The organism is Actinophytocola sp., assembly GCF_050699935.1.
Taxonomy (GTDB): domain Bacteria; phylum Actinomycetota; class Actinomycetes; order Mycobacteriales; family Pseudonocardiaceae; genus Actinophytocola.
The window spans coordinates 1-112,716 of record NZ_JBOHGB010000001.1 but is presented as its reverse complement, the minus strand read 5'-3'; the positions used below and the strand labels follow the sequence as shown (position 1 = coordinate 112,716).

Below are 112,716 nucleotides of genomic sequence, written 5' to 3'. Positions count from 1 at the left end.
CTATTTCGTCGTGGCCCACTTCCACTACGTGCTGTTCGGCACGATCGTGTTCGCCACCTACGCCGGAATCTACTTCTGGTTTCCCAAGATGACCGGCCGCATGCTCGACGAGTCACTGGGCAAGCTGCACTTCTGGACCACGTTCCTCGGCTTCCACGGAACGTTTCTGGTCCAGCACTGGCTGGGCAACGAAGGCATGCCGCGGCGTTACGCCGACTACCTGCCCTCCGACGGCTTCACCACGTTGAACACTGTGTCGACCGTCGGCTCCTATGTGCTGGGTGCGTCGGTGCTGCCGTTCATCTACAACGTCGTGAAGAGCTACCGGTACGGCGAACCTGTCGACGTGGACGACCCGTGGGGCTTCGGGAACTCGCTGGAATGGGCCACGCCCTGCCCGCCGCCCCGGCACAACTTCACCGAGCTCCCCCAGATCCGCTCCGAACGTCCCGCTTTCGACCTGCACTATCCGCACATGATCGAACGGATGCGCGACGAGCGGTACATCTCGTTGATGGGCAAGATCGTGCCTCGTACGGAGGCGACCGCGGCGCCTTCGGAGGTGCTGGCGTCGGCTGTGCTCATTGATGACACCGACGGCGAGGACCCTGGTGCGCGAGGTCGAGGTCAGGACCCGTGAGCTCATCGCATCGGTTGACGGTCAGGCCTCGTCGTTCGTGCCCGTGGTGCGCCGTGTCTTGGCACCACGGCGGGCCGCACGCTGCTCGCGCGTGGTGGTCAGGTGGGCCAGGCACAGGGATGGCTCGGCGAAGGGCTCGAGACGGTCGGTGGTGACCGGCGCCCGCACCTCGGCGAGAACACCCTGCATGAGGCCAAGGTGTAGCGAGCACACCACGTCCCCGTGCTGAAGCGCGATCTCGCGGAAAGGACAGTGCCGCAGCGGGATGACCGGGTGCTCCGCGTCGCTCACCGCGCCGGGGGCGAAACCAGCATCGGCGAGGACGTCCGACAGTCGCCGGATTCCGTCTGCCGCATCGACCCGCTGAAACGGTGCCGGTCGCTCGGCCAGGTAGCGGCCCCACTCTCGACCGGCCTCGACCGCGGTCCGCGCCGGCTGTGGCAGCGCCCCGGCGACCAGACCGGTGAGCATGGTCGCGAGCAACTGGTAGCTGCGCTGGCCGGCCGCCACGTCATGGCGGCTTGCCCGGTAAACCATGCGTGGCCGGCCGGGCCGCGTGCGTTCTTCGACTTGGCGCTCGGCCAGACCGGCCGTGACCAGACCATCCAGATGGAATCGAGCCGTGTTGGGGTGCACTCCGGCGCGCTCGGCCAGCTGCGCCACTCCCAGGGCGGCATCCGCCGCTCGCAGGAGTTCCAGTACCCGGGAGCGACTCGCCCCGAGCACCGGAGCCGACGCGGTGTCGGTTAGCCGCTGATCACTCACGGCACTTAGTTTAGCTGAACTCACTAGTGCAAACCCGATCGTGGTGTCGTCACGGGTTCAAATGCTGGGAAGGCCGTGTCCGCAGAGTCGCGGTCAGCGTGTCACCGAGCTGGTCCCAGCTGTTGTCGAAGACCGCCAGGCCGTCGACTTCGAGGGTGTCGACAACCGTGTCGTAGTCGATGCCGAGTGCCCGCATCCGGTCGAGGACCTGCTGGGCATCGTGGTGGTGGTCGTGGATCGAGTCCGCCGGTACCCGGCCGTGGTCGGCGACCGCTCGCAAGGTGGCTTCGGGCATTGTGTTGACCACGCCGGGGCGACTCGTCGCGTTGGTGGGCCAGCCGGGCGTTCGCGATCGCCGCCCCGCCCCGGAGCTTCGCCGCCTCCGGGGTTTCGATCGCGTCCAGTCGCCTGTCGATGTCGGTGTCCACCCGGGACATGAAGAACGCCGCCACCGACGCGATCGTGGACAGGTCGCGGCCGGTGTGGTGAGCCCGTTCCATCCCGTCGAGGAAGGCGCACATCACCTCCCCACCGCGCGTCGCGAGTGGTCAGCGCACGCAACGCCTCGCCGACCGCAACGTCTCGTACGGCCAGTCCCGCAGCTGGCTGTCGTAAGAGTCGCCGCCGGTGATCGCCCGGGCAGAGATCGTGGGGTTGGTGGTCACTCCCACCACACGGTCGCGCCACCAGGTCGGCCAGGCTGCCCGACGTGAGCCGGTCGCGGCTGAGGTCGTCGAGCCAGATCGACACGCCAGCGTCGGTGAGGGGTCGGTCATGACCGACCCCTCACCGGGGATCCGCGGCGCCGCCGATGGGCACCTGCCGGCCGCGGGCGGCAGTCTCCGCGGATGACGGCAACCGGGCACGATGCGGTGTACAGCACGCTGTCAACGGTCGAGGTCAACGTTGATGCGGGTGCCCCGGGCAACACCTCGCAACAGACCACCACACCGGGGTGGCTCGCCGCGTGCGCGGTGACCAGCCCACGCAGTGTCTGCCGCGTTCACGTGCAACCGGCGCAGATCCGCCTGCGGCAGACTGGACATGGACTGCACCGTGGCCACGTCGAACACGTAGACGGCGCGCAGTTCCGCCTGCCGGTCTGTGGCCTCGTCGAAGGCGAACGCAAGCGCCGCCTTCGACCCGGTGGAGCCGTCGACCCCGACCACGATCTGCCGGTCCCGTCGGTTGTCGCCACGACCTGCGGGGTCGGGTACGACGATCACCGTGCACGGCGCGTGGCGCGCGACCTGCGCGCTGACCGATCCCAGCCGCAGACCGGGGAACCCGTCCTCGCCGCGGGTGCCGACGACGAGCAATGTGGCCCCAGACGCGGCGAACAGGAGCTGCTGAGCCGGTCCGCCGAGCAGAAGCTCACGGATCACCTGCACCGTCATCGTTTGCCGGCTCGCGTGACGGGCACCGCGGGCGAGCACCCGATGCGCCCTGGCCTTCCGCTCGTCGTCGCGGGCGTCACCGGAGGCACGCCAGCCGGGCGAGACATGGCAGAGCATCACCACGCCATCGCGCAGACGCGCTTCGGTCAACGCCCAGTTCACGGCCAGCACGCTGTTGGGGGAGCCGTCGAAGCCGACCACGATCCGCGCGTAAAAGGCAGCTGCCCTTGCAAGCCATCCTGGGCGCGTTCAGTCGACAGAAACGCTTGCTCCACACCGCGCGCAGCGCCTGGGCTGCGGTCAGGGCCGTGGCCACGGCTGCGGTCGGGGTTCTGAGCCCGGTAGCTGTGGGAACTCGGCGAACGTGTCCAGGCATGGCCGAGCCACGAGGCACCCGGGACGACGACTTGACGATCTGCCGGCTCATGTTCCACCTCCGCACATCGTGCGTGGCTGGCCTCCTTGTGCCGGCTGGGCCGCGATGTCCTCGCTCATTCGCGTGTATCGCTCCACGCCGGGGGCGCCAACACGGCACCCATGCGCCGCAGTTCGTCGCGATGCAGCGCGCTCAGCCGTGCCAGGATCGACTGTCCGTCGTTGGTCAGCTGCACCCGTACCGCCCGTGCGTCGGATGGGTGTGGCGCGCGGACCACGAGCCGCTGTTTCTGCGCTCGGTTGACCAGTTCGACCACGCTGTGGTGGCGTAGCTGAAGGCGGTCGGCCAGCTCGCGCAAGGTCGCCCATTCGCGGCCCGGAAATCCCTTGAGTGCCAACATCAGCTGGTAGTGCTGGGGCGTCAGGCCGTGGCTGCGCACGGTTTCTTCGCTGAACCGCAGGTAGCGCCGGATGCCGAAGCGGAACGCGGCCAACGCCTCGAAGTCCTGCTTGGTCAGCGGTGCTGGTTCCGCGCGTTTCTTCGTCGTCACGACACTCATGACACCACGATCTTCCCTTCACCGCCGCGGCACATCACCACACAAGTATATCGTGTTACGATATACTTGTGCACTGGCCCGATCTGCTCACCGGGCCGCGAGACACCCAGGAGGTGTGTCGTGCTCACCGATCGCGAACAGGAAACACGGCACGAGATCCCGGTTCTGGTCGACTTGACGCTCGTCATGGTGCTGCTGGTCGGCCCGAACCTGCTGACCGGCGCCGAAGTCGCCGACCGGCGACGGCCGCCGACACCGCGGAAATCGTCCGTGCTGGAAGGTCACAGCGCCGGCGAGTACCTGAACGGCGTGACATGGGTTCCGACACGGGAGACCTGGGAACCGGCCGGCCCCCACAGGTTCCGCGGCCTCGGCGTCTCGACCTCGACACCGCCATGCGGGTTCACTCCGTCGGCCGCGGCCTGACGGCACCATCCAAGGTCCACATGTGACATCGGAGGAAATCGTGATCATCTTCTACGTGTTGCTCGTCGCCCTGAGCTTCGGCATCCTCTATATGGCGACAAGCGTCCGGGTCGTCACCCAATTCCAACGAGGCGTCGTGTATCGGTTCGGGAAGGTGCGACCCGCGATCCGCGGACCGGGACTCGCGGTGCTCCTGCCAGTCGCGGACCGACTGCAAAAGGTCAACATGCAGGTCATCACGATGCCGGTGCCCGCCCAGGACGGCATCACCCGCGACAACGTGACCGTCCGCGTGGACGCCGTGGTGTACTTCCGGGTCGTCGACCCGGTGCGCGCCGCGGTGGACGTGCAGAACTACATGTCCGCCATCGGCCAGGTCGCCCAGACCTCGCTGCGGTCGATCATCGGCAAGAGCGACCTCGACGACGTGCTGTCCAACCGCGAGCGCCTCAACCAGGGCCTCGAGCTGATGATCGACAGCCCGGCACTGGGCTGGGGCGTACACATCGACCGGGTCGAGATCAAGGATGTGGCGCTGCCCGAGTCGATGAAACGGTCGATGTCGCGCCAGGCCGAGGCCGAGCGGGAGCGGCGCGCCCGGGTCATCACCGCCGACGGAGAACTGCAGGCATCGGCAAAGCTGGCGCAGGCCGCCGAAACGATGGTCGAACACCCGGCCGCGCTACAACTGCGCCTGCTCCAGACCGTCGTGGAGGTCGCCGCCGAGAGGAACTCGACGCTCGTACTGCCCTTCCCCGTCGAACTGCTCCGCTTCCTGGAACGAGCCACACCCGCCGAGCCCGCCCACTCCGGCGCCGCGTCGGCCGCGTCATCGGACAAGCTCGCTTCGGCCGGAAACGGGTTGCCGATCCCGCACGCACCGCACCTCCCCAGTGTCGATCACGCCACCCCTGTCGGCGGGTGACCCGCAGCTAGCACGAACTCACCCCGGTGCTCGCGGACCCGGACGCCGGCCACGACCTGACCGACGAGATCGATCTGTCCACTGTGGAGCCACCGATGATCGCGCTACTCAGCTCACCGGGCAACGTCGTGGCGGTGCGTGAGGTCGCCGGCCGGGAGCCGCATCAGGTGGTGGTCGGCTCGTCGGCCAACCCGGGCTGCGCGACTTCGCCGTGGTCGCCGCGATCGTGACCGGGCGGCAGGGCCACCCGAGAGGGTGTCCTTCGAGGTCAACCCGAGCTCGCGGCAGATCCTGCGGGATCTCACCAAGATGGGCTCCACGTTCGCACTCATCGCCGCCGCGGCCGCGTCCACCGGGCATATCACCGACCCCCGCGATCGGCCGGACCTGCGAGGTATCGACTACCCGACATCACACTGCCGGCCGAGTCCAGTTGTAACACCGCCAAGCCCGAACCACGGTTGCCTGAGCACACGGAACGGGGTGACGTTGCTCAAGGGCCGCAACATCTCTCTTCGCTCCCGACTTCGCGCCGCTGCCCGACCGCATCGAGGCGCCGGTCGCGCTCAGCTGTCGGCGACAACGTGTCCACCGACGAGATCCTGCCCGCCGGTGCGCGGGTGCTGGCGACCAAGGACGGCAGCGGACACCTCGCGGTCGGCGGCGCCACTACGGCCAAGGGCCTCGCCGGGATCCCGCGCTGCCTCGGGCTGGGGCGGTCCTCGCCATGTGATTCGCCCGCCTCCACTGGCAGAACCTGACGAACTTCGGGGGTGCTCGCACTGGACGTCGATGACGGGGATATCCCCCTGGTTGATCCGTTGGCAGTCACGCGATCTGTGGCGCGCGATCACCACCGGCGCCGAATCACCGTGCGCAACACCACCAGTGGTCAGGCCTTCGCCACCCGGCACCGACTGTCCGACCGGCAGGTAGCAATGCTGCTGGCCGGCGGCCTGATCCTGGCTACGCCACCAGAAGCACACGTCCACGGCGGCCATGCCGCCACGACGACCCCGAGTTCGTTCCGGATGTCGAGAACGGCATCGCGTGCCGGCCGCGGTTGAGGGGTCAATCGCCACGTTTGCGTTGCCTGGCGGCGTGATCGAGGTGCCGGGCCAACGAGACCGATCCCGCGATCACGGCGAATGCCAGGGCACCGCCCAGCGATCCAGCCAGCAGCAGGACAACGGCCAGGACTGCCGCGACGGCGATGCCCGCTGTGTAGGCCCACCGGCCCTGCGGCGGCGGTGTCCGTGTGGGTGTCGGTTTCTCGAGTGCTCGGAAGGATCGCTCGAGGTCCGGATCGTCGACGACCAGCTGACGTTGGATCTCGCGCAGGGTTTCCCGTTCGTGGTCACTGAGCACGACGCACCTCCCTGGTTGCTTCGATCGTGTCGTCGGACAGACCGAGTCCGTCGGCGCCGAGGGACGACCAGGCGGGACCGAACGGCGCGATCTGGTCGGGCACCGCGCGCATCCAGTCCGAGACGGCGACCACCGGACCCGGAGCCTGGCTCAGACGGTGGGGAACCCGGCGGAGTTGGCCGGGGTGGGCGAGGGCCCAGGGAACCGCCACGCCCGAGGCGAGGATCTGCGCGCGAGGCCTGGTGCCGTCGCCGGCGGCCGGTGCGTAGCGGTGCATCCCGGCGAGGATGCCGTCGATGTCGACGTCGTCGGGCTGGGCCGGTTGCCGGATGGGTTCGTTGTGGAGGGTGAGGTAGTAGAAGACGTTCGGGTCCTCCCCGTCGCGGGGTTCGCCGTACATCCGGCGCAACGCGTGCTGGACGATGTGGCTGAGCTCGAACGCGTAGGCCGCGTCGTAGGCGAGGCATGCCGGGTTGGTCGAAGCGATCGAGTAGAAGATGTAGATCGGGATCATCGGTTCGCCGTGGGTGGCGTAGGAGGTACCGGCCGCGGTCCAGGACGCGGCGGACCCGGCCTCGGTGATGCCTTCGTGCAGGAGGACTCCAGCGGCGTCCTCCTGGTAGCTCAGCATCTGTTCGCGGTCTACCGACAGATAGGTCTGCCCGTGCGGCGAGTAGGTCTCCTTGGAGGCGAACAGCGCGTCGAGGCCGAAGGTGCGGGCCTCGTCCGGGATGATCGGCACGAGCCGGTGCCCCATCCGCTGACCCCTCATCAACGCCTTGAGTAGCCGGACGAACGCCACCGTGGTGGCGACCTGCTGGCGGCCGGATCCGTGGCGGGCGACCGCGTAGGCCAGGTCGCTGGTCAGCACCGGCGGTGTGCCGTGCACCGGCCGCTCGGGCAGGTATCCACCCAGGACGCGGCGCCGTCCGTGCAGGTACTCCAGCTCGGCACTCTTGGGTGACCAGTAGTACGGCGGCAGCTCCTCGTCGAGGGCGGCGTCGGGGATGTCGAGGCAGAGGCGAGCGCGGAAGCTCTTGAGGTTGCCGTAGTCGTGCCCGCCGCGCTTGAGGTTCCAGATCTCCTGGTCGGTCAGGTGGTCGACCATCGCGAGGGTGCGGGGGTCGCGGCCGAAGGAGTGTTGACGCCCGAAACCGCCGGACTGTGCCTGGTACGTCTGGAAATCCCCGTCGGGAGTGGTGTTCATCAGTTCGAACAACGCGCCGACGGTGTCGGCGGCGAGCAGCGGGTCCCACTCGCGGCCCCAGATGACCTTGATGACGTTCCAGCCGGCGCCACGAAAGTCAGGTTGTCCAGACCATCGCGGGCGGCCACGCCGATCGCGCCGAGCGACTCGGGCTCGTCCAGCTCGCCGTCGCCGAGGAACGCCCACACCCGCTGGCGGCTGGTGTCGCGGATCCCGCGTGCCCGTAGGTAGCGGTTGAAGCGGGCCTGGTGGATCGCGTTGAGCGGACCGAGTCCCATTGAGACGGTCGGGAACTCCCAGAAGTCCGGCATCAGTCTCGGGTGTGGATACGCCGGGAGGCCACCGCCGGGTCCGGGGGTGCGACAGTTCCTGCCGGAATCCGTCGAGCTGGTCCTCGTACAGTGAGGCGGCCGACGCGTACGTGGAGATGTGCCCACCAACGCCGATCCCACGACGCTGAGCGCGATGCATCATGATTGCCGCGTTCCACCGGACAAAGGCCCGGATCCGCCGCTCGACGCCGGGGCACGACGGTTCGAGTTCCGGTGGGATCGTGTCGATGTAGTCGATGCTTCGCACGTCCGGCACGCCGACCTGTCGTTCCCGCGCCCGTCTGAGCGGGCTGAGCATCGGGTAGCGCGCCCGAGCATGCCCGACATGATCCACCGCGCCGTAGAGCGACGCCAGCCACTCCCCGGTCTCCACCGGGTCCGGGTCGACCAGCTGGCCGGTCAGACATCCATCGATCACCGGCTCGCCCCGCTGTTCTGGCACCATGGCTGGCCCCTTACGCGCTCCGGTCGTCATCAGCGATCCCGTGCCGACAAATGGTGTGTGTCAAGCCAATCGGCCCATTTATATCGTATCACGATATATTGATCGGGAGCCGACGTCGAGGTATTCGAGCGGTCACGGGAGTGCGCCGCCTCCGGCAGGCCAGGCACCACCGTGACGTGGGGATGGCCCGGAGCAGGCTTAGCGGGATATCAGTGCCGCAACGGCGACAGCGGCCATAGCCCCCGTTGGTCACGAGGGCGAGCGCGATGTCGATGTCGGCCAACGCTTGCCGTGCGGCTGCGGCCACCTTGACGGCGACCTCGCGCCGTGCCTCGTCGGTGGGCGCTGCGGCGTTCGCGAGCACGGTGTCGAGCTCGGCCAGCTGCTCCTGACGGAACCTGCGTTGGTGTTCCAGCATGGCGCGCAGTGCTGGCAGGTGATCCGCAAGGCGGTGTCGTCGGGCGGCGTCGTTGGCGGGCGCGTGGGGCATTGTGTCCTCGGATCGGTGTCGCGGCGGGCGGTGGCCTGCGGGAACGGTGCGACCGCTGACAAGGGCCGCCGTCAGGGCGGACGGAGGGGGGTGAACGGGACCGCCCTGACGGCGGGGTCCGTGAGGCCGGTTGGCGGCACCGGCTTCACGGACGGCGGGATGGCTCGTGGCTCAGCGGTGGTGGCGGGTATACCCGGCGGGGTTTGGGTCAGCGCAAGGGATCGCATTCGCGCAGTGCGGCGGGCTGCTTTCCCGTGGTGATCTGTTCCGCCAGTAGCCGGCCCGTGATGGGGCCGTGGGCGAGTCCCCACATGCCGTGCCCGCCCGCGACATAGATCCCCGGCGCGCGTACCACCCCGATCAGCGGGCGCCCGTCAGGGGTGACCGGGCGCGGGCCGACCCACAGGTCGGTGCGCTCCTCCCACCGCACGCCGCGCAGCAGCGCACGGGCGGAGGCGATGATCGCGTCGAGGCGGGCCGGGACACCGGGGGCATCGGGGTCGCGGAACTCCATCGTGCCCGCGACACGCAACGCACCCCGATAGGGCGTGCACGCCACCCGCACCTCAGGCAGGTAGATCGGCCCGGGAACAGGGTGGTCCACGGGCACGGTGAACGAGTACCCGCGCCCGGCCCGCACCGGGACCCGCACCCCCCACCCAGAGGCCAGCCGGGACAGCCACGCACCGGTGGCGACCACCACCGCGTCCGCGGACAGAGGCTTGCCGTGCCGGCCATGCACCGTGACACCCGAGCCGCGGACACGCACGTCGACGACGTCGACGGTGTAGACGGCGGCGCCCCGGGCGGTCACCGCGCGGGCCAGGGCGTGGACGAAATCGCCCGGATCGAGGAAGCGCTGACCCTCGACGCGGACGCCCGCGGTGAGCGTGTCAGCGGCGAGCGGAACCTGATCGCGCAGCCGGTCACGGTCGAGCCCGGTATGGTCCACCGGCTGCCCCGCATCAGCCATCCGGCGCAGTTCGCCCAGCAGACCCCGGGCCTCGTCCGGGGTCCGGAACGCCGCGGTGATCGGCGCGTCGACCGTCGTCGCGTGCACGCCGTTCGCGGTGAGCACGTCGAACGCCTCGATGCACTCGTCGTTGAGCGGCAGGTTGGCCCGCACCGCCCTCGTCCAGGACGACCACCGACAGTTCGCCGCGAACCGCGCGAGGAACACCCACAACCCCGGGTCGGTCTTCATCGGCACCTGCAGCGGCGCGGTCGGGCTCAGCAGGGACCGCAGACCGTAACGAAGCACGGTCGGCTCGTTGAGCGGAATCGCCAGGCCCGGCGCGACCCACCCGGCGTTGCCCCAGGACGCGCCAGCCGCGACGCCGGTGCGGTCGACCACGGTCACGTGGACACCACGCTCCTGCAGGAACCACGCGGTCGACAGACCCACGACGCCCGCGCCGACCACGATCACCGACCGCGGACCGCCGTCGACGCGCTCGCCGACCATCATCCACCTCCACACCAGGGCAAAACTGCCGTCGAGGCCAGCATGACTCCGGCAGCGCGCCCACCTGTTGTCCGATTCCAACAATCGCGGTGGCCGGCCTTGTCCCTCTCCTACAGCGCTCCCCCGCCACCCTGATTCTGAATATTCACATGTGATATTTGTGGTAACTAGGTGTGGGTGAGAGGAGATCGTGCGGTGACCTACGTGATCGCCGAGCCGTGTGTCGACGTCAAGGACCGCGCGTGCGTCGACGAGTGCCCGGTCGACTGCATCTACGAAGGTGCGCGATCTCTCTACATCCACCCGGACGAGTGCATCGACTGCGGCGCCTGCGAACCGGTCTGTCCGGTCGACGCGATCTTCTACGAGGATGACCTTCCCGAGTCGTGGACGATCTACACCCAAGTGAACGCCGAGTTCTTCGACGAGCTCGGCTCTCCGGGCGGAGCCGCGACGCTCGGGCCGATGCACCGTGACCATCCGCTGATCGCCGCCCTGACCCGACGGGCAGGTTGAGCCCACCATGCGGCATCGAGAACGCACCGCAACGGACGAGCTCGTGTTCCGTGACCCCGGCCTTCCCCGTCCGCGACGATCCGATCGAGGACTGCCGTGAGCGCCGGCGCGGCAGTGGCCGGCGCGGTCAGCTTCGTCTGGCTCGGCATGGTGCTGGCGATCTCCTTTCTCGAGACTCCGTTGAAGTTCCGCGCCCCCGGCGTGACGATCCCGATCGGCCTCGCGGTGGGCCGCATCATCTTCCGCGCGCTCAACGTCGTCGAGGTAGTGCTCGGCCTCACGCTGGCCGTGACGATCGCGGCAGGCGCGTTCCCGAGCTGGGTTCTGACCTGGTTCGTGATGGTCGCCGTCGTTCTGGTCGGGCAGCTGGCCGTCATCCGCCCGCGCCTCAACCGCCGCTCCGACCGCGTGCTCGCCGGCGAGAATCTGCCGCGCTCTCGAGTCCACCTGGCCTACATCGCGCTCGAGGTCGTCAAGGCCGGGTCGCTGATCGCGCTTGGTTCCAGCATCCTCACCGGGTGAGGACAACCCGGACACCGATGGGGTAGGAACGGCGCATGGTCAGGTTGGACCGGCTGGTGAACGTGCTGGGCGGCTACGGGACGCGCTTCTACTCCTCGTCGGCGGCGCGGGACACCGAGCTGCGCAGCGTGGTGCTGCACGACGCGACCGACTCCCGGGAGCTCGTCGGTGACGTGTTCGTCGCGGTGGGCGTCGAGTCGGTGGCACGGGCGGTTGAGCTGGCGGCGTCCGCGCGTGCGGTCGTGGTGCTGGTTCGGGCGAGCGTGCCGCTGGACCCCGATGTCCTGTCCGCCGCCGAGGCACGGGGTCTCGCCGTGCTGGCGCTCGATCCCGCCGTGTCGTGGAGTCAGGTCGCCGGAGTGGTGTACGGCCTCGTGCTGGAGGGGCGGGAGACCGAATCGGGCCGCGGCCCGACCGACCTATTCGCGCTCGCCGACAACCTGGCGTACGCGGTCGGCGGCGCGGTGATCATCGAGGACCAGATGTCACGCGTCCTGGCGTACTCCGACCTGCAGCACGGCTCGGATCAGGTTCGGCTGGAGACGATCCTCGGCCGCCGGATTCCGGACGGCGTGCGCGCGCTCTTCGAGCAGCGCGGCGTCTTCGTGCACCTCGCGGCCTCCGACGAACCGTTGTTCGTCGAGGGTGATCCGCGACTGGGGTTGACCGGACGCATGGTGGTGGCCGTGCGGGCGGGCAGGGAGTTGCTGGGGTCGGTGTGGATGGAGTGCGCTGAACCGGTCGTCGGCGCGCGGCACACGGCGTTGGTCGACGGTTCCCGCACGGTCGCGCTACACCTGCTGAGGTCGCGGGCGAGCGCGGATCTGGAACGTCAGGTCGAGTCCGAGTTGGTGATCCGGTTTGCTGGAGGGCACGGCGGACCCGACGGCGGTGGTCAGCCAACTCGGGCTGCCGCAGGGACAGTTCCGGGTGATCGCGATGCAGGCGCACGTCCTGGAGGAACGGCATGCGGCGCTGCTGCTCACCTTCGAGCGGGCTACGACCGGTTTCGGCTGGTCGAGGCCGGGCCGAAGCGCGCTGTTCGGCAATACCCTCTATACGATCCTTCCCGGTGACGAGCTGACCGCGGTGCGCGCCTGGATCGACGACATTCGCATCTCGCTGCCGACCCGGGCCGTGGTGTCGGCAGGAATCGGCGGGGTGGCCTCCACCGTTGATCTCCCGGCGAGCAGGCGGGAGGCGGACGAGTGCCTCGCTCTACATGAGACCCGACCGGCGCGGGCCGCGCCGGTGGCCTACGACGAATCGTGGGACGACATCCTGCTGCGCCGCCTTCATGCGGTGTCCCGGGTTGGCCGGGCCCCATCACGCGGTCCGATAGTCGAGCTTCGCAAGCACGACGCGCAACACGGCACCCACTACGTGTCGACACTGCGAGCCTGGCTGGAGGCCGGCGGTGACCTTGCGGAGGCCGCGCACAGGTTGGGCGTGCACCCGAACACCATCCGCTACCGGCTTCGGAAGATGGTGGACGTCGCGACCATCGACCTGGTCGACGCCAGGAAGCGCCGGGCGATGATCATCGATCTCGCCATCGACGACGACTGACGACGGTTTCGTCGGGCGTCCGGTGTCCCCGCACCGACACTCTGCGGGCAGGCCGAACGAGGGAACTTCCCGGAGTGCAGGTTGCCGACGCCCGGCAACGTGACCGGTGCCCGCTTGGCCGGACGCAGGCCTGTCCGCGTTGGCGGCCGAGAGGCAACATCGTTGGTACGCAGTTGATTCCAACGGCGATGCCGCTTCGACAGTCCACTGTGCGCCGAGGGAGTCGATTCACATGAATGTCTCGGCACGTGCCATACGGCGCAGTGAGCCTCGGGGGCACCATGACGGTGGTGGCCGGTGATGGAGCAGGTCTATGCGACGCGGAGCGAGCTGCTCGCGCGCCGAGCGCGGATCAGGCTCGCGGTTCAGGGTGGCGAGCTGCTCAAGGAGCGGCGTGGCGCGCTGATCAAGGAGTTCGATCGCCTCGGTGCGTCTGTACTGAAGTCGATGGACCTTCTCGACCACGAGGTGGCGGGAGCGGGACGACTCCTGGGAGTCGCGATCGCGGAAGACGGACGCGAACCGTTCGAATCGGCCGCGTTCGCCGCCGAGGACGGCGTCAAGGTGACTGTCCACACGCGAAGCGTGGCAGGCGTGCACGTCGTGGAGATCGAGAAGGGTGAGGTCGAGCGGGCGCGGACCGGCCGAGGCTACAGCCTGGCGGCGACGAGTGCGGCAACCGATGCGGTTGCCGAGCGATTCGAGTCCGTACTCGACAGGCTTCTGGACCTCGCCGCCCTCGAGCTGTCGGTGCGACGTCTGGCCGACGAGATCGCCCGTACGACAAGGCGAATGAACGCATTGGAGCATGTCGTGGTCCCGAGGCTCAAGGCAGAGCGGGCTCGTATCTCGCTGGTATTGGACGAGCGTGAACTGGAGGACCGTGTCCGACTGAGGCGAATGCGCGCCCGCGGTCGCCGTGAAGGGGCGCGATCATGACCAACTCGCATGGACTTCCCTACGTGGGCGCGCTGGACGCCGTCCGGCGAATCGAGACCGCTCTCACCGAACGCGATGCCGCACGCGAGGCGTCGGATTCCGTGCTGGACGCGGCCCGCGCGGAGGCCGAACGGCTGCTGTCCGCCGCGCGCGTATCCGGCGTGCGAGCGGGCGAGGAGCGACGCGACGCGATGTTCGCCCGAGCCAACGCCGACGCCGAGGTGATCCGTTCCGGCGGTGATGCCGAAGCACGGCAGCTCGGCAGGCGCGTGTCCGCGGAACAGGACGTCGTGGCAGCCGAGTTCACGGCGCTCGTGCTCAACGAGGAGCCGTGATCGAATGCTCGTTCCCATGACGAAGGTGCGGATCCTTGGTCACCGGTCCGCGGCCGATGCCGTACTCGGCGCACTGCACCGGCTCGAACTCGTCGAGCTTGCCGACGCGCGCATCGCGCACTCGTTGGACGGGCTGGACGGCGCGGAGATCCGTTCGGCCCGGATCGAGGAACTCACCCGCATCCTGACTCGAACCGAGATGCTGCTGGGCGAGCTGTCGGATGCACCACGTCCAGCGGGTACGTTCCAGCCACTGGAACGGCCGCTCGATCTGCCCGGGCTGCGCAGGACGCTCGGAAGCCTCGCCGCCGGTGTCGAGGAGGTCAGCCGGCGTCTGGACGCGTTGAGCGACGAGCGTCTCGTCCTGCCGACGTATCTCGGGCCGCTTCGGCTGTTGCTGTCGCTCGTGCCCGTCCTCGCCAGACTCGACGCCGAGGACTTGCGTCTGCTCGGTCTCGCCACGGTGGTCGTCGTCCTCAACACCGAGGACGAGCGGCTCGTCGATGCGCTCCGCACCGAACTGGCGGACAAACTCGGCACCCGCTTCGAACTGGCCTCGACCCGGGTTGAGGACGAGGCGATGGGATGTCTCGTAGTGTTTCCGGTGGAGTCGGCGGACCTCGTCCGGCCGATCCTCGAGAGCTCGGCGATCCGCAGCGTCGCATTATCGGAGCGATTCGAAGGTCTGTCGCTGACCGCGACCGTCGAGGCGATGCAACGCCATCTCGACGAGGTTCCCCGCGAAATCGACGATGCGCAGGCCGAGCGGCAGGCGCTGCTGGTTCCCCACGCCGAATGGCTCGCAGCCCTCCGCACGGCGATCCTCGCCGAGCTCGAACTGCTGACCGCGGCCGGCGAGCTGGGCGCGACCCGGCGCGCGTTCCTCATCGAATGTTGGATACCGCGGTCACGGGTGGACCAGCTGCGGGACGAGCTCGACCACCGAGTCGGGTCCGCGTTGTTCGTGGAGGACACGTCGACCTCGCCGTACGACCCGCAGGCTCCGGTACTCATGCACAACGTAAGGATGTCCCGACCCTTCGAGTCGCTCGTCCGGTTCCTGGAACTACCTCGCGCGGGCTCGGTCGACCCGACTCTGCTCATGACGATCCTGCTGCCGTTGATGTTCGGCGCGATGGTCGGGGATGTCGGGTACGGCGCACTCCTGCTCGTGCTCGCGATCCTCGCCAGTCGAAAGCTGGCAACCCGCGCCGCGCGCGTGCCCGAGGTCTCCGGCCTGGTTCGGGTGTTGCTCCTGGGCGCGGCCTGGTCGGTCCTCTTCGGAGTCCTCTACGGCGAGGTGTTCGGCGACCTGGGCACGCGAATGTTCGGGGACTGGGCGTTGTGGCGGGAGCGGCCGTCCGCCGTGACGCTCGAGCCGCTGCTGTTGTCAGCCGTGGCACTCGGGGCGGCGCACGTCGTTCTCGGGCTCGGACTCGGTGCGTGGCAGGCGATTCGGTTCCGCGAGTACCGGGTGTTGCTGGACAAGCTGGGTGCAGTTCTCGCCCTCGCCGGCTTGATCGCGCTGGCCGCGTGGACGATGGGCGGCCTGCCGCCGGGTGCTCTCACGCCCGCCGTCATCTTGATCGCTGTCGGGCTGCTCCTCGTCATGTCGCTGCATGGCGCGCTCGGCATCGCGACCGGGGCGTTGGACCTGCTGGGCCGGATCGGGAACATCCTGTCCTACCTACGAATCGCGGCCGTCGGCCTGGCGTCGGCTCACCTCGCGAACGTCGCGAACGAGCTCGGCTCGGTCGGTCCGATCTGGATCGGGGTGTTCGTCGCGACCTTCTTCCATGCGCTCAACCTGGCCCTGGCCGCGTTCAGTCCGATGATCCAGTCGCTGCGGTTGCAGTACGTGGAGTTCTTCGGTGCGTTCTTCGTCGGCGGCGGTCGCCCGTTCACACCGTTCGGACAGAACAAGACACGCCAGATCCCGTCCACTACATAGGAGAGCAGCAATGGAAACCGGTTTGATCGCAATCGGAGCAGGAATCGCGGTAGGACTGTCCGCCCTCGCCACCGGATACGCGCAGGCGCGCATCGGCTCGGCCGCGATGGGACTGATCGCGGAGAAGCCGGAGTTGGCCGGCCGGGCGATTCTTCTCGTGGCGATTCCCGAGACGCTCGTCATTCTCGGCTTCGCCGTCGCCGCCATGATCATCGTGCTGCTGTAGGCCGGCCATGGCACTCGACGATCTGCTGCGCGCCATCGAGGTCGAAGCCGAGGAGGAACGCCTTCGCGCCGACCGGGACAAGGCCGCGACCGCGACCGCGATCGTCGACACGGCCCGGCGTGAGGCGGCGGCCGTGGAGGCGGAGCTCACCACGGCACCGGAGGCGGAGTCGTTGGCCGCGGCGGACCGAGTGCGCGCGCTGGCCCGGCTGCGGGCTGCGGACACGGTTCGGGTCGCCCGCGAGGAGGCATACGCCTCATTGCTCGGCCGTGTTCGGGAGGGACTCTCCGCGCTGCGGGGCTCGCCCTCCTACCCGGCCTTGTTCGCGGCGCTCCTCGACGAGAGCCGCGCGGCGCTGCCGAACGCACGGGAGCTGCGCGTCGACCGCCGCGACGCCGACCTCGCGGTGTCGCTGACCGGTGACCTGCGGGTGGTCGCCGTCCTGGACACCTGGGGCGGAGTCGAGCTTGCCGGTGACGACGGCCGGACCGTCAGGAACACGCTCGAGGAGCGCCTCGCCAACGCGGACACGCTGCTGCGTGGCCGATTCGCGCAGTGGTTGGGCACCGGCGTAGGAACAGAGTTGGCGGAGGTCCCGTGATGCGGATACGCCACGCCGACTTCGACTACGGCAACACCCGCCTGCGCGCCCGCAAGGGCGACCTGTTGAACAACGCCGCCTACGAGCACCTCCTCGGCGAGGACGCCGACGGTATGCTCCGTGCGCTGGCGGACACGCCCTACGCGCCTCCGGGCGAGGCGGCCGGGCGGGCCGGCGGAATCCGGCGCCTGCACCTGGTCATCCGGTCCCGGCTGGCGGGTTCGCTCGAGGAGATGCGGTCCTTCTACTCCGGACGCGCCCGGGAACTGGTCGACGTGATGCTCTCCCGTTTCGACATCCACAACGTCATCGCCGTGTTGCGTGCGCGGGCACATCCGGAGACCTCGGTCAACGACGCACTGGCCGCGCTCGTGCCGGTGGGATGGCTGGTCGAGCCAGTCGTCCGCGAGGTCCTACGCCCGCGCGAGCTCGCCGGCGTCGTCGACCTGCTCGCCCGGAGGATGCCCGACCGGGAGCAGGCCGGTGCGCTGCGCGCGGCGTTCGGAGAGTACGAACGCACCGGTGACCTGGCCGCGCTGGAGCGGTCGATCCTCGCCGACCACGCGGCACGTCTCTCCGGCAGGCTCGAGTCGGCGGGAAGGGACGGCGCGACCCTGGTCCGATTCGGACAGCGGGAGATCGACGAGCACAACCTGGTCGTCGCCCTGCGGCTGCGGGACGCGATCGCGTCCGGCGCCCAGGGCACCGTGCCGGCGGCGGACGCCGCGCTCGCCGGCGGCTCGATCCCGCCCGCGGCGCTGGCCATGATCGTGCCGGCTCCGACGCCGGCGGCGGTCGTCGCCACCGTAGGCAGGCTCGCTGGCGGGATCTGGCAGGCCGCGCTCGAACAATGGACGGCGACCGGCGACCTGCACGGCCTACAACGGACATTCGAGCGAGCTGCTATCGCCGACGCGACCGCGCTGTTCACCACCGGAGATCCGCTCACGATCGACATCCCACTCGCCTTCACGACGGCGGTCCAGGTCGAAGCCCGGAACCTCCGCCTCCTCGGCGAGGCGGCCGTTCGGGGCATTCCGCCCGAGGTCGTGCGCGCCGAGCTGGTCCGGCCGGGGGGACGAGCATGAGCCGCCTACTCGTGCTGACGACCCCAGACCTGGCGGTCGGTTACCGCCTCGGCGGCGCGAGCACCGTCGAGGTCGAGTCGGCGGAACAGGCGGCCGCCGCCCTCGAGGAACTGCTGGCCGACGAGGACGGTGTCATCGCTGTTCACGCCCCCTACTTCGAGGCGCTGCCTCGGCCGCTGCGGCGCCGGCTCGACTCGCTGCGCGTCCCGCTGGTGGTGCCGCTGCCGGCGGGCACGGCGACCGAGCCGGCCGGGGACCGGCGGCAGCGATTGCTGGAGCTGCTGCGACAGGCGATCGGCTACGAGATCACGTTCGGCGACGAGAGGACGGCACGATGACGGCCACACCTGCACCCAACGGGCAGCTCCTCGCCGACCGGCCTGCGCCGACCGGTGAGATCTCGCGCGTCGCGGGGCCGGTCGTGGTCGCGCGTGGTCTCGGCGGGGTGCGTCTCTACAACGTGGTGCGGGTCGGCCACGCCGCGCTTCCCGGCGAGGTCATCCGGCTCGACGGCGACCTGGCCACAATCCAGGTCTACGAGAACACCGGCGGACTGCGCGTCGGCGAGCCCGTGCTCGACACCGGCCGCCCATTGGAGGTCGAACTCGGGCCCGGCCTGCTCGGCCGCATCTTCGACGGAACACAGCGCCCGTTGGAGGTGCTCGCCCGGGTGGGCGACGACCCCTTCGGTCGCCCGCTGCTCCCGCGCGGCGCCTCCCTGCCGTCGCTCGATCGTGAGCGGGCCTGGACCTTCGAGGCGAGCGTCGCCACCGGTGACCGCGTGGTCCCCGGGGACGTCCTGGGGGTCGTCGCGGAGACGACGGCGTTGCAGCATCGGATTCTCGTCCCACCGCACATCCGCGGCGTGATAACGAACGTCGGCTCAGGTCCACACTCGGTGGAGGAGCCGATCGCGTGGATCGACGAGGTGCCGGTGACCATGCTGAGCCGGTGGCCGGTGCGCGACCCGCGGCCCGTCTCCGGACGGCTTGCCGCGTCGACGCCGCTGATCACGGGTCAGCGGGTGATCGATGTCCTCTTCCCGATCGCCCGGGGCGGAGCCGCGACTATTCCCGGCGGCTTCGGAACCGGAAAGACCGTGCTGCAGCAGTCCCTGGCGAAGTGGGCGCGCGCCGATGTCGTCGTGTACGTCGGCTGCGGTGAACGCGGCAACGAGCTCGCCGAGGTGCTGCAGGAGTTCCCCCAGCTGATCGACCCTCGCACGGGGGCGTCGCTGATGGAACGAACCATCCTGATCGCGAACACCTCCAACATGCCGGTCGCCGCGCGGGAGGCGTCGATCTACACCGGGGTCACGGTGGCGGAGTACTTCCGCGATCAGGGCTACCACGTCGCCCTGATGGCCGACTCGACGAGCCGCTGGGGCGAAGCCCTGCGCGAGGTCTCCAGCCGGCTGGAGGAAATGCCCGCCGAAGAGGGGTATCCGGCGTACCTGTCGTCAAGGCTGGCGGAGTTCTACGAGCGAGGCGCCGTCGTCCGGTGCGCCGGGTCCGAGAGACGAACGGGGTCGGTGACGATCATCGGCGCCGTGTCACCCGCAGGCGGCGACTTCTCCGAACCGATCACCCAGCACTCGCTTCGCCTGGCGGGCACGTTCTGGGCACTCGAGACGTCGCTGGCCAGAACACGGCATTTCCCGGCGATCGACTGGAACCGGAGCTACACACTCTACGACCTCACGGACTGGTTCGAACGCGAGATCGCCCCAGACTGGGACGAACACCGCGCCTGGGCCAGCCAACTGCTCCAACGCGAGGCGCAGCTCCTCGAGGTGGTGCAGCTCGTGGGAGCCGACACACTCGCCCCGCCGGAGCGGGTCCTGCTCCGAACCGGCCAACTGCTGCGCGAGGACTTCCTCCAGCAGTCAGCCTTCGACGCGCAGGACGCCTACTGCGACCCGCCCAAGCAGATCGCGATGCTCAGGGCGATCCGGGCCGCGGACGCGGCGATGACGGCCGCGGTGGACCGTGACGTGCCCGTCGAATCCGCCGCTGCGGCCCCATCGGTGACGGAGCTCGCGCAGATGCGGCTCTGGCCAGCGGCCGAGGCCGAGCAGCGCGCCAGAACCCTGGTGGACCGTATCAAGATCGAACTGGAGAACCTGTGACCCGGCAGCTGTACACCACAGAACACCGCACCGTGGCCTACGTCTCCGGCCCGCTGCTGGTCGCCGAACACGCGGATCAGGTCGCCTTCGACGAAATCGTCGACATCGTGACTCCCGCCGGCGAGCTGCGACGCGGTCAGGTGCTCGAGATCGAGGGCGACCGGATGGTTGTCCAGGTCCTCGGCGGTACCCGCGGGCTCGACGTGACCTCGACGGCCGTGCTCGTCCGGGCCCGGTCCGCACAACTGGCCGTCGGACGCGACCTCGTCGGCAGGGTCCTCGACGGCATGGGACGGCCCATCGACAACGGACCGCCGGTCCTGCCTACGGCCCTGCGCGATCTCAACGGAGCCCCGGTCAATCCGGTCGCCCGCGCCTACCCGGCCGAGTTCATCGAGACCGGCATCTCCGCGATTGACGGGCTGCACACCCTGGTCCGCGGGCAGAAGCTGCCGATCTTCTCCGGCTACGGCCTGCCCGGCCTCGAACTCGCGACCCGGATCGCGCACTCCGCCCGAGTCCGCGGCTCCGAGGACGACTCCGAGGACGACTTCGTGGTGGTCTTCGCCGCGATCGGCGTGACCGATCGGGAGGCAGCCTTCGTCCGGGCCCGCTTCACAGAGGGTGCCGCCCTCGAACGGTCACTGGTCTTCGTGAACCGGGCCGACGAACCCGCGGCGGAGCGGCTCATCTGTCCCCGCGCCGCCCTGACCGCCGCGGAGTACCTCGCCTTCGAACTCGATCTGCACGTGCTCGTCGTCCTCGTCGACATGACCAACTACTGCGAGGCGCTCCGCGAAGCCGCGGCCGCCCGCGACGAAGTACCCGGCAGGCGCGGGTACCCCGGCTACATGTACTCCGACCTGGCGTCGCTCTTCGAGCGCGCCGGCCGGATCCGTGGGCGGCGCGGCACGGTCACCCACCTACCGGTTCTCTCGATGCCCGACGACGACGTCACCCACCCGATCCCCGACATCACCGGCTACATCACCGAAGGGCAGATCGTGTTGTCCCGAGAACTCGATCGACGCGAGATCTCACCGCCCATCGATGTCCTGCCCTCCCTCAGCCGCCTCATGAACGCCGGAATCGGCGCAGGACACACCCGGGAGGACCACCGCGGCGTCGCCGACCAGCTCGCCACGTTCCTGGGACGTGGGCAGGAGCTTCGCCGCCTCATCTCGATCGTCGGAAAGCAAGCCCTCAGCGACGACGACCGCCGCATCCTGGCCTTCGCGGAGGACTTCGAACGCCGCTTCGTCGGACAGAGCCAGCGACGGCGCTCCATCGAGGAGACCCTCGATCTCGCCTGGAATCTGCTCGCGCCGTTTCCCCCCACCGAGTTGCGGCGGATCAAGCCCGAGCTCGTCGAACGACACCACCGGTCGTCGTCACCGTGACCGACGTCGTGGTGCGCCGCGTCTACGACCAACCCACCGAACAGGACGGAGTCCGGGTCCTGGTCGACAGGATCTGGCCGCGCGGGTTGTCCAAGGCAGCGGCTCAACTCGACGAGTGGTGCAAGGCGGTCGCACCGTCGCCGGCGTTGCGTACGTGGTACGGGCACGACAGCGCCAAGTTCGTGGAGTTCAGCCGGCGCTACCGGGTCGAGCTCACCGAACCTGTTCGTGCCCGGGCTCTGCGGCACTTGAGAGAGCTGGCCGACGGACGTCGGCTGACCCTCCTGACCGCCACCAAGAGGCCGGAAATCAGCCAAGCCGCGGTGCTCGTCGACCTGTTGGGCCGGGACCCCGTCCTGCCGCCGACGACGCCGCACGGCCCTGCGCCGACCCGTCGGAAGGGCACACGGGCGCCCAACCCCGATCAGGCTGCCGGTTCCTAGGCCGGTGACTCGCGAGTGCTCGAACGTGCGGGGTGCGGTGTACTTGGGGCATCGATGTCGCCGACGGACCGGGGAGGTGGACAGGTGGCTGGAAACGCCGTGCGGGGCAAGCCGAACGACCATCCGGGCATACGGTGAAGGCCAGGCCAGAGGACGAGACCTGGCTGTCCCGTGCCGCGGACAATGCCAGCAACCTCGCCGGCGTCCCGAAGGAACTCCTGGGTGACTACCTACTGCTCCTCGCCGAGGCCGCCACACACGGACGCCGACCCCGCCGCGCCGAGCTCGAAGCGGTCAGTGTGCTCGGCCGGCGCGCGGCGGAATCGGGCGTTCCGGCCGGCCAGGCCGTCTCTTTGTACCTCTCCGCAGCCAGGCAGGTCTGGGCCGAACTCCCCATGGTGGTCCGTGCCCGGGACAGCGCGGCGGTGCGCGCGGCCGCCGACGCGGTGCTGCAGGTCATCGACGACGCCGTCGCGGTCTTCGCCGACGGCCATGCGCAGGCCCTCCGGGAGCGAGTCCGCCGCGAAGAGACGATCCGGCGCGAGCTGATCGAAGACCTGCTCCGCGGAGACGCCCACCTGGGCGAGCTGGTCGAGCGCGCCGAACCGTTCGGCCTTGACCTGACCCGCACCCACCAGGTCGCGCTGGCGGCCCCCGGCCGGCGGCTGCCCGACATCGAGGCCGCAGTCAGCTCGCTCGAGCGGATCGTGTTGGATCGGTTCGGCGACCGCGATGCGTTGGTCGCGACCAAGGATGGCCAAGTGGTCGTGCTCGTGCCGGCCGAACCTGCCTCCGTCTCCGGCGTGCGGTCCAACCCAGGCAAGGCGACCAGCCTCGGGCGCGTCCTGCATGCCGAGCTCGACCGCCTGCGGCGCGGTCGGCCGTGGCAGATCGCGGTCGGACGTCCGCATCTGGGCGCGTACGGGATCGCCCGCTCATACGAGGAAGCGCGCGAGGGGCTGTCCATGGCGGCACGGCTACGGCTGGAGCGCCCGGTGATCGAAGCCGAGGACATGCTGGTCTACCGCGTGTTGGTTCGTGACCTACCGGCGATCACCGACCTGGTCCACACCGTGCTCAGCCCCCTGGTGCAAGCCCGCAGTGGCGCCGCGGCACTGCTCGCCACCCTCGAGGCGTACTTCGCCACCGGCGCCATCGCCACCCAAGCCGCCGCACGGCTGCACCTATCAGTTCGTGCAGTCGCCTACCGGCTCGCCAGGGTCAAAGCCCTGACCGGCTACGACCCGGCCGATCCAACACATCGCTTCACCCTGCACACCGCCGTGCTCGGCGCCCGAGCGCTCGGCTGGCCCGAGCATGAACTGCCGCTATCGCAATCGTTGGAGCGATCAACGCCACGTGCGGACCTCCCCGCCGGGCGAGCTGATCGGCGGGCAACGTGAGGTAGGCCGCGATCTGGTCGGCGAACTCTCGCGCGATGACGGTTCGGGGGCGCACCGCGGCATACCTGTTGCACGAGCGCACCGTCAGTCGCTCGAAGCAGGTTGTCCGTACCAGCGCCGGTCACCAGGCGGCGACGTGCCGTCCGCGTGGAGGCCACGCTACGACTCCACCCGGATGTCGTGTTGCTCGACAGGCACCTGGCAGACAGCGGCGAGCGCAACGCTCGATGCTGTCGTGCACACCGGTTCACGCACTCGTTTCCTCGCCATATCGGTGTCCGGCACAGCCGAGGACGAGGGCGGAAGCACAGCCTTCATATATCCGGATGACCCGGCGGGCTGGGTCACAGTTCGAATAAGTGCTCCTCGATCGGCGGCTGCGACCGCCCGCCCACGGCTTTGACAATTCCTCCGTTTCGCTCCACGAACGCCGCCAGTGACTGGGGACGTTGCCGGTCGCGATGGAGTCCAGGATGTCCTGTGTGCCTGTTGGCGGGTGCGCGCCGGACGACAGGCCGGCCAGGTAGAGCAACAACCCCACTCGGTACGCGTCACACCCCGCGGGGGCAAATGCTCTCCGCGAGGCTGTGCCACGTGATCTCCGGGGCGAGCGCGTCAAACCAGGTCCGGCCACGGTCACGGACCTTGCTGGAAGCCCCGACGAACCGGCCGCAGCCCGTGCGCGCCGCCGATCGCGCCCAGCACCGGGTCACCGGGCGCCTGCACGCCACCCAGTCCAGCCATGAGACCAGGGCGACAAGGCGTTGCACGTCCTGGCCTTTCGAGACACTCAAGCGACGGAGCGGGCGCCCACGTCCAGATGGGACCTACGAACTGTCCGCAACGGGAAATGCTCTCGCGTGCGGTAAGGACCGTGGGTATCGCCGTATGACCGCCTACAGCAGTGGCGGGTGGCCAGGCCCTCGGCGGGCGTCTCGGGTGTGGACGGTCCGTGGGCGACAAGAGCGACGGATGCCGCCCCCTGCTGTCGTCGCGCACTGTGACGATGATCAACTTCAGCATGACTTGGATCACCGCGTAGGCGGTACTCTGTCCGGCCGGTCACTGGCAAAGTGGGACGGTCGCACGTCACCAGGGAGATCGTGTTGGTCATTGACGAAATAGGGGCGTCGCATTGAATACGGGAGAGGGTTTAGACGGCTATTTCATGACCAAGCATCACCATCGACTCCGTGACGAGGTTCGCACCTTCGCCGAAACCAAGATCGAACCCCGGGTCCCCGCGATGGAAGAGTCCCGGTCGGTGGAGGTCGACCTCGCGCGGATGATTGCCGCGAAGGGATGGATCGGCGTGACCGTCGACCCGGAATACGGCGGCATGGGCCTCGGCCACCTCGCGAAGACGATCGTCATCGAGGAGATCTCGCGAGTCAGCGGCGCGATGGGCGCCATGGTCCAGGCATCCCAGCTCGGTACCGCGAAAATCCTGCACTACGGCAGTGAGCGGCAGAAATGCCGTTGGCTGCCGGCCGTCAGCGACGGCCGCTGCCTGCCCACGATCGCCGTCACCGAACGCGAGTCGGGCGGTCATGTCCTCGGCATGAGCTCGACCGCGGTACGCGACGGCGACCACTACGTCCTGAACGGACGCAAGGTATTCGTCGGAAACAGCCACGTCGGAGACCTGCACGGCACCGTTGTCCGCACTGGACTCGGGTCCACGGGTTTGTCGGCGTTCCTGGTGGAATCCGACAGCCCGGGACTGTCGCTGCCGGAACACGAGGTGGCCATGGGCCTGAGCGGATTCAGTTTCGGCGAGCTCTATTTCGACAGTTGCCGCGTACCGGCGGAAAATCTTCTGGGTGAGGAGGGTGACGGGCTCAAGGTCGCCTACTCGTCGAGCGTGCTCTACGGACGGCCCAACCTCGCGGCGGTGTCGCTCGGCATCCACCAGGCGATCGTCGAGGAGACCGTCGAGTTCGCACAGCGGCGGCCGCGTGGTGGTCGGCCGCTGAGCGAGATGCCCACGATCGCGCAGAAGCTCGGCCAGCTGCAATCGGACCTGATGACCGCACGCATCAGCCTCTACCACGCGGTCCACATGCTCGACCAGGGGCTGCCCTGCGACGCGGAGCTCATGAACGCCAAGCTGGTCAACGTGGAGCTGTCCCTCAACGCGGCGCGCACCGCGATGGAGGTGCACGCCGCGCACGGGTTGTCCACCGGCCGCAAGCTGGAACGGCTGCTGCGCGACGCGCACCACATCTACGCCCCGGCCGGCACCTCCGACATCCAGCGCCTCCGGCTCGCCGAGATCGCGCTGGGTGACACGAAGCGCCAGTGGTCGGAGCGGCTGTCCGAACGGCTCCGGTCGAGCAGTGCGGCCCTGCGGACCGCGTCGGCCGCGGGAGGTTACCGACGGCGCTGAATCATGTCGACGAGCTCGACGGCCATCGACTTGATGGTCTCCAGCCCTGGCCTGCCCCAGTCGCTGGTGTGGTCCGCCACCGCGCAGATCGTGCCGAGCGCGACGCCGGTGTCGTCGATCAGCGGCGCCCCGATGTAGGACCGGATCCCGATCTCGTCCACAACGGGGTTGCCGCTGAACCGCGGGTAGGCGCAGACGTCGTCGAGCACGAGCGCCTTGCGCCGTGCCACGACATACGGGCACCAGCCGTGGTCGCGCGCCATCACGCGGCTGACCGAGGCGTTCGCGGACGTCTGGGCCGCCTCGAGCACGCCGGCGTTGGTGCTGTTCCCCGCGTACAAGCCGGCGAAGTACTGCTGGTCCTCACCGATGAAGTTGACCATCGCCAGCGAGGTGCGTGCCCAGCCGGCAAGGCGCGCGGCGAACTCGTCGAACTCCCGGACCGGATGGTTGCCCAGCCCGAGCTGCTGCAGGCGCGCCATGCGGCGGTGGACCTCGGGGTCCAGCGGCGCGGTCAGCAGTCGGCGGTCGGTGTGCTCGTCAATCATCGGTTACTCCGCATCAGTTGTGCGCGGTCGCCGTTCCCGGACCGGGGCCGGGAGTCGGCGAGGACGTGTTCCACGAGTGCGATGAGCGCGGCGCACGAGGTGTGCTTGTCCCGGGCGTCGCAGCGCACCAGCGGAATCTCGGGTTTGAGATCGAGCGCGGTCCGCACCTCGTCGGTGTCGTACCGGATCGCGCCTGCGAACTCGTTGAGCGCGACCAGGAAACGGATGTTGCGCCGTTCGAAGAACTCGACCACGGGAAAGCAGTCCGCCAGCCTGCGGGTGTCGGCCAGGACCACGGCACCCAGTGCGCCGCGGCACAGCTCGTCCCACATGAACCAGAACCGGTCCTGGCCGGGGGTGCCGAACAGGTAGAGCATCAGGTTGGGGCCGGGAAAGGTGATCCGGCCGAAGTCCATCGCGACGGTCGTCGACGTCTTGCCCTCGACGCCCGCCACGCTGTCGGAGTCGACGCTCGCCGTCGTGAGCGTGGCCTCCGTGGTGAGTGGCTCGATCTCGCTCACCGAGCCGACGAACGTGGTCTTCCCGACGCCGAAGCCGCCCGCGACAAGGATCTTGAGCTGGCGCGGGAACTCCGCGTCAGAGGTTTCGGAGACCAACAAGCAACGCCTCCAGGAGTTCTGGGTTGTCGGTGTATGAGTCGTGTGCGGGCGGCCGGGTGGTCACCGCGCCCGCGTCGATGAGGTCCGAGAGCAGGATCTTCGCGACGTTCGCCGGCTGGCGCAGGTGCGCGGCCACCTCGGCGACCGCGATCGGCACGCGGCACAGGCTAAGTGCCTGCGCGTGCTCGTAGCCCAACCGGTCCAGCGAGATCCGCCCGCGACCGGTGGCCTTCACGAGGGACATGAGGTCCAGGACCGTGCTGGGTTGGGTCCGCCCGTACGTCGCGGTGTACGGACGGACCCACATGTCGTGACCGGACTGTCCGGCGAGGTCCGCGGGTGGCTCCTCGTCGGTCATGCTCACCGGGAACCGTTGCCGACGGTGAAGCTTTGCTGACGGCTCGGCGTGGCGAGGAAGTCCGGAACCTGGTGGCACAGCTTCGTCATCTCGAAGCTGAGGACGCGCGCGTCGACCTCGCGGCTGGCCAAGACCGCGAGCAGACTGCCGAGGCTCGCCGAGCTGACGAACAGGATGGTGTGGTCGAGCTCGGTGGCCACCTGGCGGACACCGTCCGACTCACCCTTGCCGAAGTTCTTGCCCACCTGTTGGGCGAGCGAGAGCATCCCGCACGACAGCGCGGCGAGGGTGTCCGCGCCTTCCGGCGACAGTCCGTGCGAGTACTTGGCGATCCCGTCGACCGACAACAACACGGCGCTCTGCGCACCGGGCACCGCCTCGATGAGGCGGCGAAGTAGCCAGGTCAGATCGTCGGCCATGAGCCCTTCTCTCCTTCGGTGTTTCGCTCGTCCGCACGCTGCTACTGCTCGTCCTGATCGCCGGCCGAATCGGCGCTCGCCTCCCCGTGCACGATTTCCTGCTGCCCCGCCACCCGGCCGAGCTGGAGGTCGGCCAGCAGGTTCGGGCTGTGCCCGGGGATCGGGCGGGTCACCACCGGGTTCTGGCGCAGCTCCGGCCGGAGGTGCGAGCGCTGTTCACGACGCTGCGGCAGCGCCGGGCGGTCACCGGCGGCGGGCGCCGACGTGTCCGGGAGCCGGTCCGGGCCCCCGCTCTCCCCTGTCTGTGCCGCGGTCTGTGCCCCTGTCTGTGCTTCGGCCTGGGGCTGGGGCGCGGCCCACGCCGCGTCGCGCATGGCGGCGAGCGCGGTGCCTCGCTCGCGGGTCGGCAGCTCCGGCTCGGCTTGCTTGGGCGTGAACGAGGACCGCGCTGCGGCGCCCTGGCCGGACGCCACCGGCTGCGACGCGGGCTGTGCCGCGGGCTGCACCGGCGGAGCCGCGGACGGTGCCGCAGGTTTCGGTGCCGGTTGGGCCGCCGGTTGGGCCGCCGGTTGTACGGCGCGCACAGCTTGCGCCGCCGGTTGCGGGGCGCGCCGCGGGGGCGGCGAGGTGGCCGGGGCCAGCGCCGGGACCGGCTTCTTCTCCGCCACCGCAACGCGTCCGGACCCGGCCGCCCGGCTCGAGGTCGTCTCGCGCCCGGGCGCGGCAGGCCTGCGCACGGCCGGGAGATCCGACAGGTTGTCGAGCAGCTTGTGCGGCACGACGATCGACGCGTCGATGCCGCCGTAGATGTTCGGCTGCAGCTCCACCCCGATGTCGTGCCGCCGGGCGAGCTCCTTGACCACCGCTAGCCCGATCCGGCCGTCCTTGAACAGCTCGCCGACGTCGAGGTGGGTGTCGCGGTGGAGCAGGTGGTTGATGCGCTGCAGGTCCTCGGTGTTCATGCCGATGCCGCGGTCCTGCACCTGGATCGTGAGGCCCGCGGTGACGTACTGGGCGCGGAAGGCGACCTTGGGCGCGTCGTCGGAGCTGAAGGTGGTGGCGTTGTCCAGCAATTCGGACAACAGGTGGATGATCTCCGCGACCACATGGCCGTGGATGCGCGCGTCCCGGATGGGGATCGTGACGACCTGCCGGTAGCGCTGGATCTCGGCGACCGCGGACCGCAGCACGGCGTTGACGTCGACCGGGTTGTCCGACCGCCGCTCGAGGGTTTCTCCTCCCAGGACGGCGATGTTCTCCGCCTGGCGTCGAACCAGGGTGGCGAGGTGGTCGATGCCCCAGAGCATGTCGAGCAGCTCCGGGTCCTCGAGCTCGTGCTCCATCTTGTCGATGCTGCGGATCAGCCGGTTGACCAGCGACTGCAGCCGGCGGGAGAGCTTGCCGAAGACGTCGCCCCACTGCTCGACGCCGCCCGGGACGAACATGGGCGTGGCGACCTCGGCGGGGACGGCGAGCGGTGCGCGCCATTCGACCGCCTGCGGCGACCACGGCTCGGGCACCAAGTAGGTCTCGCGCGGCGGCGCGGGCGCTGGGACCGGCAGCTGTAGCTGTTGCAGGGCCCGGAAGAGATAGAACACACGCAGCGCCGCTGCGATGCCGACCACGACGGTGCCCGCGGCGAGGCCGAACGACACGTTCGTCGCCGGGTACAACCCCGCCGCGATCACCGCAACACCAGCCCCGGCCATCAACACGATCACACACCCCGCGATGACCGCCGTGTTGACGAGCTGGGTTCGGAGCCGACCGAAGGGGTCGGGCGCGCCACGCGCTGGTGCTACGGAGCCATAGGGCAGTCGCAGCCCGCGCGGCTCGGTCGAGGGCTCGGAGCGGGGCAAGTCAGACATCTGGTCCTTTCGTATCACCGGACCGGCGGGGAGTGGTGACGCGTGTCGAGCCGTGCATCGTCGTGGCTTCCCCGGGAGGCAACGCCGTGGGCGCGGCGATGCTATCGCAAACTGCGTTCAAACCAATCGGGGGCCACAAAGGACGATCCGCGACATGGACATATGCGCTGCCGGCCACGTCACGCGGTATGTCAGACAGCATCTGTGCGGCGACGCGGAGGCACACCCGGTCGTGCGGTACGGCACCGGCAGCGCGGCGACCGGCACGCCGGCCGCGTCGACCAGCGGTGCGCACCGGCATCGGACAGTTGTTGGCACGCCTCGGTGATGGGGCAGCCCCTCGTGGGAGAGTCCGTCGTGGTCGGCGACCAGCGTGACGACCGATGGGAGCGGTTCCAGCAATAAAGAGCACTGGCGGAAGCGGACGAGGTCTCCCTACACACCCGGCAGAACCGGTGTCGTGCACACTGGTCAACTGAAGCCCTTGGTTGTCGCCATTCTTCTGTCGCAAGAGGAATGATCAACCAAGGTATCGTCCATGATCAACAGGGCCAGCGCTCGGGGTTGTCTGACCTTCGCCGCCTTCGTAAGTCCTCGCTACTGGCCGGTGCCGACCGAGGCCGCCGTGCCGCCATCGCCGCCGGTCGAGGGCGGGAACAGGCTCTCGGTGAGGAGCACCGCGCAGACTGCGAGGCTGCGCAACGGCTCGCCGAGCGGCTGGTGCAGGGTCCACACAGTGTCGAGGAAGACGCCGTCCTTGCGGCGCTCACCCAGTAACCGTTCGCGGTGTTTGCCGACGGCGATCTCCGTCCCCGCCTCGTCCTCGATGAACATCAGGTTTCCAAGCACGCGCGTCCCGCAGCGGCCGATGACCGTCGCGCCGGCCTGAAGGTCGTACCGACGCCGGTTGGGACCGACGGCCCGACTCTGATTAACGATGCGCCCGATCTCCGCGCCGGCGGCATCGGCGACCACCCATCCGTCGCCCTTCTTCGTCGAAGGCCGCATCTGAAGCAATGTGCGGCCCTCCGGATCGTCCAGCACCTGCCCCTTGGACGACCCGCGAACGCCGCCCAGCAGCGAGTCGTCCGCGTCGAGGACATGGCCGCTGAAATTGTCACGCATCAGGGTCGGGCTGGTGAGCGGAGATACCCCCGGCCGGGCGGGCTTGGGGTTGACGCCGCGGAGACCCGGATCGGCCTGAACGGTGATTCCGAGCCTGGTCAGCAGGTCGGTGACATCGTCGATCCGGTAGCCACGCAGCTTCACCGGTAGCTCGACGCTGGTGACGGTCAGCTGCGCTGGTGAGCGACCGGCCTCGATCTCGACGGCCACTCGCGCGAGCAGATCCCGGACCGGTCGCTTCGCGAACCCTCCGATCTGGGATCGAAACGATGCGCGGCGCACCTCGTCGGCGGTGAGCTCCGGGTGATCCATCGGTGGATTGTGGCATCCAGGAGGCCCCGCCGACCGGACTTCCACGCATCTGCACCGCGCGGTCACACCGTCTCGGGTCCCAGAAGTGTGTGCGCACCGATGGGTTTGTCCTCGGTCGGCCGTCATCTACCGCGTCGGCCGGTTCGAACCCCAACGGAGGAGCAGCACATGGTGATCGTCACGGGCCACATGGTGGTCGAGCCGCAACAGCGCGGGGCCTGTCTCGCGGACTGCGTGAGTGTTGTTGAACAGGCCCGCCGCGCACGCGGCTGCCTTGAACCGGGCCGGCTACTGCGCTGCGTTCACCTCGACATCCGCCTGCGACTCCCAGCGCTCGAAATGTTGATGCGGCCAGCATCCACCAGATCCGCGGTGATGGCGAAGTCGAGGTGTGCGCGTCGGCGAGTCCGGACGTCGGCACCCGGCTTAGGCTGTACGTGTGCTCGAACTCGGAAGCCGGGAACGCGGTCAACCTGCTCCGCCGCATGTGGTGTGGGAGTCGCTGACAGTGCCTCGCCGCGAGTCTGGTCGTGCCTGGATGGAACTGCTTGATGACGAGGTCGAGCCGCAGGTCATCGAGGCTGAACGGCCGAACCTGGTGGTGTGGTCGTCGCTGTGGCCGGACCGGCCGCAGGATCGTATACGTTTCGACTTGCGGCTGGCCGGCGACGGATACGGCTGCGCCCTCCGCTGGACACTCACCACCACCGATGTCGCGCCGAGTGACAGCAAGCGTGGCCACATGCGTCATCGGCTCAATTTGCTGATCAACGAGCGTCTACGGCTGTCCTACGGCCAATGATGTGCCGGCGCCGGGCGCTGCTCGCCGTGCTCGACCCGGCCGTCCAGGTTGACTGGAAAGACTTCCACGACCGCGAGTCATTGCGGATGACCTTCATCGAACCGGCCCTGCCTACCGCCTCACCGGTGCCGTGTCCACCGCCACGGACCTCGCATACCGGGTGCCCGAGAGGACGCCTACCGGGAAGCCGCCTACCGACGCCTGGCGCAGGCCCACCTGCCATTCGTTGATGGCGGCGATGTGGACGGTGGCCTCGTAGCGCACGGCGAGCCTGTCGAAGCGGGAATGAAGGCTCGGTACCGACACTCCTGCCTGGCGGTTCGTGCTGTAGATCCCCTTGTACGCGCACCCGCTGCATGCTGATGCGCCCGAGAGATCGTGGAGTCCACGCTGACATCCCAGGTGACATGCCCGGCCGCATCGGCCCGTGCCTGCAACGCGGTCAGGATCGCCTGCCAGACGCCAACCCGGCGCTGCCCGGCGTGGCCGGAACACCCAAAGTCTCGCCGGGAGCGACCAATAGGATGCTCTCGGTGGCCGGCGAGGTGGTCGCCAAGGCGGTCGCCGACGTCACCCAGCTGATCAACGAAGCGGTCGGCCAGATCGTGCCGATCATGAGCCAGGCGATCGCCGAGGCACCGGCCACGTTCGGGCAGAGCATCGCGGCAGCGATCCCGGAGTGCGTACGGATCGCCACCGATTGCGCCGGGCGGATCGCCGGCAAGATGGCCGCCCTGCTCTCCAGCGGCGAGAACCTGATGAAGCTCATCGACGGCGCGGTCGGCGTCCTCAAGATCGTCAGGCAGGCTCCGCGCGTCGCTTGGTCCTCTCCCCCCGCTCCTGACGCCACGGGCGCGACTGCCACCGGTGAGGACCGTGTTGATGACACGCAACTTCGTCACGACCGCGACGTGGACAAGCCCGGAGCAGAGGGAAATGAGCCGACAATCACGGAGCCATCTGGCGAAACCCTGGGCAATAGGACCACCCGACTCCACCACGCCGGTCCGCGGCGCAAACGCGCAAGCGAGCCCACCATGCCACGAATTCATGCCACACAAGAAATAACCAGCCCGCTCCACAATGGAAACGGGCTGGTCATGACACGTAGCCCCGACGGGATTTGAACCCGCGCTACCGCCTTGAGAGGGCGGCGTCCTAGGCCACTAGACGACGGGGCCGCACCGATCAGCTCGGTCGATCAGGAAGAACATTAGCAGTGCTGATTCCGTTCTCCCTGCTGGGGTACCAGGACTCGAACCTAGACTAACTGAACCAGAATCAGTCGTGCTGCCGATTACACCATACCCCACCGGCACAGTGGATCTTGGAGCCGTGACTCACCGCCCGTAGTGCCGGGAAGAGATGTTAGCCCACAGGCCGGCGGCGCCGGAAATCGGGGCCGGAGCCGCCGACAGGTCCGGCGTCCGGTACTCGGTCACCAACAGTTCGGGCAGGTCGGCCAAGGACTCGATCACGTGCACACCCGCGTACGCGCGGAGGCCGTGACGGCCCGTGAGCGACCGGTCCAGCCACACTCCGTGCAGGCCCGCATCGCGCGCGCCGATGGCGTCCGCCTCGAGGAGGTCGCCCACGTGCAGGGCGGCCTCGACCGGGACGCCGAGACGCGCGCACGCCGTGTGGAAGATCACCGGATCCGGTTTGGCGACACCGAGCTCGCCGGCGATGACCACCGTGTCGAAGAACCGGTCGATGCCGAGCCGCTCGAGCTTGCCGCGCTGGTGGGAGCCCGAGGCGTTGGTCACCGCTGCGAGCTTCACGCCGGCCGCGTGCAGCCAGTCCAGGCACGGCAGCGTGTCGTCGTAGAGCCGCCACGTGGCCCGCAGCCGGGTGTTCCGCTGCCGCTCCAGGTCGGCGACCAGGTCGTCGTCGAGCAGCGCGCCCAGGTCGGCGAAGAAGGCCTTCGTGCGTGCGGTGTGCATGTCCTCGTAGGACAGGTCCCCGGCGACCACCCGGGCCACGTGCTCGTCGGTCGTGCGCTGCCACCGCGACCACATGTCGTCGCGGCCGATGAGGTCGCACAGTGCCTGCCGCGCGGTGCTCGTGAAGTCGATGAGCGTGTCGTCGATGTCGAGGCTGACGGCGCGAATCGGGATGGGCCGATGGCCGTGGAGCAGACCGGTGGGCGCGGCCGCGTGCGGGTGTCGTTCGGCCGCGGCAGCTTCGGTCTGAAATGGAACCAGGCCAAAGGTCATCAGGCGAGGCTAGGCCCTGTTCGGCACAAACCGAATAGGCTATCCAGGCGATAGTCACGCTACTGACACGATTAAGCCAGCGGCCTATCTACTTTGGCCGAATAAGTTGTATCGCTCGTTGTCGGCGCCGCGTTACGCATCTCTCAGGTTTTCGCCCGGCGCAACCTGCCGAGTGATCGTTCGCGGCCCAGCAACTCCAGCGACTCGTACAGTGGCGGCGACACCGTGCGGCCGGTCGCGGCGACCCGCACGGGTGCGAACGCCTTGCGGGGCTTGAGACCCAGCCCGTCGATCAGCGCGGCCTTGAGCGCCTCCTCGATCGCCGGTGTAGTCCACTCCGAGACACCCTCGAGCGCGGCGATGCTCGCGTCGAGCACCGGGCCCGCCGCCTCGCCGAGCGCCTTGGCGGCCGCGTCCGGCTCCGGCGCGAACTCGTCGTCGGCGACGAAAAGGAACCTGACCATCTCGGCCGCGTCGGAAAGCACGGTCACCCGCTCGCGGACCAGTGGCGCGATTGCCGTAAGGGTCCTTATCTGCTCGTCCGACGGATTATCCGGCAGAATTTTCGCGAATATGAGGTAGGGCATGATTCGCTCGACGAAATCCGCTTCGGTCAACCGGCGAATGTGGTCGGCGTTGATCGCCTCGGCTTTCTTGAGGTCGAACCGAGCCGGATTCGAGCTCACCCGGGAGATGTCGAACGCCTCGATCATCTCCGCCATCGTGAACACGTCCCGGTCCTCGGCGATCGCCCAACCGAGCAGCGCCAGATAGTTGAGCAGGCCCTCGGGCAAGAAGCCGCGGTCCCGGTAGTGGAACAGGTTCGACTCGGGGTCGCGCTTGGACAGCTTCTTGTTGCCCGCACCGCGCACCAGCGGCATGTGCCCGAACTCGGGCGTCGACGACGTGACGCCGATCCGCCGCAACGCGCCGTAGAGCGCGATCTGCCGGGGCGTGGACGGCAGCAGGTCTTCGCCGCGCAGCACGTGCGTGATGCCCATGAGCGCGTCGTCGACCGGGTTGGTCAGCGTGTAGAGCGGGGCGCCGTTTGCCCGCACGAGTACGGGGTCCGGCACGCTGCCGGGCTTGAACGAGATCTCGCCGCGGATGAGGTCGGTGAACGTGATGTCCTCGGCCGGCATCCGCATCCGCAGCACCGGCTCGCGGCCCTCGGCACGCAGCTCGGCCCTGCGCTCGTCGGTCAGGTCGCGGTCGGCGTTGTCGTAGCCCAGCTTCGGGTCCTGCCCGGCCGCGCGGCGGCGCGCCTCGACCTCCTCGTTGGTGGAGAAGGACTCGTACAGCTCGCCGGCCGCGAGCAGGCGGCGCGCGACGTCGGCGTAGATCTCGCCGCGCTCACTCTGCCGGTACGGCCCGGCCGGACCGCCGACCTCGGGGCCCTCGTCCCAGTCCAGCCGCAGCCAGTGCAACGCGTCGAGCAGCGCGCGGTAGCTGTCCTCGGTGTCACGCGAGACGTCGGTGTCCTCGATGCGGAACACGAGCCGCCCGCCGTGGTGGCGGGCGAATGCCCAATTGAACAGCATCGTGCGGATCAGCCCGACGTGCGGGGTTCCGGTGGGTGACGGGCAGAAGCGGGCCCGGACGGTGGCCGGCGTGGATGCAGTCGTGGATGCGGTACTCATGGCCCGGTCAGCGTATCCGCCTTGACGCGACCCGCCGCCCGGTGCATGCTGAACTTATTCAACGCACGATGAATACAGGCGACACACTGGAGGGGATTCACATGGCTGACACCGAGCGGACGACCTGCCTCGTCGCCGGTGGCGGACCTGCGGGAGTCGTGCTCGGCCTGCTGCTCGCACGGGCCGGGATCGAGGTGACCGTGCTGGAGAAGCACGGGGACTTCCTGCGTGACTTCCGCGGTGACACCGTGCACCCGTCGACGCTGGACCTGCTCGACGAGCTGGGCCTGGGCGAGCAGTTCGCGAAGCTGCCGCACCGCAAGGTCCAGCAGGCTGGGGTGCCCTTTGCCAACGGCACGCTCACGCTCGCGGACTTCACGCAGCTGGGCGGCAGGCTCAAGCACCCCTACATCGCGATGGTGCCGCAGTGGGACCTGCTCGACCTGCTGGCCGGCGCGGCGAAGCAGGAACCGACGTTCACGCTGCGGATGAACACGGAGGCCACCGGTCTGGTCGTGGAAGACGGCCGAGTCACCGGTGTCGAGTACCGGACCCGGGACGGCGAGACAGGACGGATCATGGCGGACCTGACGGTGGCGGCCGACGGCCGGACGTCGGTGCTGCGCAAGAGTGCCGCGCTGAGCGTGCGGGACTGGTCGACGCCGCTGGACGTGTGGTGGTTCCGCTTGCCGCGCAAGGACTCCGACCCGTCCGGCGTGGTCGGTGTGGTGAGCCACAGCCGGGCCGCGGTGCTGCTGGACCGCGGGACGTACTGGCAGAGCGCGACGCTGATCAAGAAGGGCACCGACGCCACGGAGCGCAGGGGCCCGGTGCGCGACATGGTGGCGAGCATCGCCGAGGTCGCGCCGTGGCTGGCCGACCGGGTCGACTCGCTGGAGTCGTGGGACGAGGTGAAGCTGCTGGACGTCCGGCTCGACCGGCTGGACCGGTGGTACCGCGACGGCCTGCTGTGCATCGGCGACGCCGCGCACGCGATGTCCCCGGTCGGTGGGGTCGGCATCAACCTGGCCGTGCAGGACGCGGTCGCGGCGGCCACGCTGCTGGCCGAGCCGCTGCGCAAGGGCACGCTGACCACCAACGACCTGGCGAAGACGCAGCGCCGCCGCATGCTGCCGACCGTCGTGGTGCAGGGCATGCAGCGGTTCCTGCACGCGCGGGTGCTGAGCCGGGCGCTGGCCGGCGACATCGACATCGTCAACCTGGAGAAGCCGCCGGTGCCGATGCGCCTGCTCCAGCGGTTCCCGAAGCTGCGCGCCATCCCGGCATACGCCATCGGCTACGGCGTCCGCCCCGAACACGCCCCGGACTTCGCCCGCCGCTAACCGCAAGCCCGGAAGGACGCCTTCCGGACGCTGGACGTCTGGAAGGCGTCCTTCCGGGCATCAGCATTCGATGACGTTGACCGCCAGGCCGCCGCGGGCCGTCTCCTTGTACTTGACCTTCATGTCCTTGCCGGTCTCGCGCATGGTCTTGATGACCTTGTCCAGCGACACCACGTGGTGGCCGTCGCCGCGCAGCGCCATCCGCGCGGCGTTGATGGCCTTCACCGCCCCCATCGCGTTGCGCTCGATGCACGGGATCTGCACCAGCCCGCCGACCGGGTCGCAGGTCAGCCCCAGGTTGTGCTCCATGCCGATCTCGGCGGCGTTCTCCACCTGCTCGGGCGTCCCGCCGAGCACCTCGCACAGCGCGCCCGCGGCCATCGAGCACGCCGAGCCGACCTCACCCTGGCAGCCGACCTCGGCGCCGGAGATCGACGCGGTCTCCTTGTAGATCACGCCGATCGCGCCCGCGGTGAGCAGAAAGCGGACCACGCCGGCTGGCGTGGCACCCGGCACGAACCGCGCGTAGTAGTGCAGCACCGCCGGGACGACGCCGGCCGCCCCGTTGGTCGGCGCGGTGACGACCCGGCCCCCGGACGCGTTCTGCTCGTTGACCGCCAGCGCGAACAGGTTCACCCAGTCCATGACGCGCAGCGGATCGGTGGAGAACGGGTCGGACGAGAGCCGCTCGTACATCTCCCGCGCACGCCGGCGCACCTTCAGCCCGCCCGGCAGCACGCCGTCGTGCGTGCAGCCGGCGCGCACGCACTCCTGCATGACCTCCCAGACACCGGTCAGGCCCGCGCGGACCTCGTCCTCGCCGCGCCACGCGGTCTCGTTGGCCAGCATCACCTCGCTGATCGCGAGCCCGGTGTGCCGGCAGTGCGCGAGCAGTTCGGCGCCGGTGCGGAACGGGTACGCGACCTCGGTGTCGTCGACCTTGACGCGGTCGGCACCCCGCGCGTCGTCGTCGACGACGAACCCGCCGCCCACGGAGTAGTACGTCCGCTCCCGTGACCAGCCGTCCCCGCGGGCGTGGAACCGCATGCCGTTGGGGTGGAAGGGCAGGCTCTTGCGCCGGTGCAGCACGAGGTCCGCGTCGGGGTCGAAGTCGACCTCCCGCTCGCCCAGCAGCGGCAGCCGGCGGGAGGCGCGGATCCGGTCGACCCGGTCGGCCACCGCGTCGGTGTCGACCGTCTCCGGCTCCTCGCCCGCGAGCCCGAGCAGGACCGCGCGGTGGCTGCCGTGGCCGTGCCCGGTGGCGCCGAGCGAGCCGAACAGCTCGGCGCGGACCGCGCTCGTCGAGCCCAGCAGGCCGTCGTCGGCCAGGCCCAGGACGAACGTGCGAGCGGCACGCATCGGCCCGACCGTGTGCGAGCTGGACGGTCCGATGCCGACACTGAACAGGTCGAAAACCGAGATGGGCAACTACACGAACTCCTTGGATGCGTCGACCAGCCACGCGGCCAGGTACGGCGCGAACGACCCCCGTACCAGCACATGGTAGGTCGGCTCGTCATCGAGCTGCCGGAGGATCACCTGCGCCCTGGCCAGCAGCGTCTGCGCGCACTGCCCGGGCCCGAACGCCCGCGGGTGCAGGTCGATCGGCATGCCCTTCTCGAGCACGTCGCGGGCGTGTGGCCCGGCCAGCTCGATCGTGGTGCGGTTGGCCGACACGTCCACGACGGAATCCCCGGTGAGGTCGGCCGAGTCGCCGGGCGGTCCGACGACGAGGAACTCGTCCGGGCCCAGCCACAGGATCGCCCGCTCCCCCGCGGTCGCCACCCGGTTCGGGCCGGGCAGCGGCACGCCGAGCAGCTCGGCCGCCGTGGTGCGGACATCGATCATGGTGAGGAACGGGAGCTCGCGCACGCCCGAGACGCCTTCGAGCGGGCTGTGCCGAAGGTCCTGGCGCGGGTCAGCCGTCACGGCGCGCCCCCTCCGGGTCGTAGAGCACGGGTTCGGTCACGGTGGCCGCGATCGTGCGGTCGCCCAGCGGCGCGTGCAGGACCTGGCCGAGCCGGTCGCGGCCGCCCGTCACCAGCGCCAGGGCGAACGTGCGGCCGAGCGCGGCGCTGCGGTAGCTCGACGTCACGTGCCCGAGCATCGGCACGGGCGGGTCCAGCGGCACGTCCGGTGGCATGTCCAGTGGTATCTCCTCGGCCACGAGCTGCGCGCCCTCGGGCAGCAGCGCGGACGGGTCGACCGGCAGTAGACCGACGAGCTGCTTGCGGTCCGGGCGCGCGGTGTCCGGCCGGCGCAGCGAGCGGCTGCCCACGAACTGCTTGCGCTTGGACACGATCCAGTCCATGCCGAGGTCGATCGGGGTGACCGTGCCGTCGGTGTCCTGGCCGACGATCGGGTAGCCCTTCTCCGCGCGCAGCACGTGCATGGTCTCGGTGCCGTACGGGGTGATCCCGTGCTCGGCGCCCGCCGCGTACACGGCCTCCCACACCGCGAGCCCGTACCAGCTCGCCACGTTGACCTCGAACGCCAGCTCGCCGGAGAAGCTGATCCGCGCGATCCGCGCCGGCACGCCGTTCGCCAGCGTCGTGTCGCGGAACCTCATGAACGTGAGGTCCACCGCGTCCGGCGCGAGCGCGGCGATGACCCGACGGGCGCGCGGGCCCACGACCGCGATCGTCGCCCACTGCTCGGTGACCGACGTCAGCCATACCCGCAGGGACGGCCACTCGGTCTGCAGCCACTCCTCGAACCAGTCGAGCACGGCGGCGGCGTTGCCGGTGGTGGTCGTGGCGAGGAAGCGCTCCTCGGCCAGCCGGAGCACGACGCCGTCGTCGAACACCATGCCGTCGGCCGTGCAGAGCAGCCCGTACCGCGCGGCGCCGACCGCGAGCTTGGCGAACGCGTTGGTGTACATGCGGTTGAGGAACTCCGCCGCGTCCGGCCCGACGATCTCGATCTTGCCGAGCGTGGACGCGTCCTGCATCGCCACGCCGGTGCGCGCGGCCCGGCACTCGCGGAGCACGGCCGCGGTCAGGTCCTCACCGGGCCGCGGGTAGTACCAGGGCCGGCGCCACTGCCCGACGTTCTCGAACTCCGCGCCGTGCTCGACGTGCCAGCCGTGGATCGGCGTGGCCCGAGCCGGGTCGTGCAGCTCGCCCCGGTCGCGGCCGGCGAGCATCGCGAACGGCACGGGTGTGTACGGCGGGCGGTAGGTGGTCGGTCCCGGCGGGCCCGCCCCGAGCGCCTCCGCGATCACGCCGAGCGTGCTGACGCCGGACGTCTTGCCCTGGTCGTGCGCGGTGCCGACGGTCGTGTAGCGCTTGACGTGCTCGGCCGAGCGCAGGCCGGCTCCGGTGGCCCGCAGCACGTCGGCCACGGTCGCGTCGCGCTGCGGGTCGACGAAGTGCGTGTCCCAGCGGCCGTCCGGCGCCGGAATCGTCCACAGCGGCCGGTTCGGGTCCAGGTCACCGTTCGCCGACCCCACCGACACGTTCGCCTGGAAGGACCGGTCCGGCACGAACGCGGCCGGCGACTCGTCGTAGCGCAGCGTGCCGCGGGCCTGGCTGTGCAGGTGCACCACCGGGTTCCAGCCGCCGGACACCGCGATCAGGTCACAGTGGACGGTCGCCGCCGAACCACCGCCGTCCGGCGCGCCGAGGATCGCCGCGCTGACCTCGGGGTCGCCCTCGGTGCCGACCACGACCGTGCCGAACCGCACGTCGCCACCGGCCGCGCGCACCTCGTCCGCCCGGTCGGACTCCGGGCGGGCGTCCGCGACCAGAACGTCCACACCGGACTCGAGCAGGTCGAGCGCGGTCGCGTACGCGCCGTCGTTCGTCGTGCAGACGACCACGCCGGAGCCGAGCCGGACCGCGTAGCGGTTGAGGTAGGTACGCACGGCGCTCGCCAGCATCACCCCGGGGCGGTCATTACCGGCGAACACCAGCGGCCGCTCGTGCGCGCCGGTCGCGAGCACGACCCGGCCGGCCCGCACGTGCCACAGCCGCCCGCCGGCCCTGGGGCCAGGAAGGACGCCTTCCAGACGCCGAGCGTCTGGAAGGCGTCCTTCCTGGCGCTCGGCGATCGTCAGGTAGTTGTGGTCGTAGTAGCCGAACACCGTGGCCCGAGTGAGCACGCGCGTCTCGGCGAACCCGGCCAGCTCGCCGCGCACATCGGCCAGCCAGGACCAGCGGTCCGGATCCGACAGCGCGGAACCGCCGACCTCGGCCTGCTCGTCGGCGAGGATCACCCGCGCGCCCGACCGGCCGGCCTCCAGCGCGGCGGTGAGCCCGGCCGGCCCGGCGCCGGCCACGAGCACGTCGCAGTGCACGTACTTCTTGTCGTAGCAGCCGGTCTCCTCGGGCTCCGTCAGCCGCCCGCGCCCGGACAGCGTCGCCGCCACGAGCCCGTCGTACAGCTCGACCGTCGTGGCCGGCAGCATCGGCTCGGCGCCGACCTGCAGCAGCGCGTTGGGCTCGGCCACCCCGGCGTCGACGATCCCGCGCGGCCGGTCGAGGTAGGCGCTGCGGCCGACCTGGCGGACCCCGTCCGCCAGCAACGCCGACGCGACCGTGTCCCCCCGGTACCCCGTGTGAGCCACACCGTCCACAGTGAACCGCAGCGGCGCGTCCCGGTCGATCCGCCCACCCTCGGAAAGCCTCATCGCGGCTCCCCGAGGAACTCGTGGGTCACGGTGTCACGCACGACGTCGAACCACCGCCGGCAGCCGTTCGTGTGCACCCAGCGCTCCGCGAACGGGCCCTTCGGGTTGTCGCGGACGAACACGTACTCGCCCCACTCCTCGTCCGACAGCGCGTCCGGGTCTTCCGGGTAGGACACGCCGGCCTGCCCGCCGTAGGAGAACTCCACCTCGTCCCGGTCGCCACACCAGGGACAACGGATCAGCAGCATCGGAACCCCTCAGTGTGCGACGGCGGCCGCGCCGTGCTCGTCGACCAACGCCCCGGTAGTGAACCGTTCCAAACCGAACGGTCTGTTCAGCTCGTGCGGCTCGCCGGTGGCGATCGTGTGCGCGTACACCCAGCCGGACGCCGGCGTGGCCTTGAACCCGCCGGTCCCCCAGCCGCAGTTGACGTAGAGCCGGTCGAGCGGCGTGGTCCCGATGATCGGTGACGCGTCCGGGGAGACGTCCACGATGCCGCCCCACGTCCGCAGCACGTGCGCGTGCTCGAAGATCGGGAACAGCTCCAGCGCCGCGGCCAGCTGCCGCTCGATCACGTGCACCGAGCCACGCTGCGCGTAGGAGTTGAACGGGTCGATGCCCGCGCCCAGCACGAGCTCGCCCTTGTGCGCCTGGCTGACGTAGACGTGCACGTGGTTCGACATCACCACGCACGGGTGCACGGGCTCGAGCAGCTCGGAGACCAGCGCCTGCAGCGGGTGGCTCTGGATCGGCAGCCGGATGCCCGCGAGCGAGGCCAGCACCGACGAGTGCCCGGCCGAAGCGAGCGCCACCGCGCCCGCCCGGATCGGCCCGCGGTTCGTCTCCACGCCGACCACGCGGTCGCCGTCCCGGACGAACCCGGCCACCTCGCAGCCCTGGACGAGGTCGACGCCGAGCCGGTCGGCGGCCCGCGCGTAACCCCACGCCACGTGGTCGTGCTTGGCGATCCCGCCACGCGGCTGCAGGGTCGCGCCCAGCACCGGGTAGCGGACGTCCGGCGAGGTGTCGACGATCGGGCAGAACTCCTTGACCTGCTCCGGAGTCAGCCACTCCGCGTCGACGCCGTTCAGCCGGTTCGCGTTGACCCGGCGCACGCCCTCGCGCACGTCGCCCAGCGTGTGCGCGAGGTTCAGCACCCCGCGCTGGCTGAACAGGATGTCGTAGTCGAGCTCGTCCGTGAGCCCCTCCCAGAGCTTCAGCGCGTGCTCGTAGATCCCCGCGCTCTCGTCCCACAGGTAGTTGGAGCGGATGATCGTCGTGTTTCGGGCCATGTTCCCGCCCGCGAGCCAGCCCTTCTCCAGCACGGCCACGTTCGTGATGCCGTGGTTGCGCGCGAGGTAGTAGGCGGTCGCGAGCCCGTGCCCGCCCGCGCCGACGATCACCACGTCGTAGGACCACTTCGGCGACGGGTTGCGCCACAGGAAGTCGGGATGCTGTGACATTGGTTCGCTCCGCTCCTCCGCTACTCGCCGTCTTCCCTCCTCACGTGCTCGGCGCTCACCCGCCCGCGCGCGCTCGTCAGGCCGGACAGCGAACGCTCCGTCACGCCCGCTCACAGTGTTGATGGTTCGCTCCGCTCCTGCGCTACTCGCCGTCTTCCCTCCTCACGTGCTCGGCGCTCACCCGCCCGCGCGCGCTCGTCAGTCCAGACGGCGAACACTCCGTCACTCCCGCTCACGTCAGTCCCCCAGTTCCCGGCGACGGCGGGTCACGTACTCGGCCAACTCCTCACGGATCGCGTCGTCCAGCGGCGGCCGCTCGTACTCGTCGAGCTTCTTCTTCGCGATCTCGCCCGCGCGCGCCGCGGTGTCCTTCCCGCCGCCGCGCATCCACCGCTCGTAGTTCTCCGAGCTGGACAGGAACGGCCGGTAGAAGCAGGTCCGGAACCGCTCCAGCGTGTGCGCCGCGCCGAGGAAGTGGCCGCCGTGGCCGACCTCGGTGTGCGCGTCGAACGCCAGCGACTCCTCGGTGATCTCGAGTGGACGGAACTCCTGCTGCAGCATCTCCAGCACCTGCACGTCGATGACGAACTTCTCGTAGCTGGACACCAGGCCGCCCTCGAGCCAGCCGGCGCTGTGCATGACCCAGTTGATGCCCGCGAGGAACGTCGGCAGCATCGTCATGAGGCCCTCGTAGGCCGCCTGCGCGTCGGGCGTCTGGCTGGCGGTCAGCCCGCCGCCCGAGCGCACCGGCAGCCCGAACCGGCGGGCGATCTGGCCGGTGCACAGCAGGCCGACCGCCGACTCCGGGGTGCCGAAGCAGGGCGAGCCGGACTGCATGTCGATGTTGGACAGGAACGACCCGAAGATCACCGGCGCGCCCGGCCGGATCAGCTGCGAGAGCGCGATCCCGGACAGCGCCTCGGCGATCTGCTGAGCCAGCGTGGCCGGAATGGACACCGGCGACATGGCGCCCATCAGCAGGAACGGCGTGAGCACGACGGGCTGGTTCGCCGAGGTGTACTCGAACTGCGCCTCCAGCATGCGCTCGTCCCAGCGCAGCGGCGAGTTGCAGTTGATGAGTGAGACCGTGGCCGGCGTCCGCTCGATCGCCTCCCGGCCGCCGAGGAGGATCTCGGTCATCCGGATCGTGTCGGCGGCGTTCACGGCGGACACGACGTTGCCCATGTAGAACTTGTCGGTCAGCGTCTGCAACGCGTAGGTCATGTCGAGGTGCCGCGAGTCCAGCGGCGCATCGTTCGGCTCGCAGATCACCCCGCCCGCCGAGTCGAGGATCGGGAAGCTCTGCGCGAGCCGGGCGAAGTTCTCGAAGTCCGCGAGCGACCCGTCCCGGCGCTCGCTACCTTCGCGCACGAACGGCGGCCCGTACACGCTGCCGAACACCATGTGGTCGCCGCCGACGCGCACGTTGTTGGCCGGGTTGCGGGCCTGCACCTCGAACTCGCGCGGGGCCAGCGCGACCTGTTCGAGCAGAAAGTCCGGATCGAACCGGACATTGTTGTCCTCGACCTTCTGGCCGGCTCTGCGGAACAGCTCCAGCGCACGGTCCGACTGGAACTCGACCCCGATCTCGGACACGATCCGTCGCCAGCCGGAGTCGAGGACCTCCATCGCCTCCGCGGACAGGATCTCGTAACGAGGCAACTGATTGCGGAACATGGCTCTCCCTAGACCACTCCCTTGACGCCCGGTCTCGCCGGATCCTACGCTCGTGTTATGGAACTGTGGTTCCACATTATGAAACTCTCAGAAGCCGCTGAGACGCGACCCGAGGAGGCTGGGTGACGGTTCCGGCGGGAAGCCAGGCGGTGGACCGGGCGGCCGCGCTGCTCGCGATCATCGTGGAGTCCGGCGAACCACGGACGTTCACGTCCCTGGTCGACGAGCTCGGCCTCGCGAAGTCGACGACCTCCCGGCTGCTGCACGCCTTGGAGCGCAACCGGCTCGTCCGCCGCGACCGGGCCGGGCTCTTCCGGCCGGGTCCGCTGTTCGCCGTCTACGCCGCCCAGCACGACACCTCGCAGGACCTCCTCGACGTGGCGCAGGCGACGCTGGACGAGATCGGCGAGCGGACCGGCGAGACCGTGAACCTCGCGGTGCCGCGCGGTGAGGAGGTCGTGCAGGTCGCCCAGGTGGACGCCAGCTACCTGCTGGGCGTCACCAACTGGCTCGACGTGTCGGTGCCGCCGCACTGCTCGGCGCTGGGCAAGATCTTCTACGCCTACCAGGCGATGTCGCTGCCCGACGAGCTGTCCGTGCCGCCGAGCGGCCGGTCGATGTCCCGCCGCGAGCTCGAGGCCGACCTCGCCGAGACCGTCCGCCGGGGCTGGGCGCTGACGTGGGAGGAGTTCGAGGAAGGGCTCGTCGCCGTCGCGGCACCCGTACGCACCCGGGACGGCTCCGTCGTCGCCGCGGTGTCCGTGTCCTGCCCCACCACCCGCATCACGAAGGCCGACGCGGCCCGCCTCGGGGAGCAGCTCACGTCCGAGACCCTCGCCATCTCCCGACAGTTGGGATACAGATCTGGAAAGGCCAAGCCGTGACACCTGACGAGATCCTCAAGGGCCTGTACGACGAGACGCTCGTCGGCAACGCGCCACGCGTGCTGGAACTGACCAACATCGGCCTCGAAGCGGGGATGTCGCCGGAGAGCATGCTCTTCGACGCGCTGATCCCGTCCCTGGAGGAGGTCGGCGCCCGCTTCGAGCGCGGGGACTTCTTCGTGCCCGAGATGCTCATCGCCGGGAAGGCCATGAGTGGCGCGCTCGACGTCCTGCGCCCGCTGCTCGCGGATACCGGTGTGGAAACCGTCGGCACGTTCCTCATGGGCACGGTCAAGGGCGACGTGCACGACATCGGCAAGAACCTCGTCAACATCATGCTCGAGGGCGCCGGGTTCCACGTGATCGACCTCGGCGTGCAGGTGGCGCCGGAGAAGTTCGTCGCCGCGATCGAGGAGCACAAGCCGGACGTGGTCGGCTTCTCCGCGTTCCTCACCACGACGATGCCGATGTTCAAGGCCAACATCAACGCGCTGGAGAAGGCGGGCCTGCGGGACAGGGTGATCGTCATGGTCGGCGGCGCCCCGGTCACCCAGGAGTACGCCGACGCCGTCGGGGCCGACGGGTACGCCGCGGACGCGTCCGCGGCCGTCAAGCGGGCCAAGGAGCTCATCCACAAACGCCGCGTCGCGGCCGCAGTCTGACCCGGAGTGTCCCATGCAGACCGTCATCTCCTCGGCGACCCGCACCGTCACCATCGGACCGGACGAGCCGTTCTGCGTCATCGGTGAGCGGATCAACCCCACGGGCCGGTCCAAGTTCGCCGAACGGCTGCGCGCGGGCGACCTGTCGCGCATCGAGGTCGACGTCGCGCAGCAGGTCGCGGGTGGCGCGATGATGCTGGACGTCAACATGGGCGTGCCGCTCGCCGACGAGGCGGACCTGCTGTGTGCGGCCATCAAGCTGGTGCAGGGACTGACGGACCTGCCGCTGGTGATCGACTCCTCGGTCGTCGGCGCGCTCGAGGCGGCGCTGGGGGTCTACCAGGGCAAGCCGCTGGTGAACTCGGTGACCGGCGAGCGGGAGCGGCTCGACGAGATCCTCCCGCTGGTGCGCCGCCACGGCGCGGCGGTGATCGCGCTGCCCAACGAGGAGGACGAGATCCCCGACGACCCGCGCAAGCGGGTGGAGATCGCCCGCAAGATCATCGACGTGGCCGTCGGCCGGTACGACATCCCGCTCGCCGACATCGTGATCGACCCGCTGGCGATGCCGATCGGCGCGGACACCACGCTGGTCAACAAGACGCTCGAGACGATCTGGCTGATCCGCGAGGAGTTCGGGGTCAACATGACGCTCGGCGCCGGCAACGTCTCCTTCGGCATGCCCAACCGGTCCAAGCTCGGCGCGACGTTCCTGCCGATGGCCATGCACTGCGGGCTCACCTCGGCGATCATGGACGCGCGCGACCCGGTGATGGTCGAGGCGGTGAAGGCCGCGGACCTGTTGCTGGGCAACGACGCCTGGGGTGCCGCCTGGATCGCCGCCCACCGCGCCAAACTCAAAGCCACCGACTCATGACCCCGCGAGTCCAACACCCCCGACCCGCGAGTCCAACACTCGCGACCCGCGAGTCCAACACTCGCGGCAACGGGAGTGCCGGACTCGCGCGTCCGGAACGTTGGACTCGCGGGTCCGGAACGTTGGACTCGCGGGTTCGGAGTGTTGGACTCGCGGGGTCGGAGTGTTGGACTCGCGGGTTGAGGTGCGGGCATGGCTGACCGGGTTCGGATCTCCTTTTCTCCGAACGATCGTGAGGTCCGGGTGCCGGCCGGGGTGTCGGTGTTCGACGCGGCCAGCTGGCACGGGATCGCCATCGACTCGACCTGTGGCGGGCACGGGACGTGTCGCAAGTGTCGCGTGCGGATCGACGGGCCGGTCGAGGTGTCCACATCGGACCCTCGGGCCTTCTCCTCCGAGGAGCTGGCCGACGGCTGGCGGCTCGCCTGCCTCGCCCGTGCGGAGGCCGACCTCGCGGTCGAGGTGCCCCCGCTGGTCACCCGGCCGAAGGCGGCCATGGTGGGCGTCGGGCGCCAGGTGATCCTGCGCCCCGCCGTGCAGAAGCGATGCGTGACGCTGACCGAGCCGTCGCTCGCCGACCAGCAGTCCGACCTGGAGCGCTTGCTCGCCGCGCTCGACGACCTCGAGCCGACCGTCGACCTGCTGGCCGTACGCAACCTGCCGAAGGCGTTGCGGGACAGCGGCGTCGACCCTGACTTCACGGTGACCGCGGTCGTGGTCGACGACCGGCTGGTCGACGTCGAGCCGGGTGACACCAGCGGGGTGCGCTACGGCATCGCGTTCGACCTCGGCACCACCACGGTCGTGGCCACCCTGCTGGACCTGTCCACCGGCACGCCCGCGGCGGTCCGCTCGATGCTCAACCGCCAGCAGCCGTTCGGCGCGGACGTGATCACCCGCATCAGCGCCACCATGCTCGACCCGTCGGCGCTCGACCGGCTGACCGCGCTCGCCCACGAGACGCTCGCGACCCTGGTCCGCGAGGTGTGCGACGAGGCGGGCGTGGACCCGCTGCGAGTGTACGAGGTGGCGCTCGCGGGCAACGCCACGATGACGCAGCTGGCACTGGGCATCGACCCCGAGCCACTGGGCGTGGCGCCGTTCGTGATGAGCACCCGGACGCTCCCCCGCGTGCTCGCCGCCGACCTCGGCGTGCCCGTGCACCCTGGCGCGCCCGCGTATACGTTCCCCGCGCTCGGCGCGTACGTCGGCGGTGACATCGTGGCCGGGATGCTGGCGTCCGGGATGGACCGGGACAAGCGGCTGCGGCTGTTCGTCGACGTGGGCACGAACTGCGAGATCGTGCTCGGGGACGGCCAGCGACTGCTCGCCACGGCCGCGCCCGCCGGTCCGGCGTTCGAGGGCGCCGCGATCCGCTGCGGCATGCGGGCCGCCGAGGGCGCGGTCGAGGTCGTCAAGATCGACCAGGCCAGCGCCGACCACCCGGTGCGGCTGCAGGTGATCGGCGACGTCGAGCCGCGGGGCCTGTGCGGGTCGGGTCTGGTGGACGCGGTCGCCGAGTTGGTCGCGATCGGACTGCTGGACTCGTCGGGCCGGCTGCTCGCGTTCGACGCGGCGCAGGAGAAGTTCCCGCGGCTCGCGGACCGGCTGTGCGAGGTCGCCGGCGAGCGGGTGTTCGTGTTGCACTGGGACGGTGGCGAGCCCGCGGTCTACCTGTCCCAGCGCGACGTTCGGGAGCTGCAGTTCGCGAAGGCGGCGATCGCCACGGGCTGGCAGCTGCTGGTCGAGGAGCTCGGCGTGCGCGAGTCGGACATCCAGCAGGTGCTGCTCGCGGGGTCCTTCGGCTCGTACCTGTCGCCGGCGAACGCGGTGCGGATCGGGCTGGTGCCGAACATCTCGGTGCTGCGGATCGTGAGCGCGGGCAACGTGGCGGGTGAGGGCGCGAAGATGGCGCTGCTGTCGATGCGCGAGCGGGCCGGGGCGCGAGCGTTGCTGGAGGAGGTGCGCTATGTCGAGCTCTCGGACCGCCCGGACTTCAACGACCGGTTCATCGAGCAGCTCGCCTTCCCGGCCTGAGGCCACGGGATCCATCGCGGAATCCGCGGCGGAATCCACAGCGGGCTCTGTCGCGGTGGTCGCGTGTGGTGCGCTTTCCGCTCACGTCACGGAGATCGCCGCGCGGCGGGGCTGGCCGGTGCACGTCCACCCGCTACCGCCGCTGCTGCACAACCGTCCGGAGCGGATCGCCGCCGCGGTCGAGGCCGCCCTGGACACGCTGGACTCGCTGGGCGCGTACGACCGGCTGGCCGTCGCGTTCGCCGACTGCGGCACGTACGGCGCGTTGGACGAGGTCTGCGCGCGGCGTGGCGTCGCCCGGCTCGGCGGCGCGCACTGCTACGACGTGTTCGCCGGACTCGCCCGCCTCCGCGAGCTGCTGGAGGCCGAGCCGGGCACCTACGTGCTGACCGACTTCCTGGTCCGCTCCTTCCGCCGCACGGTCGTCGCCGAGCTGGGGCTGGACCGGTACCCGTCGCTGCGCGACGACTACTTCCGCAACTACCGCCGCGTCGTCTGGCTCGCGCAGCGGCCCACCGCGGCGCTGCGGGCGCGAGCGGCCGACGCGGCCGAGGTTCTCGGCCTGCCGCTTTCCGTTGTGCCCGTTGGGGACGCGGGCCTGGAGCGGGAGCTGGCCGCGCTCATCGAGACCTGATTCGCTCCGCAAGCTCCGCTCAGGAGAGCAGCCGGGTCCGCCACATCTGCGTCTCCGCCACCTGGTTGAACGTGAACAGGTGCAGCCCCGCGATCCCGGCGTCCGGAGTGGACAGTTCGTCGCCGACCCGGTCGAGCAGCCGTTCCGGCGAGTAGGCGGTCGCGAGGCGGGCGAACCAGATGAGGTGCTTGCCGAGGAACCGGGCCGACTCCGCGACCCCGACCTTGCCGGCCATCGCGAGCAGCTTCGTCCGCTCGACCGGCCCGGCGAGGCCGAGCTGGATCGGCAGGTCCACGCCGCGGCGACGGACCCGGCGAACCCAGCTCGCCAGCGCCTTCGCGTCGAAGCAGAGGTTGCTGACGATGTAGGTGGCGAACGCGCGCTTGTCCCACATGGCCTGCACGGCGATGTCGTCGTCGATAGCGGGGTGGCTCTGCGGGTAGCCGGTGATGCCGACGTGCGCGAAGGGCCGGCCCAGCCGGGTCAGGTCCACGAGCAGCGGCAGGGCGCCGTCGTAGCGGCCCACCGGTGGGTCCGCATCGCCGGCCGGCACGAACACGTCGTCGACCCCGGCCCGCAGCAGCCGGTCGACGATCTCCTTGAGGTGCACGTCGTCCACGACCAGGCGGGCCGTCAGGTGCGGCACGACGCGGTACCCGTGCGCGGCCAGCCTCTCGGCGAGGTCGAGCGTGGGATCGAGTCCCTTGGTGGGCGAGGCGGTGATGGTGACGGCCACGTCCGTCGGCACCGACTCGAGGACGCGGTCCGCGATGGACTTGGTCGGAATGACCTCGTAGCGGACGCTCCGCAACCAGCCAGTGTTGCGCATAGCCAAACTCGATTCGTCATACGCAATAGGGCTGGGGTGAGCGTAACGCTCGTCTCGAACGCGGACAAGGACTCTGGGCCGTTCGCGAGAACGCTTATAGTTTCGCTATGAGCAACAAGGAGGTCGGCGCCGGCGTGCAGTCGGTCGACCGCGCGATCAGCGTCCTGGAGATCCTGGCGCGGCAGGGCGAGGCAGGCGTCAGCGAGGTGGCGGCCGAGATCGCGGTCCACAAGTCGACGGCGTTCCGGCTGCTCAACGCGCTGGAGACGCGCGGGCTGGTGGAGCAGGCCGAGGACCGCGGGAAGTACCGGCTGGGGTTCGGCATCGTGCGGCTGGCGGGCGCGGTCTCCGGCGGCATGGACGTGACGCGGCACAGCCGGCCGGTGTGCGAGCGCCTGGCCCGCGAGTTGGGCGAGACGGTGAACATCGCGGTCGGCGAGGCGCACTACGCGGTGAACCTGGACCAGGTGCGCGGGAACTCGGCGGTCTCGGCGCACAACTGGGTGGGCCGGCTGACCCCGCTGCATGCCACGTCGAGCGGCAAGATCCTGCTGGCCTACCGGAGCGAGAAGCGCCGCATGGAGTTGCTGGCGCACGGGATGGCGCCGTACACCCCGCACACGGTGACGACCCGCAAGCAGCTGGCGGAGCACTTGGCGGCCGTGCACGAGCGCGGCTACGCCGTGGCGACGCAGGAGTACGAGATCGGCCTGAACGCGATGGCCGCCCCGATCCGCGGCCACGACGGCAAGGTCTTCGCCGCGGTGAGCGCCTCGGGCCCGGCGTACCGCCTGACCGAGAGCCTGATGCACGAGCTGGCGCCGGTCCTGGTCGACGGCGCGGACGAGATCAGCCGCCGGCTCGGCCACCTGGGCTGACCGCGCGGATGCACCCGCGACCGCCGGCGACGGGTATGCCTCGTCGTCGGCGACGCCTAGAATTCTTGGGCAGCCAAGGTTTTCCGGTGCGTCTGACGCGGGTATCCACGGCTCACCGGCCCGGGCGGGCCTGCCCGTCCACGTCACGCGTGGAGCCGTCATGCTGAGCCATCACGAAGACCGCGAACTCAAAGCGATCGAGCAGTGGTTCGAGGAGTCCGATCCCGTTCTCACGCGCATGCTCCGCGACCACGACGCGTCTCGGCACCGCCACCTCCCAGCGGCCGCCGCCCGCGTCGCGATCGACATCGTCGGGGCGGCGATGTTCATCGCGGGCGCGGTGCTGTCCCAGCCCATCATCATCGTGATCGGCTTCCTGCTCATCGTCCTGGCGGTGGGCCTGCACCTCGCGACCGGCGGTCCTCGTCGCGAAGAGTGGCCACCGTACTGACCTCGTCGACGATCGCCGGCCACTGCGTGCTCGCCGGGACGTGGCCCATCTCCGGGTAGAGCACGAACCTCGCCCCCGGGATCGCGTCGGCGGTGGCCTTGCCCGCCTTCCAGTGGCACATCCCGTCCAACTTTCCGTGGATGACCACGGCCGGGCAGGTGATCTCGGCGAGTAGGGGACGCCGGTCTCCGGCGGCGAGCAGTGCGGCGGTGTGCCGCAGGTCGCCCCTCGGGTTGAGACCGCGGTCGAACGCGATCCGGCCCGCCTCACGCCAGTGGGCCAGGTCCTCCGGCAGCACCGGCGAGGCCACCGCGCTGAACAGCCTGGCCCACTTCTCCCCATAGTCGTCCCGGTCTCGCGGCTTTCCGCTTATCGCGCGGAACGCCCGCAGCGCGGTCCGCGGCCGGGGCCGGCTCAGCAGGATCGACGAGGATGGGTTCACCGACTGCATCGTCACGCTGCGGACCCGGTCGGGATGCCGGGCGGCGGTCACCTGCGCGATCATCCCGCCGAGCGAGCCGCCCATGAGGTGCCCGCCAGACCAGCCGAGGGCGTCGAACACGGCGATCACGTCGTCGGCCATGTCGGCGAGCGTGTACGCCGGCCGCTGCTTGCGCGGAAGCTTGTCGTACTGGCCCAGGTGCGTGGACGGCCCGGTATCCCGGTTGTCCATTCGCACGACCTGGAAGCCACGCTCGACCAGCGCCCGGCACCACACCTGCGGCCACATCACCAGCTGCCCGCCGGAACCCATGATGAGCAGCAGCGGCGTTCCGGTCGGCGGACCGAACACCTCGTAGGCGATCTCGACCTCGCCGTTGCGCGCCTTCTGGATGCCCATTGGTCACCCCCCTCGACTCCTTTCCAATGCACTGCACTGTAACCCGTAGCGGCAGCCTTTACAATGCGATGCATTGTGAAAAGCTGAGGGCTGTGCCCAAGAAGATCGACCACCACACCCGCCGGCTCGAGCTGACCGAGGCGCTCTGGCGACTCACCCGCCGCGAGGGTTGGGACGCGATCAGCCTGCGCAAGGTGGCGGCCGAGGCGGGCGTTTCGATGGGCATGGTGCAGCACTACTTCACGACGAAGGACGAGATGCTGCGCTTCGCGATCGAGATGATCTCGGAGGACGTCCGCGAACGCATCCGGGCCAGGGTGGCGAAGCTGCCGGAACCGCACACCCCGCGGCGGCTCGTGTGGACGGTGCTTTCCGAGATGATCCCCCGCCCGTCGCGCCGCCGGGAGGAGGTCGAAGCGGCCAACGTCTTCGTGCGTCGGTTTCTGCTCAGCCCGGCCAGCGCCGCGCGGTTCGCCAGGGACGGCGCCGAGCTCAAGCAGGCGATCAAGGACCAGATCATGCTGGCGCGCGGCGGAATCGAGGCCGGATCCGAGGCCGGATCCGAGGCCGAGGCCGAACGCGACGCGGGCGGCCTGATCGCCCTCTTCGACGGCCTGATGTACGAGTTCGCGGCCGGCGTGCTGACCTCGGAGACGGCGCTCGCGACGCTGCGGGCCCAGGTCGAGTTCGTCTTCGGCCCGGCCGAGGACGGCGAGTTGGACGGCTGAGCCGCTGCCGCGCGGCCGGGTGGCCGCCCATACGATGGGACGTCCGCGACCGCGAAGGGAATGTCTGTGCGCGCACTGGTCACCGGCGGTGCCGGGTTCATCGGGTCGACGCTGGTCGACCGGCTCCTCGCCGACGGGCACGAGGTGGCGGTCGTGGACAACCTGTCTCGGGACAGCCTCGCGAACCTCGCCGACGCCAAGGACACCGGCCGGCTCACCGTGCACCGGCTGGACATCAACGACCCCGCGCTGGCCGACGTCGTCGCCGGTGCCGGGCCCGAGGTCGTCTTCCACCTGGCCGCGCAGATCGACGTCCGGCACAGCGTGAGCGACCCCCGCGACGACGCGAACCGCAACGTGCTGGGCACCATCGCGGTGGCCGAGGCGGCGCGCCGGGCCGGCGTGCGCAAGGTCGTCTTCGCGTCGTCCGGCGGCTCGATCTACGGCTCGCCGGAGGACCTGCCGGTCGACGAGACCGCCGCGATCAACCCGAAGTCCCCGTACGGCGCGGGCAAGGTCGCGGGCGAGGTGTACCTCAACGCCTACCGCGAGCTGTACGGCCTGGACTGCACGCACCTCGCGCTCGCCAACGTGTACGGACCGCGGCAGGACCCGCACGGCGAGGCCGGCGTGGTGGCCATCTTCGCGAGCGCGCTGCTGACCGGCCGCGCCACGAAGGTGTTCGGCGACGGCGGCAACACCCGGGACTACGTCTACGTCGGCGACGTGGTGGCCGCGTTCGTGGCGGCGGCCGGCACCGCGGGCGGCGGGCGGCGCTACAACATCGGCACCGGCGTGCAGACCTCCGACCGCGCGCTGCACACGCTCGTGGCCCGCGCCGCGCACGCCCCGGACGAGCCCGAGCCGGCCCCCGCGCGCCTGGGCGACCTGCGTGCCTCGGCCCTGGACGCGACCGCCGCGACCGCCGACCTCGGCTGGCGCCCGGAGGTGGAAATCGCCGAGGGCGTGCGCCGAACCGTGGACTACTTCCGCAAGCTGCTGTAGTGCCAGGAAGGACGCCTTCCGGACGCTCAGTGACCGGAAGGCGTCCTTCCTGGCACTGACCTGCTGGCGAGGAACCGCCGCCAGGACGTCTCGGGGACGTCGAGGACGGGGCCGGTGGCGTTCTTGGAGTCCCGGACCGCCACCCCGGTCACCACGAACGCCACCTCGACACAGTCGCTCTCACCGCCCTGGCTGAAGCTGCTCTTCCGCCATGCGATCTCGACGCAGCTGCTCTCAGCGCCTTCGCTGAAGCTGCTCTTCCTCCACGTGGACATCCGGCGGGCTCCCTCGGTCGTACTCGTCGGCCAGCGCGGCCGCGAACTCCCGAGATTCTCCCGTATCGAGGGCGATCGCCCGCAGTTCGGGCATCAGGTGGCGGTAGTAGTCGCCCACCACATCGCCGTCTTCGATGAACACGCCGGTGAGGAAACCGTCCAGGTAGACCAGCGGCGCGTGCGTGCGGTACTCGAACAACCGGAACGACCCGCCGAACTGCGCCGAGGCCGGAACAACTCGCAGGGTCATGTGCCCGAGCGCGGCCATGAGCACCATGTGGAGCAGCTGCTCGTGCATGACCGTGGCGCTGCCGACCTGAGTCCGGAGTGCCTGCTCGTGCACGAAGAACACGAACTCGGCCGGACGCCGACGGTGGAGGATCGCACGCCGCTCCATCCGGATGCGGAGCGCTTCATCGGCACTCCTGGAGAGGCGCGGGGCGCTTCGCGCGATCCACCCACGTGCGTAGGCGGGTGTCTGCAGCAGGCCGGGCACCACGAACGGCTCGTAGCTGATCGACCGGTCGGCGGTGGCCTCGTGGTAGATCAGCGTGTTGAGCGAGCCCGGCAGCCACTCGCCGTGCGGGCTGAGCCAGTAGCCCTGGTGATGCTCGGCGGTCCGGCAGAGCTGCAGTAAGTCCTTGGCCTGTGGGCGGTACACCCCGCACGCGGCGAGGTAGAAGATCACGTCGACCGTGCCGATGCCGACCCTTCCCGACTCGATCCGGGAGATCTTCGTGCGGTCCCAACCGGTTTCGTCCGCGACCCGCGCGGCCGTGACACCCGCGGCTTCCCGCCGCTTCCGCAGTTCGGCGCCCAACTCGCGATAGCACGCGGTGGCGTTGGCTCGTCCCATGTCCCGCAGGCTACGGCGGCCCGAACGTATTGCCACGCGCGACGCGGGGAGGTCCACCCCAACGGATCAGGTGTGCCGGGTGCGCAACACTTACTTTCCGTCCTGCGCCTCGGCCGGCGGCTCGGCGCCGCGCAGCGCGATGGCGCGGGCGAGCCGGGCGTAGCGCAGCTCCATCTCCTTGAAGCGCAGGTACGTGTTGATCGTGGCGAATCCGAACGCCACCACGATCGCGTAGAGCACCAGGTCGGTGCCGCGGCCGACGCCGACCAGCGCGGCGAGCCGGCTGACCTGGGTCGGCGCCAGCACCGCGAACACGCCGAACACCAGGAACAGGGCGAACCCGATCTTGACGGTGGCGCCGGACCGGCTCGTACCGTGGTGGCGCAGGAAGAAGACCAGGATCAGCACGACGGCCAGGATGAGCAGGTACTGGATCAGCATGGCGGCTACCTCCTGGCGTTCGTCCGCAGCAGGGAGTCGAACAGGATGTTCACTCCGTTGATCAGCGACTGGCCCTTGGCCATGGAGTACTCGGTGTAGAGGATGGTCACCGGCTCCTCCGCCACCCGCCAGTCCTCCCGGGCGACCATCTCGATGATCTGCGACGCGTGCCCCATGCCGTTGAGCGTGATGTTCATGCCCTCGGCGACCGTCCGGTTGAACGCCCGCAGCCCGTTGTGCGCGTCGGTGAGCTTGAGCTTGCGCAGCGCCGGCGAGAGCGCCACGACGGTCTTGAGCACGAACCTCTTGAGGAACGGGATGTGCTCGGCCTCGCCGTGGAACCGGGTGCCCATCACGATGTCGAGCGGCTCGTGGCGCAACCGCTGCACCATCCGCTCGACGTCCTCCACCCGGTGCTGCCCGTCCGCGTCGAAGGTGACGAAGTACTCCGCCCCCGGCTGCGCGCGGGCGTACTCGACGCCGGTCTGGATGGCCGCGCCCTGCCCGAGGTTCACCGGGTGGCGGACCAGATGCGCGCCGCTCTGGCGGATCTGGTCCGCGGAGCGGTCCTTGCTGCCGTCGTCCACGCAGACCACGTTCGGGAACGACCCGCGCACCGCGCGCACGACATCGGCGATGACCGGTGCCTCGTTGTACACCGGTACCACCAGCCACACGTCCCGCTGGTCGCCCACATCGCCTCCAGATGACCTATTGACACCGGACGATTCGCCCTCGCCCGAAGCAGGCTACCGGCGCGCCGGTTCGGGCCTGCCGCCGAGGGCCGGGGAACGGCGATTTAGGCTGCGGGCGTGAAGATCGCAGTCATCGCCCTGGGGAAGATCGGCCTTCCCCTCGCCGTCCAGTTCGCCGACAAGGGCCACGAGGTGGTCGGCGTCGACGTGAACGCCGAGCTCGTCGACCTGGTCAACCGGGCGATCGAGCCGTTCCCCGGCGAGGCGCACCTGCAGGAGAAGCTCACCGAGCTGGTGCCCGCGGGCCGGCTGCGGGCCACCACCGACTACGCCGACGCGGTGCCCGGCGCGGACGCGGTGGTGCTGGTCGTGCCGCTGTTCGTCACTGACACGGCCGACGACGAGGCCCGGCCGGACTTCGGCTGGATGGACGCGGCCACCGAGGAGCTGTCCCGCCACCTGACCGCCGGCTCCCTGGTGTCCTACGAGACCACGCTGCCGGTCGGCACCACGCGCAACCGGTGGAAGCCGATGCTGGAGAAGGGCTCCGGTCTGGTCGAGGGCGCCGACTTCCACCTGGTGTTCTCGCCGGAGCGGGTGCTCACCGGCCGCGTCTTCGCGGACCTGCGCAAGTACCCGAAGCTGATCGGCGGGCTGTCCGCGGCCGGCGCCGAGCGGGCCCGGGAGTTCTACGAGGCGGTGCTGGACTTCGACGACCGCCCCGACCTCGCCCGCGGCAACGGCGTGTGGGACCTCGGCTCGGCGGAGGCCAGCGAGCTGGCGAAGCTCGCCGAGACCACCTACCGCGACGTGAACATCGGTCTGGCCAACCAGTTCGCCCGCTTCGCCGCGACCGCCGGCATCGACGTCTACCAGGTGATCGAGGCGTCGAACTCCCAGCCGTACAGCCATATCCACCAGCCGGGCATCGCGGTCGGCGGGCACTGCATCCCGGTGTACCCGCGGCTGTACCTGTGGAACGACCCGGAGGCGACCGTCGTGCGCGCGGCCCGCGAGGCGAACGCCGGCATGCCGGACTACACGATCGGACTACTCGAGGGCGTGCACGGCGAGCTGTCCGGCCAGCGGGTGGTCGTGCTGGGCGCGGCCTACCGCGGCGGGGTCAAGGAGACCGCGTTCTCCGGGGTGTTCGCGACCGTGGCCGCCCTGCGCGACCGGGGCGCCACCGCGCTGGTGCACGACCCGATGTACACCGACGACGAGCTGCGCGCGTTCGGCTTCGAGCCCTACCACCTCGGCGAGAAGGTGGACGCCGCGGTGGTGCAGGCCAACCACGCCGAGTATGCCGCGCTCGGCCCGGACGACCTGCCCGGCATCGCGACGTTCGTGGACGGCCGCAGGATCAGCTCGGCCGACGCCTGGCCGGGCGTCGCCTACCGCGCGATCGGAAAGGCCTCGGCATGACCTTCGTGGCAGACAGCGCCACCGTCGCGCAGAACGCCAAGCTCGGCGAGGGCACCAAGATCTGGGACCAGGTGCAGGTGCGCGAGGACGCCGAGCTGGGCGTGAACTGCGTCGTCGGCCGGGGCGCGTACATCGGCAGCGGGGTGCGGATCGGCGACAACTGCAAGATCCAGAACCTGGCGCTGGTGTACGAGCCGGCCCGGCTCGCCGACGGCGTGTTCATCGGCCCGGCGGTGGTGCTCACCAACGACACCTACCCGCGCGCGGTGAACCCGGACGGCAGCCTCAAGAGCGCCTCGGACTGGGCGGCCGTCGGCGTGACCATCGCCGAGGGCGCCGCGATCGGCGCGCGCGCGGTGTGCGTGGCGCCCGTGCGGATCGGCGCTTGGGCGACGGTGGCGGCGGGTGCCGTGGTGACCCGGGACGTGCCCGACTACGGGCTCGTGGCGGGTGTGCCGGCGCGCCGGATCGGCTGGGTCGGCAGGGCCGGCGCGCCGCTGCGCCAGGAGGGTGACCGGTGGGTCTGCCCGCGGACGGGCGCGACCTATACCGAGGCCGACGGGGTGCTCAGCGAGGTCCCCGCGACCGAGTGAGCGGCCACCGGCTGCGCTATCGTCCGGGGCCGTGAGCATTCGATCCGTCATGACGACCCTCAGCCGAAACCCGTTGGTGCGCCAGGTGCGCCGGCGAACCTTCCGGAGCACCGCCGACTACTGGGAGAGCCGCTACGCGAAGGGCGGCACGTCCGGTGCCGGTTCCTACGGCAGGCAGGCCGAGTGGAAGGCGGAGGTCGTCAACGGGTGGGTGGCCGAGCTCGGCGTGACCTCCGTGATCGACCTCGGCTGCGGGGACGGCAACCAGCTCACGCTCGCCAAGTACCCCCGCTACCTCGGCCTGGACCCGTCGGAGACCGCGGTGCGCGGGTGCATCGAGCGGTTCCGTGGCGACGACACCAAGAGCTTCCTCGCGTACGACCCGAAGAGCATGGCCGACCCGGCCGGCTGGCTGCGCGCCGACCTCGCGCTCTCCCTGGAGGTCATCTTCCACCTGATCGAGGACGAGATCTTCAACGACTACATGACCCGGCTGTTCGACAGCGCCGAGCGGTACGTGGTCATCTGCAGCAACGACACGGCCGACGACGAGCGGGCGGCGCACGAGCGGCACCGCGACTTCACCAGGTGGATCGAGCGTGAGCGTCCACAGTGGACGTTGGAGAAGCGGGTCGAGCCGCCGGCCGAGGTGGACCTGCAGTCCTCGTTCTTCCTGTACCGCAGGTAACGCCTGGAAGGCGTCCTTCACGGCGCTGAACGTCCGCATGGCGTCCTTCCAGGCCTACCGGCCGCGCCACGGCGACGGGCGCGGGAGCCGGGCCACCTCGGCCCGGTTCAGCACCCACCACACGGCGAGGAACCCGAGCGCGAGCACCGGGTCGAGCGGCAACGGCAGGCCCGCCACGTGCTCGACGACGACCAGCGCCGCGGCCAGCACGAGGCCCAGCCCGACCTTGGCGTACACCATCCCCCACCGGTGGCCGTCCTTGCGCCACACCACGGTGATCGGGATCGTCGCGATCACCACGGCGCCGCACAGGTAGCCGAGCGCGACGCCGGCCAGCCCCAGGTGCGGCGCGACCACGACCCAGATCACCGCGCCCACGAGCATGCCGGTGATGCTCGACGCGGTGTTCACCATCATGCCCCGCTGCGAGCGGCTGTTCAGCGCGTTCACGCTGGCCACGCAGAGGTTCGTGGCCAGCACCGCGGCCGCCAGCACCGGCAGCAGCTTCTCCGCGCCGGCGAACTCCTCACCCCAGATGAGCCCGACGATGAGCCGGCTGCACACCATGATCACGCCGAAGATGGCCACGAGCATCACGGCGAGCCCGCGGGTGGCCCGGTCCGTACGGGCCCGGAAGGCGGCGAAGTCGCGCCGCCCCCACGCCTCCGACATCGACGGCAGCAGCACCAGCGTCAGCGAGGCGGCCAGCAGCGAGGCCGGGGTGGCCAGCGCGATCGCCGAGGCGTACTGGCCGGCCTCCGCGTCGCCGGCGGCGAGCTTCGCCGCGACCTGGGACAGCTGCAGGAACCCGGTGCTGGCGAGCGACCCGATCGCGCCGAGCGCCACGAACCCGTCCAGCTCCCGGCGCAGCTTCCGCTCCGGCCTGCCGCGTGCGCCGTAGGGCCACCCGGCCACCGTGTACAGCCCGTAGGTCGCCACGAGCGGGAGCACGAGCGCGGTGTTGCGCACCCCGGCGAGCAGCAGCACGACCAGGCCGGCCAGGCCGAGCACCACACTGGTCACGTCCCACGCGGTCGCCCGCGGCACCTGGCCCGCGCCGAACTGGACGCCCCTGGTGAAGCTGTAGCCGGAGTACGCGATGGTCAGCGCGGCCACGCACAGGGCGTCCGGCCACGAGCCGGCGTCGATCAGCACCCAGATCGGCACGCTCACCGCGCCGAGCAGGATGCCGGTCTGCATCGTGCGCATCCGCAGATGTGCGGCAGTGGCCCGCGCCTCGCCGGGCTCCTCCGCGCCACGGGCCCGGGCCAGGAACTTCGACGCCGCGCTACCGGTCGTCGTCGGCCAGAGCAGGGCCAGGGTCAGCGACGTGGCGATGGCCGACGCCACCACGCCGAGCACGGACTTGCCCGCGAGGTGGCCGACCAGGAACGCGGTGGCGAACCGCAGCAGCCCTTGCGCGACAAGGCCGACCGTGCTGTAGACGCCACCGCGGGCCAACGAGGTCGAGGTCGGCTCGTCCAGCCGGACCGGGCGCAGCATCCGGACGATCGCGCCCCCCTTCCGCTCGACCACGCTCACCGGCGGGCCGCCACGACGTCGCGGTGCACCGCCGCCACGGTGTCCACCGCGTGCTCGACCCCGTAGTTGTCCTGGACCCACCGCCGCACCTTCTCCGGCTCGTGCGTCTGCGATCCGTCGAGCAGCGCCTCGGTCGCCGCCACCACGTCCTCGACGCTGCCGCCGTGCACCGGGGGCGGGGTATCCGCGTACAGGGGCAGCTCGACCGGCACCACCATCGGCGCGCCCGCGGCCAGCGCCTCGACCTCGCTCACCGCGAGGATCCCCGCCGCCTGACCGACCACGACGTGCGCGCCGGCCAGCAGCTCCAGGTAGGCGGGGTGGTCGCGGCGGGGCAGCAACCGGACGCCGGCCGCCGCCGCGTCGGCCGCGTGCGGTCCCCAGTCGAGGCCGACCACCTCGGCGCGCCCGTCCATCGCCTCGACCAGCGCGGCCGCGGTCCGCAGCTGGATGTCGGTGTTCTTGTCCGCCGTCCACCGGGACGCGAACACCACCCGCGGCGTGCCGTCCAGAGGTGTCCACCGCGGCACGTTCGCCACGTCGACCGGCACCGGCAGGTAGGTCGCGTCCGCGCGGTGCGGCAGCACGTGCTCGGCGAGGTCCGGCGTGGAGAAGAACACGGCCTCGGCGGCGCGCAGGGCGGCGCGGATGCCCTCGCCACGGGCCGGGTCGTACTGGGCGGTGCGCACGTCGGTGCCGTGGCAGTGCAGCACGTAGCGGGGTGCGCCGAGCTTCGCGTGCGCCACGGTCGACGCGGAGTGGACGTGCACGATGTCGTGGCGCCGCGCGAGGAGTCGAAGCCGCGCCACCCACCCGGCGCCGATCAGCGCGCGCCGCGCCCGACCGGTCAGCCCGCGCCACTCCTGCGCGGGAGCAGCCTTGGGCAGGTAGTGCCAGACATACCCGCGCCGCGTCGCCTCCGCGATCATCCGCCGCGCGGTGAACGCGGCCTCGTTCACGTGCAACGCCGAAGGCTGCTCCACGATCACGCCCCGCCCTTCCCCCGCGAGTCCAACACTCCGGACCCGCGAGTCCAACACTCCGGACCCGCGAGTTGCGCGTTCGCGACGCGGTCGGCGCCGCCGACGGCTCCGCGAGTGTCGAACTCGGCGGACGGGAACGTTGGACTCGCGGGTCCGGACGGTTGGACTCGCGAGGTTGGGGTCATGAACGCACTCCGAGCAGGTCGGCGGCGGCGGTGCGGGTCACGGCGGCGTCTTCCACGGAGTTCAGCACCGCGGCCGCCTTGTCGGCGTTCCGCTTGAGCTCGCGCACCCGCGCCACGGTGACCGGGGTGAGCACGTCGACCAGGGCACGCGTGGACGCGTCCGCGGCGATCGCGCCCAGCTCGTGGTCGAGGATGATCCGGTCGGTCTCCGGCGAGGCGCTGAACACGATGCCCAGCCGCGCCTGCACGTAGTCGAAGATCTTGTTCGGCAGCATCAGCCGGTGGTTCGGGGTGAGCGGCGGCAGGCTGAAGATCCCGACGTCGTAGGCGTTCAGCGTGTCCACCAGCTCGGCCGGGCTGACCGGCGGGTGGAGCACGATCCGCTTCTCGTCGCCGATGAGCACGCGCAGGCTGTCCAGGTACTTGCCGCCGTCGCGCGCGGGCACCAGGTACATGTCGAGGGTGAACCGCGCGTCGAGCATGCGAACGGCCTCGATCATCCCCTCGATGTTGCGGCCGGGCACCGCTCCCCCGCTGTGCACGAGCCGGATCCGGTCCTCGGCCACGTCGGTGGGCGGGAGGTCCCGGAACGGGCCGGCGTTGCGCACGGTGCGTGGCGCCGCGCCGAACCGCTCGGCGTACATCGCGCCGATCGAGTCGTTCACCACGGTCACCGCGGCCATCTTCGGCAGGTACTTGCGGCACTGGTAGGTCATGAACGGCTTCACCAGCAGCCGCCAGGACCGCACGTGTGCGCGCTCCTCGGGCGCCCACTCGTGCAGGTCGGCGAGCACCGGCGCGCCGGCGGCGATCCGGTGCGCCACGGCCATGGACCGAGCCTCGTTGGCCACCACCAGGTCGTAGCGGCGGTCACCGACCAGACGCAGCACGTCGCGGATGGCCGGCGCGGTCAGCTCGACCGCGTCATAGCGGCGCAGCGCGAGCAGGGCGACCCCGGCGGGCGTCTGCGGCAGGGACGGCAGGGTCTCGTCGATGCGCAGGTGCTCGGTGGCGCCCGGCGGCCGGTCCCCGTACGCGACCGTGGTGACCTCGCCCAGCTCGGCGAGCACCTCCACCTGCCGCAGGACCCGGGAGTCCCGGTTGATGTCCGAGAAGGAGACGCACAGCACGCGCTTACCCGCCATGGCCGAAGAGCTTAGAGGGCAGCCCCTGGCGGCGAGCGGGTGGACGAGGGCAAATACAGTGGCCCCGACGTTCCGCCGACCGGGGAGAAAGACGCCTCATCGTGAACCGCACCTCAGGGGACCGTGACGAAACCCAGCCACAAGTACGTGATCAAGCCGACCGCTCGCTCGCCAAGGCGACCAACGGCTTGAATTCCGGAGAGGCGGCACAGTGAGCAAGGAGTTCATACCGGCCGCGAAGCCGATCATCGGCGACGAGGAACGGGCGGCGGTCGACGCCGTGCTCCGTTCCGGGATGCTCGCGCAGGGTGGCGAGGTCGCCGCGTTCGAGGAGGAGTTCAGCGCCACGCTGCTCGACGGCCGCCCGGTGGTCGCGGTCAACTCGGGCACCGCCGGCCTGCACCTCGGCCTGCTGGCGGCCGGCGTCGGCCCGGGCGACGAGGTCATCGTGCCCTCGTTCACCTTCGCGGCCACCGCGAACTCCGTCGCGCTCACCGGTGCCACGCCGGTGTTCGCCGACATCGAGCTCGACCACTACTGCCTGGACCCGAACCACGTGGCGAGCCTGATCACCGAGCGCACCAAGGGAATCATGCCGGTGCACCTGTACGGCCACCCGGCGAACATGCCGGCCCTGACCGAGCTCGCCGACTCCCGCAGCCTCGCACTGTACGAGGACGCCGCGCAGGCACACGGAGCGAGCCTGGGTGGCCGCAAGGTCGGCACGTTCGGCGCGTTCGCCATGTTCAGCCTCTACCCGACGAAGAACATGACGTCCGGCGAGGGCGGCATGATCGCGTGCGGCCACACGGATCGCGAGCGCACCCTGCGGCTGCTGCGCAACCAGGGCATGCTGAAGCAGTACGAGAACGAGCTCGTCGGATTCAACGCACGTATGACCAACCTGCACGCGGCGATCGGCCGGGTTCAGCTGGCCAAGGTCGGCGGCTGGACCGAGGCCCGCCAGGCCAACGCGCGGTACTTCGACGCGAACCTCTCCGGCGTCGGCGTGCCCGCGGTGGCCGAGGGCGCGGTGCACGTCTACCACCAGTACACGATCACGGTGCCCGACGACCGGGATGGCTTCGTCACCGCGCTCAAGGAGGAGCACCAGATCGGCTCTGGCGTGTACTACCCGATCCCGAACCACCGGCTGGCTCCGTTCAAGGACACGTCCGCCCGCGAGGAGGACCTGCCGAACACCGAGCGTGCGGCGCGGACCGTCGTGTCGCTGCCGGTGCACCCGTCGCTCGACGACGAGGACCGGGACCGGATCGTGCACGCGGTGAACACGCTGGCGAAGGCGGGTGCGTGAGATGGCGGACCTGCGAGTGGGCCTGATCGGCCTGGGCATGATGGGCCGCCACCACGCGCGCGTCGTACGCGAGGTCGAGGGCATGGAGCTGGTCGCGGTCGCGGACGCCACGGGCGACCCGCACGGCGTGGCCGGCGGGCTCCCGGTGCTCGGCGACGTGCACGAGCTGATCGCCGCCGGCATCGACGCGGCCGTGTGCGCGGTGCCCACCGGCATGCACGAGGAGGTCGGCCTGGCGCTCGCCGAGGCCGGCGTGCACACGCTGATCGAGAAGCCGATCGCGCACAGCGTGTCGGCCGGTGAGCGGCTGGTGAAGGCGTTCGCGGCGCGCGGCGTGATCGGCGCGGTCGGCCACATCGAGCGGTACAACCCGGCGCTGCAGTCGCTGCGCGCGCGGATGGCGAACGGCGACCTCGGCGACATCTACCAGATCGCCACCCGCCGCCAGGGCCCGTTCCCGGCCCGCATCGCGGACGTCGGCGTGGTGAAGGACCTGGCCACGCACGACATCGACCTGACGGCGTGGCTCGCGCAGTCGACGTACCTTGCGGTATCCGCCCAGGTCGCGCTGCGCTCGGGCCGGCCACACGAGGATCTCGTCGCCGCCACCGGCAAGCTCGCCAACGGCACGGTGACCAACCACCTGGTGAACTGGCTGTCCCCCATGAAGGAGCGGGTCACGGTCGTGACCGGCGAGAAGGGCGCGTTCGTCGCGGACACCCTGACCGCAGACCTCACCTTCTACGCCAACGGCGTGATCAACACCGAGTGGGACTCGGTGGCCAACTTCCGCGGCGTGTCCGAGGGCGACGTGACCCGGTTCGCCATCCAGAAGCGTGAGCCGCTGCGCACCGAGCACGAGAAGTTCCGCGACGCGATCCTGGGGCGGACCACGGAGATCGTGACGTTGCAGGAGGGCCAGAACACGCTGGTGACCGCCGAGCAGCTGCTGTCCACCGCGGCCTCCGCGTCGCTGGAGGCCTGAGGGCATGAAGGTCGTCGTGGTGACCCGGTTGTTCGCGCCGGAGGTCGCGGCTGCCGCGTTCCGGCTCAAGGCGCTCGCCGACGGCCTGGCGGCCGCCGGGCACCAGGTAACCGTGCTGACCACGAAGCCGCCGAAGAACGCGGGCACGCAGGAGTTCGCCGACTACACGGTCAAGCGCTGGCCGGTGCTGCGCGACGCGGGCGGCAACGTGCGCGGCTACGTGCAGTACGCCAGCTACGACTTCCCGATGGTCGCGCGGCTGCTCGTGAGGTCGGCGGACGTGGTGATCTCCGAGCCGCCGCCGACCACGGGCACGTTGGCCGCACTGGTCTGCCTGGTGCGCCGCAAACCGCTGTACTACTACGCCGCCGACATCTGGTCCGACGCGCTCGTCGCGATCAACGCGCCGAAGTACGTGTCGGGCCTGATGCGCGCGTTCGAGAAGTTCGCGCTGCGCCGGGCTCGCGGGGTCGTGGCCGTGTCCGACGGCGTGGCCGAGCGGGCCCGCGCGCTCGGCGCCCGCAACGTCGAGGTCGTCGCGAACGGCGTGGACACCGCTCAGTTCCATCCCGTCGACTCCCCCGCGCCGGACGAGTCGTACTTCGTCTACACGGGAACGATGTCGGAGTGGCAGGGCTCGGACGTGTTCGTACGTGCGATGTCGATCGTGCTGGAGAAGCACCCGAAAGCCCGGCTGCGGTTCTTCGGACAGGGCTCCGCCGAGCCGGCTCTGCGCACGCTGGCCGCGTCGCTCGCACCGGACGCGGTGGAGTTCGGCGGCGTGGTGCCACCCGCGGAGGCCGCGCGCTGGATCAGCGGGGCGACCGGGGCGCTCGTCAGCATCGTGCCGGGCCAGGGCTACGACTTCGCCAAGCCGACGAAGATCTACGCCGCGGCCGCGTGCGGTACGCCGGTGCTGTTCGCCGGCGTCGGCGCCAGCGTCACGCTCGTCGAGGACAACGGGCTGGGCCGGGTCGCCGAGCACACGCCGGAGTCCGTTGCCGCGCAGATGATCGCGATGCTGGACGGCGACCGCCCGGACGGCGCACCGCTCGTGGAATGGGTGCGGGACAACGCATCCCTGGCCACCACCGGCAAGCTGGCCGCGGAGTGGATCACGCAGGACGTCACGCCAGGAAGGACGCCTTCCGGACGCTGAGCGTCAGGAAGGCGTCCTTCCTGGCGTGCGGAGCAGGGCGTCCACCGCGGCCCGTGCGGCGTGGCCGTCGCCGTAGGGCGTCGCGTCGGTGACCGGCGGGTGGGGCCGCTCCACCTTCCCCGGCAGCGCGGCGAAGTCGGAGTTCACCAGGACGTTCCAGCCCAGCTCGACGGTCTCCACCCACTCCGTCTCCGAACGCAGCGTCGTGCACGGCACCCGCAGCAGGAACGCCTCCTTCTGCAGCCCGCCGGAGTCGGTGATCACCCCGGCGCTGTGCATCGCGGCGTTCACCAGCTGCGGGTAGCCCACCGGGTCGGACACCACGATCGACCCGGCACCCAGCTCGATGCCGTGCCGCTGCGCGAAGCCACGCAGCCGCGGGTGCGCCAGCAGCACGACCGGCTTGCCGACCTTCGCGATGGCGTCCACGATCGCGCGCAGCCGCTCGGGATCGTCGGTGTTGTCCGGCCGGTGGATCGTGGCCACGTAGAACTCGCCGGGCTCCACCGGCGCGGTCAGCTCCAGCGGGGTGCCGGCCACCTTGTCGCGCGTCTCGAACAGCACGTCGGTCATCACGTCGCCGACCAGCACGCTGCGCGCGGCGAGGCCCTCGGTGGCCAGGTGGTCCATCGCCACCTGGGTGGGCGCGAGCAGCAGGTCGGCGGCGTGGTCGGTGAGCACCCGGTTGTGCTCCTCGGGCATCCGCCGGTTGAACGAGCGCAGCCCCGCCTCCAGGTGCGCAACCGGGACGTGCAGCTTCACGGCGGCCAGCGCGGCGGCGAGGGTGGAGTTGGTGTCGCCGTACACCAGCACCCAGTCGGGCGCGGCGTCCTCGACGATCTTCTCCAGCCCCGCCAGCATCGCGCCGGTCTGCTCGCCGTGCTTCCCCGAGCCGATGCCGAGGTTCACGTCCGGCTCGGGGATGCCCAGGTCGCTGAAGAACGTGCCGCTCATGTTGTGGTCGTAATGCTGACCCGTGTGGGCGATCAGATGCTCCGCCCGCCCCCGCATGGCGCGCGCGATCGGCGCCAGCTTGACGAACTGGGGACGCGCTCCCACAACACTCAGCACTCGCACGGCGCGCGAGTCTATCGATGCGCCGCACGTCCGCCCGGCTCAGCCCGGCTTCCGGCCCCAGGTGCGGTTCGCCGCGACGCTCGCCGCGCGAACGCCGTTGACCGGCTCATCCGTACAGCCAGCGGCCCAGCAGGCGGGTGAGTCCCGGCATGACGACCCAGGTCATCACGGCGGCGAGGACGGACAAGACAAGGGCCAAGCAGCTCGGCATCGGTAGACGACACGTACTCGCCGCTTCCACGGTGAGCTGGTCGTACCCCCACTTCGTGGGCCATGGCCGCGACCAGCACGACGCCGACGTACGGCCCGTCACGGTCGACATCGTGCTGGCTGCAGGAGGCGCAGCAGGTTCACCGCGCCCAGGCTGTGTCCGACCAGGACGGTGTCGCGGGGGTCGGTCACCTCGGCGGTCACGGCCTCGAGCCAGTGCTCGGGCCGCGGCGCCTCCGCCTGGTCGGGCGAGCCTGCGTACTCGTGGGAGATGACGACGCGGGTCATCGGACCCTGACCATCGAGAAGATCGCCGCGCGCTCCGGCGTCGCCAGATCGCGACCTGGATGTCGGCCACACAGTCGATCTGATCTTCGGTCCGTTCTGGTACCGGTTGCTCGTCGAGCACGAGCCAATCGATCCTGACCACGCGTCCGCCCACATGACCCGGTTGCTAAGGGACTCCACGCAAACGCGAAGGCGCGAGGTCAAACGACGAACCGAAGTGTGATTCGCCGGCTGGTCCCGCTCAGCACAGGGCTGACTCCACCGCGTTGCGCAAGTCGGCCGGGCCGCCATCCCGCAGGTGCCCGTTGGCCACGGCGAACGCCGAGCGGCCGTCTTCCGTGGCGGCGGTGAACGAGTCGAAGCCGGGCATGTTGCCGGCATGTCCCCATGCCACGCCGCCGCAGGAAAGGGGAATCTCCCGGATCCCGAGACCGTAGTCGGGCCCTTCGGCGGGCACCGTCGTCCGCATCTGAGCGAGCAGATCCGGGCGTAGCACGTTGCCCGCCAGCAGTGCGCGCACGAAACGCGTCAGGTCCGGGCCGGTGGACACCATCGACGCCGCGGCCCCCGGCAGGCTGGGTTCGAGCTCGGTCACGTCCGCGACCGGCTGACCGGGGAACGCGTAGTAGCCGTGCGCGTGCGGGCCCCGGATCTGTTTCTGGCCGGCCTCCGGGTACGTGGTCTGCCACAGGCCGAGCGGCCGGATGAGCCGATCGGTGATCTCCGCGCCGATATCGTCACCGGTCACGTGTTCGACCAACATGCCGAGCACGATATAGCCGGTGTTGGAGTACCCCCAATCGGTGCCCGGTTCGAACAGTGGCGGGTGGCTCAGCCCGATGCGCACCAGCTCCTCCGGCCGCCACGAGTGGTTGTTCGCATCCGGGTCGGCCAGCACATCCGCGATGTAGTCGGCCATCCCGCTGGTGTGCTGCAACAACTGCCGCACGGTGATCGTGTCACCGTCATACCCGTTGCCCCGCACCAAACCCGGCAGATACTCCTCGATCGGCGCGTCCAACCGCACCCTGCCCTCACCGACCAGCCGCAACACCACCGCGGAGACGAACATCTTGGTGTTACTGGCTACCCGCACCTGGTCCCACGGACGGATCGGCTTGTCGGCACCCAGCTTTCCGGTGCCGCTGGTGACCGTCCAGCTCCCGTGGTCGTCGCCGGCGAAGACCATCGCGCCGGGAACTCCATGCGCGGTGAAGCCGTCCACGATCGCCTGGGTGTCGGCGTGTCCGCCGCGCGGTGCCGCGGTGACCGTCCCGGCGGTCAGGCAGCCGAAACCGGCGGCCAGCGCCAGCGAACCGGCGACCAGGCGCCAAGTTCTTCCTGCGTGCATCGCACGATCCCCCTACGTGAGTTGTGATCACGCGGAACGGTACGGACGAGATCGACACCTCAACAGCCAGCAGGCCCCCGGACACGGACTGCAGGTAGCCCTACTCGCCCGGCCGGAGCAGGCGGGCGATCGCGTCGGTTATCTCCCGTGCCAACGTCGCGTTGACGGGCGCGTGCTGGCTGAGCAGCCGATACCACATCGTGCCGAAGGCGAAATCGACGACGAGGTCGAGTGGCACGTTCTCGATCAGCTCTCCGGAATCCACCCCGGCGCGCAGAACGGCGCGCAGCGCGGCGCGCCGAGGGCCGATCACCGTGGTTTGCAGGCGCCGGGACAGCTCGGGATCGCGCTGGGCGTCGGACATCAGGCCGACCAGCGCCGCCCCGGTGATCTCCTGCGTCAGCCGGAACGTCACGGCGAGCAGGTTCTCGACGTCGCGCATCGGGTCGCCGGTCTCCTTGACCAGCCGGGGCAGCTCCCGCTCGCGGAGGTCGATGAGCGCGTCCATGAGGATCTGGGCCTTGTCCGGCCACCAGCGGTAGACGGTCTGCCGCCCGACGCCGGCCTCGTCGGCAATGGCCTTGATCGTGAGCTGCTGGTAGCCGTCCCGCTCGCACAAGCGAAACGCGGTGTCCAGGATGGCGCGCCGCGCTTCATGGCTGCGGGGACGACCTCGGGTTCCGACCATCCGACCACTTTACAAGACACCATGCCTCGAAATACATTAACGAGACACCGTGATCTGTAAAGGAGACAGCATGACTGAGCGAGTGGTGATCGTCGGCGGCACATCCGGCATCGGCCTGGCCACGGCGCAGCGGATGGTGGACGCCGGCCGCGAGGTGGTCGTGACCGGCCGCGATGCCGACCGGCTGGCCGCCGCACTGGACCAACTCGGCAAGTCGGCCAGCGGACACGCGCTCGACGCACGCGACCCGGATACCGTCGACGCCCTGTTCGCCGAGTTCGGCACGGTCGATCACGTCGTGGTGACCGCGACCGGCCGCCCCGGGTTGACGCCGTTCCTCGACCTGACCGTCGACGACTTCCGCGAGGGCGTGGAGACCAAGCTGCTCCCGCACGCCACCACCGCACGGGCCGCGCATCGCGTGCTGCGACCAGGCGGCTCGCTGACCTTCGTCACCGCCGCATCGGCCGGCGGCTCGATGCCGGCGACCGCGAAACCGGCGGCGGTGAACGCGGCCATCGAGGCGATGGTGCCGGTGCTGGCGGTGGAGCTGGCGCCGCTGCGCGTCAACGCCGTCTCCCCGGGCGTGATCGACACCGGCTGGTGGGACTTCCTGGACGCACGAGCGCGTGAGGCGACGTTCGCGCAGATCGCCGCGGGCCTCCCGGTCGGCCGCATCGGCACAGCCGCCGACATCGCCTCGGCGATCGCGTTCCTGGCCGACAACACGTTCACCACGGGCGTGGTACTGCGCGTCGACGGCGGCGGACGGCTCTCCTCCGCCGCCTGACCACGTCGACCTGTCTCATCATCGTTCAGGACGTAGCGCGGCGCGGTCGATCTTGCCGCTCGCCGCGCGTGGAAGGGTCTGGTGGGCGTGGTAGCGGCTCGGGACCAGGTGCGTCGGCAGCCGTTCGGTCAGATGAACGCGGAGCCCGGCGAGCGCGCCGCGGGCGACCGTGTGTACCTCCAGGATGGGTTCGCCGAGGCGGTTGGTGCCTATGGTGACCGCGCACTCCAGGACGCAAGAGATAGAGCTGAGAGGTGGGGCTAGTGGGGCGGGTGGGGCTCGAACCCACGGCCAAAGGATTATGAGTCCTCTGCTCTAACCGACTGAGCTACCGCCCCAGGGAGAGCGCCACGACGAACCCGATCGTGGCAGATCTTGCCTACGGGGCAAACCTACATTGCCCGGTGGGTTCGGCGCGTCAGGCCCCGTCGGCGACGAGCTGGGTGTACGGGATGCCGTCGCCGTACTTCGCGGTGACCTTGCAGATCACGCGGATCCGGCCGGGCCGCATCGGGTCGATGCCGTTCACCGCGTTGCGGAGGGTGCCCTCGGGAAACGAGTCCTCACCGATGGCACTGCACTCCGCGGCCAGGCGCGCTATGGACCAGTTGCGCTCCTCGAGCCACCCCCGGATCCGGTCGCGGTTGAGCTTCGGCATATCACGAGTCTGCGGTACTCTGCGGGATCTGTCAAACCGGGTCACCAGCATGAATGACCGTACTGCGGAAGTCTGCGGACTTCAGGCTCGGCATGCAGGACGAACATGGGCTGGCGTTCTGCGGAACTCTGCGGCATTCTGCTCGTGTGTCGAACCTGCGAACCGCCAACTACTCCGAGGACGCCCGCAAACGCCTGGGCGACGCCGTGGCGCAGGCGCGCCGGGCCGCCGGCCACAAATGGCGGACGACCTTCATCAAGGAGGCCGCGATCGGCGTCCGCAGCCTCGAGGCCGTGGAGGCCCACGAGCCCACGGTCGGCGTCGACGTCCTGGAGCGGATCGGCCGCGCCCTCGGCCGCCACTTCCGCGACTGGAACGCCGACACCCCGCGGACGATCCTGGAGGGCGGCCCGCTCCCCGCGCTCGACCCCGTCCCGCGCGACACGCTGGACATCCGCTGGGCCGCGAAGGAGGAGCTGGCCACGCTCCTGGAGTCCGGAGTGGACGCTCTCGCCTTCTCCCGCAAGGTGCGCCACTGGCAACGGCGCTTCGAGGAGGAGGGCTTCACCGAGCAGGAGCTGCACGAGGTGATCAAACAGGCGGAGGACGAGGCCGACGCGTCGCCGTGAGGTCGAGTGGCGCCAAGGAGCAGCGGAGGGGATCTCCCATGACCAGGTACGTGATCGGTCCGGACGTGGCCATTCGCCTGGCTCACGACCAGGCCGAGATTGCCGGCGAACACCAGCTCCTGGCCCCGACGCTGCTTCGCTCGCAGACGCTGTCGCTGCTCTACCAGCAAGTACACCGCGGCGAGACGACCAAGAAGGACGCCGAGCAACGACTCAACTACATCCGCGGGCTGCGGATTCGGCTGCTCGGGGACCGTGTCCTTCAGGCCGTCGCGTGGCAGGTCGCCGACCAGCTCGGGTGGCCCGATACGTTCGTCGCCGAGTACGTCGCCCTGACCCAGCTCCAGGCAGACGCGTTGATCACGCTCGATGAGCAACTCGCCCATACCGTGCGGAAGCTGGTGACGGTCGCACCCATCGACGTGCTGTCCTGAGCGCGTCCGGATCGACGTGGGAGCAGGGCGGTGGCCCGTGCTACGTTCCGGCCCCATTCTGCACCCCGCCCGAGCAAGCGCTGACGAACACGGAGCGGCAACCCCATGCACGACAACAGAGTCCTGATCGAGCAGCGGATCGGCCGGGTACTTCGGGAGCGTATCCGCCCGGCGGTGTACCGGAGCTCGGTCCCGGCGCGGGTCGAGGTGTGGCACGCGCCCGGCGAGCCGGTTCCCTCTTCGGTGGGGATGGCCGCGACCTATACGCCTTGCCAGGTGGGTGATCTGTGGGGGCGGCCGTGGGGAACCAGCTGGTTCCGGATCACCGCGTCGGTGCCCGACGAGTGGGCGCAGCGCACGGTCGAAGCGCTGATCGATCTCGGCTTCGACGGCACCAGGCCCGGGTTCCAGTGCGAGGGCCTCGTCTACCGGCCGGACGGCAGCCCGGTGAAGGGGATCGGCCCGATGTCCACCTGGGTGCGGATCGGTGCCCCGGCGGTCGGTGGGGAGCAGGTCGAGCTGTACGTGGAAGCCGCGGCCAACCCGGTGATCCTCGGCTCGTTCGAGCCGACCGAGCTCGGTGATCCCGCGACGGCCGGCGCGGCACCGCTGTACCGCATCGGCCGGGTCGAGATCGCGGTGTTCGACGAGCAGGTATGGGAGCTCGTCCACGACATCGAGGTGCTGGATCAACTGATGCGTGAGCTGAGCACGGAAAGTGGTCGCCGCTGGGAGATCCTGCGTGCCCTGGGCCGGGCGATGGACGCGGTGGACCCGCGGGACGTGTCCGGCACGGCGAAGGCCGCACGGGCCGAGCTGAGCGACGTGCTCGCCGCTCCCGCGCATGCCAGCGCGCACCGTATCTCGGCGGTCGGGCACGCGCACATCGACTCCGCCTGGCTGTGGCCGCTGCGGGAGACCGTCCGCAAGGTGGCCAGAACGGCGTCGAACATGACCGCACTGATGGACGAGCACCCGGAGTTCGTGTTCGCGATGTCCCAGGCGCAGCAGCTGGCCTGGCTCAAGGAGCACCATCCGCCGGTCTACGCACGGGTGCGGGAGAAGATCGAGACCGGCCAGTTCGTCCCGGTCGGCGGGATGTGGGTAGAGGCCGACACCAACATGCCCGGCGGCGAGGCCATGGCGCGACAGTTCGTGCACGGCAAGCGCTTCTTCCTCGACGAGTTCGGCATCGAGACCGACGAGGTCTGGCTGCCGGACTCGTTCGGCTACAGCGCGGCGCTGCCGCAGCTCGTGCTGCTGTCCGGGTCCACGTACTTCCTCACGCAGAAGATCTCGTGGAACCAGCAGAACACGTTCCCGCACCACACGTTCCGCTGGGAGGGGATCGACGGGTCCAGGGTCTTCACCCACTTTCCGCCGGCCGACACCTACTGCTCGGAGATCTCCGGCGCGGAGCTGGCGCACGCCGCCCGAAACTTCGCCGAGAAGGGTGACGCCCGGCGTTCGATGGTGCCGTTCGGCTGGGGCGATGGCGGTGGCGGACCCACCCGCGAGATGCTCGCCCGCGCCGCCCGGCTGGCCGACCTGGACGGTTCGCCCACCGTCACGGTCGAGGCGCCCGCCGAGTTCTTCCGGAAGGCGTGCGAGGAGTACCCCAACGCGCCGGTCTGGGTCGGTGAGCTCTACCTGGAGTTCCACCGCGGCACGTACACCAGCCAGGCCGAGACCAAGCGCGGCAACCGGCGCAGCGAGCACCTGCTGCGGGAGGCCGAGCTGTGGGCGGCGACCGCGGCGGTTCGGCACGGCCACCCGTACCCGCACGACGAGCTCGACCGGATCTGGAAGACCGTGCTGCTCAACCAGTTCCACGACATCCTGCCCGGCTCGTCGATCGCGTGGGTCCACCAGCAGGCCGAGCGCGACCACGCGGCCGTGGCCGACGAGCTGGCGGGGCTCACCTCGTCGGCTCAGCGCGTGCTGGCGGGCGAGGGTGGAGAGCCCGTCGCGTTCAACGCCGCACCGCACGCACGCGACGGGGTGCCCGCCGGCGGGGCCGCTCTCGCCTCCATTTCGGACACCCCACCCGTCACCGTCACCGCACGGGACGGCGGGTTCGTCCTGACCAACGGTCTACTCGAGACGGTCGTCGACTCGCGGGGTCTGGTCACCTCGTTGTTCGACCGGGTGGCCGGGCGGGAGGTCGTCGCCCCCGGTGCCGCGGCGAACCTCCTGCAGCTGCATCCGGACCTGCCGAACACCTGGGACGCCTGGAACGTCGACGAGTTCTACCGCAACACGGTCACCGACCTCGTCGACGCCGACGAGGTCGCCGTGCACGCCGACGACCGGCGGCACGTCGCGGTCCGGGTCGTGCGGTCGTTCTCCTCCTCGACGGTCACCCAGACAGTGACGCTGCGCGCGGACACGCGGCGGCTGGAGATCGACACCGAGGTGGACTGGCACGAGGTGGAGGCGTTCCTCAAGCTGGCCTTCCCGCTGGACGTGCACACCGACCGGTCGGCGGCGGAGACCCAGTTCGGGCACGTGTACCGGCCGACGCACCACAACACCAGCTGGGACGCGGCCAAGTTCGAGATCTGCGCGCACCGGTGGGTGCACCTCGGCGAGCCGGGATACGGTGTCGCGCTGGTCAACGACGCCACCTACGGCCACGACGTGACCCGGTCCGCGAGGGACGGCGGCGGGACGACCACCACGCTGCGCGCGTCGCTGCTACGCGCACCCCGTTTCCCCGATCCCGACACCGATCACGGCAGGCACGCGTTCCGGCACGCGCTCGTCGTCGGCGCCACCATCGGCGACGCCGTGCGCGAGGGCTACTCGATCAACCTGCCGATGCGGGTGACCGCTGGTTCGCGCGCTGTCCCGCCGCTGGTGACGGTGGACAACCCGGCCGTGGTCGTGGAGTCGGTGAAGCTCGCGGAGGACCGCTCCGGCGACGTGGTCGTCCGGCTGTACGAGGCCACCGGAGCCCGCGCCACCGCCCGGGTCACCGCGAGCTTCCCGGTATCCCGGCTGGTGTCCACCGACCTGCTCGAGCGGGAGTGGGCGCGGTCGACCGAGTACGAGCCGACCGAGTCCGGGGCGACCGTCCACTTTCGACCATTCCAGATCGTCACGCTGCGCTGCCACCGCACCGTGTAGCTCGCCGGGTCAGTGCGCGCGCCGGAACTGCGATGGGGTCATGCCGGTGATCCGGCGGACCGCTTGGACAGGTGGTACTCGTCGCTGAAGCCGACGAGCCGGGCGATCTCCCGGCCCGGCAACGAGGTGTGCCGCATCAGCTCCTGCGCCGCGACGACCCGACGATGCAGGCGGTACCGGGCCGGCGGCAACCCGAGCGCGGCCTGGAACCGTTTGCGCCACGACTCGTAGCCCATCCCGACCGCCGCGGCCACCGCGGCGAGGTCGAGCCGGGCGGCCAGATCCTCACCGAGCCGCCGCTGCGACTCGTCCAGCCAGCCGCCGGCCGCCGCCGGCTGGTGCGGGGCGGGGCGTTGTTGATCTCGACCAGCAGCCTCGAGCCCAACGGCACCGTGCTCGACCACGGCTACGAGACGATCCTCTACGTACAACAGCTCCGGCAGGCGGCGCTGCTCGCCGAGGCCCTCGGCGGCGAGTACGCCGAGCACGCGCCCGGCTGGCGGCAGCGGGCCGACGCGGCCGCCGAGGCGCTGTCGGCCGTGCTGTGGAACCCCGATGCCGGGGCGTTCCTCAGCTCGCTCACCGAGTCGTGCCATCCGACCTACGGCAACGCCATCGCGGTGACCGGCTCGTTCGGCGCCGCGGCCGGCCTCTCGCCGAGCGTCACCACGCCGCGGCGGGTGGACGCGATCCTCGACCACCTGACGACCTACGTGAAGCCGTGGGGCTACGGCGGCAGCGACGATGGCGATGCCTGCCCGTTCTTCGAGTTCAGCACCGAGGACCTCGTCTACGGGCAGTCCAACGCCTACGTGGCCAACGCGCTGTACCAGGCCGGCCGGAGGCGGCACTGGATGTGCTGCGCCGGACCTACGGCTGGCAGCTCGACCGCGACCCCGGCACGCTGTGGGAGGGCTACGGGCTCGGCGGTCGCACCGACGGCTTCTTCGGCACCTACTTGACCAGCATGACCCACGGGCACATGGCCGGCGCCGCCGCGGTGCTCACCAACCACGTGCTCGGCGTCGCGCCGGCCGACTTCGGGTTCCGCGCGGTCGACATCGTTCCCCGGCCGGGCGACGTGACGTGGGCACAGGGGCGGGTACCGACCCCGCACGGCGCGATCGACGTGGGCTGGCGCAAGGACGGCGACACGTTCCGGATGACCGTCGCCGTCCCGAAGGGGACCAGCGCGCGCGTGGGCGTGCCGACCTCCGGGGCGCCCGTGCGGATCACGGTCGACGGAGAGCTCGCCTGGGACGGCGCGGCCGGCCCCGGCCTCCACGCTCGCGCCGGCGGCGAGCACGTGTACCTGGACGACCTCCCGCCCGGTGACCACGAAGTCCTCGCCGTCCCCCGCTGAGCCGTCCGCCAGGGAGAAGAGACATGACACGGCTACCGGTCCTGGTCGCCACGATGACCCTGACGGCGCAGGTGTTGCTCGTCGGCCAGGCGCACGCACAGGTCGACTGCCGCGCGCTGGCACCGTCCGGCGACCCGTCGGCGAACCTCGCGACCATCGACACCTGTCTGTCCACAGGGGACAAGACGGCGCTCCTGCGGCCGGGGACCCATCCGGTCGACGGAACGATCACGCTGCCCGGTGACGCCGTTCTCGGTGCCGTCGACCGGAACGACCGGCCCCTGGTCCGGCTCGCGGCGAACCCCTCGGCGGTCGACGTCCTGGTGCGGATCACCGGCGGCGCGTCGCGCGCCGAGCACCTCCGGCTGGACGCGGCCGCCCGGCTGAACACCTCCGGCTGCTGCAACTCGGTGGTCTCGTTCGCCGGCGGCGACGACAGCGTGCTCGCCGACAGCGAGGTGCTGAACAACCCGGACGGCGTCGGGGTGTACCTCATCTGCTCGCGGTGCAGCGGAAACCTCCTGCTGCGCAACGACATCCACCAGCACACCTGGGGCGTCACCTTCGCGCGCTTCAACGACGGGCCGCAGTACGCCAACACCGTCGACGGTGGCCGGATCCACCAGAGCGCGTGCGACGCCATCACCTTCGGCGCCGGGGACGGCACCTACCGGCGTGGTGCGCGACGTCGAGGTGTTCCACAACGGCGGCCGGTGCCGCAACGGCATCCCGGGGGCGGGCGTGTACTCGGAGGGCAACGACGCCGGCGGCCGGATCGTGAACTCCGAGTTCTACGGCAACTGCGGCAACAACCTGGACCTCGTCAACAGCGAGAACCTGCACGTGGAGGGCAACCGGTCCCACCGGCCCGGCTTCCGGCACCCGGAGACCACCCTGCCGTCCTGCCAGGGCCTGCCGGTCATCCTGTTCGACATCGCCGACTCGCACGTCCTCGACAACGAGTTCCGCAACGACGAGGCCAACAACGTGCTCGGGAACATGCCCAGCTGGCGAACCCTGTTCTCCGCCGCCGGCGGCACGCCCTACGCCGACCTCGCCCACGGCGGCAACACCACGGTCGCGTTCCTGCTCGCCGAGCAGCCCGGCATCGCCAAGCACACCGTCCACAACCGCATCGGCGGCAACCGGATGAGCTTGGCCTGCGCGCCACCCTGCGTCGGCGTGGGCTACTTCGCCACCCGCGACACCGGGTTCGGCGCGAACGGAACCTGGTCCCCGCGGACCACGAACTACTACATCAACAACGACCCGACCGGTTCGAACGTGGGATCGCAGCGAGGCGGCGGGAACTGGTACGCCGCCGACAGCACCTGCACGACCGAGTCCTCGCCGGCGCCGTGCAACGCCGACGACCATCAGCACCCGACGTCGGTCAACTGGGCACGCAACGACGGCTTCCCCCACTACTACTGAACCGTCCCCAAACACCAGGCGACCAGAGCCGCAACCATGCCCGCGGGACTGCCAACGAGCCAACGGCGCACACAATGCTGAAGCAGTTGCAGAGAATCGTGCCTCCACCGGTCAGCCCCGTAGCGACCGGCTCGCCCGACCGTTGGGAACAGGTCGAAGCCGAGCTGGGCACGCGGCTCCCCGACGACTACAAGCAACTCGTCCACCTCTACGGCTCGGGCGAGTTCGGCGGGTACGTGATCCTCTACAACCCGTTCTGGGACGGCGAGGTCGGCAACCTTCTCCACGAGCGGTACGCGGACCGCGACCTGTACGAGCACCTCCGTGCGGTCGATCCTCAGGAGATGAAGCATCCCCCGCACCCGGTGGCGGGCGGGGTGCTTCCACTGGGGCGTGCGTACGGCCACATCCGGCCGTTCTGGGTCACTGAGGGCGACCCGAACGACTGGCCCGTCCTGCTCTCCGATCTGGGCGCGTCCGAGGAGATCACCAGGCCCCGGCTCGCTGACACGAAGCGAACATGGCGCAGGAGCCCGCCGCGTACTGGACCCATCTCCACGAGATCGCTCGCCCCTCCGAGCAGAGTCCACCAACTGCGACACCGCCGGCGACGGCGCGGGGCCAACGGCGCCTGCCTTGCGCAGCTGAGCGAGCGATGTCATGGACCCGATGACACTGGTACAACGATCGCATGGACATCGAACGCCGCATCTCCCTCCGGTTCGGCAGCGAGGCCGTGGAATCCGCGACACACGTCAACCTGTCGGCGGTGCGTACCGACGGTGACCATCTCTGGGTCGCCGGTGACGAGACCGCGACGGTGGAGCGGCTCAGTCTCGCCGACACCGACGAGTATTCCGACCACGTGACCTTCAGCCTCGCCGACGTCCTGACACTGCCCGGCGGCCCGGACGACGAGGTGGACGTCGAGGGACTCGCCCGCCATGGCCCCTACCTCTGGGCGGTGGGCTCACACGGCAGCAAGCGCAAGAAGATCAAGCCGCATCACTCCGACGCCAAGGCGGCGAGCCGGCTGGCGCGGGTGAGCGAGGAGCCGAGCCGACGAGTCCTGGCACGGCTGGCCATCGCCGACGGGGCGCCGGTGACGGTGACCCCCGACGGGCACCGCAGCGCGGCGCTGGGAACGCCGGGGATACTCGATCAGCTCCGCGATGATGACCACCTGTCGCCGTTCCTGACCATTCCGGGCAAGGACAACGGGTTCGACATCGAAGGCATCGCGGTGCACGGCCACCCGGGCCAGGAACGACTGTTCGTGGGGCTGCGCGGTCCCGTGCTGCGTGGCTGGGCGACGGTGCTGGAACTCGCACCGCGTGCGGAGGACGGGGCGTTGTCGCTGGCTCCGATCGCCGCAGGTACGCGGTATCGCAAGCATTTCCTGGACCTGGACGGCCTCGGCGTTCGGGATCTGTGCCGGCACGCGGACGACCTGCTGATTCTCGCTGGTCCCTCGATGGATCTGGATGGGCCGGTGCGGGTCTACCGATGGCGAGGCGCCGCCCTGATCGACGCGCCCGAGGTCGTCCACCGCTCGGAGCTGCACCACGAACTCGATCTGCCCTTCGGCGCGGGAACCGATCATGCGGAGGGCATCGCGGTGCTACCCGACGATGAGCTCCTCGTCGTCTACGACAGCCCCGACCCGGCCAGGATGCCCAAGCGCGGCACAGTGCTCGCCGACGTCGTGCGCCTGCCGGGCTGAGCGAACCAACCGCCATGCTCGACCCTCTCGCTACTCGCGGGGTGTGAGCCCGGACAGCTGCTCGGCCAGCTAAGCGGGTGGCCGGAGTCGTGGCGATCGGGCCGTCCTGCGGGCTGAAGGTCGCCGACCCGGCGCGGGAGCAGAGTGTCTCACGTGGCGGAATGAGGTTCCTCGAAGCACGTGAGCGTGGCGGTCGTATCGAATGGTGCGGTGCACCCAGCGTGAGTCGTCACGCCGGTCAGTGGCCTCGCCTGCGCAGGCGAACCGGCATCCGCTCACCCGGCACGCCCGTGCCCGGTGGGGCAGGGACGAGGACGCTCGGCGCGTCCTGATGATCAGGCGGGGGAAGCGTCAACAGGGCACGCAGTGTCCACACAGGATTATGGCCATACCACCACAGGACGTGCGTCGGGACGAACACGTCGGTGGTCGCGCTGGTCGGCGTCCGGTAGGCGTGTACGCCATCGTCGGCACTGGTCATCACGAGCACGTCGGCGCAGTTGTCCCACCGGCATACGAACCCGTTGACATCGGGACCGTGCCGGTCTATGCGGTAGCCGTGCCACAGGTAGCCGCGCTTACCGAGTTGCTCCAGCAGTTCGTTCAGCTCGTCCATGTCTGTCGTCAGGCGTCGTCGATCGGCTCGCTCGGCCAGTAAGTCGCGGACGAGAAAGTGGGAGCCGGCCATCACGGCACCCACGTGGAGTTACGGACCACGACACAAATTGGCGGGAACCACCGGAGTGCACGGGCACAGATTCGCACCTGCCGGGGTACGGGCGCGAACCACCCAGGAGCACGCAAGAGACCGGCGCTCAACAGCGGCCCGCCCGACCGGTCTGGCGGTACTGGAGGACGTGGGCAACCCCGGCGGGGACCAGCTCGCCCCAACCCCGCGTATCGAGTTCGCTGACCGCGCGGGACTCAGATGCCCGGAACTCCGCCGGAACCTGGTCAGCAGTCGTTAGGCTCGGCGCCATCGCCGCGCTCCAGCCGAGTAGGAAGCAAACCAGATTCCACTTCTGTATCGCGCGGACGTGACCTTTCGCGTCTGCAGCGGAACTTCACGGTTGTCACCGTACTGGTACGAACCGTTAGGATCAACTGCTGTGCTGAGCAGGCCGAGACGGATGACACACCAGCGGAATCGCGGAGAGGCGTCATGACCCGGTTCGCCGAGCCCGCGCCGACGCCGGCGGATCCGGTGTCTGGTCCCCGTGACGAGGTGTGGTCCTCGCCGAGCGTGTGCCGGAGGCGCGGTCATGGCTTACGGTGAGCAGCGGTCGTTTGCCGCCATCCTGGACGAGCTGTGCGCACGCCCGGTCAGCCGTCGCCGGCGGTACACGAACGTCGAGCTCGCGGAGATCATCCGCTCCCATGGCGGCGAGATCACTCATACCTACATCTCGCAGCTGCGCAAGGGTGACAAGGACAATCCCACCTGCCGAACCATCGAGGATCTGGCGGACGCGCTGGGCGTGCACCCCGCCTGCTTCGTCGGCGGTCGTCAGAATCTGAGCCCCGGTGAGCGCCCGCGGTGGCGCCGCGATGCGCTGAGGCGTTTGTTCGACGCCGTGCATCCACACGACCGTGGACCGTTCTCACCGGAAGAGGTCGCCGCCGCGATCGGGCGTGATGGTCAGTTCGGCTCCATCTCGCCGAGCTACGTTCGCGAACTGCTGGCCGGCACGAGTGACAACCCACGGTTGAAACACATCCTGGCGCTCGCTCACCATTTCGGCGCGGATCCGGCCTATTTCTTCGACGAGGACCTGGCCAGCCGGGTCGACGACCAGTTGGAAACCCGGCTGGCGATGGACAGGCTCGGTGTCAACGCCGTCATCCTGCGGGCGGCTGAGCAGGATGCGTCGCCGGAAGTACGAAACAAGATCCTGCTCGCTCTCGCTCGAGCATTGAACCCCGGTGTGTCGGCCGACGACACCATCAGGCAAGTTCTGGAGGCACAACCCACCTGGCAGGAACCCAGCGCCGACCCCGAGGGAACTGACGATGACGGCACCCAACGGTGACTCGGTAGCGGTTCCGCGCGACGTTGTGCCATTCCTCGCATGGGGACGGTGATGGCATGAAGGCAAAGCAGCTACGGGCATTGCGCGACGAGTTGATCCGTGACCTCGAGCTGGACAAGTCAGCGACCACCGAGATGGTGTGCGTCCGGCTGTGCCACGTGATGGCCCAGCGCCTCCAGCGGGATATCAAGCTGCGGTTCGACGACCTGGGCGGCGGTGGCCTCAGCGGGCTGTGGGCGGTGACCGATGACGACGTGCACGTCATCATCGTGACCACGACCAGGAGCTGGGTACACCGGCTGCATATCGTCCTACACGAGCTCGCGCACATGATCTGTGGGCACAAACCGGCGCGGCTCGACGCCGAGGAAGGCGCTCGCCTGCTCTACCCCGACCTGTCTCCCCGGATGCTCAAGACCCTTGCCGGCCGAACGGACATGACGCGACGGGAAGAGCGTGAGGCCGACCGCGTCGCCGCCGCGTTGGGCCGGGGGCTCATCGAGTGGGCGCGGCAGCAGGAGGTTGAGCCGTTCCCGCCGGAGGGAGACGGTCACGTGACGCGGGCGTGGTACACATTCGGGTTCTCATCCCAGCGAGGACAGCAGTGAAGGACGCCGTTTTTCTGGCCTGCTCGCTCGGAAGCTGGGTGCTGTTCGGCTACAAGTACCGGGCGCTGCTGCACGCTCCCCCCGAACGTAAACGCCTGATCCTTCCGGTCCTGGGTTCGAGTTCGACCGCCGCCTTGGGATTCCTGTGTATCACCCCCGTGGTTGGAGTGAATCTCGATCGGCTGGTCGGCATCCCGAACCTTTCGGTACTGGGGGTGGCGGTCTTCAGCGTCATGCTGGTCTGCGCCCTGCGCGTCATGATCCTGAACTGGCGGCATCCGCTGGAGCGGGCGCGGCGGACAACGCGGTGGACCGTGTTCTTCTACGGGCTCGTCATCGCGATAATGATCACGCTCTTCGCGCTGGCGCCGGCAACCGAGGAACACCACCACGACTTCGTCCCGGTGCTCGCGACGGTGGACTACCTCGGTGAGTTCCTGGTGCTCTTCTTGTGCGTCTACACGGGGAGCATGATAAATATCGCCTACCTGTGCCTGCGATGGGCCAGCGACACGCCAGCGAACCAACCATGGCTGCGCCGCGGGCTTCGTCTCATCTCGGTCGGAATCCTGTTCCCCATCGCATACGGCGTCGTCTCGCTCACCGCCATCGTGGGCACCTGGTTCGGAGCTGACCTCTATTACTGGGGCGTCATGGCGCCAGACATCACCGGCGCGGGGGTGCCGCTATCCCTCGTGGGCCTCACCATCGCCATGTGGGGCCCACGGCTGCCGGCAGCCCGACACTGGGTCGTCCAGCGCAAGGCCGATCTGATGGATTACTGGCAGCTACGCCCCTTGTGGCGGACCTTGAAACCCGTCGATCCCGCCATGGTGCATGCTCCCGGATCGCTGCGGGAAAGGTTCAGCCCCGGGTCCCGGCTCTTCTTTCGCATCATCGAGATCAACGACTGGCTCCACCAGTTGCGTGGCTATCACGATCCGAGGGTGGCGGAAATCCTGGCGCGGCGTGGTGGAGACCCCGACCTGGCCATCGGCGACATGCTGGCGGCACGGGAAGCGGCTCACATCAAGGCCGCGTTGGTCGCCAGGACCCACGGTAAGGCGGCCGCCGACACGGCTGCCTCGGACCAGTACGACACGCCTGGCGAGACCAGCCACGCCTTCGCCAGCGAACGTGCCCGGCTGGTCCTAACGGCGCGGGCTCTCACCAGCCCGTTGGTCGACGACGTGCTGCGGAACAGCACCGAGCGCGGAGCCGGCCAAGAACGCCGGATGAGTCGGTCGGTGCTGTCAACTGGCTGTCAGCCAGCGCAGGGGGCAGGGGCCCATCGGAAGGATGCTGACATGCCGACTGGGCGGACAACGCACGGCTTGGTGCTTGGCGGCGGCTTGGCCGGGATGCTGGCCGCGCTCGTACTCACTCGACACGTGGATGCCGTGACGATCGTCGAGCGGGACCGGCTGCCGGATGGTCCCGGGGACCGTAAGGGCGTTCCGCACGCCCGCCACGTCCACCTGCTCGTGGCCGGCGGTGCCCGTGCCCTTGACGAGTTGTTGCCCGGCACCACCGACACATTGATCGCCTCCGGCGCACACCGCCTCGGCGTGCCGAACCAGTTCGTCGCGTCGACCCCGCAGGGATGGACGCGACGCTTCGACGAGACGCACTACATCATCAGCTGTAGTCGCGGCCTCGTCGACTGGGTGGTGCGCGAGCAGGTTCTGCGCGACGAGCGCATCGAGGTCGTACAGGCTGCCGACGTCATCGGCTTATCCGGCGACCCGGAGCGGATAACCGGAGGCCGACTGCGACACCGCGAAACCGCGACCACCAGGCACATCGACGCCGACTTCGTGGTCGACGCCACCGGCTACAACTCTGGCGCGGCACGCTGGCTGACCGAACTCGGGCTTCCCGCCGTGAGCGAAGACCGCATCGATCCGGGCATCTTCTACGCATCCCGGATCTACCGGGCACCCGCCGATGCACCGCAGGGCTTTCCGTTGATTGCCATCTATTCCGACCCACGATCGACATCCGGCCTACGCGGAGGTGTGCTCACGCCCATCGAGGACGGCCGATGGCTTGTGACGGTCGCCGGAGTGCAAGACGGAACATCCATGACCGGCGAGCGCGGTTTCACCGAGTTCGTCCGCAACCTTCGCCATCCCATCATCGCCGACCTCATCGGTGCCGCACAGCCGTTGACCCGGCCGTATGGGTTCCGCCTCCCCGGCAACCACCGACGCAACTACGAACGGCTCACCCCGTGGCCGGACGGATTCGTCGTCCTCGGCGACGCCACATGCGTCTTCAACCCGGTGTACGGGCAGGGGATGTCGGTCGTCGCCCGTGGTGCACTCGCGCTGCGGGACGGGCTTCGGCAGTACGGGCTGAGACACGACGCGAGCCGCATACAACACGCCATCGCCCGCACGACCGACACCGCCTGGAACCTGGCCACCGCCCAGGACCTTCGGTACCCGACGACGCAAGGACCACGTCGAGGCCGGACCGCGAAGCTCCAGGACCTGTTCATGGATCGCCTCACCAGTGCGGCCACCGGCCGGCCGCACGTGACCGCCGCGTGGCTCGGGGTACTGACGCTGTCCGCTCCCCCACGTCGCCTGATGGCACCGGGCGTCGTGCTCGGCGCGATCCGCGGCCCCGGACGTCCACGCCTGAATGATCCACCATTGACCGCGCAGGAACTGCGCGTCATCACGAACCCGTCGACGTAGTCCAGGCGTCGCGGGCCCCTCGCAGAGTCCACCGTCCATGTCGGTCGCGGAGCCGTTGGCATGCCCACAACAAACCATCCACAAAGGACACCAGCCAACCCAGGGTTGACAGCGGGAGTCTGCATCGTCCACCTGCTGCGCAACAGCTTCCGCTACGCGGGCCACCAGCACTGGGATGCCATCGCCAAGGCACTCAAGCCGGTCTACACCGCACCGACCGAGGCCGCCGCCAAGGAACGGTTCGCCGACTTCGCCGAGACCTAGGGCGCCCGCTATCCGGCGATTATCCGACTATGGGACAACACCTGGGCCGAGTTCGTGCCCTTCCTCGCGTTCGACCCGGAGATCCGCCGGGTCATCTGCTCCACCAACGCGATCGAGAGCGTGAACGCCCGCATCCGCCGCGCGGTCAAGGCCCGCGGTCACTTCCCGACCGAGCAAGCCGCGCTCAAGTGCGTCTACCTCGTGACCCGCAGCCTGGACCCCACCGGCACCGGCCGCGCTCGATGGACGATGCGCTGGTTGAGTCGGCCCGTGGCGCGGTGCCGGCATTGCTGCCGGCCCGTTTCCGCGGGCCGCTCGCCGAACCCGGCGTGCGCCTCTCGACGCACCGGGCTCTCCACGACCAGTGCCGTTAGGCGTGGTTGGGCCGTACGAACGGGTTAGGGATTCGGTTTCCCCGATACCGATAGCGAGTAACCGTCACCGATGCGGGGTTGAACAACGCGACCTCATCGGCTGCGATCGGCAGCCACCGCCCGGTAGGGGTGGTGAATCGGCGGCGGAGTTCCTTCCACCTCCCGCGATGCCGTTTCATCAACCATCGCATCACTCGCTAGTCGGCGAAGTGTTTGAGGTTGCTGAGCGTGTGTTTAAACACGGCATACCGAAAATAGTTGACCAGCCGCGCAGGATCTGATTGATCCCGGCCCACATCCACCAGATTCGAGCCGGTAAAGCATTGAGAGGCTTTACAACATCGGTTCCTCGCGTATTCCTCTCGATCCCGCTTGCCGAACCCGCGCCATCTGGCAGTACCTGGCACGTCCCGGCTTTGTCAGGGCCGCTCCCACCCTCCCCAGCACCTCCCGGATCAGGCAGCCTCAACACCTACCCGGCCGCTGCGACGACCCGGCGGCAAAAAGTCTCCCACCTCCACTCAAGCCATAGAGCCTCACGGCGCACGAAACCAGCATCGAACGCCTTCGGCGGCCGCCTCGCCGCCGGACGCAAGTAGTCGTTCCTTCAACCCCGAGTTACACCGAACGTTTGACAGTCCCACGCCTCGCGATCCGGCCGGCGCGGTTGTTGGGTGGCGGTCTGGTTGCCGAACGGGACCAGCGTCAGAGTGACCCGACTGCGTGGCCGGTCACCGTCGGGAAACGCGGCAGCACGTGCTCGGCGAGCTCGTGCAGCACCTCGGAGGCGGGCCTGCGGCCGTATTTCAGGTTCAGCAGGACGTGGTTGACGCCGATATCGCGCAGCTGGCCCAGATGCTCGATCAGGTAGTCGCGACCGGTCCGGAAGCCGAGGTGGATGGCGCTCGGCCGAGTACCCGGATCTTCGGTCAGATCGACGTAGAGCGACTGGGAGAACGGCTTGGGCGCCGTGCCCGTCTCGTCGAGTGCCTGGTGCCATTGGGCCAGGACCTGGCGCTGCTCGCGGATGGGCCGCGGGTACATCAGCCACCCGTCCCCATGCTCGGCGATCCAGCCCAGGCTCTGCCGGCTGTTCCCGGTCACCAGCAACGGAATCCGCGCACCGGCCGGCTTCGGCAGCAGGTCGACGTCTCGCATCGTGCCGTATGGCGAGTCGATGGCCGGGAACTGCTCGGCCCACAACCGCCGTATCGAGTCTACGGCCGCTCGGAACAGCTCCCCGCTGTCGTCGCGGTTGCGCCCGAAGGCCGGAAACTCCACGCCGCGGTCGCCGGTGGCCGCGCCGAGCACCAGCCGCTGCCCGCTCAGCAGGTCCAGCGACGCCGCCGCCTTCGCCGTGTCGATCGGGTTGCGCAGCGGCAGCACGGTCGACCCGGTGGCGAGGGCGATTCGGCTGGTGCGGCCGGCGACGTGGGTCAGCCACACCCAGGGGTCGAATATCTGACCGGTGTCGCCGAACCCCGGGTCGAACAACGGCACGTCGCGCGCCCACAACGCGGCGAACCCGCATTCCTCGGCCCGAACCGCCGCGTCGGTCTGCTCGGCGACGTCCATGCGCGGGATCGGTCCCGCGTAGGACTCCAGCGGGAAGAGCAGGCCAAGGGTCAACTCTCCCGGTCGGTACATCGATGCGAAGCCGGGACGGTCGACGAGGCGGCTGTCGAACGACGTCATGAAGCCTCCAATTCTTGACCTGTAGGTACAAAATAGTCTAGCGTCCCCGAACCATGGGCAGACCCAGGAAGTTCGACGCGGACACGGTCGTCGAGCAGGCGATCGAGACATTTCGCGTGCACGGCTACGGGGACACGTCACCGCGGGCCCTGTCCGAGCGGCTCGGCATCGGCAAAGGCAGCCTGTACAACGCGTTCGGCAGCAAGCACGAACTGTTCCTGACGAGCCTCGAGCGCTACGCCGACGCGGCGCTCGCGGACCTGAAGGCGTTGATCGACAGCGAGCTCCCGATCCGCGACCGGGTTCGTCGCATGCTGCTCGAGGCCATCGACTCCGACCTCAGCGACCCGGAGCGATGCGGCTGCCTCGTCGTCAACTCCGCGACCGAGCTCGGCAGTCGCGACCACGAGGCGAGGCGGGTGCTCGGCCACTCGTTCGAAGCCACGGCCGCGGTGCTGCACGGCGCGTTCCTCGACGCCCAGCACGCCGGCGAGATCGCGGCCGACCGCGACGCGCAGGCCCTCGCCGGCCTGGTGCAGAGCGCCATGATCGGCCTGCGAGTGCTCGTGAAGACGACCGACGACCGCGCTCGCCTCGAGTCGATCGTCGACGCCACTGTGGCGGCGATCTAGGAAAACCGTTGCGGCACAGGTAATTTCACCAATCTTTCTTGTACCCAGAGTTCAAATACTGCCGAACGGAGTGAGGAAGACAATGGACTCGCGCGAGACAACGCCGGACGTCCAGGAGCAAGAAGCAACCGGATCGTCCGGCTGGAACGGCCGGCTGTGGGCAATGCTGATCGTGGTGTGCAGCGCGATGTTCCTCGACGCGCTCGACAACGCCATGATCGGCATCGCGGTGCCCCCGATCCAGGACGAACTCGGCATGCCCACCTCCTCGCTGCAATGGGTGGTGAGCGCCTACGTGCTCGGCTTCGGCGGCTTCCTGTTGCTCGGCGGGCGGATGGCCGACCTGATCGGCCGGCGACGGGTATTCCTCGTCGCGGTCGCCGTCTTCGCGGTGGCGTCGGCAGTCGGCGGCCTGGCCCAGGACGGCGTGGTGGTGATCATCGCGCGGTTCGTGATGGGCGTCGGCGCCGCCTTCACCGCGCCCGCCGGCCTCGCGATCGTCGTCACGACGTTCCCCGAGGGGCCGGCACGCAACCGAGCGGTCAGCATCTACACCGCCTGCGGCGCGGCCGGGTTCTCCCTGGGCCTTGTCGCCGGTGGCCTGCTGACCCAGGCCGACTGGCGTTGGGTGTTCTTCCTGCCCGTGCCGATCGCGCTCGCGGTGCTGGTCGGCGCGAGCATCCTGGTGCCACGCGACCCCGGGTCGGGCAACGGCGAGCGCAGCTACGACATCCCCGGCGCGCTGACCGTCACCGCGGCGATGCTGCTGCTCGTCTACACCATCGTCGAGGCGCCGGAGTACGGCTGGGGCTCGGCGCGCACGCTCGGCCAGTTCGCCGTCGTCGCGGTGCTGCTCGCGGCTTTCGCGCTGATCGAGAGCCGTACCGCGCAACCCCTGCTGCGGCTGGGCTTCCTGCGTAACCGCGCACTGGTGGGCGCGGCTCTCGTGGCAGCGGCGATGCTCGGCACGTACATGAGCTTCCAGTTCATCGGCGCGCTCTACCTGCAGTCCACCCGCGGCTGGTCACCACTGGAGATGGCGCTCGGCTTCCTGCCCGCCGGCGTCCTCATCGGGCTCATCGCGCCGCGCGCCGGCGTGCTGATCGGAAAGTTCGGTCCGCGCTGGATGATGTTCGCCGGCTTCGCCGCCTACACCGCCGCGTATTTGCTGTTCCTGCGCATCGGTGAGTCCTCCAGCTACGCGACCGTGATGCTGCCGACGCTGCTGTTGATCGGTGTCGCGTTCCCGCTGTCGTTCACCGGCGCGTACGTCCAGGCCACCAGCGGTGTCGCCGACTCGGAACAGGGTCTGGCCGCCGGCATCCTGCAGACCGGCTACCAGGTCGGCGCCGCGCTGGTGCTCGCCGTCGTGACGGCCACCATGGCGATCAAGCCGAGCAGCGGGACCGCGGCCACTATCTCCAGCTACCACAACGGAATGTGGGTGGTCACCGGGTGCGCGGCGGTCACCATGCTGGCCACGTTGTTCGTCGCGCTGCGCAGCCGGCACTGATGCCGACCGCACCGGCCCGGCCTCCGTCCATCTTGGACGGGGGCCCGGCGCCGTCGATCGACCGGCCCGACCTGACCGAGCTGCTCGTCCGCGCGGCCACGGGGACCGGTTCGGTCAGGTTCATCGACGCCGACGGCACCGAGTCCACGTTGTCCTATCCAAAGCTGCTCGCGGAGGCTGCCCACGTTCTCGGCGGGCTGCGCACGGCCGGGGCGCACGCGGGCGATCGGGTCGCGCTGGTGGGAGAGAACCGGGACCTGATCGTCGGGTTCTGGGCGTGCGTGCTGGGCGGCTTCGTCGCCGCACCGGGCGCCGTCACCGGCTGCCGGTGGACCGTCGGAAGCATCGACGAGCTGCGCGCCGCCGACCCCGACCTCGACTGGCACGTGGGCGGTCGCGACGACGTCGTGCTGCTCACCAGAACCGCCGGCAGCTCCGGCCCGCCCAAGCCGGTGTCGCTGAGCCACGAGCAAATCCTCGCGCGTACGGCCGCCACTATCGAGGACAACGGCCTCGACTCGAATGCCGTGACGTTCAACTGGATGCCGCTCGACCACGTCGGCGGCCTGGTGATGTTCCACGTGCGAGATGTCTGGCTCGGCTGCGTCCAGGTACACGCCGACCGAAGTTGGGTCATGCGCGAGCCGACCCGCTGGCTGGACGCCGTCGACCGGCACCGCGCGACGGTCACCTGGGCGACGACCTCGGCATTGGAGATGATCGGCTCCGCCGTCGCGGCGACCGGACGGTCCTGGGACCTGAGCAGGCTGGGCTACCTCATGAACGGCGGCGAGCCTGTCCGGGCGCGGACGCTCATCGGGTTTCGCGCCGTGCTCGCGCCGTTCGGTCTGCCCACGACCGCGCTCCGGCCGGGCTGGGGCATGACCGAGACCTGCGGCGGAGTCGTCGACCATCGGCTCGACGTCACCGAGCTGCGTGCCGGCTTCCGCTTCGTGCCGGTGGGGCGGCCGCATCCGGGCATCGCCGTGCGGGTGGTCGACGACCACGGCGCGATCGTGCCGACCGGCACGATCGGCCGCCTGCAGGTCCGCGGCCCGTCGGTGGCCTCCGGGGCCGGCTGGCTCGACACAGCCGACCTCGCCTCCGTCCGCGACGGCCTGCTCACGGTGACCGGCAGTGCGGCGGACGCGTTGTGGCTCGGCGGCGCACTGCACCACGCCCACGAGCTCGAGGCCACCCTGGCCGAGCTGCCGTTCGTCCACAAGGGACTCGTCGGCGCGGGTCTCGTCAACGGCGAACTGGCCGTCGCCTACCACCACGACGACTCCATGTGCGAACTCCAGGCGGCCACGGAGATCCAGGCCGCCATCCGCGCCAAGTACGGGCTCGCCGTGCGCCGGGTCGTCGTCGTGCCGTCGGAGGAGTTTCCCAAGACACGCACCGGAAAACCCCAGCGCTCCCGGCTCCGGGAACTGCTGGGGTCCGGGGTTCCGTCAGGCTCTCACGAGGCCACCAGCGGTGACCGCGCGACCGGTGAACCCGGCCACGGAGGTCAACCGTCGTAGCATGAGGTCCAGAAACGCGAGGACACTAGGGGATGATTCCCACAATGAACGGGTTGTGCGGGGTGCCACCGAGGAGGTGGGCGCCGGCCGACTGGACGACCTGGTCCTGTGCCATCACGTGCTGGCACATGGTGTTGACGTCCCGCAGCCACCTGTCCATGGGGGACGGCTTGTAGATCGCCGTGGTCGCGATGAGGTCGTAGAGCCGCGACACCACCCGCCGAGCGGCGCGGAAGGAGTTCACCCGGGCGAGCACGGTCTCCGCGCGTTCGTCGAGTGTCAGCTCCGCACCGGCCTGCACCTTTTCCCATTCCCGGGCGAGGCCGCCGTACAAGTAGTCGCGCGCGGCGCCGAGATCCATCTCGGCCTCGGCGATGGCCATCTGCACGTGGTAGGCCTCCGGCCAGGGCGTCTCCGTCGGGTGGTAGACCCGCTCCGCGGCCAGACCGCGGACGAAGTCCAGCGCGGCGCGCGCGACACCCAGCGGGACACCCGCGCTGTTGCGCAGGATCGCGTCCGGCGTGGCCTGCGGGCCGGTCCGCCGGGGCTCGTCGAGTCTGAACGCGCGCTCCATGGGAACGAAGTGGTCGTCCATCGTGTATGTGTAGCTGCCGCTGCCGGCGAGGCCGGTCGTGTCCCAGGAGCCCTCCAGCACCTCGACCTCGTCGCGCGGCACGATCATGATGCGCCAGTGCATCGGGGCACCCGTCGGCCCGGGCTCCAGCTCGCCGTCCTTGTACACGAAGCAGCCGGCCACCACCCAGTCCGCGTGTGTGATGCCGCTGCCGAAAGGCCACCGTCCGGTCACCTGGAAGCCGCCGGGCGCCCGCTCGGCGCGCCCCACCGGCAGGATCAGCCCCGCGGTGATCATGTCCGGCGTGCGGAGCAGCGCATCCGCCGCCTCCCCGTCGAGGAAGTTGGCGTAGATCGGGGTGTCCATGCCGATCATCGCGCACCAGGCCGCCGACACATCGCCGGTCGCCAGCACCTCGATGACCTCGGTCTGCTCCATCGGATTGAGCTCCGGGCCGCCCAGGGTCTTCGGCCGGACCATCCGGAACACGCCGGTGTCGCGGAGCAGCGAGACGACATCCGGCGGCAGGCGGCGAGCCTCCTCGATCTCGGTGGAGCGCTCGCGCAGCCGGATCGCCGCGTCTCGGGCGCGGCTGAGGATCTCGGCCGCGGTGGTCGGCGCGGCGTCTAAAGTGGTCATTTGATCCTCCTAGAAGTAGCGGCCCGGGGCGATGACCGACGTGGGGTCCAGCAGCTTCTTGAGCCGCCGGGCGAAGGTGCGGGCCGTGGGGTCGTGGTCACACCGGTCGATCCAGTCGTGGTGGTCGATGTCGAAGCGGTAAGGCAGGAATCCGGCCTCCGTGAACCGCTCGTAGAGCAGATCGAGTGCCCGGTGCGCCGCGGCGGCGTCGCGCTCGCGATCGAACCTCATCGCGACGACGAAGTCGACCACGTCCGGTCCGAGCACGTTGAGCGTTGCACCGCAAACGATCCCGGTCTCGGCCGATATCCCGCGCATCAGCGTGTCGGCGGCGCTGAGATGGTCCGGGGTAAACGGGACGAGCGGCAGGAAGAACAGGAAACCCATCCGGTCGTCGAGCTGGTCGGCGGGCATGCCCATCTTCGCCTCGAAGACCGCGTCGGTGACGTCCGGGTCACCCTGGTAGGACCGCTCCACCAGGGTGGTCACCGTGTGGTGCGGCGCGGCCGGGTCCGCCGAGTCGGTGGTCGACACCTCCGCGAACACCCCGGCGTCGCCGGCCTCAGCGGCGATCACGTCCACGAGCGCGTCCACCGCGCGCGCCGTGCCGTCCACGCACACGTGGGCGAGGAAGCGCCCCGACGTGATGCCGTACCCACGTGCGGCCACCGGGCTGTACACCTTGAGTACCGCGCTGACGAGCCCCTGAGCGACCCACCGGCGCAGGTGCCCGACCGCGTCGGCCAACTGGTCGGGCTCGAACTCGAGCCGGACCACGCGCAGGGCCTCCGGCCTCGGCAGCAGCCCGACGGTCGCCGCCGTCACGATCCCGAGGTTGGACTGCACGAACAGCTGAACCAGGGACGGGCCCAGCCCGTGCGGATACACGGCCGTGGCGCGTTGCGAGTCCGGCCACCAGCCCACCCGCACCAGTTCGCCGTCCGGGAGCACGACCTCGAGCCCCATCAGGTCCTCGACCCGCTGGTGGCGCAGCCCGACGCCGCGATCCAGCGCGTTGCCGAGCACGCTGCTGTGTGCCGAGGACGACGTCACGTTCATCATGCGCGTGGTGCCGTCGAGCAGTTCCGCCATCCGGCCCTGCGTGACGCCCGGCTCCACGACCGCCCAGCCGGCATCGACGTCGATCGCACGCACCTCGTCCAGGTCGCTCAGGTCGAGCGCGACCACGTTCTCGTCGGCCGGCTCGCGAGACCCGAGGCCCCAATTGCGCCCGGTGCTGAAGGCATGCAGCGCGGCGGACCCGTTCCCGCCGAAGATGCCCGTCAGCCGCTGTACGTCCTTGGCACTGCGCGGCCGGACGACACCGAAGACGTTGCGGCGCCGAAAGAGCCCGGTGTTGTTGCCGAGATCGGACGTGACCCGGTCGGGTCCGACCAGGGCCCTGGCGGCGTCGAGCCCGGCAGGCAGGTTGTCGGTCATGGCTGATACCTCGCAGTTCAGACGTGTCCTAGGTGATGGCCTGGTATGCGCCGTTCAGGAAGACCAGCGGCGGCCGACGTTTCTGAGTCCCGGTCGCCACCACGTCCCCGATGGCGATGACGTGGTCGCCGGCGGGGAGGTGCGTCTGCAGCCGGCACTCCAGCCAGCCGGGCGAGTCCAGGACCAGCGCACCGGTGCGTTTGCCGGGAGTCGCCGACACGGTGCGCAACACCGCCGCCCGCACGTCGCGGCTCTTCGCGAACTCGCTGGCGATGTCCGCCGCGCCGACATCGAGAATCGACAGCGCCCAGACCTTCGTCTTCAGCAGGTCGGCAAGAAAAGCCGAGTCGTGCCGAAGGCACACGGACACCATCGGAGGATCGAGCGAGACCGAGGTCAGGGAATTGACCGTGAGGCCGTCGTGCCGGCGGCCCGTCGCTTCATCCAGATAGGTGGTCATCACGCACACCCCGGTGGCGAAAGTGCGCATCGCTCCTCGCAGATCGATGTTCACCACTCTCCTGTACTGGCGATTTCGGCACTCCGACCCCGCTGCTCCATCTCAAATGGGGCAGATAGTATCCATTCATCCGCGCAGGTCCTGGTCAGAACGCGCAAGAGTATTGCGAATTCGCGCAACAACGGAGGAATCGCCCGGTGATGTCGACCGAAGACGGCTTGCGCCGGATAGCCGAGCTGGCTGCCACCCAGGATTGGCTGGCGGTACTGGTGACCACACGCGCGGACGGCGACCCGAGCGTCGCGGTGGTGAACGCCGGCATCGTGCCGCACCCGGTCACCGGCAAGCCGGTGGCCGCGCTCGTCTCTCGCGGCGGCACGGCCAAGCTCCGCAACCTTCGGGAGCGCCCGCGCGCGACCCTGGTGTTCCGATCCGGCTGGGACTGGATCGCCGTAGCCGGCCCGGTCGAGATCGCCGGGCCGGACGACGCGTTGCCCAGGATGCCCGCCGACCGTGTGCCGCAACTGCTGCGGGACATCTACCACGCGGCCGGCGGCCGGCACCCCGATCTCGATGGGTACGACCGCGAGATGCTCGCCGACCGCAGGGCCGCGGTGCTGCTCGATCCGCGCAGGTTCAGCACCAACCCGGCGCCACATGATCGGGAGGAGTGAAGAGCGGGGGCTCCGCACGCGCCGCGGTAGCCGCTCAGGTCCTGGCGGCGGCCGGGTTCTTGCGGTACTGGCTCGGCGACACACCGTACTTCGCTCGGAACAGCCGGCTGACCTGGGACGCGTCGACCAGGCCCCAGCGCTCCCCGATCATCGCGACGGTGAGGTGTGCGAGGCGCGGGTTGGCCAGGTCGGCGCGCACCCGGTGCAGCCGCTCGTCGCGGATCCACCTCGCCGGGCTGGTGCCGTGCTCGGCGAAGAGCATCTGCAGGGAGCGCAACGAAATGCTGTGCCGCCGGGCGAGCATGGCCGGGTTGAGCTCACTGTCGGCGAGACACTCCCGCGCGGTTCGGCAGATGCTCGCCATGAGCGTCCGCCTGTCGAGTCGCGGATCGTCGGCGAAATGCAGGCGTTCGGTGAACAGCGTGGTGACGAGGCTGGCGACGGCGGATCCCAGTGGCTCGAAAGATGCCTCGTCGAACTCCGTGAGGTGCTGTCCGAGCGCGGCCAACGTTCGGCTGGCCAGCGCGCCGATTCCGGTCTGACTCGACCAGGAGTTGGTCTTGAGACGGCGAGTGGAGTCCGGTGTCAGGCCGAGCGAGTGATGTTGGGCGCGAACCGCGACCATCCGAAAGGGCTCCGGCATCGTGAGCGTGTACGGCCGGCTGCTGTCGAAGGTGACGATCTCGCCGGGCGGAACCGCCACCTGATGGTCGTCCTGGCTCACCATGGCGAAGCCGCGCAGCGGTGTCGTGACATAGACATGGCCGGGCTCGCCACCGGTCGCGCGCGGCTGCCGGACGACGGTGTGCGGGTCCGCCGAGATCACCGACACATGGAGGTCGGCGAGCGTGGCGGTGACGATGCGACCGCACGCGAAACGATCACGGTCATAGAGAACCTGCAACGTCCCACAGGTCTCCTGAACGTGGTGCTCCCACTGCTCGAATCGGTTAGTTGGCGAGGTCGTCGCCGTACTGACGACCTCTAACACTGCCGGCTCGATCACCGCACCAGACATCTGGCTTCTCCTAGATGCGATAAATACTCATAAGTCCAGGTCCACCGCACGGACCCTACTGGTCACCGGGCGGCGACGTACCTGTCTTTGGTAGGGGAAGTTGCTGATTCACCAGATGCTTGCGTGAATACGCAAGGCGGCGCTCAAATCCGCCGGTACCCTGCCGAGTGCGCCGAACCTGATCCACCGACCGATGCGGGTGGGTCAGTCCGCGACCTGGATCAGCTCGGCGTGGATGGTGGCGCCGCGCGCCACGGCGTGGCGGGCTGAGGCCATGGTGCCGACCGCTCGGGCACGTGTCTGCGCGGTGCCCGCCAACTGCGGCCAGGCGGCGTTGACGTCGAACTCGCTGGAGGGCAGATGGTTCAGCGGTCTCTCGATCAGGTCGGCGAAGACCTGATCGGCGACTGCGTTGCCGCGGCCCTGGGCCGCGGCCTTCCGGTTCAGGCGCTTCACACGGCGCGCGATCAGACGGCCACCGGTGCGGTGCGTACGTCTGGACGCGAACGCAGCGTAGGGCACCTCGACGATCGAGCCGGTGGCGCGTTTGGGATCCATCCGCGCGGTGACCGAGAAGCGCGCATTCGCGCGGCGGCGGGCCGCGACGAACGCGCCGTTGCAGCAAACGCCGTTGCAGCAAGCAGAGTCAGCACACACAACGATCATGCCCGGCACCCCGGCTTCCCGGGCGAATGCGGCGTTGCCGCCGCCGGGCCGCCGGGTGGCCGCGACCAGCGGAGTCGACACGGCCGCAGCCAGCGCGTTCAACCCGCGCACCAGCAGCGACTTCGACGCGATCTTGGCGTGCCCGAACACTGCGTCCTGTTTGGTCGCACCGAACGCCCGCCGCCGGACCGAGTCCACATCGACGAACGCCAGCGTGTCCCCGTCGGCCAGCACATCCATCCGGTCAATGGTGTCCGCCCCGGCGATCATCCCGCGATCAGCGAGCCGATCGCCAGATCCGGCTTCGCGCCCACGTGCACCTGCTCGGCGACCGGCTCCAGGCACGCGTTCTCAGCCAGCCGCGCCGCCGGGACAAGCCCGGCGTGCGACCTGAGATTCGGGTCATCGACAGCCGCGTGCGTCTTGGCCGCGACATGCAACAAACGCACCTGAGGGATGGCCTTTCGATCATGGGTTCCGGAGCGTCAGCAACCCCGAGCTTCCCAGTCCAAAGGGAATTTTCACGGTCAGGACATACTACCGGTCACAATCCCGGCGGTGGATCCGGGGTGAGCATTCTCGGTCATGCCGTGATGCGCCTGCCGCCTCTTGCATGGCGCATCGAACCCATTCACGACCGCATGCGACACATCAGGGCGGACTGATGCTGCAGAAACCAAGAATTGGCGTCGTCGGAGGTGGCGCGTCCGCCGTCAGCCTCCTGGACGCGCTCGCCGAGGAGCCGGACTTACCGGCAGGCACGATCATGGTGTTCGAGGCGTCCGACCACCTGTGGCGAGGTCGGCCGTACCGCCCCGACCTCGATGTGGTTCGGGTCAACGCCGTTCCGGACGACATGTCGGTTCGTGCCGGCGACTCCGAGCACCTCTACCGGTGGCTCGCCAACCGAGAACGCTTGGTCGGCGCAAAGGCTTCCTTCACCGATCCCATCTCGGGCGCACAGTTCATCCCTCGCGCGGTGTTCGGCGACTACCTCGAGCAGTCCGCGCGGACCGCGCTGCTGACGCTGCTGCGCCGCGGGTGGGAGCCCGAACTGGTCCGCGAACGGGTCGAGTCCGCCGCGCACTCGGTGGACGGCCTCGTCCTCCGCACGGCGCGGGGCGCGACCTACGAGGTGGACTACGCGGTGCTCAGCGTCGGCGCGGGCAGCCCGGCCGACCCGTACTCGCTGACCGGCGCCGAGGGTTTCGTCAAGGACCCGTACCCGACGGTGCAGGAACTCTCGCACATCGATCCTGCGGCTGACGTCGCCGTGATCGGCAGCGGGCTGACCGCCGTCGACGTGGTGCTCGCGCTGACTCACCTCGGGCACCGCGGACGAATCCGGTTGTTGTCCCGAAGAGGCGTGCTCCCCAGTGTCCGGCAGCGGCGCGTCCAGCATGTGCTGCGGCACTTCAAACCAAGCCGATTCCGTGCGATGGCCGCCAGGAACGAGACGGTCACCATCGCGGACCTGGCCGCGATCATGGACATGGAGCTCCGCGATGCCGGAGAGCACTCCTCGACCATCCGACGCGAGCTCGACAACGTGTCGACGGAAGCTCCGGTCGCTCGGCTGCGCAGGCAACTCGGCGAGGTGGACTCGCCGAGCATCGCGCTGCGGATCCTGCAGCGGGCCGTGCCCGAGGCAGGACCGGATGTCTGGCCACTGCTCACCGAACTCGAGAAGGACCGCTTCCTCGCGGGCTACGACCGCGAGTTCGAGAGCCTGTGCTGCCCCATGCCGCCACGCAGCGCGGCCGTGCTGCTGTCGCTGATCGACTCCGACCAGCTCAGCCTGGTCACCGGGGTGCACAACGTCGAGACCACCGCAGACGGCTTCATGATCGAGACGACGCACTGCGACTTCCGCACCGGGATCGTGGTCAGCGCGGTCAATGGCCGGCAGCGCAAGGTTTCCGAGGAAGCGCGGTCGCTGGTCAGCTCGCTGGTCTCGGCCGGGCTGGCCGAACCGCACCCACACGGCGGCCTGCGCGTCGAGCGCGCCACCAGCCGGCTCGTCGTCGACTCCCGACCGCAGCCGCGGCTCTACGCCCTCGGCGATCCCGCCATCGGCAGCATCTTCTTCACGGTCGGCATGGAGTCCCTTGTGGATCGCGCGATCGACATAGTGCGGTCGATCCGTTCCGACAACGCCGCCTGGTCGCAGCGGGCCACGGCATGAGACGTACCGACATCCCTGCCCGACAACGAGAGGACACCGAATGTCCGCTGTGGAGCGTTACGCGCGTGAGAGCCATCTCGCCGACACCCACACCGGCCTGCCGATGCCGGAGGCACCCATATTCGACGACGTGCGAGACGAACGCCGTCATCGCAAGCAACGGCTGGCGGCGACCTTACGACTGTTCGGCAAGTTCGGTTTCGGTGAGGGCATCTCTGGGCACGTCTCGGTGCGCGATCCCGAACATCTGGACCAGTTCTGGGTGAACCCCTTCGGTGTCTCGTTCAGCCTGGTGACCGTCGGCGATCTCATCTGTGTCGACGAGAAGGGCAACGTTGTCGACGGGCGGCATCCGGTCAACCCGAGCGCGTTCGTCATCCACTCCCAGATCCACGGAATGCGCGCTGACGCCGAGGCCGCAGCGCACGCGCACACGACGCACTCCAGGGCGCTCGGCGCACTCAGCCAGCTGCTGGACCCGCTCGACCAGGAGTCCGCGGCGTTCTTCAACGACCAGGTCCTCTACGACGACTACCAGGGCCCGTCGATCACGGTCGAGCAGGGCCGGGACATCGCCGAGAAACTCGGCGACAAGCGCGCGATCCTGTTGCGCCACCACGGTCTGATCACCGTCGGCACCTCGCTCGAGGCGGCCGTGCACTGGTTCTTCATCTTCGACAGCTGCGCGCGGGTGCAGTTGCTGTCGATGGCGGCCGGCACGCCGAAGCCCATGACCGATGCGCAGGCGCTCGCCGCGAAAGACGGTTTCGGCGACTCGCAGGTGGCCTGGTTCAGCTTCCAGCTGCTGTACGAAGAGATCACCAAGGAGCAGCCCGACCTGCTCGAGGAGTGACGCGCGGCATGCCGGGAACCATCCCCCATCCGGGGAGCCATCCGGGTGGATGCCGACGAGCCGGCGCAGATCCACGCGACGACGAGGGAACTGGTCAGGCAGCTACCTGATCCGTACCCGGTCGCATATCCACGGCGGCACGCTGACCCGAACTGTCGAGTTTCGCCGGGTCAGTGCTCTCGGCCGCGGCGCAGCCGTTCCAGGATCGAGCACTATCGATGTGATGTGGAGGAGTAAATATGGAGGAAGCAGACGTTGTCGTCGTTGGCGGCGGGCCGGCGGGATCGACGGTCGCGACATTGGTGGCAAAAGCAGGTCATCGAGTAATCCTGCTCGAAAAGGAATTCCACCCACGGCATTCCGTGGGGGAATCCTTGCTGCCGGCGACGATTCACGGAGTGTGCCGACTCCTCGGCGTGTGGGATCAGCTGCACGATGCCGGTTTCGTGCGCAAGCGGGGCGGAACTTTCCGATGGGGTAAGCAGGAAGAGCCATGGACATTCTCCTTCGCCATGGCGACGCTGGGCAACGCGGACTACGCGTTTCAGGTCGAACGGGCTCGATTCGACGAGATCCTGTTGCGCAACGCGCAGGCCAATGGCGTCGATGTCCGCGAGGGATGGCGAGCCCTGGAAGGCATTCCCTCCGAGGACGGCGGGCTGCGCGGTGTGATCGCCCGTGCGCACGAGGGAGAGAAGGTATCCATCCGAGCTCGGTTCGTCATCGATGCCTCGGGAAACTCGTCGCGCTTCGCCTCTTACGCAGGTAAGCGCATATATTCCGAATTCTTCAGGAATGTCGCGGTCTACGGCTACTACTCCGGTGCGAAACGCGTCGACCCGCCGAACTCCGGAAACATCGTCACGTCCGCGTTCCGCGACGGCTGGTGCTGGTTCATTCCGTTGAGTGACGAGCTGACCAGTATCGGCGCGGTGGTCGACCGGCGTCGGGCCGGCGCCATCGCCAAGGATCGCGTCGCCGCTCTCGAAAGCTTCGCGCAGGAGGCGCCCTTGGTACGTGATCTGTTGTCCGGAGCGAAGCGGGTCACCGATGGTATGTATGGCGAGGTCCGCACACGAAAAGACTGGTCGTACTCCAACGAGCAACTGCACGCGCCGGGTTTGCTGCTCATCGGGGACGCCGCGTGTTTCATCGATCCGGTGTTTTCCTCAGGTGTTCACCTGGCGACATATGGCGGGGTTCTCGCGGCGCGAACCGTGAACAGCATTCTGCGGGGAACGGTCACCTCCGAGCAGGCACTGAGCGAGTTCGACCGCCGATACCGTCGTGAGTTCGGCCTCTTCTATGACTTTCTTGTCGCCTTCTACGACATGGAACAGGAGTGGGACGCCTACTACTGGAAGGCACGAAAGGTTCTCGCCACCGACGAGCAGGCGAATCACGCGTTCGTCCGTTTGGTGGCAGGTGGCGCCAGCGCGTCGAGCGACTTCTTCGAGAAACGTGGCACCGTCGGTGCGGCATTCGCGGACATGGTGCAACAAGCCGCTGACCGTGACGGTGAAGCTGGGAAGCTGCCCGAGAGTACGGATTCAGACGACTACGACATCGTTCGGGTCAACCGCGAGCGCGGCCGAGAGGGCCGAAGCCTCATGACGGAAGACGGGAACGATACGCCACTTTTCGACGATGGTCTGGTTCCCGCTGCGGACGGGCTGAGCTGGAGAATTCCGGACGCACGAGTCGCGCACGCCAGTAGTGGGTGACGTAAGTGTCCTTGCGTGAGTACTCTGCCCGGACCCCGCGGAGCACTCGGCCCGGCCAGGCTCCCGATCCGGGTGTGTTGGGCTGCCAGGACAATGCGAGCCGTTGCACTGCCGACAAAGCGGTGTTCAGTGAGGTGATCTCACCAACTCTTGTTCAGTCGTCCGTGTTCGAAATGGGTGGGTACGAGCGCGGCTTTGACGATGGTGCCGATCTTGCGAGGGCTGGTGGTGATGTGGTCGAGTGCGTGCCAGCCGCCGACGAGTAGTGCGAAAGGCGCGTTCGCCCAGGCAGCGCAGCCCACGGAGCAGCTGTTGTAGGTGTGGTTGTCGACATCGAACTCTTGGTTGCCAGCGGGTTGTTTGATCGGGGTGTGCACGCCGATGCCGGCTCCGGCGTAGCCGCCGTCGGCCAATGTGGGCAGGTCGAGATGGGAATAGGCCCAGTACAGGGCGCCGAGAACGTGCTCTCGGGCTGCGGTGATGTCATGGGTCGAACCCGGTTCGACCTCGGAGAGCCAAAGCGGGAATCCGGTGGGCTCCATCAGGGCTTGGACATTGCCGCCGGGCTCACGGTGCTTGCCGGAGTACCAGGCGTCGATCTGCTCACCCTTGACGCTGGTGGTCTTCTCGCCGAGCCGATCGGTGGAGAACAGCCTGCCGTCCAAGACGAGGTGCGTCAGACCGTCGTTCGGGCACATCCCGGTCCTCCCGAAACCACCGCAACCCGAACACCGCCTGCCGAAAGCAGGTCAACGCCCTGCTGTTCGTGCGGGTACCGCGCTGGCAACGCTCGGCGTGCAGGAGCCGTCCAAGGTACTGGGCCAGCGCACGGGGCACGTCGCGTGTGCAGGCTGGTGGCGGCCTGCCAGCCGACGGTCAGGCGGGCGAACACGTCCAGGATGAACGCGGCGTAGACCCCAGCCGGCGGCGGCGCGGACGTAGGTCAGGTCCGCGACCCACAACTCGTTCGGACCGGTGGCGGTGAAGTCGCGTTCGACCAGATCACCTGGTCGACCAGTCTCGGCGGCTGGCTTGGTGGTGCGCGGGGACTTGTCCCGCAGCAGCCCGCGAAGCCCGGTCTCGCGCATGAGCCGTTCGACCATGCACCGTGCCACGTCGAGACCCTGCCGGTTCAGCTCGGCCCAGCCCTTCCGCGCCCCGTAGACGCTGTAGTTGTCCTCTTGCACCTGCTCGATCTTCGCGACCAGCTCCCGGTCTCGCGCCGCGCGAGCGGGCTCCGGGCGCGCCTTGGCGGCGTAGTAGGTCGACGGTGCGATCTCGGCAGGCGTCTGCTTGAGCGCCGCCAGGACCGGCTGGACACCGTGCTGATCCCGCTGGGAGTCGACGAACTCGACTTTCATCGCGACGGACGGTCCAGCTCAGCTGCAAAGAAAGACGCCGCTGACTTCAGGATCTGGTTCGCCCGCCGCAGCTCACGGTTCTCCCGTTCCAACTCCGCGATCCTGGCCGCATCCGCCGAGACCGCACCCCCTCGTCAGTCTCGGCCTGCTTCACCCACATCCGCAACGCTTCAGGGTGCACCCCGAGCTGGTCCGCGATCCGGCGGATCGCCCCACTACTCGACGCCGGATCCCGCCTCGCCTCGACCGCCAGACGCGTCGCCCGCACACGCAACTCCTCCGGGTACTTCCGTGGTACGGCTTCGTGATGTAGTCGTCAGCGCCCGCGTCGAGCGCTCGCACCTTGTCGGCGCCGTCGGTCCGGGCGGACAGCACCAGAATGGGACATCGGACCAGGCGCGCACGCTCCGAATCACCTCGGCACCATCCATGTCAGGCAGGCCGAGGTCGAGCACGATCAGCCCGGGCTGGTCGTCCGCCACCGATCGAAGGGCCGTGGCGGCGTTCGCCGTGAGCACCGGCTCGTACTTCTGGGAGCGCACGCCGACCGCGAGAGTCCGCTACAGCTGCGGCTCATCCTCGACGACAAGAACGCGGGTCATGTCAGCAATGCGGCACCGTCACGACCATGGTGAGGCCGCCGCCGGGCGTGGTAGTCGGTTCGATCATTCCGGCATCGCCTCCACGAGACGGCGGGACAGCGCGAGCCCGAGTCCGACGCCATCGGTGGTCTGCCGATCGCCCAGCCGCTGAAAGGGCATGAACACTCGATCCCGGTTCTGCTCCGGGATCCCGGGGCCGTGGTCGACCACCCGGATCCGCACCGCACCGTCAGCCGCATCGGCTGTCACATGCGGAGGGTGCTCCGCCGGTCTCCGGTACCCGCAGGTCGATCGCCATGCCGGCATCGCCGAGCACTTCGGCCACGCGAGGCACGAGCTCCTCGACCCCACCTCCCGCATCTAGTCCGAGCACGCCCGCCTGAAGCCCACTCATGTCGAGCAGGTTCACCCCGTGCCGCTTGTGCTTGCCGGGGAAAACGGCCGATCGGCGGCGATCCGGTCGATCGGGATCAGCGTGCCGTCGATGATCACATAGGCTATCTTCTGCCGCTTCGCCTTCCGCAACGCCTCGCGGAGCCTGGGTGCCCGCGCAGCGAGCAACTCGACGGTTTCGTTGACATACCGCCAACACGTAGTGGTGGAGACGCCGACCCCGGCGTGCCACCCGAGACCTCACCCGACATGGGCCAGGACGGCGAGCGAGCACCTCTCGGCTGTTGTTCCGGGCCGTCCCTCTCGGATACTGTCGGGCGCTGCGAGACAGAAGCAGGAATCCGTAGGAGGTAGAGGATGTCGGGGCAAGTTGACCCTTCACACATCATGCAGGTCGGTATGGGGTTCTGGGCGTCGAAGGCGCTCCTATCTGCGGTCGAGCTCGAGCTGTTCACCAAGCTGGGCAGCGATGGGATGACCGCTCCGGAGATGACCGAGGCGCTCGGGCTGCACGAGCGGGCGGTTCCCGACTTCCCCGATGCGCTCGTCGCCCTCCAACTACTCGATCGCGAGGGTAATGGTCTCGATGCCGTCTACCGCAATACGGATGCCAGCGCGGCCTTTCTCGACAAGGCGGGTCCCGCCTACATCGGCGGGTTCCTCGAGATGTGCAACGCACGGCTGTATCCATTCTGGGGCGATCTCACCGACGGTCTGCGGACTGGGAAGCCGCAGAACGAGGTCAAGCACAACGGCAAGCCGATGTTCGAAGAGGTCTACAGCGACGAGGGCCGGCTCGAGCAGTTCATGAACGCGATGGCCGGGATCTCCGCGGGGCCGTTCCGCGCGCTGGCGGAGAAGTTCGATTTCTCCAGGTACGGGACCCTCTGCGACGCGGGCGGCGCAGGCGGTCACCTCTCGATCACCCTTGCCGACAAGCACCCCCATCTGAAATGCACCACCTTTGACCTGCCGGTTGTCGAGCCGATCGCCAAGCGAACGATCGAAGCAACCGGAGTGAGCGATCGGGTGGAGGCGGTGGGGGGAGACTTCTTCAGCGACCCCCTACCCAAGGCCGACGTCATAACGATGGGAATGATCCTCCACGACTGGAACCTCGACCGGAAGAAGCAGCTGATCAAAGCGGCCTACGACGCGCTGCCGGAGGGCGGGGCCTACATCGTCATCGAGAACATCATCGACGACGCCCGCCGCGAAAACGCGTTCGGCCTCCTCATGTCGCTCAACATGCTGATCGAGTTCGGCGATGCGTTCGACTTCACGGGCACCGACTTTGCCTCATGGTGCAAGGAGGCAGGCTTCCGGGAGGTAGAGGTCCTTCCGCTCGCCGGTCCTACGAGCGCCGGTATCGCGTACAAGTAGCGCGGCATCGCGTGCCGCGGTGGCGCACTCGAGTGAACGCAGGAGCACGGCCTCATCGTCAGTCCGGGCGGTCGGGTTTGAACGACCCACCGCCAGTAGGACTCGTCGGCCTCGGTAAGAACATGACCGGGCTGAGCGCACAGCGTGCGCGCCAACCGCGGCGTTGGACGCCTCACCGCACCTCGACGCCCTTCGGCTTCGGGGCTTTGCGGTGCCCAGCAGGTCGCACTCCGCGTGCATGCCGAGCGCACCGGTCGCCGCGCGTTCGTCGCGCACCCGCTGACCCACCTGGACCTCTGGGGGAGGAACGCGGCTACGCCGCCGTGCACGAGCTGCGCCTCGTCGCCGCTGGCAACCGGCCCGAGCCCCTCACCTCGCCGCGCTGCGGCAGGTCGGCGAGCGGCCCGCGGCGCTGCTGATCGAGCCGCCGCAACGCGAGATCGGCGGCCTGCTGCCCGATTGGGACGACCTCGTCGCGCAGGTGGCTTAGGCGCACGAGCGCGGTGCCGCCACGCACCTGGACGGCGCCCGCATCTGGGAGGCGCAGCCGTTCTACGACCGCCGGCACGCGGACATCGCCGGGCTGGCCGACACCGTCTACACCTTGCTCTACAAAGGACTCGAAGGTGTCCGCGGCGCGGTGCTGGCCGGGCTCGAGGACCTCGTCGCGGAGGCCGAGAGCTGGCGGCGCCGGCTCTCGCGGAGCGATCCCGGACGCCTGGCCGCTCGCAGTCGCCGCGCTGATCGGGCTCGAGTAGGTACCCGCCCGGGTGCCCGCGTTCCGCGACCACGCGGTCGCCATCGCCGGCGCGCTGACCGCGGACGGCATGGCCACGATCCGACCCGACCCGCCACAGAGCCGGCGCAGATCCACGCGACGGCGAGGGAACTGGTCAGGCCCTACTCGACCGCAACGACCTCGTCGCCGAGGTCGTAAAGCGGCACCATCTCACCAGCCGCACCCATCAGGGTACGTGACATTGTCCTCGGCGAAGATCTACTCGACGGCTGCGACCAGTCGCGGGAGGGTGCCGGCGAGTTTCGTAGCCTTCGGCGTCATGACGCCCCCCGCGCAGGCGGTGTGGGATTCGGGTTGGCGGGCAGCCGCACGGTATGGCCGACGGCGAACAGGCGGAGCCGGCCACGGCTGACCACACCCCACAGTCCTTGCGGAACGAACAACGTGACGGCGATGGCGACGGCGCCGAACACGACGAGGTAGATGGCGCCGAACTGTGCGAGCCACTCGCGGAGTACGAAGAACAGGACGGCCCCGACGAGCGGGCCTTCGAGTGTGCCGACACCGCCGATGACAACCATGAAGATCATGAAAGCCGTCCACTGGACACTGTAGACACTGTCCGGCTGCACCCGGAGAGAACTGAGCGCGAGGATCGCACCGGCCGCGCCGCAGCCCGCCGCACTGACTGCGAACACGATCCGCTTCACGCGGGTGACGTCGACTCCGTTGCTCGCCGCAGCGGTCGGCTCGTCGCGAATCGCGGTCAGGGCGGTCCCCAGGCGAGAGCGGATCAGCAGGTACGTGGCGACCACCGCGACCGTCGCGACGCCGAGCGCGAACCAATACGTGAAAGCGATGCGCAGGTCGCGGTCGATGCCACTGAGGCTGCGGAGGGAGATGCCGGAACCTCCTCCCATGGCGTCTACCTGCACCGTGAGCAGCCTGACGACCTCGGCGATCACCCAGGTGCCGATCGCGAAGTACCCGCCCACCAACCGAAACGCGAGGTAGGACACCGGGATGGCGATCGCGGCGGCGAGGATGGCGACGAGGGGTACGGCGAGGAACGCGTTGACGCCCAGCTGGTCGGCGAGGTAGACCAAGCCGTACGCGCCGATTCCGATGTACGCCTGCTGTCCGACGGAGACCATGCCGCCATACCCGGCGAGCAGGTTCCACATGGTCGCCAGCACGACGAAAACGAACAAGTCGATGACCCCGAAGACCTGGCTGGGCACCACGACGTAGGGCAGCATTGCCAGCGCAACGACACTCAACACGAGCAGACCGCCGCTCACCCTGGTCGACGTGGTGGACCGTCGAACCGTCACGGGCTCGGTCATGCCGGGGCTCCCTTCGCGAGGAGCCCCCGCGGACGTAGCGCCAACACCAGGAGGAACACGAGGTGCCCGGCCAACACCTGCTGCGCGGGCTCGATCCAGGCACCAACGTTCTGCGCCACGCCGAGCACGATTCCGCCGAGCAGGGTGCCCCACAGGCTCCCGAGCCCGCCGATGATCACTGCCTCGAACGCGAAGATGAGCAGCGTCGGGCCCGCCGCCGGACTGAAGTTGGTCTGCACGCCGTTGAGGACGCCGGCCAGCGCGACCGTGGCAAACGCGATCGCGGCGGCGAACGCGTACATGTTCCGGTTGTCCACGCCCATCAACCGTGCCGTCTCCTGGTCGTCGCTGGTGGCACGCATCAACCGCCCGAGCTGGGTACGGTGCAGGAACAGCGACAGCCCGACCAGCAGCGCCACCGCGATCGCGAACACGACCGCGGGGAAGTAGCCGATCGCGAGGTCACCCGCTACCTGGAAGCTGCGGGTCTCGAAGCTGCCGATCTGCAGCCGGCGCTGGTCGGCGGAGAAGAGCTCCAGCAACAGGTTCTGTACCACGATCGACAACCCGAAGGTGACGAGCAACGCGGGCAGTGGACTCGCCACCACGGTGCGCTGCAGCACGCCACGGTGCAGCAAGTACCCGAGCGCGGCCATACCGGGAACGATGATGAGCAGCGTGACCAGCGGGGAGAGCGACAGGGCGTCGACGAGGACCAAGCCGAAGAAGGCGGCGAGCACCGCGAAGTCGCCGTGCGCGAGGTTGACGACGCGCATCACCCCGAACATGAGCGAGAGCCCGGTGGCGAACAGCGCGTACATCCCACCGAGCAGGACACCTTGCACGACCGCATTCACCAGTGTCATGACACGGCGTTCGTGATCGATCCGAAGTAGGCATTCGCGACCTGATCCGCGGTGACCTCCGAGACGTGGGCCTCGAGGGCCGTGCGTCCCTCGATCAGACAGTGCACCCGGTCCGCGACGGCCATCGCCTGGCGCATGTCCTGCTCCACGACCAGGACGGTGGCGCCGGATGCGGTGATGGCCGGCAACGCCGCGTAGAGCTGCTTGACGACGATCGGAGCCAGCCCGAGGGAGACCTCGTCGAGCAGCAGCAGCCGCGGGTTGCTCATCAGCGCCCGACCGATGGCCACCGCCTGCTGCTCACCACCGGAGAGCACGCTCGCCGGTCGCTTCCGCAGTGGGCGGAGCAAGGGGAACAGGTCGTATACAGATCGCCGGTTCCAGAGCCCTGGCCGTGCTCGGTAACCTCCGACGAGCAGGTTCTCCTCGACGGTGAGGGAGGGGAAGAGCCGGCGTCCCTCGGGCACGAGCGCGATGCCCATGCCGGCCCGCCGGTGCGCGGGGGTGCCGTGCAGGGACCTGCCGTTGTAGCGAACGTCGCCGGCGGTGATGGGCAGCATCCCGGTGATGGCCTTGAGCAACGTCGACTTGCCCGCGCCGTTGGCGCCGAGCACCGCCACGGTCTCGCCCTCGGCCAACGCGAGGCTGACGCCGAAGATCGCTTGGAAGTCGCCGTAGTGCACGTCGACACCGACGAGGTCCAGCAGTGCCCCGCTCGGCGCCCGGCCGGTCAGTGAGCCACCTCCAGGTCCGGGTCGGTGCCGAGGTACACCTCGCGTACCAGCTGGCTGGTCATCACCTCGTGCGGGTCGCCGATCGCAAGCACGCGCCCCTCCGACAGGCACATCAGCCGGTCGACACCCGACAGCAGTGCGTGGACGACGTGCTCGATCCAGATCACGGCGACGCCCTCGTCCCGCAGTTCCCGCACGATGTCGATGAGTTGGGGGACCTCGTGCTCGGCCAACCCGCCCGCGATCTCGTCGAGCAGCAGCAATGTGGGCCGGCTGGCGAGCGCCCGGGCCAGTTCGAGCCGTCTGCGGTCGAGCAGTCGCAGCGTCCCGGCCGGTGCGTTGGCGTGTGCCAGCAGCCCAGTCCGCCGCAGAGCGGCCAGTGCGAGAGCGGATGCCTCCCCTCGGCGCCGGCCGGCGAATGTCGCGCCGACCAGCGCGTTCTCGAACACGGTCATCTTCGCGAACGGCCGTGGGATCTGGTACGTACGGCCGATCCCGGCGCGGGCGCGGGCCGCCGCGCCCCGCCGGGTCACGTCGTGCCCACCCAGGCGGACGCTGCCCAGATCAGGGGCGAGGACACCGCTGATCAGGTTGAGCAGGGTGGACTTCCCGGCGCCGTTGGGTCCCACCACACCGAGCACCTCGCCCCCGGCCACGGAAAAGGACACGTCTTCGGCAACGACGACACGGCCGAACCGTTTGCCCAAACCGGTCACGTCCAGCAACGCCATGCTCACCGAAGCGGCTCGACCTGGCCACCGACCGGGATCTCGGGATTCTGCTTGTTGCTGACGACGACCAACGAGTACGACTGGTCGGCGTTGCGCCGCCACTGGCCGCCAGCCACCGGGGTCTTGGCGACGTTGGGCACCGGACCGCTCGTCCAGTCCAGCGGTCCGACCACCGTGTCGACCCTCAGGCGGGCCAGGGCCTTCGCGACGCCCTCCTTCGTCCCGTTAGACCGTGTCAGGGCCGTTGCCGCGACCTCGAAGAGCGCGTGGACGAAGCCGAGTAACTGGGTCCACTGCTTGCCGGTCCGCGCTGTGTACGCGTCGGCGAGTTGCTGCGCGGTCTGGCCGGTGAGGGAGCTGCTGTACGGGTGCGACGGCGTCCACCACACCTCGGTGGCAAGGTTGTTCCCGAGGTCGCCGAGCGCCTCGATATTGGACGGGAACAGCAGAGCCTTGCCGATGGTCGCGAACTTCGGCCGGAAGCCCTGTTGGGAGGCCTGCTTCCAGAACGTCGTGAAGTCCGGCGGGATCGGTACTCCGGCGAGGATCTCCGTCCCCTGTTCCTTGAAGGTGGAAATCTGGGCGGAGAAGTCCTGGGTGCCGTTTGCGTAGTAACCTGGGTCGACCATCTTGTACCCGTTCTCGGCGACGACGGGCGGGAAGCCGGTCTTGGGGTCACCCCAGGCGAGGCCGTCGGGGTCGTTCGGCCACAGCGCGGCAACCTTCTTGTTGGTGTCGATCTCGTTCCACATGTCCTGGTAGACGGCCTCGACGTCCTCCAGTCCCCAGAAGAAGTGGTACGTCCATTTGAAGGGATCGGCCGGATTGCCCTTCCGCCCGAGGAAGTACGGCTGCCAGGGGGCGAGCGACGAGATGACCGGGACGCCGTTGGCCTCGCCCTGGTCCGCAACCGGATTGGTGGTGTCCGGAGTGGACCCGACGAGAATCAGGTCGACGTCATCCTGCAGGATCAGGTCGGCGGCGACGTCCGCGGCCCGCTTGCTGTCGGACTGGCTGTCCCGCGCGATGATCTCGACGTCGCGCTGCTTCCCCGCGACGGTGAGTCCTCCTTTGGTCTCGAAGTGCTCCTTCATCTGGTCGATGATGAAGCTGTCGGCTTCCCCGAACGGCGCGAGCGCACCGGTTTGCGGGCTCACGTACCCGATCTTGATCGGGCCACTGTCGGCACCACCCTCCTCGCTCTTGACCTCGCTGCAGGCGGAGAGCACGAGAGCGAGGACGGTCAGGAGCACAAGAGGTCGAAACCGTATGCGGGACATGACATTCTCCAGGTAGGTAGGTCAGGGGACGACGCCGACGATCAGCCGGCGCGGGCGGACATCCGCTGGTGCATCGCGTGCTCGACCAGGGTGATGAGCGTTTCCGTGGTGGACTCGCGGTTGCGCGCGTCGCAGGTGACCACGGGGACCGTCTGCTCGATGGCGAGCGCGTCGCGCACGTCGTCGACCCGGTGGTGCAGCACCTGGTCGAAGCAGTTGATCGCCACCACGTAAGGCAACTGGCGGTCCTCGAAGAAGTCGATCGAGGCGAAGGCGTCGGCGAGGCGGCGGGTGTCGACCAGCACCACGGCGCCGATGGCGCCGCGCACGAGGTCGTCCCACATGAACCAGAAGCGGTGCTGACCCGGCGTACCGAACAGGTACAGGATCAGGTCGCTGTCCAGGGAGACGCGCCCGAAGTCCATCGCGACGGTGGTGGTGACCTTGTTCGGGGTGGCCGACAGGTCGTCGACGTCCACGCTCGCTTCGGTCATGACCGCTTCCGTGGTGAGCGGGACGATCTCGGACACCGAGCCGACAAGTGTCGTCTTGCCGACCCCGAACCCGCCAGCGACAACGATCTTGGCCGAGGTCGTCGGCTGCGGTGACGTGCCGCGCGTGCCGAGGGGACTAGAGCCTGCGGAGACCACTGAGCACCCTTTCCATGAAATCGATCGAGGGCCGGTCGCCGACGACCATGCCGCTTTGATGGATCAGGACCAGCCCCATACCGGCCATGTCACCGATCAACACCTTGGCCGCACCGAGCGGTAACCGTAGATGAGCGGCCACCTCCGCGACGGACCTGGTGTCCAAGCACAGGCCGCAGATCGAACGGTGCTCCGGTCGCACCGCCGCATCCGGGGCCTTCCCCCGCTCGCTGGTGGA

At 69.4% G+C, this 112,716-nt stretch carries 113 protein-coding genes, 3 tRNA genes and 7 pseudogenes (1 of these 123 only partly in view); 61 read left to right on the top strand and 62 right to left on the bottom strand.

The window, feature by feature from the left end:
• Positions 1-640, top strand: the 3' portion of a protein-coding gene (ctaD, locus tag ACRDTB_RS00615; RefSeq protein WP_431427820.1) for an aa3-type cytochrome oxidase subunit I. It extends 1,160 nt beyond the left edge of the window; the window shows 640 of its 1,800 coding nt (coding positions 1,161-1,800); its start codon lies beyond the left edge, outside the window; the stop codon is at positions 638-640.
• Between the two features lie 21 nt (positions 641-661).
• Here the strand turns inward: ctaD and ACRDTB_RS00610 are convergent, their stop codons facing one another.
• From ACRDTB_RS00610 to ACRDTB_RS00595, 4 genes and pseudogenes are all read right to left on the bottom strand, one after another.
• Positions 662-1,366: a helix-turn-helix transcriptional regulator gene (locus ACRDTB_RS00610; protein ID WP_431427911.1), complete on the bottom strand. Its 705-nt coding sequence runs from the start codon at positions 1,364-1,366 to the stop codon at positions 662-664.
• Between the two features lie 88 nt (positions 1,367-1,454).
• Positions 1,455-2,155: pseudogene (locus tag ACRDTB_RS00605) on the bottom strand (transaldolase family protein).
• 137 nt (positions 2,156-2,292) lie between these two features.
• Complete coding sequence (locus ACRDTB_RS00600) at positions 2,293-3,003, bottom strand: universal stress protein (protein ID WP_431427819.1); 711 nt, start codon at positions 3,001-3,003, stop codon at positions 2,293-2,295.
• 290 nt (positions 3,004-3,293) lie between these two features.
• A complete protein-coding gene (locus ACRDTB_RS00595) occupies positions 3,294-3,737 on the bottom strand; it encodes a MarR family winged helix-turn-helix transcriptional regulator (protein WP_431427818.1) in 444 nt (147 codons plus the stop codon).
• 120 nt (positions 3,738-3,857) lie between these two features.
• On the opposite strand from ACRDTB_RS00595, the gene ACRDTB_RS00590 reads away from it, so the two are divergent.
• The 5 genes from ACRDTB_RS00590 to ACRDTB_RS00570 all read left to right on the top strand — a co-directional run bounded on the left by ACRDTB_RS00590 (position 3,858) and on the right by ACRDTB_RS00570 (position 6,155).
• Complete coding sequence (locus ACRDTB_RS00590) at positions 3,858-4,163, top strand: hypothetical protein (protein WP_431427817.1); 306 nt, start codon at positions 3,858-3,860, stop codon at positions 4,161-4,163.
• Between the two features lie 43 nt (positions 4,164-4,206).
• Positions 4,207-5,088, top strand: a complete 882-nt coding sequence (locus tag ACRDTB_RS00585; protein ID WP_431427910.1) for a slipin family protein — start codon at positions 4,207-4,209, stop codon at positions 5,086-5,088.
• 26 nt (positions 5,089-5,114) lie between these two features.
• Entirely contained in the window at positions 5,115-5,318 is a 204-nt protein-coding gene (locus ACRDTB_RS00580; RefSeq protein ID WP_431427816.1) for a hypothetical protein, read from the top strand.
• Between the two features lie 354 nt (positions 5,319-5,672).
• Complete coding sequence (locus tag ACRDTB_RS00575) at positions 5,673-5,849, top strand: hypothetical protein (protein WP_431427815.1); 177 nt, start codon at positions 5,673-5,675, stop codon at positions 5,847-5,849.
• A gap of 12 nt (positions 5,850-5,861) precedes the next feature.
• Complete coding sequence (locus ACRDTB_RS00570) at positions 5,862-6,155, top strand: hypothetical protein (protein WP_431427814.1); 294 nt, start codon at positions 5,862-5,864, stop codon at positions 6,153-6,155.
• Positions 6,156-6,159: 4 nt separating this feature from the next.
• Here ACRDTB_RS00570 and ACRDTB_RS00565 read toward each other — a convergent pair whose 3' ends face one another.
• From ACRDTB_RS00565 to ACRDTB_RS00550, 4 genes and pseudogenes are all read right to left on the bottom strand, one after another.
• Positions 6,160-6,456, bottom strand: a complete 297-nt coding sequence (locus ACRDTB_RS00565; protein ID WP_431427813.1) for a DUF3040 domain-containing protein — start codon at positions 6,454-6,456, stop codon at positions 6,160-6,162.
• 10 nt (positions 6,457-6,466) lie between these two features.
• Positions 6,467-8,470, bottom strand: a pseudogene (locus ACRDTB_RS00560) (pyruvate dehydrogenase (acetyl-transferring), homodimeric type); the annotation flags it as partial.
• Between the two features lie 58 nt (positions 8,471-8,528).
• Positions 8,529-8,930, bottom strand: coding sequence for a TraR/DksA family transcriptional regulator (locus tag ACRDTB_RS00555; RefSeq protein WP_431427812.1), 402 nt, complete (start codon positions 8,928-8,930; stop codon positions 8,529-8,531).
• A gap of 208 nt (positions 8,931-9,138) precedes the next feature.
• Positions 9,139-10,398, bottom strand: a complete 1,260-nt coding sequence (locus ACRDTB_RS00550; RefSeq protein ID WP_431427811.1) for an NAD(P)/FAD-dependent oxidoreductase — start codon at positions 10,396-10,398, stop codon at positions 9,139-9,141.
• A 192-nt stretch (positions 10,399-10,590) separates the two neighbouring features.
• Between ACRDTB_RS00550 and fdxA the strand changes: the two genes are divergently transcribed.
• The 15 genes and pseudogenes from fdxA to ACRDTB_RS00475 all read left to right on the top strand — a co-directional run bounded on the left by fdxA (position 10,591) and on the right by ACRDTB_RS00475 (position 25,905).
• The gene (gene fdxA, locus ACRDTB_RS00545; RefSeq protein ID WP_431427810.1) at positions 10,591-10,911 is read left to right on the top strand and encodes a ferredoxin; all 321 of its coding nucleotides are present in this window, start codon (positions 10,591-10,593) and stop codon (positions 10,909-10,911) included.
• Positions 10,912-11,007: 96 nt separating this feature from the next.
• Positions 11,008-11,433 carry a hypothetical protein gene (locus tag ACRDTB_RS00540; RefSeq protein ID WP_431427809.1) on the top strand — a complete coding sequence of 142 codons (426 nt, stop codon included), beginning with the start codon at positions 11,008-11,010 and terminating at the stop codon, positions 11,431-11,433.
• Between the two features lie 35 nt (positions 11,434-11,468).
• Positions 11,469-13,002, top strand: a pseudogene (locus ACRDTB_RS00535) (PucR family transcriptional regulator).
• A gap of 300 nt (positions 13,003-13,302) precedes the next feature.
• Positions 13,303-13,941 carry a V-type ATP synthase subunit D gene (locus tag ACRDTB_RS00530; protein WP_431427909.1) on the top strand — a complete coding sequence of 213 codons (639 nt, stop codon included), beginning with the start codon at positions 13,303-13,305 and terminating at the stop codon, positions 13,939-13,941.
• The gene (locus tag ACRDTB_RS00525) at positions 13,938-14,276 is read left to right on the top strand and encodes a hypothetical protein (protein WP_431427808.1); all 339 of its coding nucleotides are present in this window, start codon (positions 13,938-13,940) and stop codon (positions 14,274-14,276) included. The genes ACRDTB_RS00530 and ACRDTB_RS00525 overlap by 4 nt, the downstream gene beginning before the upstream one ends.
• A 16-nt stretch (positions 14,277-14,292) precedes the next feature.
• Entirely contained in the window at positions 14,293-16,227 is a 1,935-nt protein-coding gene (locus ACRDTB_RS00520) for a V-type ATP synthase subunit I (protein WP_431427807.1), read from the top strand.
• Between the two features lie 22 nt (positions 16,228-16,249).
• A complete protein-coding gene (locus tag ACRDTB_RS00515) occupies positions 16,250-16,453 on the top strand; it encodes a hypothetical protein (protein ID WP_431427806.1) in 204 nt (67 codons plus the stop codon).
• 7 nt (positions 16,454-16,460) lie between these two features.
• Positions 16,461-17,054, top strand: coding sequence for a hypothetical protein (locus ACRDTB_RS00510; RefSeq protein ID WP_431427805.1), 594 nt, complete (start codon positions 16,461-16,463; stop codon positions 17,052-17,054).
• Positions 17,054-18,142 carry a V-type ATPase subunit gene (locus ACRDTB_RS00505; protein WP_431427908.1) on the top strand — a complete coding sequence of 363 codons (1,089 nt, stop codon included), beginning with the start codon at positions 17,054-17,056 and terminating at the stop codon, positions 18,140-18,142. The genes ACRDTB_RS00510 and ACRDTB_RS00505 overlap by 1 nt, the downstream gene beginning before the upstream one ends.
• On the top strand, positions 18,139-18,480 hold the full coding sequence (locus tag ACRDTB_RS00500; protein WP_431427804.1) for a V-type ATP synthase subunit F: 342 nt from the start codon (positions 18,139-18,141) through the stop codon (positions 18,478-18,480). Before ACRDTB_RS00505 ends, ACRDTB_RS00500 begins: the two co-directional genes overlap by 4 nt.
• Positions 18,477-20,270 (top strand): V-type ATP synthase subunit A, encoded by a 1,794-nt coding sequence (locus ACRDTB_RS00495; protein WP_431427803.1) that lies wholly within the window; start codon positions 18,477-18,479, stop codon positions 20,268-20,270. Before ACRDTB_RS00500 ends, ACRDTB_RS00495 begins: the two co-directional genes overlap by 4 nt.
• A complete protein-coding gene (locus ACRDTB_RS00490; protein WP_431427802.1) occupies positions 20,267-21,670 on the top strand; it encodes a V-type ATP synthase subunit B in 1,404 nt (467 codons plus the stop codon). Before ACRDTB_RS00495 ends, ACRDTB_RS00490 begins: the two co-directional genes overlap by 4 nt.
• Entirely contained in the window at positions 21,667-22,113 is a 447-nt protein-coding gene (locus tag ACRDTB_RS00485) for a DUF488 domain-containing protein (protein WP_431427801.1), read from the top strand. The genes ACRDTB_RS00490 and ACRDTB_RS00485 overlap by 4 nt, the downstream gene beginning before the upstream one ends.
• 299 nt (positions 22,114-22,412) lie before the next feature.
• Positions 22,413-23,516, top strand: a complete 1,104-nt coding sequence (locus ACRDTB_RS00480) for a PucR family transcriptional regulator (protein WP_431427800.1) — start codon at positions 22,413-22,415, stop codon at positions 23,514-23,516.
• A gap of 1,135 nt (positions 23,517-24,651) precedes the next feature.
• Complete coding sequence (locus ACRDTB_RS00475; protein ID WP_431427799.1) at positions 24,652-25,905, top strand: acyl-CoA dehydrogenase family protein; 1,254 nt, start codon at positions 24,652-24,654, stop codon at positions 25,903-25,905.
• On the opposite strand, the gene ACRDTB_RS00470 is transcribed toward ACRDTB_RS00475, so the two are convergent.
• From ACRDTB_RS00470 to ACRDTB_RS00445, 6 genes are all read right to left on the bottom strand, one after another.
• Complete coding sequence (locus tag ACRDTB_RS00470) at positions 25,890-26,453, bottom strand: GAF domain-containing protein (RefSeq protein ID WP_431427798.1); 564 nt, start codon at positions 26,451-26,453, stop codon at positions 25,890-25,892. The two genes, ACRDTB_RS00475 and ACRDTB_RS00470, sit on opposite strands and share 16 nt — an antisense overlap.
• Complete coding sequence (locus ACRDTB_RS00465) at positions 26,450-27,070, bottom strand: GTP-binding protein (RefSeq protein ID WP_431427907.1); 621 nt, start codon at positions 27,068-27,070, stop codon at positions 26,450-26,452. Before ACRDTB_RS00465 ends, ACRDTB_RS00470 begins: the two co-directional genes overlap by 4 nt.
• Positions 27,051-27,431, bottom strand: a complete 381-nt coding sequence (locus ACRDTB_RS00460; protein WP_431427797.1) for a DUF742 domain-containing protein — start codon at positions 27,429-27,431, stop codon at positions 27,051-27,053. The genes ACRDTB_RS00465 and ACRDTB_RS00460 overlap by 20 nt, the downstream gene beginning before the upstream one ends.
• A 2-nt stretch (positions 27,432-27,433) precedes the next feature.
• Positions 27,434-27,850: a roadblock/LC7 domain-containing protein gene (locus ACRDTB_RS00455; RefSeq protein ID WP_431427796.1), complete on the bottom strand. Its 417-nt coding sequence runs from the start codon at positions 27,848-27,850 to the stop codon at positions 27,434-27,436.
• 41 nt (positions 27,851-27,891) lie between these two features.
• On the bottom strand, positions 27,892-29,718 hold the full coding sequence (locus ACRDTB_RS00450; protein ID WP_431427795.1) for a sensor histidine kinase: 1,827 nt from the start codon (positions 29,716-29,718) through the stop codon (positions 27,892-27,894).
• Positions 29,719-30,315: 597 nt separating this feature from the next.
• Entirely contained in the window at positions 30,316-31,155 is an 840-nt protein-coding gene (locus ACRDTB_RS00445) for a hypothetical protein (protein WP_431427794.1), read from the bottom strand.
• 439 nt (positions 31,156-31,594) lie between these two features.
• Between ACRDTB_RS00445 and ACRDTB_RS00440 the strand changes: the two genes are divergently transcribed.
• Both ACRDTB_RS00440 and ACRDTB_RS00435 read left to right on the top strand, forming a co-directional pair.
• Complete coding sequence (locus ACRDTB_RS00440) at positions 31,595-31,957, top strand: hypothetical protein (protein WP_431427793.1); 363 nt, start codon at positions 31,595-31,597, stop codon at positions 31,955-31,957.
• 407 nt (positions 31,958-32,364) lie between these two features.
• Positions 32,365-33,084: a hypothetical protein gene (locus ACRDTB_RS00435; RefSeq protein ID WP_431427792.1), complete on the top strand. Its 720-nt coding sequence runs from the start codon at positions 32,365-32,367 to the stop codon at positions 33,082-33,084.
• On the opposite strand, the gene ACRDTB_RS00430 is transcribed toward ACRDTB_RS00435, so the two are convergent.
• From ACRDTB_RS00430 to gltX, 4 genes are all read right to left on the bottom strand, one after another.
• Positions 33,066-33,138: transfer RNA gene (locus tag ACRDTB_RS00430), tRNA-Glu, on the bottom strand. The genes ACRDTB_RS00435 and ACRDTB_RS00430 overlap by 19 nt on opposite strands.
• A gap of 59 nt (positions 33,139-33,197) precedes the next feature.
• A tRNA-Gln gene (locus ACRDTB_RS00425) sits at positions 33,198-33,269 on the bottom strand.
• 28 nt (positions 33,270-33,297) lie between these two features.
• A complete protein-coding gene (locus ACRDTB_RS00420; RefSeq protein WP_431427791.1) occupies positions 33,298-34,173 on the bottom strand; it encodes an HAD family hydrolase in 876 nt (291 codons plus the stop codon).
• Positions 34,174-34,316: 143 nt separating this feature from the next.
• Positions 34,317-35,813 (bottom strand): glutamate--tRNA ligase, encoded by a 1,497-nt coding sequence (gltX, locus tag ACRDTB_RS00415; RefSeq protein ID WP_431427790.1) that lies wholly within the window; start codon positions 35,811-35,813, stop codon positions 34,317-34,319.
• A 101-nt stretch (positions 35,814-35,914) separates the two neighbouring features.
• On the opposite strand from gltX, the gene ACRDTB_RS00410 reads away from it, so the two are divergent.
• On the top strand, positions 35,915-37,156 hold the full coding sequence (locus ACRDTB_RS00410; protein ID WP_431427789.1) for an FAD-dependent oxidoreductase: 1,242 nt from the start codon (positions 35,915-35,917) through the stop codon (positions 37,154-37,156).
• 60 nt (positions 37,157-37,216) lie between these two features.
• On the opposite strand, the gene ACRDTB_RS00405 is transcribed toward ACRDTB_RS00410, so the two are convergent.
• From ACRDTB_RS00405 to ACRDTB_RS00380, 6 genes are all read right to left on the bottom strand, one after another.
• Entirely contained in the window at positions 37,217-38,584 is a 1,368-nt protein-coding gene (locus ACRDTB_RS00405; protein ID WP_431427788.1) for an L-serine ammonia-lyase, read from the bottom strand.
• Positions 38,585-39,085, bottom strand: coding sequence for a sarcosine oxidase subunit gamma (locus ACRDTB_RS00400; protein WP_431427787.1), 501 nt, complete (start codon positions 39,083-39,085; stop codon positions 38,585-38,587).
• Positions 39,075-41,786: a 2Fe-2S iron-sulfur cluster-binding protein gene (locus ACRDTB_RS00395; RefSeq protein ID WP_431427786.1), complete on the bottom strand. Its 2,712-nt coding sequence runs from the start codon at positions 41,784-41,786 to the stop codon at positions 39,075-39,077. Before ACRDTB_RS00395 ends, ACRDTB_RS00400 begins: the two co-directional genes overlap by 11 nt.
• A complete protein-coding gene (locus ACRDTB_RS00390; protein ID WP_431427785.1) occupies positions 41,783-42,034 on the bottom strand; it encodes a sarcosine oxidase subunit delta in 252 nt (83 codons plus the stop codon). The genes ACRDTB_RS00395 and ACRDTB_RS00390 overlap by 4 nt, the downstream gene beginning before the upstream one ends.
• A gap of 9 nt (positions 42,035-42,043) precedes the next feature.
• Entirely contained in the window at positions 42,044-43,249 is a 1,206-nt protein-coding gene (locus tag ACRDTB_RS00385) for a sarcosine oxidase subunit beta family protein (protein WP_431427784.1), read from the bottom strand.
• A gap of 237 nt (positions 43,250-43,486) precedes the next feature.
• Positions 43,487-44,926, bottom strand: coding sequence for a trimethylamine methyltransferase family protein (locus ACRDTB_RS00380; protein WP_431427783.1), 1,440 nt, complete (start codon positions 44,924-44,926; stop codon positions 43,487-43,489).
• Between the two features lie 122 nt (positions 44,927-45,048).
• On the opposite strand from ACRDTB_RS00380, the gene ACRDTB_RS00375 reads away from it, so the two are divergent.
• From ACRDTB_RS00375 to ACRDTB_RS00355, 5 genes are all read left to right on the top strand, one after another.
• The gene (locus tag ACRDTB_RS00375) at positions 45,049-45,810 is read left to right on the top strand and encodes an IclR family transcriptional regulator (RefSeq protein WP_431427782.1); all 762 of its coding nucleotides are present in this window, start codon (positions 45,049-45,051) and stop codon (positions 45,808-45,810) included.
• On the top strand, positions 45,807-46,472 hold the full coding sequence (locus ACRDTB_RS00370) for a corrinoid protein (protein ID WP_431427781.1): 666 nt from the start codon (positions 45,807-45,809) through the stop codon (positions 46,470-46,472). The genes ACRDTB_RS00375 and ACRDTB_RS00370 overlap by 4 nt, the downstream gene beginning before the upstream one ends.
• Positions 46,473-46,485: 13 nt before the next feature.
• The gene (locus tag ACRDTB_RS00365) at positions 46,486-47,349 is read left to right on the top strand and encodes a dihydropteroate synthase (RefSeq protein ID WP_431427780.1); all 864 of its coding nucleotides are present in this window, start codon (positions 46,486-46,488) and stop codon (positions 47,347-47,349) included.
• Positions 47,350-47,541: 192 nt separating this feature from the next.
• On the top strand, positions 47,542-49,386 hold the full coding sequence (locus tag ACRDTB_RS00360) for an ASKHA domain-containing protein (RefSeq protein WP_431427779.1): 1,845 nt from the start codon (positions 47,542-47,544) through the stop codon (positions 49,384-49,386).
• Between the two features lie 55 nt (positions 49,387-49,441).
• The gene (locus tag ACRDTB_RS00355; protein ID WP_431427778.1) at positions 49,442-50,020 is read left to right on the top strand and encodes a DUF1638 domain-containing protein; all 579 of its coding nucleotides are present in this window, start codon (positions 49,442-49,444) and stop codon (positions 50,018-50,020) included.
• A 19-nt stretch (positions 50,021-50,039) separates the two neighbouring features.
• On the opposite strand, the gene ACRDTB_RS00350 is transcribed toward ACRDTB_RS00355, so the two are convergent.
• Positions 50,040-50,849 carry a methylenetetrahydrofolate reductase gene (locus tag ACRDTB_RS00350; protein ID WP_431427777.1) on the bottom strand — a complete coding sequence of 270 codons (810 nt, stop codon included), beginning with the start codon at positions 50,847-50,849 and terminating at the stop codon, positions 50,040-50,042.
• 107 nt (positions 50,850-50,956) lie between these two features.
• On the opposite strand from ACRDTB_RS00350, the gene ACRDTB_RS00345 reads away from it, so the two are divergent.
• Positions 50,957-51,727: an IclR family transcriptional regulator gene (locus ACRDTB_RS00345; protein ID WP_431427776.1), complete on the top strand. Its 771-nt coding sequence runs from the start codon at positions 50,957-50,959 to the stop codon at positions 51,725-51,727.
• A 160-nt stretch (positions 51,728-51,887) separates the two neighbouring features.
• Positions 51,888-52,178, top strand: a complete 291-nt coding sequence (locus tag ACRDTB_RS00340; protein WP_431427775.1) for a DUF3040 domain-containing protein — start codon at positions 51,888-51,890, stop codon at positions 52,176-52,178.
• Here the strand turns inward: ACRDTB_RS00340 and ACRDTB_RS00335 are convergent.
• Complete coding sequence (locus ACRDTB_RS00335) at positions 52,108-53,019, bottom strand: alpha/beta hydrolase (protein ID WP_431427774.1); 912 nt, start codon at positions 53,017-53,019, stop codon at positions 52,108-52,110. The genes ACRDTB_RS00340 and ACRDTB_RS00335 overlap by 71 nt on opposite strands.
• A gap of 92 nt (positions 53,020-53,111) precedes the next feature.
• Between ACRDTB_RS00335 and ACRDTB_RS00330 the strand changes: the two genes are divergently transcribed.
• Positions 53,112-53,747: a TetR/AcrR family transcriptional regulator gene (locus tag ACRDTB_RS00330; protein WP_431427773.1), complete on the top strand. Its 636-nt coding sequence runs from the start codon at positions 53,112-53,114 to the stop codon at positions 53,745-53,747.
• A 66-nt stretch (positions 53,748-53,813) separates the two neighbouring features.
• Complete coding sequence (locus ACRDTB_RS00325; protein WP_431427772.1) at positions 53,814-54,752, top strand: NAD-dependent epimerase/dehydratase family protein; 939 nt, start codon at positions 53,814-53,816, stop codon at positions 54,750-54,752.
• 26 nt (positions 54,753-54,778) lie between these two features.
• On the opposite strand, the gene ACRDTB_RS00320 is transcribed toward ACRDTB_RS00325, so the two are convergent.
• From ACRDTB_RS00320 to ACRDTB_RS00305, 4 genes are all read right to left on the bottom strand, one after another.
• Entirely contained in the window at positions 54,779-55,027 is a 249-nt protein-coding gene (locus ACRDTB_RS00320; protein ID WP_431427771.1) for a DUF397 domain-containing protein, read from the bottom strand.
• Complete coding sequence (locus ACRDTB_RS00315) at positions 54,987-55,883, bottom strand: helix-turn-helix domain-containing protein (RefSeq protein ID WP_431427770.1); 897 nt, start codon at positions 55,881-55,883, stop codon at positions 54,987-54,989. The genes ACRDTB_RS00320 and ACRDTB_RS00315 overlap by 41 nt, the downstream gene beginning before the upstream one ends.
• A 90-nt stretch (positions 55,884-55,973) precedes the next feature.
• Positions 55,974-56,324, bottom strand: coding sequence for a DUF2304 domain-containing protein (locus tag ACRDTB_RS00310; protein WP_431427769.1), 351 nt, complete (start codon positions 56,322-56,324; stop codon positions 55,974-55,976).
• A gap of 5 nt (positions 56,325-56,329) precedes the next feature.
• On the bottom strand, positions 56,330-57,019 hold the full coding sequence (locus ACRDTB_RS00305; protein WP_431427768.1) for a glycosyltransferase family 2 protein: 690 nt from the start codon (positions 57,017-57,019) through the stop codon (positions 56,330-56,332).
• Positions 57,020-57,136: 117 nt separating this feature from the next.
• Between ACRDTB_RS00305 and ACRDTB_RS00300 the strand changes: the two genes are divergently transcribed.
• Genes ACRDTB_RS00300 through ACRDTB_RS00290 form a run of 3 tightly spaced genes read left to right on the top strand, consistent with a single transcriptional unit; the run spans position 57,137 to position 59,725 of the window.
• Positions 57,137-58,444: a nucleotide sugar dehydrogenase gene (locus ACRDTB_RS00300; protein WP_431427767.1), complete on the top strand. Its 1,308-nt coding sequence runs from the start codon at positions 57,137-57,139 to the stop codon at positions 58,442-58,444.
• Positions 58,441-59,037 carry an acyltransferase gene (locus tag ACRDTB_RS00295; RefSeq protein WP_431427766.1) on the top strand — a complete coding sequence of 199 codons (597 nt, stop codon included), beginning with the start codon at positions 58,441-58,443 and terminating at the stop codon, positions 59,035-59,037. The genes ACRDTB_RS00300 and ACRDTB_RS00295 overlap by 4 nt, the downstream gene beginning before the upstream one ends.
• Positions 59,038-59,068: 31 nt before the next feature.
• Positions 59,069-59,725 (top strand): hypothetical protein, encoded by a 657-nt coding sequence (locus ACRDTB_RS00290; protein WP_431427765.1) that lies wholly within the window; start codon positions 59,069-59,071, stop codon positions 59,723-59,725.
• Between the two features lie 54 nt (positions 59,726-59,779).
• Here ACRDTB_RS00290 and ACRDTB_RS00285 read toward each other — a convergent pair whose 3' ends face one another.
• The 3 genes from ACRDTB_RS00285 to ACRDTB_RS00275 form a co-directional block, all read right to left on the bottom strand.
• The gene (locus ACRDTB_RS00285) at positions 59,780-61,261 is read right to left on the bottom strand and encodes a lipopolysaccharide biosynthesis protein (RefSeq protein ID WP_431427764.1); all 1,482 of its coding nucleotides are present in this window, start codon (positions 61,259-61,261) and stop codon (positions 59,780-59,782) included.
• Between the two features lie 2 nt (positions 61,262-61,263).
• The gene (locus tag ACRDTB_RS00280; RefSeq protein ID WP_431427763.1) at positions 61,264-62,250 is read right to left on the bottom strand and encodes a hypothetical protein; all 987 of its coding nucleotides are present in this window, start codon (positions 62,248-62,250) and stop codon (positions 61,264-61,266) included.
• Positions 62,251-62,431: 181 nt separating this feature from the next.
• Positions 62,432-63,580: a glycosyltransferase gene (locus ACRDTB_RS00275; protein WP_431427762.1), complete on the bottom strand. Its 1,149-nt coding sequence runs from the start codon at positions 63,578-63,580 to the stop codon at positions 62,432-62,434.
• A 211-nt stretch (positions 63,581-63,791) separates the two neighbouring features.
• On the opposite strand from ACRDTB_RS00275, the gene ACRDTB_RS00270 reads away from it, so the two are divergent.
• Genes ACRDTB_RS00270 through ACRDTB_RS00260 form a run of 3 tightly spaced genes read left to right on the top strand, consistent with a single transcriptional unit; the run spans position 63,792 to position 67,039 of the window.
• The gene (locus tag ACRDTB_RS00270; RefSeq protein ID WP_431427761.1) at positions 63,792-64,895 is read left to right on the top strand and encodes a DegT/DnrJ/EryC1/StrS family aminotransferase; all 1,104 of its coding nucleotides are present in this window, start codon (positions 63,792-63,794) and stop codon (positions 64,893-64,895) included.
• Between the two features lies 1 nt (position 64,896).
• Positions 64,897-65,880 carry a Gfo/Idh/MocA family protein gene (locus tag ACRDTB_RS00265; RefSeq protein ID WP_431427760.1) on the top strand — a complete coding sequence of 328 codons (984 nt, stop codon included), beginning with the start codon at positions 64,897-64,899 and terminating at the stop codon, positions 65,878-65,880.
• Between the two features lie 4 nt (positions 65,881-65,884).
• Positions 65,885-67,039: a glycosyltransferase family 4 protein gene (locus ACRDTB_RS00260; RefSeq protein ID WP_431427759.1), complete on the top strand. Its 1,155-nt coding sequence runs from the start codon at positions 65,885-65,887 to the stop codon at positions 67,037-67,039.
• 3 nt (positions 67,040-67,042) lie between these two features.
• Here the strand turns inward: ACRDTB_RS00260 and wecB are convergent, their stop codons facing one another.
• From wecB to ACRDTB_RS00240, 4 genes are all read right to left on the bottom strand, one after another.
• A complete protein-coding gene (gene wecB, locus ACRDTB_RS00255) occupies positions 67,043-68,116 on the bottom strand; it encodes a non-hydrolyzing UDP-N-acetylglucosamine 2-epimerase (RefSeq protein ID WP_431427758.1) in 1,074 nt (357 codons plus the stop codon).
• 309 nt (positions 68,117-68,425) lie between these two features.
• The gene (locus tag ACRDTB_RS00250) at positions 68,426-68,614 is read right to left on the bottom strand and encodes an alpha/beta hydrolase (RefSeq protein WP_431427757.1); all 189 of its coding nucleotides are present in this window, start codon (positions 68,612-68,614) and stop codon (positions 68,426-68,428) included.
• Positions 68,615-68,855: 241 nt separating this feature from the next.
• Complete coding sequence (locus tag ACRDTB_RS00245) at positions 68,856-69,965, bottom strand: serine hydrolase domain-containing protein (RefSeq protein WP_431427756.1); 1,110 nt, start codon at positions 69,963-69,965, stop codon at positions 68,856-68,858.
• Between the two features lie 100 nt (positions 69,966-70,065).
• Complete coding sequence (locus tag ACRDTB_RS00240; protein ID WP_431427755.1) at positions 70,066-70,653, bottom strand: TetR/AcrR family transcriptional regulator; 588 nt, start codon at positions 70,651-70,653, stop codon at positions 70,066-70,068.
• A gap of 70 nt (positions 70,654-70,723) precedes the next feature.
• Here ACRDTB_RS00240 and ACRDTB_RS00235 point away from each other — a divergent pair, with 70 nt between their 5' ends.
• Positions 70,724-71,443: an SDR family oxidoreductase gene (locus ACRDTB_RS00235; RefSeq protein ID WP_431427754.1), complete on the top strand. Its 720-nt coding sequence runs from the start codon at positions 70,724-70,726 to the stop codon at positions 71,441-71,443.
• A gap of 264 nt (positions 71,444-71,707) precedes the next feature.
• Here ACRDTB_RS00235 and ACRDTB_RS00230 read toward each other — a convergent pair.
• Together ACRDTB_RS00230 and ACRDTB_RS00225 are read right to left on the bottom strand one after the other, a co-directional pair.
• Positions 71,708-71,781, bottom strand: a tRNA-Ile gene (locus ACRDTB_RS00230).
• 80 nt (positions 71,782-71,861) lie between these two features.
• On the bottom strand, positions 71,862-72,101 hold the full coding sequence (locus ACRDTB_RS00225; RefSeq protein ID WP_431427753.1) for a hypothetical protein: 240 nt from the start codon (positions 72,099-72,101) through the stop codon (positions 71,862-71,864).
• 146 nt (positions 72,102-72,247) lie between these two features.
• Between ACRDTB_RS00225 and ACRDTB_RS00220 the strand changes: the two genes are divergently transcribed.
• The 3 genes from ACRDTB_RS00220 (at position 72,248) to ACRDTB_RS00210 (ending at position 76,293) form a co-directional block, all read left to right on the top strand.
• Positions 72,248-72,730 (top strand): hypothetical protein, encoded by a 483-nt coding sequence (locus ACRDTB_RS00220; protein ID WP_431427752.1) that lies wholly within the window; start codon positions 72,248-72,250, stop codon positions 72,728-72,730.
• 38 nt (positions 72,731-72,768) lie between these two features.
• The gene (locus ACRDTB_RS00215) at positions 72,769-73,164 is read left to right on the top strand and encodes a hypothetical protein (RefSeq protein WP_431427751.1); all 396 of its coding nucleotides are present in this window, start codon (positions 72,769-72,771) and stop codon (positions 73,162-73,164) included.
• A 105-nt stretch (positions 73,165-73,269) separates the two neighbouring features.
• Entirely contained in the window at positions 73,270-76,293 is a 3,024-nt protein-coding gene (locus ACRDTB_RS00210; protein ID WP_431427750.1) for an alpha-mannosidase, read from the top strand.
• 38 nt (positions 76,294-76,331) lie between these two features.
• Here ACRDTB_RS00210 and ACRDTB_RS00205 read toward each other — a convergent pair whose 3' ends face one another.
• Positions 76,332-76,697, bottom strand: coding sequence for a helix-turn-helix domain-containing protein (locus tag ACRDTB_RS00205; protein WP_431427749.1), 366 nt, complete (start codon positions 76,695-76,697; stop codon positions 76,332-76,334).
• Here ACRDTB_RS00205 and ACRDTB_RS00200 point away from each other — a divergent pair.
• On the top strand, positions 76,686-77,255 hold the full coding sequence (locus ACRDTB_RS00200; protein ID WP_431427748.1) for a hypothetical protein: 570 nt from the start codon (positions 76,686-76,688) through the stop codon (positions 77,253-77,255). The genes ACRDTB_RS00205 and ACRDTB_RS00200 overlap by 12 nt on opposite strands.
• Entirely contained in the window at positions 77,150-77,656 is a 507-nt protein-coding gene (locus tag ACRDTB_RS00195) for an alpha-L-rhamnosidase C-terminal domain-containing protein (protein WP_431427747.1), read from the top strand. Before ACRDTB_RS00200 ends, ACRDTB_RS00195 begins: the two co-directional genes overlap by 106 nt.
• Positions 77,657-77,688: 32 nt before the next feature.
• On the opposite strand, the gene ACRDTB_RS00190 is transcribed toward ACRDTB_RS00195, so the two are convergent.
• Complete coding sequence (locus ACRDTB_RS00190) at positions 77,689-78,279, bottom strand: hypothetical protein (RefSeq protein WP_431427746.1); 591 nt, start codon at positions 78,277-78,279, stop codon at positions 77,689-77,691.
• A gap of 52 nt (positions 78,280-78,331) precedes the next feature.
• Here ACRDTB_RS00190 and ACRDTB_RS00185 point away from each other — a divergent pair, with 52 nt between their 5' ends.
• The 3 genes and pseudogenes from ACRDTB_RS00185 (at position 78,332) to ACRDTB_RS00175 (ending at position 80,813) form a co-directional block, all read left to right on the top strand.
• Positions 78,332-79,090: a hypothetical protein gene (locus ACRDTB_RS00185; RefSeq protein WP_431427745.1), complete on the top strand. Its 759-nt coding sequence runs from the start codon at positions 78,332-78,334 to the stop codon at positions 79,088-79,090.
• A gap of 74 nt (positions 79,091-79,164) precedes the next feature.
• A pseudogene (locus tag ACRDTB_RS00180) lies at positions 79,165-79,350 on the top strand (SMI1/KNR4 family protein); the annotation flags it as partial.
• Between the two features lie 431 nt (positions 79,351-79,781).
• The gene (locus ACRDTB_RS00175; protein WP_431427744.1) at positions 79,782-80,813 is read left to right on the top strand and encodes a DUF3616 domain-containing protein; all 1,032 of its coding nucleotides are present in this window, start codon (positions 79,782-79,784) and stop codon (positions 80,811-80,813) included.
• Positions 80,814-81,051: 238 nt separating this feature from the next.
• Here the strand turns inward: ACRDTB_RS00175 and ACRDTB_RS00170 are convergent, their stop codons facing one another.
• Positions 81,052-81,429 (bottom strand): hypothetical protein, encoded by a 378-nt coding sequence (locus tag ACRDTB_RS00170; protein ID WP_431427743.1) that lies wholly within the window; start codon positions 81,427-81,429, stop codon positions 81,052-81,054.
• A gap of 646 nt (positions 81,430-82,075) precedes the next feature.
• Here ACRDTB_RS00170 and ACRDTB_RS00165 point away from each other — a divergent pair.
• The 4 genes and pseudogenes from ACRDTB_RS00165 to ACRDTB_RS00150 all read left to right on the top strand — a co-directional run.
• On the top strand, positions 82,076-82,843 hold the full coding sequence (locus ACRDTB_RS00165) for a hypothetical protein (RefSeq protein ID WP_431427742.1): 768 nt from the start codon (positions 82,076-82,078) through the stop codon (positions 82,841-82,843).
• 56 nt (positions 82,844-82,899) lie between these two features.
• Complete coding sequence (locus ACRDTB_RS00160; protein WP_431427741.1) at positions 82,900-83,451, top strand: hypothetical protein; 552 nt, start codon at positions 82,900-82,902, stop codon at positions 83,449-83,451.
• A complete protein-coding gene (locus ACRDTB_RS00155) occupies positions 83,448-86,156 on the top strand; it encodes an MAB_1171c family putative transporter (RefSeq protein WP_431427740.1) in 2,709 nt (902 codons plus the stop codon). Before ACRDTB_RS00160 ends, ACRDTB_RS00155 begins: the two co-directional genes overlap by 4 nt.
• Positions 86,157-86,276: 120 nt before the next feature.
• Positions 86,277-86,678: pseudogene (locus tag ACRDTB_RS00150) on the top strand (transposase); the annotation flags it as partial.
• A gap of 821 nt (positions 86,679-87,499) precedes the next feature.
• On the opposite strand, the gene ACRDTB_RS00145 reads toward ACRDTB_RS00150, so the two are convergent.
• Positions 87,500-88,489, bottom strand: a complete 990-nt coding sequence (locus tag ACRDTB_RS00145; RefSeq protein ID WP_431427739.1) for an LLM class oxidoreductase — start codon at positions 88,487-88,489, stop codon at positions 87,500-87,502.
• 53 nt (positions 88,490-88,542) lie between these two features.
• Between ACRDTB_RS00145 and ACRDTB_RS00140 the strand changes: the two genes are divergently transcribed.
• From ACRDTB_RS00140 to ACRDTB_RS00130, 3 genes are all read left to right on the top strand, one after another.
• Positions 88,543-89,121 carry a TetR/AcrR family transcriptional regulator gene (locus tag ACRDTB_RS00140; protein ID WP_431427737.1) on the top strand — a complete coding sequence of 193 codons (579 nt, stop codon included), beginning with the start codon at positions 88,543-88,545 and terminating at the stop codon, positions 89,119-89,121.
• An 82-nt stretch (positions 89,122-89,203) separates the two neighbouring features.
• Positions 89,204-90,634, top strand: a complete 1,431-nt coding sequence (locus ACRDTB_RS00135) for an MFS transporter (RefSeq protein ID WP_431427735.1) — start codon at positions 89,204-89,206, stop codon at positions 90,632-90,634.
• On the top strand, positions 90,634-92,160 hold the full coding sequence (locus tag ACRDTB_RS00130) for an AMP-binding protein (RefSeq protein ID WP_431427734.1): 1,527 nt from the start codon (positions 90,634-90,636) through the stop codon (positions 92,158-92,160). Before ACRDTB_RS00135 ends, ACRDTB_RS00130 begins: the two co-directional genes overlap by 1 nt.
• 25 nt (positions 92,161-92,185) lie before the next feature.
• Here ACRDTB_RS00130 and ACRDTB_RS00125 read toward each other — a convergent pair whose 3' ends face one another.
• The 3 genes from ACRDTB_RS00125 to ACRDTB_RS00115 are packed head-to-tail and all read right to left on the bottom strand — an operon-like array spanning position 92,186 to position 95,327.
• Complete coding sequence (locus tag ACRDTB_RS00125; protein ID WP_431427733.1) at positions 92,186-93,373, bottom strand: acyl-CoA dehydrogenase family protein; 1,188 nt, start codon at positions 93,371-93,373, stop codon at positions 92,186-92,188.
• Between the two features lie 9 nt (positions 93,374-93,382).
• Complete coding sequence (locus ACRDTB_RS00120; RefSeq protein ID WP_431427731.1) at positions 93,383-94,813, bottom strand: FAD-binding oxidoreductase; 1,431 nt, start codon at positions 94,811-94,813, stop codon at positions 93,383-93,385.
• Positions 94,814-94,841: 28 nt separating this feature from the next.
• Positions 94,842-95,327: a flavin reductase family protein gene (locus ACRDTB_RS00115; protein ID WP_431427730.1), complete on the bottom strand. Its 486-nt coding sequence runs from the start codon at positions 95,325-95,327 to the stop codon at positions 94,842-94,844.
• A 146-nt stretch (positions 95,328-95,473) separates the two neighbouring features.
• Here ACRDTB_RS00115 and ACRDTB_RS00110 point away from each other — a divergent pair, with 146 nt between their 5' ends.
• Entirely contained in the window at positions 95,474-95,947 is a 474-nt protein-coding gene (locus tag ACRDTB_RS00110) for a pyridoxamine 5'-phosphate oxidase family protein (RefSeq protein WP_431427729.1), read from the top strand.
• Between the two features lie 34 nt (positions 95,948-95,981).
• On the opposite strand, the gene ACRDTB_RS00105 is transcribed toward ACRDTB_RS00110, so the two are convergent.
• The 3 genes from ACRDTB_RS00105 to ACRDTB_RS00095 form a co-directional block, all read right to left on the bottom strand.
• The gene (locus ACRDTB_RS00105; protein WP_431427728.1) at positions 95,982-96,965 is read right to left on the bottom strand and encodes a helix-turn-helix domain-containing protein; all 984 of its coding nucleotides are present in this window, start codon (positions 96,963-96,965) and stop codon (positions 95,982-95,984) included.
• A 204-nt stretch (positions 96,966-97,169) separates the two neighbouring features.
• On the bottom strand, positions 97,170-97,901 hold the full coding sequence (locus ACRDTB_RS00100; protein WP_431427727.1) for a hypothetical protein: 732 nt from the start codon (positions 97,899-97,901) through the stop codon (positions 97,170-97,172).
• Positions 97,898-98,080, bottom strand: coding sequence for a hypothetical protein (locus tag ACRDTB_RS00095; protein ID WP_431427726.1), 183 nt, complete (start codon positions 98,078-98,080; stop codon positions 97,898-97,900). Before ACRDTB_RS00095 ends, ACRDTB_RS00100 begins: the two co-directional genes overlap by 4 nt.
• 215 nt (positions 98,081-98,295) lie before the next feature.
• On the opposite strand from ACRDTB_RS00095, the gene ACRDTB_RS00090 reads away from it, so the two are divergent.
• The 3 genes from ACRDTB_RS00090 (at position 98,296) to ACRDTB_RS00080 (ending at position 102,393) form a co-directional block, all read left to right on the top strand.
• Entirely contained in the window at positions 98,296-99,816 is a 1,521-nt protein-coding gene (locus ACRDTB_RS00090; protein WP_431427725.1) for an FAD/NAD(P)-binding protein, read from the top strand.
• 40 nt (positions 99,817-99,856) lie between these two features.
• Entirely contained in the window at positions 99,857-100,669 is an 813-nt protein-coding gene (locus tag ACRDTB_RS00085) for a class II aldolase/adducin family protein (RefSeq protein WP_431427724.1), read from the top strand.
• A gap of 239 nt (positions 100,670-100,908) precedes the next feature.
• On the top strand, positions 100,909-102,393 hold the full coding sequence (locus tag ACRDTB_RS00080) for a tryptophan 7-halogenase (RefSeq protein WP_431427723.1): 1,485 nt from the start codon (positions 100,909-100,911) through the stop codon (positions 102,391-102,393).
• 140 nt (positions 102,394-102,533) lie between these two features.
• On the opposite strand, the gene ACRDTB_RS00075 is transcribed toward ACRDTB_RS00080, so the two are convergent.
• The 6 genes and pseudogenes from ACRDTB_RS00075 to ACRDTB_RS00050 form a co-directional block, all read right to left on the bottom strand.
• Entirely contained in the window at positions 102,534-103,058 is a 525-nt protein-coding gene (locus ACRDTB_RS00075) for a transposase family protein (protein WP_431427722.1), read from the bottom strand.
• A gap of 84 nt (positions 103,059-103,142) precedes the next feature.
• Positions 103,143-103,754, bottom strand: a complete 612-nt coding sequence (locus ACRDTB_RS00070; RefSeq protein WP_431427721.1) for an IS3 family transposase — start codon at positions 103,752-103,754, stop codon at positions 103,143-103,145.
• Between the two features lie 46 nt (positions 103,755-103,800).
• Positions 103,801-104,034, bottom strand: a pseudogene (locus ACRDTB_RS00065) (transposase); the annotation flags it as partial.
• The gene (locus ACRDTB_RS00060) at positions 103,970-104,236 is read right to left on the bottom strand and encodes a hypothetical protein (protein WP_431427906.1); all 267 of its coding nucleotides are present in this window, start codon (positions 104,234-104,236) and stop codon (positions 103,970-103,972) included. The pseudogene ACRDTB_RS00065 and the gene ACRDTB_RS00060, both read right to left, overlap by 65 nt.
• A 183-nt stretch (positions 104,237-104,419) precedes the next feature.
• The gene (locus tag ACRDTB_RS00055) at positions 104,420-104,605 is read right to left on the bottom strand and encodes a sensor histidine kinase (RefSeq protein WP_431427720.1); all 186 of its coding nucleotides are present in this window, start codon (positions 104,603-104,605) and stop codon (positions 104,420-104,422) included.
• Positions 104,606-104,756: 151 nt separating this feature from the next.
• Positions 104,757-104,974: pseudogene (locus ACRDTB_RS00050) on the bottom strand (IS5/IS1182 family transposase); the annotation flags it as partial.
• Positions 104,975-105,106: 132 nt separating this feature from the next.
• Here ACRDTB_RS00050 and ACRDTB_RS00045 point away from each other — a divergent pair.
• Together ACRDTB_RS00045 and ACRDTB_RS00040 are read left to right on the top strand one after the other, a co-directional pair.
• Positions 105,107-106,132 carry a methyltransferase gene (locus tag ACRDTB_RS00045; protein ID WP_431427719.1) on the top strand — a complete coding sequence of 342 codons (1,026 nt, stop codon included), beginning with the start codon at positions 105,107-105,109 and terminating at the stop codon, positions 106,130-106,132.
• A 517-nt stretch (positions 106,133-106,649) separates the two neighbouring features.
• Positions 106,650-107,069 (top strand): hypothetical protein, encoded by a 420-nt coding sequence (locus ACRDTB_RS00040; RefSeq protein ID WP_431427905.1) that lies wholly within the window; start codon positions 106,650-106,652, stop codon positions 107,067-107,069.
• Between the two features lie 119 nt (positions 107,070-107,188).
• Here ACRDTB_RS00040 and ACRDTB_RS00035 read toward each other — a convergent pair whose 3' ends face one another.
• From ACRDTB_RS00035 to ACRDTB_RS00005, 7 genes are all read right to left on the bottom strand, one after another.
• A complete protein-coding gene (locus ACRDTB_RS00035) occupies positions 107,189-108,217 on the bottom strand; it encodes a branched-chain amino acid ABC transporter permease (protein ID WP_431427718.1) in 1,029 nt (342 codons plus the stop codon).
• Positions 108,214-109,083, bottom strand: a complete 870-nt coding sequence (locus tag ACRDTB_RS00030; protein WP_431427717.1) for a branched-chain amino acid ABC transporter permease — start codon at positions 109,081-109,083, stop codon at positions 108,214-108,216. The genes ACRDTB_RS00035 and ACRDTB_RS00030 overlap by 4 nt, the downstream gene beginning before the upstream one ends.
• Positions 109,080-109,766 carry an ABC transporter ATP-binding protein gene (locus tag ACRDTB_RS00025; protein ID WP_431427716.1) on the bottom strand — a complete coding sequence of 229 codons (687 nt, stop codon included), beginning with the start codon at positions 109,764-109,766 and terminating at the stop codon, positions 109,080-109,082. Before ACRDTB_RS00025 ends, ACRDTB_RS00030 begins: the two co-directional genes overlap by 4 nt.
• Positions 109,767-109,813: 47 nt before the next feature.
• Positions 109,814-110,548 (bottom strand): ABC transporter ATP-binding protein, encoded by a 735-nt coding sequence (locus tag ACRDTB_RS00020; RefSeq protein ID WP_431427904.1) that lies wholly within the window; start codon positions 110,546-110,548, stop codon positions 109,814-109,816.
• Between the two features lie 2 nt (positions 110,549-110,550).
• Positions 110,551-111,801: an ABC transporter substrate-binding protein gene (locus tag ACRDTB_RS00015; RefSeq protein WP_431427715.1), complete on the bottom strand. Its 1,251-nt coding sequence runs from the start codon at positions 111,799-111,801 to the stop codon at positions 110,551-110,553.
• A gap of 68 nt (positions 111,802-111,869) precedes the next feature.
• Positions 111,870-112,478: a GTP-binding protein gene (locus ACRDTB_RS00010; protein ID WP_431427714.1), complete on the bottom strand. Its 609-nt coding sequence runs from the start codon at positions 112,476-112,478 to the stop codon at positions 111,870-111,872.
• The coding region (locus ACRDTB_RS00005; RefSeq protein WP_431427713.1) for a DUF742 domain-containing protein at positions 112,459-112,716 on the bottom strand (258 nt) is incomplete at its 5' end. The genes ACRDTB_RS00005 and ACRDTB_RS00010, both read right to left, overlap by 20 nt.

Bases quoted from the DNA above. Each gene is read 5' to 3' on its own strand.
- ACRDTB_RS00225 (WP_431427753.1), bottom strand. From the start codon at position 72,101: ATGCCGAAGCTCAACCGCGACCGGATCCGGGGGTGGCTCGAGGAGCGC.
- ACRDTB_RS00450 (WP_431427795.1), bottom strand. From the start codon at position 29,718: ATGTCTGACTTGCCCCGCTCCGAGCCCTCGACCGAGCCGCGCGGGCTG.
- ACRDTB_RS00360 (WP_431427779.1), top strand. From the start codon at position 47,542: ATGGCTGACCGGGTTCGGATCTCCTTTTCTCCGAACGATCGTGAGGTC.
- ACRDTB_RS00435 (WP_431427792.1), top strand. From the start codon at position 32,365: ATGCCCGGCCGCATCGGCCCGTGCCTGCAACGCGGTCAGGATCGCCTG.
- ACRDTB_RS00340 (WP_431427775.1), top strand. From the start codon at position 51,888: ATGCTGAGCCATCACGAAGACCGCGAACTCAAAGCGATCGAGCAGTGG.
- ACRDTB_RS00035 (WP_431427718.1), bottom strand. From the start codon at position 108,217: ATGACCGAGCCCGTGACGGTTCGACGGTCCACCACGTCGACCAGGGTG.
- ACRDTB_RS00175 (WP_431427744.1), top strand. From the start codon at position 79,782: ATGGACATCGAACGCCGCATCTCCCTCCGGTTCGGCAGCGAGGCCGTG.
- ACRDTB_RS00510 (WP_431427805.1), top strand. From the start codon at position 16,461: ATGGCACTCGACGATCTGCTGCGCGCCATCGAGGTCGAAGCCGAGGAG.
- ACRDTB_RS00395 (WP_431427786.1), bottom strand. From the start codon at position 41,786: ATGAGGCTTTCCGAGGGTGGGCGGATCGACCGGGACGCGCCGCTGCGG.
- ACRDTB_RS00020 (WP_431427904.1), bottom strand. From the start codon at position 110,548: ATGGCGTTGCTGGACGTGACCGGTTTGGGCAAACGGTTCGGCCGTGTC.
- ACRDTB_RS00420 (WP_431427791.1), bottom strand. From the start codon at position 34,173: ATGACCTTTGGCCTGGTTCCATTTCAGACCGAAGCTGCCGCGGCCGAA.
- ACRDTB_RS00505 (WP_431427908.1), top strand. From the start codon at position 17,054: ATGCGGATACGCCACGCCGACTTCGACTACGGCAACACCCGCCTGCGC.
- ACRDTB_RS00385 (WP_431427784.1), bottom strand. From the start codon at position 43,249: ATGTCACAGCATCCCGACTTCCTGTGGCGCAACCCGTCGCCGAAGTGG.
- ACRDTB_RS00460 (WP_431427797.1), bottom strand. From the start codon at position 27,431: ATGACCGACGAGGAGCCACCCGCGGACCTCGCCGGACAGTCCGGTCAC.
- ACRDTB_RS00470 (WP_431427798.1), bottom strand. From the start codon at position 26,453: ATGATTGACGAGCACACCGACCGCCGACTGCTGACCGCGCCGCTGGAC.
- ACRDTB_RS00595 (WP_431427818.1), bottom strand. From the start codon at position 3,737: ATGAGTGTCGTGACGACGAAGAAACGCGCGGAACCAGCACCGCTGACC.
- ACRDTB_RS00215 (WP_431427751.1), top strand. From the start codon at position 72,769: ATGACCAGGTACGTGATCGGTCCGGACGTGGCCATTCGCCTGGCTCAC.
- ACRDTB_RS00085 (WP_431427724.1), top strand. From the start codon at position 99,857: ATGTCCGCTGTGGAGCGTTACGCGCGTGAGAGCCATCTCGCCGACACC.
- ACRDTB_RS00160 (WP_431427741.1), top strand. From the start codon at position 82,900: ATGAAGGCAAAGCAGCTACGGGCATTGCGCGACGAGTTGATCCGTGAC.
- ACRDTB_RS00080 (WP_431427723.1), top strand. From the start codon at position 100,909: ATGGAGGAAGCAGACGTTGTCGTCGTTGGCGGCGGGCCGGCGGGATCG.
- ACRDTB_RS00530 (WP_431427909.1), top strand. From the start codon at position 13,303: ATGGAGCAGGTCTATGCGACGCGGAGCGAGCTGCTCGCGCGCCGAGCG.
- ACRDTB_RS00320 (WP_431427771.1), bottom strand. From the start codon at position 55,027: ATGTCCACGTGGAGGAAGAGCAGCTTCAGCGAAGGCGCTGAGAGCAGC.
- ACRDTB_RS00245 (WP_431427756.1), bottom strand. From the start codon at position 69,965: ATGCACGCAGGAAGAACTTGGCGCCTGGTCGCCGGTTCGCTGGCGCTG.
- ACRDTB_RS00310 (WP_431427769.1), bottom strand. From the start codon at position 56,324: ATGCTGATCCAGTACCTGCTCATCCTGGCCGTCGTGCTGATCCTGGTC.
- ACRDTB_RS00550 (WP_431427811.1), bottom strand. From the start codon at position 10,398: ATGATGGTCGGCGAGCGCGTCGACGGCGGTCCGCGGTCGGTGATCGTG.
- ACRDTB_RS00455 (WP_431427796.1), bottom strand. From the start codon at position 27,850: ATGGCCGACGATCTGACCTGGCTACTTCGCCGCCTCATCGAGGCGGTG.
- ACRDTB_RS00380 (WP_431427783.1), bottom strand. From the start codon at position 44,926: ATGTTCCGCAATCAGTTGCCTCGTTACGAGATCCTGTCCGCGGAGGCG.
- ACRDTB_RS00410 (WP_431427789.1), top strand. From the start codon at position 35,915: ATGGCTGACACCGAGCGGACGACCTGCCTCGTCGCCGGTGGCGGACCT.
- ACRDTB_RS00445 (WP_431427794.1), bottom strand. From the start codon at position 31,155: ATGGATCACCCGGAGCTCACCGCCGACGAGGTGCGCCGCGCATCGTTT.
- ACRDTB_RS00100 (WP_431427727.1), bottom strand. From the start codon at position 97,901: ATGATCGCCGGGGCGGACACCATTGACCGGATGGATGTGCTGGCCGAC.
- ACRDTB_RS00120 (WP_431427731.1), bottom strand. From the start codon at position 94,813: ATGACCGACAACCTGCCTGCCGGGCTCGACGCCGCCAGGGCCCTGGTC.
- ACRDTB_RS00275 (WP_431427762.1), bottom strand. From the start codon at position 63,580: ATGGCGGGTAAGCGCGTGCTGTGCGTCTCCTTCTCGGACATCAACCGG.
- ACRDTB_RS00045 (WP_431427719.1), top strand. From the start codon at position 105,107: ATGTCGGGGCAAGTTGACCCTTCACACATCATGCAGGTCGGTATGGGG.
- ACRDTB_RS00140 (WP_431427737.1), top strand. From the start codon at position 88,543: ATGGGCAGACCCAGGAAGTTCGACGCGGACACGGTCGTCGAGCAGGCG.
- ACRDTB_RS00350 (WP_431427777.1), bottom strand. From the start codon at position 50,849: ATGCGCAACACTGGCTGGTTGCGGAGCGTCCGCTACGAGGTCATTCCG.
- ACRDTB_RS00030 (WP_431427717.1), bottom strand. From the start codon at position 109,083: ATGACACTGGTGAATGCGGTCGTGCAAGGTGTCCTGCTCGGTGGGATG.
- ACRDTB_RS00235 (WP_431427754.1), top strand. From the start codon at position 70,724: ATGACTGAGCGAGTGGTGATCGTCGGCGGCACATCCGGCATCGGCCTG.
- ACRDTB_RS00240 (WP_431427755.1), bottom strand. From the start codon at position 70,653: ATGGTCGGAACCCGAGGTCGTCCCCGCAGCCATGAAGCGCGGCGCGCC.
- ACRDTB_RS00130 (WP_431427734.1), top strand. From the start codon at position 90,634: ATGCCGACCGCACCGGCCCGGCCTCCGTCCATCTTGGACGGGGGCCCG.
- ACRDTB_RS00105 (WP_431427728.1), bottom strand. From the start codon at position 96,965: ATGTCTGGTGCGGTGATCGAGCCGGCAGTGTTAGAGGTCGTCAGTACG.
- ACRDTB_RS00555 (WP_431427812.1), bottom strand. From the start codon at position 8,930: ATGCCCCACGCGCCCGCCAACGACGCCGCCCGACGACACCGCCTTGCG.
- ACRDTB_RS00365 (WP_431427780.1), top strand. From the start codon at position 46,486: ATGCAGACCGTCATCTCCTCGGCGACCCGCACCGTCACCATCGGACCG.
- ACRDTB_RS00265 (WP_431427760.1), top strand. From the start codon at position 64,897: ATGGCGGACCTGCGAGTGGGCCTGATCGGCCTGGGCATGATGGGCCGC.
- ACRDTB_RS00335 (WP_431427774.1), bottom strand. From the start codon at position 53,019: ATGGGCATCCAGAAGGCGCGCAACGGCGAGGTCGAGATCGCCTACGAG.
- ACRDTB_RS00315 (WP_431427770.1), bottom strand. From the start codon at position 55,883: ATGGGACGAGCCAACGCCACCGCGTGCTATCGCGAGTTGGGCGCCGAA.
- ACRDTB_RS00110 (WP_431427729.1), top strand. From the start codon at position 95,474: ATGTCGACCGAAGACGGCTTGCGCCGGATAGCCGAGCTGGCTGCCACC.
- ACRDTB_RS00390 (WP_431427785.1), bottom strand. From the start codon at position 42,034: ATGCTGCTGATCCGTTGTCCCTGGTGTGGCGACCGGGACGAGGTGGAG.
- ACRDTB_RS00345 (WP_431427776.1), top strand. From the start codon at position 50,957: ATGAGCAACAAGGAGGTCGGCGCCGGCGTGCAGTCGGTCGACCGCGCG.
- ACRDTB_RS00165 (WP_431427742.1), top strand. From the start codon at position 82,076: ATGGCTTACGGTGAGCAGCGGTCGTTTGCCGCCATCCTGGACGAGCTG.
- ACRDTB_RS00500 (WP_431427804.1), top strand. From the start codon at position 18,139: ATGAGCCGCCTACTCGTGCTGACGACCCCAGACCTGGCGGTCGGTTAC.
- ACRDTB_RS00210 (WP_431427750.1), top strand. From the start codon at position 73,270: ATGCACGACAACAGAGTCCTGATCGAGCAGCGGATCGGCCGGGTACTT.
- ACRDTB_RS00250 (WP_431427757.1), bottom strand. From the start codon at position 68,614: ATGACCCGCGTCGTCATCTCCCACGAGTACGCAGGCTCGCCCGACCAG.
- ACRDTB_RS00070 (WP_431427721.1), bottom strand. From the start codon at position 103,754: ATGAAAGTCGAGTTCGTCGACTCCCAGCGGGATCAGCACGGTGTCCAG.
- ACRDTB_RS00260 (WP_431427759.1), top strand. From the start codon at position 65,885: ATGAAGGTCGTCGTGGTGACCCGGTTGTTCGCGCCGGAGGTCGCGGCT.
- ACRDTB_RS00090 (WP_431427725.1), top strand. From the start codon at position 98,296: ATGCTGCAGAAACCAAGAATTGGCGTCGTCGGAGGTGGCGCGTCCGCC.
- ACRDTB_RS00295 (WP_431427766.1), top strand. From the start codon at position 58,441: ATGACCTTCGTGGCAGACAGCGCCACCGTCGCGCAGAACGCCAAGCTC.
- ACRDTB_RS00525 (WP_431427808.1), top strand. From the start codon at position 13,938: ATGACCAACTCGCATGGACTTCCCTACGTGGGCGCGCTGGACGCCGTC.
- ACRDTB_RS00135 (WP_431427735.1), top strand. From the start codon at position 89,204: ATGGACTCGCGCGAGACAACGCCGGACGTCCAGGAGCAAGAAGCAACC.
- ACRDTB_RS00495 (WP_431427803.1), top strand. From the start codon at position 18,477: ATGACGGCCACACCTGCACCCAACGGGCAGCTCCTCGCCGACCGGCCT.
- ACRDTB_RS00520 (WP_431427807.1), top strand. From the start codon at position 14,293: ATGACGAAGGTGCGGATCCTTGGTCACCGGTCCGCGGCCGATGCCGTA.
- ACRDTB_RS00145 (WP_431427739.1), bottom strand. From the start codon at position 88,489: ATGACGTCGTTCGACAGCCGCCTCGTCGACCGTCCCGGCTTCGCATCG.
- gltX (WP_431427790.1), bottom strand. From the start codon at position 35,813: ATGAGTACCGCATCCACGACTGCATCCACGCCGGCCACCGTCCGGGCC.
- ACRDTB_RS00170 (WP_431427743.1), bottom strand. From the start codon at position 81,429: ATGGACGAGCTGAACGAACTGCTGGAGCAACTCGGTAAGCGCGGCTAC.
- ACRDTB_RS00125 (WP_431427733.1), bottom strand. From the start codon at position 93,373: ATGACCACTTTAGACGCCGCGCCGACCACCGCGGCCGAGATCCTCAGC.